Raw genomic sequence first — 113,262 nt, forward strand, 5'->3', positions numbered from 1 at the left:
CGTCGGCGGCGGGTCGCGATGGGGTGCAGGCGGGCGTGGGCGTGGTAGCGAAAGTGTCGAACGACGCCACGCTCTACGTGGATTACCAGTCCGACAACTGGAGCCATGCCACGTCGAACGCGTTCAAGGCCGGCGTGCGCATCGCGTTCTGATCGATGCCACGGGCTCCGGCAAGGCCGGAGCCCGTGGCGCCTTGCGGATGTCACCCAATAAAAAACCGGCCAGCAGGCCGGTTTTTTATGTCTTGGTGGGCGGTGCAGGGATCGAACCTGCGACACCTGCCGTGTGAAGGCAGTGCTCTACCGCTGAGCTAACCGCCCAATGTGAGCGCCGTATTCTAGGGGGGCTTTGCGCGTCGGTCAACGTTATTTGCGCAACCGGACCGCTGGCGCCGCGGCTGGATTGGTAGACTTGCCCACCTCTCCATTCCAAGCGCATCGCCATGGATTTTTTCAGTGCCCACTTCCCCTCGATCGTGCATGCGTTGCAGCACTTCCAGCTGACGCCGTGGAAGATCGTGGGTTACACCGGCACGTTGATGTTCACCAGCCGGTGGTTCGTGCAGCTCTATTACACGCGCAAGTACAAGCGCGTGGTGATGCCGCTGGCGTTCTGGTGGTTGTCGGTGATGGGCAGCGTGCTGCTGCTGGCGTATTTCATCGTGGGCAAGAACGATTCGGTGGGCATCCTCTCGAACTTCTTCCCGGTGTTCGTTTCCATCTACAACCTGTACGTGCACTTGCGCCACCGCAAAAACCCCGTCGCGGGTGATGCAGCGACGGGGTGAGCCGGTGGCTCATTCGGGCTCGTAGTCGAGGTTGGAGGCCAACCAGCGTTCGGCTTCGGCCACGGTCCAGCCCTTGCGGCGCGCGTAGTCTTCCACCTGGTCCTTGCCCAGGCGGCCGACCACGAAATACTGGCTGTCCGGATGCGAGTAGTACCAGCCGGAGACGGCGGCGGCGGGGTACATCGAGAAACCTTCGGTGAGTTCGATGCCGGCGTTTTTGGTCGCGTCCAGCAGCGCGAACAGCGTCTTTTTCTCGGTGTGGTCGGGACAGGCGGGGTAGCCCGGCGCCGGGCGGATGCCGCGGTATTTCTCCGCGATCAGCGCGTCGTTGTCGAGCGCCTCGTCCGGCACGAAACCCCAGAATTCCTTGCGCACGCGCTCGTGCATGTGCTCGGCGAAGGCCTCGGCCAAGCGGTCGGCCAGGGCCTTGAGGATGATCGAGGAGTAGTCGTCGTAGTCGGCCAGGAAGCGGTCGAGGTGCTCCTCGATGCCCAGACCGGCGGTGACGGCGAAGCCGCCGATCCAGTCGGGCTTGTTGAATTCCTTCGGGGCGATGTAGTCGGCCAGGCAGAGATCGGGACGCTCCGGCGGCTTGTCGGCCTGCTGGCGCAGGCTGTGCAGGGTGGCGAGCACCGTGGTGCGGCTGGTGTCGGTGTAGATCTCCACGTCATCAACGAGGTTGGCTGCCGGCCACAGACCGATCACCGCGCGGGCGGTGAGCCATTTCTCGGCGATGATCGTGTCCAGCATCTTCTGCGCGTCGCGGAACAGCTCGCTGGCCTGCTCGCCCACCACGTCGTCGGTGAGGATGGCGGGGTAGTGGCCGGCCAGTTCCCACGCCTGGAAGAACGGCGTCCAGTCGATGTACTGGCGGATGACCGACAGGTCATAGTCGTCGAAAACGGTGATGCCGGGTTTGGTCGGCTGGGGCGGTTCGTACGCGGCCCAGTCGCAGGTGAAGCGCTGCGCGCGCGCCTTTTCCAGCGACACCAGCTTCTTGCCCGGGCCGCGGTTGCGGTGGCGTTCGCGCACGTCGGCGTATTCCTCGCGCACCTTGGCCAGGAAATCGTCGACCAGGTCCTTGCTGACCAGCGATTGGGCCACGCCGACGGCGCGCGAGGCGTCCTTCACCCACACCGTGCCGGCCTTGTAGTGCGGCTCGATCTTCAGCGCGGTATGCGCGCGCGAGGTGGTGGCGCCGCCGATCAGCAGCGGCACGTGGAAGTTCTGCCGTTGCATCTCCTTGGCCACGTTGGCCATCTCTTCCAGCGACGGCGTGATCAGGCCGGACAGGCCGATCATGTCGGCTTTTTCGGCGATGGCGGTTTCCAGGATTTTCTGCGCGGGCACCATCACGCCCAGGTCGATCACCTCGAAGTTGTTGCAGCGGAGCACCACGGCCACGATGTTCTTGCCGATGTCGTGCACGTCGCCCTTGACCGTGGCCATCACGATCTTGCCGTTGTTCTTGCCGGTGTCGCCGGTGCGCAGTTTTTCCGCCTCGATGTACGGCAGCAGGTAGGCCACCGCCTTCTTCATCACGCGGGCGGACTTGACCACCTGCGGCAGGAACATCTTGCCCGCACCGAACAAGTCGCCGACCACGTTCATGCCATCCATCAGCGGGCCTTCGATCACGTCGAGCGGGCGCGTGGACATCTGCCGCGCTTCCTCGGTGTCCTCGGTGACGTACTGGTCGATGCCGTGCACCAGCGCGTGGCTGAGCCGCGAGCGCACGTCCCCGTCGCGCCAGGCCAGTGTCTCGACCTCGGCGGCACCGCGCTTGCCCTTGTAGTTGTCGGCGATCTCCAGCAATCGCTCGGTAGCGTCCTCGCGGCGGTTCAGCACCACGTCCTCGACGCGTTCGCGCAGCGGCGGGTCGATGTCGTCCATGATCGTCAGCGCGCCGGCATTGACGATGCCCATGTCCATGCCGGCGCGGATCGCGTGGTAAAGGAACACCGAGTGGATCGCCTCGCGCACGACGTTGTTGCCGCGGAACGAGAACGACACGTTGGAGACGCCGCCGGAGATGTGGCAGGCGGGGAAGCGCTTCTTCAGCTCGCGGGTGGCTTCGATGAAATCCACCGCGTAGTTGTTGTGCTCCTCGATGCCGGTGGCGATGGCGAAGATGTTGGGGTCGAAGATGATGTCTTCGGGCAGGAAGTCGAGCTCCTTCGTCAGCAGCTCGTAGGCGCGCGAACAGATGTCCACCTTGCGCGCGATGGTGTCGGCCTGGCCCTGTTCGTCGAACGCCATCACCACCGCGGCGGCGCCGTACTGCTGCACCTTGCGCGCCTGCTCGAGAAACGCGGCCTCGCCCTCCTTCATCGAGATGGAGTTGACGATGCCCTTGCCCTGCAGGCAGCGCAGGCCGGCCTCGATCACCGTCCACTTGGACGAGTCGATCATGAACGGCACGCGGGCGATGTCCGGCTCGGACGAGATCAGGTTGATGAAGCGGGTCATCGCCGCCTCGGAGTCGATCAGGCCCTCGTCCATGTTGATGTCGATCACCTGCGCGCCGTTGGCGACCTGCTGGCGCGCGACTTCGACGGCTTCGTCGTAGCGCTCTTCCTTGATCAGTTTCTTGAACTGCGCCGAGCCGGTGACGTTGGTGCGTTCGCCCACGTTGATGAACAGCAGGTCGGGCGTGATCACCAGCGGTTCGAGGCCGGAGAGGCGGGTGTGGCGTGTATTCATGAGCGGTGGCGCCTTGCTGTTGCTGTTGCTCTCTCCCCTGCAGGCAGGGGAGGGTTGGGGAGGGGTGCTCTTGATCTTCTTGAGATGCGAGGCCAGAGCGTTACCCCCTCCCAACCTCCCCCTGCGCGCAGGGGGAGGAGCAAAGCGGCGTTCATGCTGCCTCCGCGGCGCGCGAGGGAAGCGCGCGTGGCGCAACGCCGCGTACCGCTTCGGCAATCGCCTTGATGTGTGCCGGCGTGGTGCCGCAACAGCCGCCGACCAGATTCAGCAGTCCTTCGCGGGCGAAGCTGCCGATGATGCCGGCCATGTGCTCAGGCGTTTCGTCGTACTCGCCGAACGCGTTCGGCAGGCCGGCGTTGGGGTGCGTGCTGACATGGCTTTCGGCCACGCCCGCCAGGGTCTGGATGTGCGGGCGCAGATCCTCGGCGCCCAGCGCGCAGTTGAAGCCCACCGACAACGGCTTCGCGTGGCGCACCGAGTAATAGAAGGCTTCCGCCGTCTGGCCCGACAAGGTGCGGCCGGAGCGGTCGGTGATGGTGCCGGAGATCATCACCGGCATGCGCCCGCCGCGCAGGTGGAACAGCTCGCTCAGCGCGAACAGGGCGGCCTTGGCGTTCAGGGTGTCGAAGATGGTTTCGACCATCAGCACGTCGGCGCCGCCTTCGATCAGGCCGGTCGCCGATTCCGTGTAGTTCTCCACCAATTCCTGGAAGGTGACGTTGCGGAAGCCCGGATCGTTGACGTCCGGCGACAGCGACGCGGTGCGGCTGGTGGGGCCGAGCACGCCGATGACGAAGCGCGGCTTGTCCGGCGTCTTCGCGGTCATTGCGTCGCAGGCGGCGCGGGCGAGTTTCGCGCCCTCGCGGTTCAGCTCCTGCGCCAGATGCTGCAGCTTGTAGTCGGCCTGGCTGATGCGGGTGGAGTTGAAGGTGTTGGTTTCGATCAGGTCGGCGCCGGCTTCGAGATAGGCATCGTGCACGCCGCGGATGATCTCGGGCTTGGTCAGCGAGAGCAGGTCGTTGTTGCCCTTCAGGTCGCAACTTCCCGCATGCTCATGCGCGTGCCCGTCGTGGCCGTGGGCGAAGCGCTCGCCGCGGAAGCTGCCTTCGTCCAGTTCGTGCGCCTGCAGCATCGTGCCCATGCCCCCATCCAGGATCAGGATGCGCGTGGCCAGCGCCGCCTCCAGCAGGGCGACGCGTTCGGGATGGATCCAGGGGAGGGCGCTCATGGGGCAATGCTCTTTTGATCGGATGGAAGAAGGGATAGGTGCAGGCGGCGAACGCGCGTCATGGCTTGCGTGCCAGCAGGCTGATGACCTCGAAATGCGGGGCCTTGCGCTCGCGGCTCAGGCGGGAACAGTTCAATACGTCCAGCCCCGCGGCGCGGGCGAAGGCTTCCAGCTGGTCGCCGGTGAAGCCGAGGTTGCGATGGTCGAACGGTTCCACCGCGGCGCGATGGGCATGGCGGCCCAGGGTGGCGGCCAGCAGGCGGCCGCCGGGACGCAACATGCGGGCGCCCTCGGCGATGGCGCGGGCGGGGTCTTCGGCATAGGTCAGGGCATGCAGCATCAGCACCAGGTCGAAGCGCTGCTCGCCCAGCTCCAGCGCGTGCATGTCGCCCTGCAGCACGCGCACGTTGCCGAATGGCTTGAGCCGCTTGGCGGCCGCTTCGACCACCCGCTCGCTGGAGTCCACGCAGACGATGGAATGCGCATGCGGGGCCAGCAATTCGGCGGTCACGCCGTCGCCGGAGGCGATATCCAGCACGTCGCCGGTGTTCAACAGCTGCAGCAATGAACGGGCTACCGTTTCCCAGGTGCGGCCGGGCGAGTAGTGGCGCTCCATGTCGCCGGCCACGGTGTCGGCCCAGCCCTGTTCGCGGGCGCGTTGGGCCAGCACGCCGGGCAGGCGCGCGGCGTCTTCGCGCAGCAGCGCGTCGTCGATGCTTTCGCGCAGCGAGCGCAGCAGGCTGTGCTGGTGTTCGTCGCCCTCGTTGTTGGCGCGATAATAGGCGGACACGCCGGCGCGGCGGTCGCGCACCAGCTCGGCTTCCTTGAGCTTGGCCAGGTGGGTCGACACGCGCGGCTGCGCCAGATGCAGCACCGCGGCCAGCTCGGCCACGGTCAGCTCCTCGTTCTCGAGCAGGGCCAGCAGGCGCACCCGGGTGGGATCGGCAAGCAGCCGCAGCACGCCGGAGGCGGTAGCCAGATCCATCGTCATCCCTTTATCGCGATAGAAAGATGACAAGGCTAGGCCGGGTGGTGCGATGCGTCAAGCCGAGGGCGCGCCGCGACACGCTGCCGGGACATGTTGCGATCGCACAGAGGCTTTCACCCGCGACGTTCTAAAATGGTTGCTGACGTAACTTTTGGAGGCGCCCGTGGATTTCCGGTTTACCGAAGAGCAATTGTCGATCCAGTCGATCGCCCGCGATTTCGCGCAAAAGCGCATTGCGCCGGTGGCGGCCGAGTTCGACGCACGCGCCGAGTTTCCGCTGGAGAACATCCGCGAGATGGGCCAGCTCGGCCTGATGGGCGTGGAAGTGCCCGAAGCCTACGGCGGCGCCGGCATGGACCCGATCGCCTACGCGCTGGCGATGATCGAGATTGCCGCCGCCGACGCGGCCACATCCACCGTGATGAGCGTGAACAACTCGCTGTTCTGCCACGGCATCCTCAAGCACGGCAACGAGGAGCAGAAGCAGACCTACGTGCGCGCCATCGCCACCGGCGAGGCGATCGGCGCCTACGCACTGACCGAGCCGCAATCGGGCTCCGACGCCTCGGCCATGCACACCCGCGCCACGAAGAACGCGAACGGCGACTGGGTCATCAACGGCAAGAAGAGCTGGATCACCTCCGGCCCGGTGGCGCGCTACATCGTACTGTTCGCGATCACCACGCCGGGCATCGGCGCCAAGGGCGTGTCGGCCTTCATCGTCGATACGCAGCTGCCGGGCTTCCACGCCGGCAAGACCGAGCCCAAGCTGGGCATCCGCGCCTCGGCCACCTGCGAGATCGAGTTCACCGACTACGTGCTGCCGAAGGAGAACCTGCTGGGCGAGGAGGGCAAGGGCTTCTCGATCGCGATGGGCGTGCTGGACGCCGGGCGCATCGGCATCGCGTCGCAGGCCGTCGGCATCGCCCGCGCCGCCTACGAAGCCAGCCTGCAATGGTCGCGTGATCGCAAGGCGTTCGGCCAGCCGATCGGCAGCTTCCAGATGACCCAGTCCAAGATCGCCGACATGAAGTGCAAGCTCGACGCCGCCATGCTGCTGACCCTGCGCGCCGCGTGGGCCAAGGGCGAGGCGGAAAAAAATGGCGGGCGCTTCGGCACCGAGGCCGCCGTGGCCAAGCTCACCGCGTCCGAGGCAGCCATGTGGATCGCCCACCAGGCGGTGCAGATACACGGCGGCATGGGCTATTCGAAGGAGATGCCGCTGGAGCGCTACTTCCGCGACGCCAAGATCACCGAGATCTACGAGGGCACCAGCGAGATCCAGCGGATGGTGATTGCGCGGGCCGAAACCGGGCTGCGGTAAGAGCGGGAACGGGAACGGAGGAGAGCGCCACGACGGGGTGATCCTGCGATTTGCAGTTCCGCCTTCCGATAAAAAAAGCCCCGGCGGATGCCGGGGCTTTTTTCATGGGTTTGCGGAAGCGGGGATTTTCCCATTCCTCATTCCCCGCTCCTGTTCCTGCTTGTCCGTATCCTCAATGGCCGCGTCGCGGATCGGAGTCGAACGTGCTCGGCCCATCCAGCGCGGGTTTGGCCGGCGCATCGCCATCGAGCTTGTCGCCCAGCAGGCGGCGCACCACGATGTAGAAAACGGGGATCAGCAGGACGCCCAGGAAGGTGGCGAACAGCATGCCGCCGATCACGCCGGTGCCGATGGCGTGGCGGGCATTGGCGCCGGCGCCGCTGGAGATGAACAGCGGGAACACGCCCAGGATGAAGGCCAGCGAGGTCATCAGGATCGGGCGCAGGCGCAGCCGGGCCGCATCGACGGTGGCCTCGCGCAAGGTGCGTCCGGCCTTCTGCTCGGCCACCGCGAATTCCACGATCAGGATCGCGTTCTTCGCGGCCAGGCCGATCACCGTGATCATGCCGATCTTGAAGTAGATGTCGTCAGGCAGGCCGCGCAACAGGGTGAACACCACCGCGCCCAGAATGCCCAGCGGCACCACCAGCAGCACGGCCATCGGGATCGACCAGCTTTCGTACAGCGCCGCCAGCGCCAGGAAGACGATCACGATCGACAGCACCATCAGCAAGGTGGCGGCGTTGCCGGAGAGGATTTCCTGGTAGGACTGGCCGGTCCAGTCGTAGCCGAAGCCCTTGGGCAGGTCGTCGTTGACGATCTTCTGCATCTCGGCCATCGCCTCGCCCGAGGAATGCCCGGGCGTGGGCGAGCCCACGATTTCCACCGCGGAATAGCCGTTGTAGCGGGTCAGCGACGGCGACGACACGATCCAGTCGGTGTGCACCACGTTGGACAGCGGGATCATCGCCGGCGTGCCGTTGGCGGTGAGCTGCGTGCTGGGGGTGAAGAAATGCTCCAGCGCGTCCGGGCCCATGCGGTACGGCGCGTCGGCCTGCATGATCACGCGCTTGACGCGCCCGCCGTAGGAGAAGTCGTTGACGTAGACCGGCGCCAGCATCAGGCCGACCGCGTTGTAGATGTCGCCCACCGACAGGCCCATCGACTGCGCCTGGACGCGGTCGACGTCCATGTGCAATTGCGGCGCATCCTCCAGCGAGTTGGGACGCACGCCGGCCAGCAGCGGACTCTGGCTGGCCTTGCCCAGCAAGGTGTTGCGCGCCTGGGTCAGGGCGTCGCGGCCGGCGCCGCTGCGGTCCTGCAGGTACATGTCGAATCCGCCGAACTGGCCCAGGCCCTGCACCGTCGGCAGGTTGACCACGAACACCTGGGCATCGCGGATCTGCTGCAGGGCGCCGTTGGCGCGGCCGATGAACTCGGCGGCCGATGCGTCACGGTCGGCCCAGTCCTTCAGCTTGATGAAATTCATGCCGACGTTCTCGCCGGCGCCGATGAAACTGAAACCGGTGACCTGGAGCACGCCGGCGACCGCCTCGTCCTTGTCCAGGATGTCGCGCATCTGCTTCATTACCTTGGCGGTGCGCTGCAGCGTGGCGCCGGGCGGCAGCTGCACGATCGCCAGCGCGTAGCCCTGGTCCTCCTCGGGCAGGAAGCTGCCGGGCAGGCGCGTGTAGAGGAACCCACCGAGCACCGCCACCGCCACGAACACGATCATCCAGCGCGGTGCGTGACGCACGGCGCCGTCGATATGGCCGGTGTAGGTCTTCGTGGTCCAGGTGAACATGTCGTTGAACTTGCGGAACACCACGTTCTTCTTCTTGTGGTGCTCCGGCTGCAGGAAGCTGGCGCACAGCGCCGGCGTGAACGACAGCGCCAGGAACGCGGAGAAGCCCATCGACACCGCGATGGTCAGCGCGAACTGCTTGTAGATCACGCCGGTGGCGCCCGGCTGCAGCGCCGAGGGTACGAACACCGCCGCCAGCACCACGGTGATCGCCACCACGGCGCCGGTGATCTGGCCCATCGCCTTGACCGTGGCGTCCCGTGGCGAGAGGCCTTCCTCGGTCATGATGCGCTCGACGTTCTCGATCACCACGATCGCGTCGTCCACCACGATGCCGATCGCCAGCACCATGCCGAACAGGGTCAGCTGGTTGATGGTGAAACCCAGCACCAGCATGCCCAGGAACGTTCCGAGCAGGGCCACCGGGATCACCAGCGTGGGGATGATGGTGGCGCGGAAGTTCTGCAGGAACAGCAGCATCACCAGGAACACCAGGATGATCGCCTCGATCAGGGTGTGGATCACCTCGTTGATCGAGATCCGCACGAAGCTGGTGCTGTCGTACGGGCTGAACCAGGTCACGCCCTGCGGAAAGCTGGGCGCCAGCTCGTCCATCTTGGCGCGCACCGCGGTGGCCACGTCCAGGGCGTTGGCGCCGGGCAGCAGCTGGATCGCAAAGGCGCCGATCGGCTTGCCCTCGAAACTGGTGTCGAAACCGTAGCTGCCGGGACCGAAGTTGATCCGCGCGACGTCACCCAGCTTCACCGTGGTGCCGTCGCTGTTGGCGCGCAGCACGATGTCGGCAAATTGTTCGGCGGTGGTGAAACGGCCTTCGGTCGACACCGTGACGCTGAGGCCCTGGCCCTCGGGCGCGGGGTCCGAACCCAGCGAACCGGCGGCGAACTGCACGTTCTGCGCGCGGATCGCGGCGAGCACCTGGCTGGCCGACAGGTTGTAGCCGTGCAACTTGTCCGGGTTCAGCCAGATGCGCATGGCGTATTCGGAGCCGAACTGTTGCGTGCTGCCCACGCCGGGCACGCGCGCGATCTGGTCGAGCACGCTGGAGCCCACGATGTCGTTGAGGCGGTTGCGGTCGATGTCCGGGTTGTCCGAGGTCAGGGCCACCACCATCAGGAAGCCGGCGTTGGCCTTGGCCACCACCACGCCTTGCAGTGTCACTTCCGATGGCAGTCGCGGGGTGGCCAGCGCCACCTTGTTCTGCACCTGCACCTGGGCAATGTCCGGATCGGTGCCGCTTTCGAAGGTGAGCGTGATGTTGGCGCGGCCGCTGGCGCTGGACGAGGAGCTGAAATACAGCAGGTGGTCGATGCCGGTCAGCTGCTGCTCGATCACCTGGGTGACGGTTTTCTCGGTGGTGGCCGCGCTGGCGCCGGGGTAGGTGGCGCTGACGGTGACCGACGGCGGTGCGATCGTCGGGTACGACTCGACACCCATGTTGAGGATCGCCAGCACGCCGCCCAGCGAAATCAGGATCGCCACCACCCACGCGAAAATGGGGCGGTCAATGAAGAAACTCGGCATGATCGCGCTCCGTTACTTGCCGCTCGTGGCTTTGCCGGCCGGCTTGGCGCCGGCGGGCGCATCGGGTTGCCACGGCGTGGCCTTGGCCGGTGCGCCGGGCTTGACCTTCTGCAGGCCGGAAACCACCACCTGATCCCCCGCCGCCAGGCCGCCATTGACTACCCACTGGCCGTCGCGCATGTCGGTGGTGGTGATGTCCTTGCGTGCGACCTTGCCGTCGGCGCCCACGACCATCGCGTAGGCACCGGTCGTGTCACGCTGCACCGCTGCCTGCGGCAGCAGGAACACCTTGTGCTGCTGGCCGAGGTTGGCGGTCAGGGTGACGTACATGCCGGGCAGCAGCGTGCGTTGCGGGTTGGGGATCGTGGCGCGCAGGTCCACCGCGCCAGTCGCCGGGTTGACCGAGGTGTCGGAGAAATCCAGCACGCCGGGCTGCGCGTAGGTGCTGCCGTCGGGCAGGGTGACCTGCACGCTGGTCTTGTCGGCGCCGGCGAGGGTGACGTCGCCGCTGCGCTGCGCGCTGCGCATCTGCTCCAGCGCGGCCACGCTCATGGTGAAGTTCACGTACAGCGGATCGATCTGGTCCACCGTGGTCAGCAAGGTGGCTTCGCCGTTGCCCACCAGCGCGCCCTCGGTCACCTGCTGCTGGCCGGCGCGACCGTCGATGGGCGAGGTCACGTTGGCATAGCCCAGATTGATGCGGGCCGTCTCCACGTTGGCGCGCGCGGCCTGCACCGCGGCGTCGGAATTGCGTTCGGCGGCCAGCGCATTGTCGAGGTCGGCCTTGGACACATAGCCCTTGGGAGCCAGTTCGCGCACGCGCTTCGCGGTGACCTTGTTGTTGGTCGCCGTCGCCTGCGCCTGCGCCAGCGCCGCCTGGGCGGCGTTGAGCGATGCCTTCAACGGTGCCGGGTCGATCTGGAACAGCAGCTGGCCCTTCTTGACGTCGGTGCCTTCCTCGTAGGTGCGCTTCAGCAGCACGCCGGCCACGCGCGCGCGCACGTCGGCGCTGCGGTACGGCGACAGCCGCCCCACCAGGTCACGCGTCAGCGGCGCGTTCTGCGGCTGCACCTTGAGCACACCCACTTCCGGCGGGGGCATTTGCGGCGGACCTTGCTCCTTGCCTTTGCCGCTGCAGGCCGCCAGGGCGAGCAGGGCGAGGCACAACGGTGCGCGCAGTAGAGAGGACTTCATGGCTGCTCCAGAACGATGCTTGATCGAGGAAGAGGGAACCACCGACACGCGACTGCAGATCCTGGGGGCCAGATGCTGCGCCGTGCCTCGGCTGGGTGGGGACAACGGGGCGCTGCCGGCAGCGGTGCATCCGACGGAAATCTCCGCGAATCCTCGCGAAGCGCCGAGCCCCAACCGGCAAGACTATACCGGACAGTTTACATTTTAAGTCGCGCGTGAATCCACCCATTGACACGGGCTGTGGTGGTATGGACGAGCGTCCGCACGCATCCGGCGCCGCACGCGGTCACGCGCCACGTCAATGGATCACTGCCCGCGCGAAATATGCAAGTGGCAGAGGTCGGTGGTGGCGCTTCGCGACGCGGCAGTATTCTGGGGCGACGTTGCATGACGCCATTTTGTTTCACTACCCAGTAGAAGCCATGAATGCGATCCAAGCGACCACCGCCCATTCCCCCCGCCACGCCGTGCTGGATGTCCTGAAAGCCCAGGGCCTGGAACCGTCCCGGCTGGCGGAGGCGAACACTTTCACCGATGTGTTTTTTGCACGCATGGCGCCGGGCGACATGGACGCGCACACGCCGCAGCAATGGGCCGGGTTGATCGCGGGGCTGCTTGAATTCATGCAGCGGCGCCCGGCCGGGCAGGCGCTGGTACGCGTGCTGGGCACGGTGCCCGGGCATCCGGGTCGCAGCCTGTTGCAGGTGGTCACCGACGACATGCCGTTCCTGGTCGATACCGTCAGCATGATCGTGACGGAGGGCGGGCAGTCGATCCAGGCGGTGATCCATCCGGTATTGCATGCGGTGCGCGATGCAGGCGGGCAGCTGCAGCAATTGGGCGACGAGGCTGGCTTGCCCGAGTCGATCATGCATTTCGAGATCGACCGCATCGTCGACGAGGCGGTATGCGCACGCCTGCAAGCGCAGGTTGCCGATGCGCTGAACGACGTGCGCCAGGCCGTGGGCGACTGGTCGGCGATGCGCGACAAGGCCCTGGCGATCGCGGCCGACCTGCCGCAGCGCAAGCTGTCGCTGGATGCCGATGCCGTGCGCGAGGCGGCCGATTTCCTGCGCTGGATGGCCGACGACAATTTCACCTTCTTCGGTTACCGCCAGTACGAGGTGGTGGCCGCCGATGGCGAGCAGGTGCTGCGCGCGGTGGACGGCACCGGGCTGGGCATCCTGCGCCACAACGATCATTCGCTGGCGCCGCGCTCGGTGCGCACGCTGGCGGCCAACGACCTGCCGCACTCCGGCGCGGCCGACGCCATCATCCTCACCAAGACCAACGCCCGCTCGCGCGTGCATCGCAGCGGCTACATGGATTACGTGGGCGTGCTGAAGTTCGACGCCAACGGCAAGGCGGTGGCGGAGGAGCGCTTCATCGGCATGTTCTCCTCCAGCGCCTACATGACGCGGCCGCAGGACGTGCCGCTGGTGCGGCACAAGGTCGAGTCGGTGCTGGTGCGCTCGGGGCTGAAGCGCGATTCGCATTCGGGCAAATCGCTGCGGCACATCCTTGAGGTGCTGCCGCGCGACGAACTGTTCCAGAGCAACGAAGACGAGCTGTTCGCCACCGCCACCGGCATCCTGGAGCTGCGCCAGCGTGCGCGCACGCGGCTGTTCGTGCGCCGCGACCGCTACGATCGGTTTTTCGCCTGCCTGGTGTTCGTGCCGCGCGAACGCTTCAACACGTCGGTGCGCGAGCGCATCGAGGCGTTGCTGGGCGAGGCGCTGCATGCCGGGCAGGTGGATTCCTCCGTGCAGATGGGCGAGGCCGCCCTGACCCGGCTGCACGTGACGGTGCGACCGCGCATCGGCGATCACCCCGACGTCGACCTGGCGACGCTGGAGCACGGCGTCGAGGCGATCGTGCGCAACTGGCACGACGACGTGCGCGACGCGCTGGTGCGCTCTCACGGGGAGCACGAGGGCCTGCTGCTGGCCAACAGTTTCGCCAAGTCGATGCCGCCGGGCTATGTCGATGACGTGACGCCCGCCGTGGCCGCCGAGGACATCCGCACGCTGTCGCAGCTGTCGGGCGAGAACGCGCTGCGGATGTCGTTCTACCATCCGCTGAAGGCTCCGGCGACGCTGCGCTTCAAGATCTTCCGTAGCGGCGGCGACATCGCCCTGTCCGAGGTGTTGCCGCAGCTGGAGAATATGGGCCTGCGCGTGCTCACCGAACACGTCTACGAGATCCCGCGCGATGGCGCGACGTTGTCGATCCAGGATTTCGAGGTGCAACTGGCCGGCAAGCTCACTTTCAGCGTGGAGCAGGTGGGCACCCTGTTCGAGGAAGCGTTCGAGCAGATCTGGCGCGGCAACGCGGAAAACGACGGCTTCAACCGGCTGGTGCTGGGGGCCAAGCTCAGCTGGCGGCAGATCGCCATGCTGCGCGGCTACTGCAAGTACCTGCTGCAGACCGGCGTGGCGTTCTCGCAGGCGTACATGGAAGACACGCTCAACCGCTATCCGGCCATCGCCGGCCTGCTGGTGGAACTGTTCCTGGCGCGCTTCGACCCGCGGCGCGAGGACTTGTCCGCCGAGGCCCTGAAGGAGGCCGGCGCCACCCTGGCGGCCGAGATGGAGGCGCTGATCCCGGCCAACGTGCAGAGCGCGCAGCCTTCGCTGATCGCCGATCTCGGCGCCTCGCTGTCGCGTCCGCGCGAGGAGCAGGTGCGGGCCGTCGAAAGCGTCATCGGCGTATTGCTGGAAAACGTCGCCAGCCTGGACGAGGACCGCATCCTGCGCAGCTTCGTCAGCGTGATCGGCGCCACGCTGCGCACCAGCTTCTTCCAGCAGCACGACGGCGCGCCGCGCGACTACATCAGCTACAAGCTGGACCCGCACCAGGTGCCGGGATTGCCCAAGCCGATTCCCTACCGCGAGATCTGGGTCTGCGCACCGCGCGTCGAGGGCATCCACCTGCGCTTCGGTGCGGTGGCGCGCGGCGGCCTGCGCTGGTCGGACCGGCGCGAGGATTTCCGCACCGAGGTGCTCGGCCTGGTCAAGGCGCAGATGGTGAAGAACACCGTCATCGTGCCGGTCGGCTCCAAGGGCGGGTTCTTCGTCAAGCGGCCGCCGGTCATCGCCGGACAACCAGGCGATCGCGACGCGCAACTGGCCGAGGGCATCGCCTGCTACCGCATCTTCATCAACGGCCTGCTCGACATCACCGACAACCTGGTCGAGGGCGAGGTCGTGCATCCGCGCGACGTGGTGCGCCATGACGGCGACGATCCGTACCTGGTGGTGGCCGCCGACAAGGGCACGGCGTCGTTCTCCGACATCGCCAACGCCATCTCGATCGAGCACGACTACTGGCTGGGCGACGCGTTCGCCTCCGGCGGTTCGCACGGCTACGACCACAAGGGCATGGGCATCACCGCGCGCGGTGCGTGGGAATCGGTCAAGCGCCATTTCCGCTCGCTGGGCGTGGATACACAGTCGCAGGATTTCACCTGCGTGGGCATCGGCGACATGTCCGGCGACGTGTTCGGCAACGGCATGCTGCTGTCCGGGCACATCAGGCTGGTGGCGGCGTTCGATCATCGCCACGTCTTCCTCGACCCCACGCCCGATGCCGCGCGCTCCTTTGCCGAGCGCAAGCGCCTGTTCGAGAAGCCGCGTTCCAGCTGGGACGACTATGATCGCGCGCTGATTTCCCAGGGCGGCGGGGTATATCCGCGCAGCGCCAAGTCGATCCCGATCTCGGCCGAGGTGCGTGGCGCGCTGGGGCTGAAGGACGATGTCGAGCACCTGGCGCCGAACGAACTGCTCAGCGCGATCCTCAAGGCGCCGGTGGACCTGCTGTGGAACGGCGGCATCGGCACCTACGTCAAGGCCGCCAGCGAAAGCCATGCCGACGTGCGCGACCGCGCCAACAACGCGCTGCGCGTGGATGGCGGCGAGCTGCGCTGCAAGGTGGTGGGCGAGGGCGGCAACCTGGGCTTCACCCAGAAGGGCCGCATCGAGGCGGCGCAGAACGGCGTGCTGCTCAATACCGACTTCATCGACAACTCCGCCGGCGTGGATACCTCCGATCACGAGGTCAACATCAAGATCCTGCTGAACGATGCGGTCAAGCGCAACGAGCTCAGCGTCGATGCGCGCAACGAACAGCTGGCGGCGATGACGGAGGAGGTCGGCAAGCTGGTGCTGTGGGACAACTACCGGCAGAACCAGGCGATCACACTGATGGAGCACCAGTCGGTGCGACGGCTCGGCTCCATGGCGCATTTCATCCGCACGCTGGAGGCCGAAGGCATGCTCGATCGCCAGGTCGAGAACCTGCCGTCGGATGCCGAGCTGGCCGAACGCAAGAGCCGCGAGCAGGGGCTGAGCCGGCCGGAGCTGGCGGTGCTGCTGTCGTACGACAAGATGCGCCTGTTCCAGCAGTTGCTCGATTCGGACGTGCCGGAAGATCCCTACCTGTCGCGCGAGCTGGTGCGCTACTTCCCCGAGCCACTGCACGGGAAGTACGCCGAGCACATGCAGCGCCACCGCCTGAAGCGCGAGATCATCGCCACCGCGGTCACCAACTCCACCATCAACCGCATGGGCGCCACCTTCATGATGCGCATGCAGGAGGACACCGGAAAGGGGCCGGCGGCGATCGCCAAGGCGTATACCGCGGCGCGCGAAATCCTCGACGCCCGCGAGCTGTGGGCCGAGATCGAGGCCCTCGACAGCAAGGTCGCCGAAGGCACCCAGACCGACGCGATCCTGAAGATCTGGGCGCTGCTGCGGCACATGACGCGCTGGCTGCTGAACCGGCCCGGCGGCACGCTGGACATCGCCGCCAACGTCGAGCGCTACCAGGGCGTCGTGTCCGATCTGCGCAAGGCCTTGCCGCACGTGCTGGGCAAGGCCGGCCAGGGCGATTTCACCTGCGATCGCGAGAAATGGGAAGGTCTTGGGATGCCCTCGGCGCTGGCCCTGCGGCTGGCGCGCATGCCGGACCTGCGCGCCGCGCTGGACATGGCCGAGATCGCCCGCCAGAGCGACGAGCCGATCGAGAAGGTGGCCCGCATCTTCTACGAACTGGGCGAGGCGCTGGACCTGGGCTGGTTGCGCGACCAGATCGAGGCCTTGCCGGTGGAAGGCCACTGGCATGCCCAGGCGCGCGGCTCGCTGCTGGACGAATTGAACCAGCAGCATCGCGCGCTGGCGCAGCAGGTGCTGGGCATGGGCGTGGACGAAAACAGCGACGTTTCCGCGGTGCAGACGTGGCTGCAGCGCGACGATGCCACGCTGCAGCACACGCGCAGCATGCTGGCCGAGATCCTCACCCAGAACGCCGATTACCCGATCGCGTCGGTGGCGGTGCGGCGGCTGGCGCAGCTGGCGCAGTTGCCGGTTTGAGGTTGGAATTTCCCGCGGGTTGACCCCACCCCTTCCCTCCCCTGCGAGCAGGGGAGGGTATTACGGCAAGCTCGGACGTTTCGGCGGATTGCTCGGCTTCCGGCTCCTCCCCCTGCTGGCAGGGGGAGGTTGGGAGGGGGTTGGGCGTGCGGGAAAACCCGGGTTTTAGGCTGGGCCATTCCTCTGTCGTATCCTTCAGCCTTCTCGGCCAGCCAGGGTTACCGATGCGTTTTGCCTTTGTCGCCAGCAATACCCCCGTGGCCCAGCAGGCGCGCGATGCCTTGGTGCAACGGTACGGCGATGTGCCACCGGGCCAGGCCGAGCTGATCGTGGCGCTGGGCGGCGATGGCTTCATGCTGCGCACGCTGCACGCTTACCGCGACCTGGACGTGCCGGTATACGGCATGAAGCTGGGCCAGGTCGGCTTCCTGATGAACATGCATCGGCTGGATGGGCTGGCCGAGCGCGTCGAGCGGGCGCATGTGGCCTCGCTGTTTCCGCTCCAGATGCGGGTGACCGACGTGGCCGGCGGCACCCACGTGGCAATGGCGTTCAACGAGGTGTCGCTGCTGCGCCAGAGCAACCAGGCCGCCCATCTGGAAGTGCAGCTGAACGGCACGGTCAAGCTGCCGTCGCTGGTGTGCGACGGCATCATGGTCTCGACCCCGGCCGGCTCCACCGCCTACAACCTGTCCGCGCACGGGCCGATCCTGCCGCTGGATGCCAACGTGCTCGCGCTGACCCCGATCAGTCCGTTCCGCCCGCGCCGCTGGCGCGGCGCCATTCTTCCGCACCGCACGGAAGTGGCATTTCGCGTGATCGATCCGGGCAAGCGCCCGGTCAGCGCCACCGCCGATTTCCACGAGGTGCGCGACGTGCTGACGGTGACCATCCGCCAATCGGGCGATCAGGGCGTGCGGCTGCTGTTCGACCCCGAGCACAATCTTGAGCAGCGGATACTGGATGAGCAGTTCGCCGCAGAATAGAAGTGAGTGGAGAGGAGTGATGAGTGAGAGAGAGCCAAGGCCTGTGCTTTTGCCTTCTCTCACTCCTCACTCCTCTCCACTCACTTCTCGCTTCTCACTTCCCGCTACTGCAGCTAGATTGACGCCATGACGCTGCCCTCCGCCCACGATCCCGCCGCCGTCGACGACAACCGCCTCGTCGTGGCGATTTCCTCGCGCGCGCTGTTCGATCTCGGCGACAGTCACGCCTTGTTCGAACGCGAGGGGCTCGATGCCTACCGTTCGTTTCAGATCGATCACGAGGACGAGATCCTGCAGCCCGGCGTGGCGTTTCCGCTGGTGCAGAAGCTGCTCGGCCTGAACAGGCTGGCCGGTGACACGCCGCCGGTGGAAGTGATCCTGCTGTCGCGCAATTCCGGCGATACCGGCCTGCGCATTTTCAACGCGATCCAGCACTACAAGCTGGAGATCAGTCGCGCCGCCTTCACCAGCGGTGCGCCGACCTCCGACTACATCGCGCCGTTCAAGGCGGACCTGTTTCTTTCCGCCAATGCCGAGGACGTGGGCCGCGCGCTCGCCGCCGGTGTGGCGGCGGCCACCATCCTGCCCAGCACCGCGCCACCGCGCGCCAGCGAGCAGCTGCGCATCGCCTTCGACGGCGACGCCGTGCTGTTTGGCGACGAGGGCGAACGCGTGTCGCGCGAGGAAGGTCTGGAGGCGTTCCATCGCAGCGAGGCCGAGCACGCCGCCGAGCCGCTCTCGGTGGGCCCGTTCCGCGGTTTCCTCACCGCACTGCACCGGCTGCAGGCGGCGTTTCCCGCCGAGGATTCGCCCATCCGCACCGCCCTGGTCACCGCCCGCTCCGCGCCGGCGCACAAGCGCGTCATCCTCACCCTGCGTCGCTGGGGCGTGCGCATCGACGAGGCGCTGTTCCTGGGTGGCCGCGACAAGGGGCCGTTCCTGGACGCGTTCGGGGCGGACATCTTCTTCGACGACTCGCCCGCCAACGTGGAATCCGCGCGCAAGCACGTGGCCACCGGACACGTGCCGCATGGCGTCAGCAATCGTTAGCCGTCGTCACACCACCCGGGTGCGTTTCCACCAGCGCGTGACCTTGTCCTCGCGCACGAAGGTAAACAGGCCCGCGCCCAGGATGATCGCGATGCCCACCAGCATCGGCCAGTCCAGCTGATCGTCGAACAGCACGTAGCCCAGCAGCACGGCCCACAGCATCTGGCTGTACTGGGTCGGCGCCACCAGGTTGGCCGGTGCACGGCGCGTGGCCAGCATCAGCAGTACGGCACCGGCCGCGGCCAGCAGTCCATAGCCCAGCAACAGCAGCCATTGCTCCTGTCGCGGCCATTGGAAACGGGTCAGCATCAGCGCGCCGGTCAGCAGCATGGAGCCGATCACGCCGGCGCCGTAAAGCGTGATGCGTTTTTCGTGCGGGCCGGCCAGGCGCAGCGCGATCATCGAGACCGCGCCGGCGAGGCCGCAGACCACCGCGGCCAAATGACCGGCACCGAGCACGCGAAACCCCGGCCGCAATACCACCATCACGCCGATGAACCCGGCCACCACGGCCGACCATCGACGCCAGCCCACGTGCTCCTTCAGCACCAGCACGGACAGGATGGTCACGAAGATCGGCATCAGGAAAATCAGCGCGAAGGCCTCCGCCATCGGCAGCGCGGTAAAGGCCATCACCGCGGACGTGGTGCCGATGGCGCTGGCCACCGCGCGCACCACCCACAAGCCCTGGCGCTCCGCCACCCAGGTCTCCCGCCAGCGATCGCCATCACCCTTGATGAAGGGCAGGGCGGTCAACCCCAGCGCCGCGCCGAAAAACACCGACTCGTACGCAGGCAGTGATCCATGCAGCAGCTTCACGAACGCATCGCTCAGCGCGTAGGCGGCAAACGCCAGGAAACCGAGGAGTACACCTTTGAGCATGGATATCCGGAGAGGGGTGTTGGCGGTGACGGCGTCACTCGCGCGATGCGGCGATGCATGCGTCCGCTGCCGCAAATGCACGGTTGGAACGCAGGCCGCGATTGTCCCACGGCGGCGGCGTCCTGCCTATTCGCGATGCTGCAGGTCACCATGACCGGTCCCGATGGCAGAGCTAGAATCCCGGGCTTGTCACGACATCCGGACTTCATGCATGGCTACCCGCCTCGATCCGCTCGACCTCTACGATGTCCGCGCGCTGCTCAGCGACGAGGAGCGCATGGTGAAGGATTCCGTGGGCCGCTTCGTCGACGAGCGCGTGCTGCCGATCATCGGCGACTGCTTCGATCAGGCGCGCTTCCCGAAAGAGCTGATTCCGGAGATCGCCGGCCTCGGCCTGCTCGGTGCCACGATCCCCGAGCAGTACGGCGGCGGTGGCATGAACGGCGTCAGCTACGGCCTGATCTGCCAGGAGCTGGAGCGTGGCGATTCCGGCCTGCGCAGCTTCGCCTCGGTGCAGAGTTCGCTGTGCATGTACCCGATCTTCGCGTATGGCAGCGAGGAGCAGAAAAAGCACTACCTGCCACCGATGGCGGCGGGCGAGGTGATCGGTTGCTTCGGCCTGACCGAACCGCATGGCGGCTCCGATCCGGCCAACATGAAGACGCATGCGAAGAAGGATGGCGGCGACTGGGTCATCAACGGCGCCAAGATGTGGATCACCAACGGCAACCTGGCCCACATCGCGATCGTCTGGGCGCAGACCGACGACGGCATCCAGGGCTTCGTGGTGCCGACCGACACGGCCGGCTTCAAGGCCCAGGAAATCCACAAGAAGATGAGCCTGCGCGCCTCGGTCACCAGCGCGCTGTTCTTCGACAACGTGCGCGTACCCGACAGCGCGCGCCTGCCCAACGTGAAAGGCCTGAAGGGCCCGCTCGGCTGCCTGACCCAGGCGCGCTACGGCATCACCTGGGGCCCGATCGGCGCGGCGCAGGCCTGCCTGAAGGAAGTGCTCGGCTACACCGCCGAGCGCACGCTGTTCGGCAGGCCGCTGGCCTCCAACCAGGCGATCCAGCTGAAGCTGGCCGACATGGCAAGGCGCATCACCACCGCGCAGCTGCTCTCGCTGCAGCTCGGTCGCCTCAAGGACGCCGGCACCATGCAGCCGACCCAGGTCTCGCTGGCCAAGTGGAACAACTGCCGCATGGCGATTGACATCGCGCGCCAGTGCCGCGACATCCTCGGCGGCGCAGGCATCACCACCGAACACTCGGCCATCCGCCACGCGCTGAACCTGGAATCGGTGATCACCTACGAGGGCACCGAGACCGTGCACGAGCTGGTGGTGGGCCGCGAGCTGACCGGCATCAATGCGTTCTGAGGCGGAGCGTCACGCATGAGTCATCTGTCGCCCGCGCTTTACGCCACCCTGGCCGAGATCGTGCCGGACATGTACGTGCATTGCGCCGATCCGTGGTGCGTGATCGGGAGCACCGCGGCGCTGCTGGCGGGGGCACAGACGAGTGCGGCAGACGTGGATGTGCTCACGTCGCGCGCCGATGCTGCCGTCCTGACGACGCAATGGGCATCGCGCCATGAGCCCGCGTTCGCGCCGGGCGACAGCGACCGCTTCCGTTCGCACTTCGCGCGTTTCCGTTTTCCCGCCGCCGTGGAGATCATGGGCGCGCTCGAGTTTCGCGCCGGCGATCGTTGGCAGGCCGTATCGCCTGGGCGGCTGGTGCTCGTCGGCGTGAACGGGATGGCGGTGCCTGTCCCCTCCATCGACGACCAGGTCCGGCTTCTCCACAGCTTCGGGCGGGAAAAGGACCTGCAGCGGGCCGAGGCGCTGCGCGCGCTCGTTCCCGCCGCCTTCACCATGCCGGTCCTGGTTTCCCATTGACCGCGATTGCCCCGACGATTTCGACATGACTGCCATCCCCTTCGCGCTCGGCGCCCGCCACAAAGGCTTCAACCGCGCCGAAGTCGTCGACCAGAACTTCATCGAGTTCGTGCAGTTGTGGCAGGGCCACGTTCGCCACGCGCCGCGCGACGGTGAGGCGGTGCTGCCTGGCAGCGTGCTGGACGCACGCGGATTCCGCGAGCTGCTGGAATCGCAATTGATCTCGCGCCACCTCGACCTGATGGCGCGCGTGCTGCGCGTGCAGAACAAGGTGTTCTACACGATCGGCTCGTCCGGCCACGAGGGCAACGCGATGGTGGCGCGGTTGACCCGGCACACCGATCCGGCCTTCCTGCACTACCGCTCCGGCGCCTTCATGGCCGAGCGCTTCCGCAAGATCCCGGGCATGGATCCGGTGATGGACTCGGCGCTCAGCTTCGCCGCCAGCAAGGACGACCCGGCCTCCGGTGGCCGCCACAAGGTGTGGGGCAGCAAGCCGTTGTGGGTGCTGCCGCAGACCTCGACGATCGCCTCGCACCTGCCCAAGGCGCTGGGCACGGCCATCGCCATCGAGCAGGCGCAGCGCATCGGCCACACGCTGCCGATCCCCGATGACAGCATCACCATCTGCTCGTTCGGCGATGCCTCCAGCAACCACGCCACGGCGCAAACCGCGTTCAATGCCGCGGCGTGGACGGCGTACCAGAAGCTGCCGGCGCCGGTGCTGTTCGTGTGCGAGGACAACGGTATCGGCATCTCGGTGAAGACACCGAGCGGCTGGATCGCGAACAACTACCAGCATCGCGCCAACCTCGATTACTTCTTCGCCGACGGGCTGGACCTCGCCGACGGCTACGCCCAGGTGCAGCGCGCGGTGGAGCATTGCCGCGGCACGCGCCGGCCGACCTTCCTGCACCTGAAGACCACCCGCGTGATGGGCCATGCCGGCACCGACTTCGAGATCGAATGGCGCAGCATCGAGGAGCTGTTCGCGGTCGAGTGCTCCGATCCCCTGCTGCGCTCGGCGACCATCGCGCTGGCGTCAGGCCTGTACTCGAAGGACGAGCTGCTGAATCTGTACGAAGCCACCCGCAAGCGCTGCTTCGCCGCCGCCGAGGACGCCGATGCACGCCACCGGCTGACCTCGCTGGACGAGGTGATGGCCCCGCTGGCGCCGTACACGCCGGCCGCGGTGAAGGCCGAGGCCGAGCGCGCCGACTATGCCGAGAAGCGCCTGGCCGTGTTCGGTGGCGAAGCGAAACTGCCCGAGAACCTGCCGCCGCGGCACCTGGCCATCCAGATCGGCCAGGCCCTGCACGACCTGCTGGCGAAGTATCCGCAGGCCCTGCTGTTCGGCGAGGACGTGGCGCAGAAGGGCGGCGTGTACACGGTCACCAAGGGCCTCAACAAGACCTTCAAGGGCAGCCGCGTGTTCAACACGCTGCTCGATGAAACGATGATCCTGGGGCTGGCGCAGGGTTACGCGAACATGGGAATGCTGCCGCTGCCGGAGATCCAGTACCTGGCGTATTTCCACAACGCCTGCGACCAGATCCGCGGCGAGGCGGCCTCGCTGCAGTTCTTCTCCAACGGCCAGTACCGCAACCCGATGGTGATGCGCGTGGCCTCGCTGGGTTACCAGAAGGGCTTCGGCGGCCACTTCCACAACGACAACTCGGTCACCGCGCTGCGCGACATCCCGGGGCTCGTGGTCGGTTGCCCCAGCCGCGGCGATGACGCTGCGATGATGCTGCGCACGCTGATGGCGCTGGCCAAGGTCGATGGCCGCGTGTGCGCCTTCCTCGAACCGATCGCGCTGTACATGACCAAGGACCTGTACGAGCCCGGCGACGGCCAGTGGCAGTTCGACTATCCCGCGCCGGACCGCGGCATGACGCTGGGCGAGGGCCGCATCTACAACGAGACGGCCGACGACCTGGTGGTGTTCACCTTCGGCAACGGCGTGCCGATGGCGCTGCGCGCTGCGCGCGCGATCGAGGCGGAGTTGAAGTGGAAGGTGCGCGTGGTCGATCTGCGCTGGCTGGCGCCGCTCAACGACGCGTTCATCGCGGCACAGGCGAAGAGCGCCAAACGCATCCTGGTGCTGGACGAGGGCCGCAAGAGCGCCGGCGTGGGCGAGGGCGTGATCACCGCGATCGTCGAAGCCGGCTGCGGCGCCACGCCGCTGCGCCGGGTGGTTGGCGCCGACACGTTCACGCCCCTGGCCGGTGCCGCCCTGCTGGTGTTGCCGGGCGAGGCCGACGTGGTGGCGGCGGCGCGCGACTTGCGCTGATCACCGACCGATACGGGGCGGGCGGCGGCTAGGCGCTCTTGCCGTCGATGACGTGCAGCCGTGGCCGCGACGCGTGCGGCGTGGCGACCCGGTGCAGGAACGTGCGGTTGCGGCCGCCGAGCTTGGCTTTGTACATGGCCTGGTCGGCGCGGTCCACCAGCGAGGCGACGGTGTCGCCCTCGATGCGCATGGCGATGCCGATGCTGATCGTGAGCCGCTGCTCGCCGTCGTCCACCGGAATCTCCAGCCGATGCACGCGGCGGCACAGCCGGGTGGCCACCTGCATCGCCTGCGCCACCGTGGCGCCGGTCAGCAGCACCACGAACTCCTCGCCGCCGTAGCGGCCGAGCAGGTCGGTGGGGCGCAGCTCCGTCTCCAGCGCCGACGCCACCGCGGTCAGCGCGTGATCGCCCGCGCTGTGGCCGTGGTGGTCGTTGAGCTGCTTGAAATGGTCCAGGTCCATGAACAGAGCCGCCAGTGACAGCGCGGGATCGCCGGCCAGCGCCTTTTCCGCGCGTTCGATCCATGCGCGGCGATTGAAGGCATTGGTGAGCATGTCGCGTTCGGCCAGGACGCGCACGGTGTCGCGGTCGCGGCGCAGGACGAGTGCACGATCGGCCAGGCCCAGCGACAGCACGATCGCCTCGAACGCGCCGACGCCAAGCGCGGCCTGGTTGATCCAGCCAAGGCCGGGCAGGGCGCCGTTCATCTGCGCGCTGCTGATCGCGGTGAGCGCCAGCAACGGCACCCAGCCGACCAGGAAAAACCACGCATGCCGCGAACCCCGCGCGGCGGCGATGATCGCGGCGATGGACAGCAGCGTGGCGCCCAGCAGCAGCAGCGGATTGAGCAGCAGCCGCATCCCTTGCTGGAGCAGGCCGATGCGGCTGCCCTGCATGACGACCAGCGTCGCCATGCAGACGGCAAGCCCGCCGATGAGAACGCGCAGCAACGGCGCGTAGCGTTGCAATTCGCAAAACCGCACCATGAACAGCGAGGCGAAGGCCACCGAGGCGGCAGTGGCCATCGCCTCGAGGGCGGGCGTCACGTCACTGAGCCAGTGCCATTCCATCGGATGAAACAGGAAACCGCTCTGCGCGCCCTGTATCAGCGCATAGCAGAGGATGTAGCCGGCGTACCAGGCGTAGGTGACATCGCGCAGCATCAGCGAGAAACACAGCGCCATCAGCACCATGGCCAGCATCACCGCGAAACAGGCGCTGGCGAAAACGAGCCAGCCGGCATCCTGCTGCAGGTATTCGCCCCATGGCTGCAGGTCGAACCGCACCGGTGCGGCGACGGTGGTGGTGGGCTCGAACTTCAGCACGATGGGCGCGGAGGCCGACTGGTTCGTCGGCACATACCAGGCCAGCCGTCCGTTGCCATGGGTGGGCGCCGAAAAGTCCCGGCTCGACAAGGGCTCGCCGACGCCGGTGGCCGATGGGTAGACGGTGACGACGCCGGCTGGCGGCGGGTAGATCGCCAGCACCCTTTCCTCATCGATCCAGGGAGGCTGCGGCGCAAGTACCACCCAGCTGCCCAGGTTCTCCCGAGGAAACTGCTGCAGCATGGCCGGATCGAACCGGGCCAGCGTGCCGCTGCGAAAATCCTGCAACAGCTGCTGCGGCGTATCGCCCGGACGCGCGATGCGCCAGGCGCCTTCCAGCGGCGTGGCGGCACGCACGACACCCATCGACAGCAGGCTCAGCATCAGGCAGCCGAGCCACGGGATGCGGCGGAAAGCGCTGATTATGTTCGAGCATGCCATCGACCGTTCCTTGAACGTTGTCTTCCCCCTGACCGGACTATGCGTAATTCTTGTGGAAAGTCCGTCATGCCTTGGGCATGAGCTCTGGCGGCTTTTCCCATTGTGGCATGGGACGCACGGCAGGAAAACCTGATAAATCAGTGTCATCCATGCCTTTGGCAAAGCAATCGGCGTGCCATTCGGCCTGTTGTGGCTTGGGGCCAATGCCATCACGGCGCCTTCCATCGGCAGACCTATACTGGCCGTTACGCCAAACTGAGCGTCAACCTGCAGGAGCAAGGCCCATGGGTGAGATCAAGGTAGCGGTATTCGTCGGCAGCCTGCGCAAGGCATCGATCAATCGCCGATTGGCGCGTGCCGTGGAGCGGCTGGCGCCCGAAGGGGTCGCGTTCGAGCACGTCCGGATCGACAACCTGCCCCTCTACAACCAGGATTTCGATGGCGATTATCCGGCCGAGTGCCAGCGGCTGAAACGCCAGGTGGAGGCCGCCGACGCGCTGCTGTTCGTCACGCCCGAGTACAACCGCTCGATGCCCGGCGTGCTCAAGAATGCGCTGGACATCGGCTCCCGGCCCTGGGGCACCAATTCGTTCGCGCGCAAGCCCGGTGCAGTGATCGGTGCCTCGATCGGCGCCGTCGGCAGCGCCATGGCCCAGCAGCATTTGCGCAATACGCTGGCCTATCTGGACGTATCCACGCTGGCGCAGCCGGAAGTTTTCGTGCACTTCAAGGACGACACGCTGATCGACGAGGAGGGTCGTGTCAGCAACGAGGGTACCGAAAAATTCCTGCAGGACTTCGTGGACCGCTATCTGGCATGGGTGCGCCGGCACCTGGCTTGAAGGGGGACGTGATTGCGCCGCCTGGGCTTGCACCAGGCGGCGACATCCAACCCGGGCCAATCCTCTCTGTGCCGCGCCGCTGCCGCCCGCGGCCGTGGTGATGGGCGGAGTCGGGCACCGTTCGCCTCGGCAAAAGCTTTCGTATCGAGGTGGCGCAGGTTGCTGGCGCGGCGCTCGGAAATTCCCCGTCAGCAGGGGTTCGGCGGAAGGCGTCGATGCACGGCGCTGGCGGCCAGTGCGGCATGGCCCACGGCCACGCTGATCTGGTTGAGGCCGCTGACCACGTCGCCGATGGCGTACAGGCCGTCGACGCTGGTGTGCATCCGTTTGTCCACTTGCAGTTCGCCGCCGTCGTCGATGCTTGCGCCCAGTGCGCGGCCCAGGTCCGATTGCGCATCGGCGCCCAGCACGGGATAAAGCGTGTCCAGCTGCAACGGGTCGCCATCGGCGAAATCGACGCGACAGCCGTTGCCGGACAGCGACAGGCGCGCGGGCGCGGGATACACGGCAATGCCGGCGCGCTCGGCGCGCTCGCGCAATGCACGGTCCACGACGCCGGAGGCGTCCGTCACCAGCGCGGCGACCCGTCGCGAAAACGTGCGCAGGTACTCAGCGTGATCGAGTGCGTCGGCCGCCGGCGCAAGCACGCCGATGGCCTCGTCGCGTGCCTCGTAGCCATCGCAGACCGCACACAGGCGCACGACGCCATGGTGGATGGCGTCCTCGACGTTCGGCATGTCGGGCACCCGATCCACCACGCCGGTGGCGAGAATGGCGTGGCGGGCGCGCCATTCTCGCTCGCCATCGCTGGCGATGAAGGCACTGTCGCGCTTGGCCAGGGTTCTTATCGACGTCTGGATGATGGTGGCGCCGTATTGCTGCGCATGGGTGCGATAGCGCGCCAGCAAGGCATTGCCGGCGACGCCGAACGGAAAGCCGGGGCAGTTGTGGCTGGCCGGAATCCAGCGGGCCCGGCTGCGGCCAGCGTCCAGTACCACGATGCGGCGGCGAAATCGTGCCAGGTAGGTTGCCGCCGTCAATCCCGCCGGGCCGGCGCCGATGATCAGGCAATCGCAGGTGTTGTCGGCAGGAGGCATGCGCAACGTCCGCCATGGGATCGACAAGCTTGCACGCCGCGGCCGTGAACGCCGCGTGGGCACGCCAGGCGAACCAACGCCAACATCCGGCAAACGAGTCGGTCACGGCCCGTCGACCGGACGCCACGTAGAACTAAGCACGTCTGCATCCCGCAGGCTTTCCGGAGGTATGGCATGGATCACAATCGCGTCGAGGGCACGAAACACCAGGTCAAGGGCACCGTGAAGGAAGTCGCCGGCAAGGTGACCGGCGACAAGTGGCAGGAAGCGACCGGGGCCGTGGAAAAAAACGTGGGCAAGGTTCAGAGAAAGGTCGGCGAAGCCATGGATGACGCCGAAGACGAAGCCGATCGTCGCCACTGACGGCGCAAGGTGTTGATGGCCCGACCGGGAAGTTCGGGCCATCCGTCATGATTTCCCACGCGCACGCTTCCGCGCGGCTTTCTTCGGCGCGGAAGATTTTTGCGCCAGCGTGATCCACGCGGGTGCATGGTCACTGGGGTGGGGCAGGTCGCGCACCCAGCGGCCGACGTTGGCATCTTCCAGCCGCGGCGCCAGGTCGGCGCTGAGTAGCAGGTGGTCGATGCGAAGGCCGGCGTTGCGCGGCCAGTGCTGGCGGAAATAATCCCAGAAGGTGTAGATCCGCTCGTCCGGGTGGCGGTGGCGCAGGGCGTCGGTCCAGCCTTGCGCCAGCAGCCGCTGGTAGCAGGTGCGGCTTTCCGGTTGCAGCAGGGCGTCCTTGCGCCATGAGCGCGGGTTGTAGATGTCCTCGTCGGTGGGCACCACGTTGAAATCGCCGGCCAGCACCACCGGGTGCCCGCTCTCGTACAGCTTTGCGGCGTGCTTGATCAGCCGCTCGAACCACGCCAGCTTGTAGTCGAACTTCGGCCCCGGTTGCGGGTTGCCGTTGGGCAGGTAGAGACAGCCGACCATCACGCCGTGCGCTGCCGCTTCCAGGTAGCGGCTTTGCTTGTCGGCGGGGTCGCCGGGCAGGCCGCGCCGGCTTTCGACCGGGTCGCTGCCGCGGGCGAGAATGGCCACACCGTTCCACGAGGTTTGCCCCTGCCACAGTGCGCCGTAACCGGCGGCGCGGATCTCGGCGATGGGGAAGGCGTCGTCGCGGGCCTTCAGCTCCTGCAGGCAGACGATGTCGGGCGCTTCGCGCTCCAGCCATGACAGCAGGATCGGCAGCCGCGAACGGATGCCATTGATGTTGAACGTGGCGAGCTTGAGCGTGGACACGGGGCGTTTCCATGGCGGTGGAAAGCCGATGCTAGCGACGTCCACGGTGCACGCGCGGTGAGCGCGCCCTTCACTTTGCCGGTACCCGCGGTGTAGTTCGCTGGATACGCCACCTTCGGCGCGTCCGGAAACCATGTATGACCGAACCCTCGTCACCTGTTGTCGGCCACCCGCCTGACCCGGCACAAGCGCAGGACGAACAACTGCAACGTGCCCTGCGCCAGCGCTCGCGCGACTGCGGCCAAGAAAAGCCCCGGTCGGTACCGCGCCGGCACAAGCTCTGGCTGGGCATGTATGCGCTGGTGCTGTTTGCGCTGGCGGTGGTGTTCTACCTGATGCGCTTGCATCAGCTCGATTTCGCGGCATGCTACCTGCCGCTGCTCCGGCGCGGCATCGTGGGCGCGATGGCGATCGTGCTGATGCTGGCGGTGGCCAGGCTGGTGCGCGTGTACGCCATCGAACGGGCCGAGAACGCGGTCACGCGCTACAACCTGCGCCGCATCCTGCGGCTGGTGGTGTACGTGGTACTGGCCGCCATCGTGGTTTCGGTGCTGTTCGCCAACTGGTACGCGGCGGCCGCGTCGCTGGGGCTGATTTCGCTGGTGCTGGGTTTCGCCCTGCAGACGCCGATCACCAGCTTCATCGGCTGGGTGTACATCCTGGCGCGCGAACCTTACCGCGTGGGCGACCGCATCAGCATCGGCGAGGCCACTGGCGACGTCATCGAGGTGACCTACCTGGACACCACGCTGTGGGAGGTAGGCGGCCCCTACGTTTCCACCGACCATCCCAGCGGACGATTGGTGAAGTTTCCCAATGCGAACGTGCTGACCAGTGCCATCTACAATTATTCGTGGCCGGTTTTTCCGTACATCTGGAACGAGATTTCCTTCCAGGTCGGCTACGACAGCGATTTCGAGTTCGTGGGCCGGGTGATGCGCGAGGCCGCGGAGGCGGAGTTGGGCGAGGCGATGATCGAGCGCGTGCGGGTTTTTCGCGAGATCCTGGCCTCGACCCCGGTGGGCGAGGTGCAGGTGCATGAACGGCCGTCGGTATTGTTCCGCGTCAACGCCAACACCTGGATCGATGCGATCGTGCGCTACGTGGTGGACCCCAAGCAGGCCGGCAGCGTCAAGTCGCGCCTGATCGCCGTCATGCTGCAGCGGCTCAATGCCGAACCGGAGCGTGTGCGTTTTCCCAAGGGCGACAGCCGCTGACGCCGGGCCCTGCTCACTTCGGGCTGGCGCCGCGCACGCGGAAAGCCAGGCTGATGCGCGGCCCGACCGCTTCGCGCTGCTTCAGGATCGCATGGTCGTAATGAAGCTGGCTGTCCCAGCTCATCAGCAGCGCGCTGCCCGCTTCCAGATCGACCCGCAACACATGGCGTGGTGGCTGCTTGGCGCGGATCGTCATGGTGCGGGTGGCGCCCAGCGACAGCAGTACGATCGGCTGCCCCCGCACGATGTCGGCGAGCTTGTCGTTGTGCGGCGCCACGCTGTCGTGCCGATCGCGGTAGAGGTTGAGGCCGATGCTGTCGAACGGCGCGGCGAAGGTGGTGCGAACGAGATCCAGCGCCTGCCGCAGGGCCTGGGGCAGGTCGGGGTCATCGGCGCGGAAATGCGCCCGGAGCCGCGGCACGTCCACTTCCCGCTCGTACATCAGGCGCCGGCCGCTCTTCCACGCGATGCCGTCGTGCAACTGCTGGAACCACGCACGGGCCGTCGCTTCGTCGACGAGCCCGGGTGTCAGCACGATGCGGCCGCTGGCGTCGTCCAGCAGCGTCTGCGGACCACCGGCATCGAAAAGGCTGCGCTGCGTCATGGTCAGTCGAGCAGGGAGCGCTCGCGGCAGAAGGGGGCGGAAGGATCGGGCATGTGGTTGTGCGATGGCCAGAGGAACCATGGTGCCGGGGCAAACGGGCAGGCGAGGTGAAATCGCGGCGGGTGACGAGGGCGGCGAAGGCCGCCTGTGAACGAACCGTGCCCAAGTCAGTCGAACCCTTACGCATGGCAATGATGAGGCGCTGATGAAGAAGAGAACATCCATCGGAAGCTGGTTGCTGGGCCTGGTCGTGGTGCTGGCCGTGGCGGTACTGGCGTTGTATCTCAACCACAGGCTGCGACAGGGCGAAACCACGGCCGTGCCGTCCACCGCGGTCGTCCCGCCGGCCGCACCGAGCGCAGCGGCCACGTCGGCGCCACGCCATCCGATCGCGCAGGCGGCGGTGCCGGCCCCGGTATCCACCACGGCGTTGCCACCGCTGAGTGGCAGCGACGAGGACGTGGTCGACGCGTTGGCGGCGCTGGCAGGCAACAGCCCGCTGCGCGATCTGCTGGTATCGAAACAGATCGTGGCGCGCATCGTGGCCACCATCGACGCCTTGCCCAGGCGTGCGCTGGGCACCTTGATGTTGCCCGCCCGTCCGCCCGAAGGCGCCTTCGCCACGACCGAAGCCGATGGCCGCATCACCATGGCCGCGCAGAACAGCGAGCGCTACGCGCCCTACATCGCGGTGATGAAGAACGTCGATCCGGCGGCGTTGGTGGCCTGGTATGTCCAGGCGTATCCGCTGTTCCAGCAGGCCTACCAGGAGCTCGGCTACCCTCGCGGCTATTTCAACGATCGCCTGATCGTGGTGATCGACGATCTCCTGGCCGCGCCGGAACCGGCCGAACCGCCGTTGCTGCTGCGCGTGAAAAACCATTACGCCTTTGCCGATCCCTCGCTGGAATCGCTCTCCGCCGGCCAGCGGCTGCTGCTGCGCACCGGCCCGGCCAACGAGGCACTGATCAAGGCAAAACTGCGTGCCATCCGCGCCTTGCTGGTCGGCGCCCGTCTGCCCGCACCGGGCCCTTCGTAGCGTCCGTCGAAAGACCGGGCGATCCTGGCTAAAGCTTCCCCGTTGGCTGCCGATCAGGTATGTGCAGATGCACGATGTCGCGTGCGCTGTGTGCATGCCGCGAGCGGGGTGGATGACATGGGGTGACGCGCCGGGTAGGCATGGAGACCGCTCCGGCCGATCGGCATCGGGGGGGGCGGGGCGAACGTGCAAAAGCGTCTGATCGATCCATCGGATCTCAAGGTTGGCGAACCTTTGCCATGCGACGCCTATGACGCGAAGGGCAAGCTTCTGCTGCGCCGGGGCCAGGTGATCACCAGTGCCAGCCAGATCGAAAAACTGAAACGCCATGCGTTGTGGGCCGCCGCCACGCCCGCCCACGAACCGGCCGCGCCGGAACCGGAGCGCAAGTCATCGCCGCTGTCGCTCATTCTTGCGGCGCGACGCCAGCTGCACCTGCTGTCGGGCACCGCGGATCGCGAGGACATCTCCCGAGCGCTGATGCAGGTCGCCGCCACGGTGCAGCGTGCCTGCAAGGCCAACGCGGATGTCGCGCTGGCATCGATCCTGATGCACCGCGAAGGGCATTACGCCATCCGCCATTCGGTGAACGCGGCGATAGCGTGCCAGATTGCCGGCGCGGCCATGTCGTTTGCCGCGGCGGAGCTCTCGGTGGCCGTCGCAGCGGCCTTGACGATGAACTTCGGCATGCTGGATCTGCAGCAGCGGCTGCAGGAGGTGGGGGCGCTGAACGACGAGCAGCGCCGTGACGTGTCCGGCCATTGCGAACGCGGCGTAACCTGGCTGCGGCAGCACGGCGTGACCAACGAACGCTGGCTGGAGATCGTACGCGACCATCACGAGCGTCCGGACGGCAGCGGCTATCCCGCCCGCAAATCCGGCGACGCCATCCATCCGCTGACCCAGCTGGTATCGCTGGCCGACATCTACTGCGCGCGCGTTTCCAGCCGTGCCTGCCGCAGCGCGATGCTGCCCAACGTGGCCTTGCGCCGGCTCTTCCTCAACGAGGGCGCGGCAGTGGACGAGCACCACGCCGCGTCGTTCATCAAGACCCTGGGCATTTACCCGCCCGGCACCGGCGTGCGCCTGCACAACGGCAGCATCGCAGTCGTCACCCGCCGTGGCGCCACCGACCGCAACCCCCGGGTTTCCTCGATCACCACCCAGGACGGGTTGCGTATCGAGGTGCCGATTCGCCGCCACGGCGACCCCACGGCACACGCCGTGACCGAGGTGGTGGATCTGGACGAGCTGCAGATGAACGTGAGCATGGAAGCCCTGTGGGGTTCGGACGCCACGCTCTGACCTGCCCGGCAGCGCCTAGTACGGCGTGCCGTCCTTGTGCGTGTAGCCGGCATTGCCTGCGGACGCATGCAGGTCCACGTCGGGGTAGGTGCACGCGTCGTCCGGGTGGCGCGAGCCGATCTCCAGATACACCGCATTGACGTTGCCGCGATTGACCAGCTGATGGCCGTCGGCCACGTTCTTCGGGAACGCGGCGCAGTCGTGCGCGTGCAGGATTTCCTCGCCCGCGTCGGTAACCAGCACCACGTCGCCGGACAGCACGTAGACGAATTCGTCCTCGTGGCTGTGCCAGTGCCGCTGGCTGGACCAGGTACCCGGCGGCAGCGTGGTGAGGTTGACGCCGAAATCCTGCAATCGGCCGGCATCGCCCAGGGCCAGCTTGACCCGTTCTGCAGCCTGTTCGGCGAAGGGCGCGGGATAGCTCGAACCGGTACGTTCTGGGACACTGGCAATGGTTATCTTCGGCATCGCTTGGCTCCGGTGGTTTCGGATTGCCCGATCACTAACATGATCCGCGATACAGTGCCGTCATGGATGCAGGAGGTTCGTGATGACGCGTTGGCTGTTCCTGCTGGCGATCTTGCTTGCCCTCGCGGCCACGACCGCTGCCGCGCCGACGCCAGCGGCCCAGCCGACGCCGATGGTCGCCCGCATGACGCTCACCGGGCCGATCGGCCCTGCCGCCGCCGAATATTTCGATGATGCCTCCGAACGTGCCATCGCCGACGGCGCCGTGGCCATCGTGCTGCAGCTGGATACGCCGGGCGGCCTCGCCGAGGCCATGCGCCAGATCATCGCGCGCATGCTGGCCAGCAAGGTGCCCGTGCTGGCCTATGTGGCGCCGGGCGGGGCACGCGCCGCTTCGGCAGGGACGTACATCCTCTACGCGGCCCAGGTGGCGGCGATGGCGCCGGCCACCCATGTCGGTGCCGCCACGCCGGTGAGGCTGGGCGGCGGCTCGCCGATGCCGCTGCCGAAACCGGACGCCGGGCCGGCGGCCGCCTCCAGCGCGGGCACGGCAGCGGCATCCGATGATGCCGAGTCGAACAAGGTGCTCAACGATGCGATCGCCTATATCCGCTCGCTGGCCCAACTGCGCGGGCGCGACGTGGCCTGGGCCGAGCAGGCGGTGCGCGGCGCCGCCACGCTGACGGCCAGCGAGGCGGCGCGCAGGCACGTCATCGATTTCGTGGCGGACGACACCGCCGACCTGCTCGCCAAGGCCAGCGGACGCGCCGTGCAGGTGGATGGCCGAACCGTCACCCTGCAGCTGGCCGATGCCACCGTGCGTGATTACGCGCCCGGTCCACGCAGCCGCTTCCTGGGAATCATCACCAACCCCACCATCGCCTACCTGTTGCTGCTGGCCGGCATTTTCGGGCTGGGGCTGGAAGCCTTGCACCCTGGTGCCATGCTGCCGGGCATCGTGGGCGGCATTGCGCTGCTGGTGGGGTTGTACGCCTTGCAGCTGTTGCCGGTGAATTACGCCGGCCTGGCGCTGATGGCGCTGGGCATCGGATTGCTGGTGGCCGAGGTGGTGACGCCCACGCTCGGCGTGCTGGGCGTGGGTGGGCTGGTTTCCTTCGTGATGGGGTCGATCATGCTGATGAATACCGGCGTGCCGGGTTACGCGGTGAACCTGGGTGTCATCGGCGCCATCGCGGTAGGCGCCGCCGGCTTGCTGGTGCTGGTGGTGTGGATGGTGTTGCGCTCGCGTCGCTCACGCCAGGTGACTGGCGATGACGCCATGCGCGGCGATGTCGCCGAGCTGTTGGAACCGGTGGGGGAGAACAACGAGACCTGGGTCCTGGTGCGCGGCGAGCGCTGGCGCGCCCGCTGCGCAACCGCCTTGCCCGGCGGCGCGCGGGTGCGTGTCGTCGGGCGGGAGGGTTTGTTGTTGCAGGTCGAGCCCCTCTGAAGCGCTCGGAAAGCGGCGCCGCGGACCTCTCGCGGCGCCGTTCCAGAAACTGTCCATGGGAGAGAGTCATGTTCGGATTTGTCGGTGTCCTGGTCATCATCGTGATCTTGCTGCTGTTCTCCGCGGTGAAGATCCTGCCGGAATACCAGCGTGGCGTGGTCCTGACGCTGGGCCGCTATACCGGCACGCGTGGGCCGGGCCTGGTGCTGCTGCTGCCGGTGGTGCAACAGATGATCCGGGTGGATCTGCGCATCACCGTGATGGATGTGCCGCCGCAGGATGTGATTTCGCGCGACAACGTCTCGGTGCGCGTCAACGCGGTGGTGTATTTCCGCGTGGTCGAACCGGACAAGTCCGTGCTGCAGGTGGAGAACTACCTGCAGGCCACCAGCCAGCTGGCACAGACGCGGCTGCGCTCGGTGCTGGGCCAGCACGAGCTGGACGAGATCCTGTCGCAGCGCGATTCGATCAACCAGACCCTGCAGGCCATCCTCGACGAATCGACCGACCCGTGGGGCATCAAGGTGGCCAACGTCGAGATCAAGGATGTGGACCTCAACGAAACCATGGTGCGCGCCATCGCCCGCCAGGCCGAGGCGGAGCGCGAACGCCGCGCCAAGGTGATCCATGCCGAGGGCGAGATGCAGGCCGCCGAGAAGCTGCGCGATGCGGCGGCGATGCTGTCGCAGCAACCGCAGGCCCTGCAGCTGCGCTACCTGCAGACCATGGCCGACATGTCGCACACCGGCAAGTCGTCCACCATCGTGTTTCCGCTGCCGCTGGACCTGATCCGGCCGTTGACGGAGGCCTTCCAGTTCGCGCGCGTCAAGGATGACGACAAGCCGATCACCTGGTGAGGCCAGGGGAGGGCGCCGGCCTGGCTGGCGCCCTTCGCGGCTATCGATCCCGCGGCACGACAGGCGCACAATCGACGTCCCCCACTCGATGCAGGAGTACGTCATGCGCTTGACTGTTCTCGCGGCGTTGCTTGTTTTCGCCTTGCCCCCGGTGACCCTGGCCGAGACGTCGAAGGATACTGGCTCGGACGCCATAACCAGGGCCGTTGCCGATCCCGCGCGGCAGGCCGACCGGGCCGACGATGCCAGGCGCAAGGTGGCGCAGGTCATGGCATTCACCCAGGTGAAGCCGGGCCAGAAAGTGCTGGAGCTGATTCCCGGCAGCGGCTATTTCACCCGCGTGTTCAGCGCGGTCGTGGGCACGCAGGGCCACGTGTATGCGGTGGTGCCCGACGAATATGCCAAGGTCGATAGCGAAGGCGTCAGCACGATCAAGGCGCTGGCGGCAGACCCGCATTATGCGAACGTGAGCGTGCTGACCCAGCCGGCGGCGATGCTGCGCGCGCCGGAGTCCGTGGACCTGGTGTTCACCTCGCAGAACTACCACGACTATCCCGACCCGTTCATGGGCAAGGTCGATCCGGTGACGCTGGATCGGCAGGCGTTTGCGGCCTTGAAGCCCGGTGGCGTGTTCGTGGTGATCGATCACGTGGCGCCGGCAGGCTCGGGCATGCGCGATACCAACACGCTGCACCGCATCGATCCGGCCATCGTGAAATCGCAGGCGAAACTGGCCGGTTTCGTGTTCGACGGCCAGAGCGACGCGCTGCGCAATCCGGCCGATCCGCACGACATCAAGGTGTTCGACAAGTCGATACGCGGCCACACCGACCAGTTCATGTACCGGTTCCGCAAACCCGCCAAGTGACGGGCGGACGGTGCCGCGGCGGGCGTGACATGCCGCCGCGACACCGTCGGCGGCTCTTCAGCCGCCGATGACGCCGAGCTGGCGACCCACGCGGGTGAACGCGGCGATCGCCCGGTCCAGCTGCTCGCGCGTATGCGCCGCACTCATCTGCGTGCGGATGCGTGCCTGGCCCTTGGCCACCACGGGGTAGAAGAAGCCGGTGACGTAGATGCCTTCGTCCAGCAGCGCGCTGGCCATGGCCTGCGCCTTGGGCGCGTCGTAGACCATCACCGGCACGATCGGGTGCACGCCCGGCTTGATGTCGAAGCCCGCGGCGGTCATCCGTTCGCGGAAATGGCGGGTATTGGCCTGCAGCCGCGTGCGCAGTTCCGCGGCGCTGTCCAGCATGTCGAACACCTTGATCGCGGCGGCGACCACGTGTGGCGGCAGCGAGTTGGAGAAGAGATACGGCCGCGAGCGCTGGCGCAGCAGTTCGATGACTTCCCTGCGGCCGGTGGTGAAACCACCCACCGCGCCGCCCAGCGCCTTGCCCAGGGTGCCGGTGAAGATGTCGATCTTGTCCATCACCCCATGCACTTCGGCCGAGCCGCGGCCGGTGTCGCCGAGGAAGCCGGTGCAATGGCATTCGTCGATGTGCACCATGGCGTTGTACTTCGCGGCCAGTACGATGATCTCGTCCAGCGGTGCGATGACGCCATCCATCGAGAACGTGCCGTCGGTGGTGATCAGCTTGGTCCGCGCGCCGGCCGCATCGGCCGCCTGCAGCTGGGCTTCCAGGTCGGCCATGTCGGCATTGGCGTAGCGGTAGCGCTGCGCCTTGCACAGGCGGATGCCGTCGATGATCGAGGCGTGGTTCAAGGCATCGGAAATGACCGCGTCCTGCTCGCCGAGCAACGGCTCGAACAGGCCGCCGTTGGCGTCGAAGCAGGCGGCGTAGAGGATCGCGTCCTCGGTGCCGAAGAAGGCGGCTATCTTAGCCTCCAGCTGCTTGTGCAGATCCTGCGTGCCGCAGATGAAGCGCACGCTGGCCATGCCGAAACCGTGGGTGTCCAGCGCGTCCTTCGCGGCCTGGATCACCTCGGCGTTGTCGGCCAGGCCCAGGTAATTGTTGGCGCAGAAGTTCAGCACCTTGCGGCCGTCGTCCAGCGCGATCTCGGCCGATTGCGGCGAGGTGATGATGCGCTCGGCCTTGAACAGGCCCTGTTCGCGGATCGCGTCGAGTTCGGCGGCGTAGCGGTCTTGGGCGGCGTGGGTCATGGTTCTTCCGGTAGGGCGGTGGGATCGGGATGTGCGCGGTGGTGACCCATGCAGGCCGGGTCAATGCCAGGTGCAGACCACCTTGCCGCACTGGCCCGCGTCCATCAGGTCGAAGCCGCGCTGGAAATCGTCGATCGCGATCTGGTGAGTAAGCACCTTCTGCAGCGGAAAGCCGGTCAGCACCATCTGCGTCATCTTGTACCAGGTCTCGTACATCCGGCGGCCGTAGATGCCCTGCATGGTGAGACCCTTGAAGATCACCTTGTCCCAGTCGATGCCGGCGCCGCGCGGCATGATGCCGAGCATGGCGATCTTGCCGCCGTGGTACATGCAATCGAGCATGTCGTTGAACGCGCGCGGGTTGCCGCTCATCTCCAGGCCCACGTCGAAGCCTTCGATGTGCAGGTCCTTCGCCACGTCGCCGAGCGACTGCTTGGAAACGTTCACCACCCGCGTGGCGCCCATGTCGGCGGCAAGTTTCAGGCGGTAGTCGTTGACGTCGGTGACCACCACGTTGCGCGCGCCCACGTGCTTGCAGATGCCGGCAGCAATGATGCCGATGGGGCCGGCGCCGGTGATCAGCACGTCCTCGCCGATCAGGTCGAACTCCAGCGCACAGTGCGCGGCGTTGCCGTAGGGGTCGAAGAAGGCGGCCAGTTCGGACGGGATCTGGTCGGGAATCGGCCACAGGTTGGAGGCCGGCATGCTCATGTATTCGGCGAAGGCGCCGTTGCGGTTGACGCCGATGCCGGCGGTGTGGGGGCACAGGTGCTGGCGGCCGGCGCGGCAATTGCGGCAATGGCCGCAGACGATGTGTCCTTCGGCCGATACCCGGTCGCCGATCTTGTAGCCGGTGACGCCGGGGCCGATCTCCACGATGCGCCCCACGAATTCGTGGCCGATGGTCAGGCCGGGCCTGATCGTGCGCTGGCTCCACTCATCCCATTTGTAGATGTGCAGGTCGGTGCCGCAGATCGCGGTTTTCTCGATCTTGATTAGCACCTCGTTCGGGCCGATCTCCGGCACCGGGATCTCTTCCATCCAGATGCCCTGTTCGGGCTTGCGCTTGACCAGCGCCTTCATCGTCTTGCTCATCACGGTTCCATGATCGGCGCGCGCTTTCGCGCAAGCTTCGATTATAGAACCGGCCTGTCGGGGGCCGCCTGCCGAAAGTCACGCGCCGCGCGGCAATGCGTTCAGCCCTTGCCGTCGCGCCACAGCGCCTGCCAGCCAGTGTGTCCCAGCCGTTCCAGGGTGGCGATGTTGTTGCGGTAGATGGCATCGGTGTCGCTCATCGATGCCATCGCCCGCTCCACGCTCGCTTCACGCAGCAGATGCAGCGTGGGCCAGGGCGAGCGGTTGCTGAAATTGGCGATGTCGTCGGGGCTGGTGTCGGCGAACTGGTAGCGCGGATTGAAGGTGGCCACCTGCCAGATGCCTTCCAGCCCCAGCGTCTGCACCGCCGCATCGGCCACGTCGAGAAAGTCGTTGTAGTCGAGAAAGTCGTTGAGCACGAAGGGGTGGATCAGCAGCCCGGTTTCGCACTCGTCGGGGGCGAGCGCGTTCAGCGATTGCAGTTCGCCGCACAGATCGTCGAGCAGGGCGTCGGTGTCGCGCGCATGGCTGACGCGCAGGCGCAGCTTGCCCTGCACCAGGGGTGCGCGCGCGAACGGGCAGAGGTTCAAGCCGATCACGGCACGCTCGACCCAGCGCGTGGTGTCGGCGATATAGGGCGCGTCCTCCGGCAGGGCGTCGGCGTTGAGATCGGGCGTGTCGGGCATGGGCGTTTCCGCGAATGTCGGTGTGGCGGACTATAGCCGCTTGGAGGTCGCGGACCGTGAGGCGACATCGCGGTGCAGGTGCCTTGCAAGGCATCGTCGTCGACCGGATATACGATGGTGTCTCCTGCCGATCGAGCTTCGCATGCTCAAGCTGCGTTTCGACAATGCGTTTGTCCGTGAACTACCCGTCGACCCCGAGCGGGGTGCGCGCCTGCGCCAGGTGGATGGCGCGCTGTATTCGCTGGTCGAGCCCACGCCGGTGGCGGCGCCCCGGTTGCTGGCGTACTCGGCGGAAACCGCGTCACTGCTGGGTATCCGCCGGACCGACATCGCCACACTTGCCTTCGCCCGGGTATTCGGCGGCAACGCGCTGTTGCCGGGCATGCAGCCATTCGCGGCCAATTACGGCGGCCACCAGTTCGGCCACTGGGCCGGGCAACTGGGGGACGGGCGCGCGATCTCGCTGGGTGAGGTGATCAATGCAGCCGGCGAACGCTGGGAGCTGCAGCTGAAGGGCGCCGGCCCCACGCCGTACTCGCGCAGTGCCGACGGGCGTGCCGTGCTGCGCTCGTCGGTGCGCGAATTCCTGTGCAGCGAGGCGATGCATCACCTGGGCGTGCCCACCACGCGCGCGCTGAGCCTGATCGCCACCGGCGAGGAGGTGTGGCGCGACATGTTCTACGACGGTCACGCCGCGCCGGAGCCCGGTGCCATCGTATGCCGCGTGGCGCCCTCGTTCATCCGTTTCGGCAATTTCGAATTGCCTGCATCGCGTGGCGATACCGCGCTGCTGCGGCAGCTGGTCGATTTCACCATCCGCCGCGATTTCCCCGAGCTCGACGGGCAGGGCGAGGCGTTGTACGGCGAGTGGTTTGCGCAGGTGTGCGAGCGCACGGCGCGCATGGTGGCGCAGTGGATGCGGGTAGGTTTCGTGCACGGCGTGATGAACACCGACAACATGTCCATCCTCGGCCTCACGATCGATTACGGCCCCTACGGCTGGATCGACAATTTCGACCTGGACTGGACGCCCAACACCACCGACGCACAGCGCCGCCGTTACCGTTTCGGCCAGCAGCCGGATGTGGCGTGGTGGAACCTCAGCCGGCTGGCCGGTGCGCTGGCGCCGCTGTTCGACGGTGTCGATGCGTTGCAGGCGGGGCTGGATCGCTACGCGGCTGCGTACGCGGCCGCCGACCGCGCCAACATCGCGGCCAAGCTGGGCCTGGTCGAATGCCGCGATGACGACGCGGCGCTGATGCAGTCCCTGCACGCGCTGCTGACGCGGGCGGAAGTGGACATGACGCTGTGGTTTCGCGGCCTGGGCGACGTCGACCCGCAGGCACCGACGCTGGCGTCGCTGGAAGCGGCCTTCTACGACGACGCGAAGCGCCGCGAGGCGGAGCCGGATTTCAACGACTGGCTCGCTCGTTACGCCGCGCGCCTGGCGAGCGATCCGCAAACCGCCGCCCAACGCCGCCAGCGCATGCACGCGGCCAACCCGCGCTACGTGCTGCGCAACTACCTGGTGCAGAACGCGATTGACCGGGCCCAGGCCGGCGATGCCGGCGGTATCCATGAACTGCTCGAGGTGATGCGGCACCCGTATGACGAGCAACCTGGGCGCGAGGCGTTCGCGCAGAAGCGCCCTGACTGGGCGCGGCACAAGGCGGGGTGTTCGATGCTGTCCTGCAGTTCCTGAGGCGGCGGCGTACCGCCGCCCGCGGGTTCGCCCGGCTTATTCCACCGTCACCGACTTGGCCAGGTTGCGCGGCTGGTCCACGTCGGTGCCGCGCAGCACGGCCACGTGGTAGGCCAGCAACTGCAGCGGCACGGTGAACACGATCGGCGCGATGAAGTTGCCGCCGGACGCCACGCGCAAGGTGGTGCCGTGGTCGGTCATGTCGTCCATGCCGGCCGCACCGTCGGCAAACACGATCAGCCGGCCGCCGCGGGCGCGCACTTCCTGCAGGTTCGATTTCAGCTTGTCCAGCAGCGGGCCGTTTGGCGCCACCGCCACCACCGGCATCTTCTCGTCGACCAGTGCCAGCGGGCCGTGCTTGAGCTCGCCGGCCGGGTACGCCTCGGCGTGGATGTAGGAAATCTCCTTGAGCTTCAGCGAGCCTTCCAGCGCCACCGGATAATGCGCGCCGCGGCCCAGGAACAGGGCGTGCTGACGATGGATGAATTCGGCTGCCAACTCGACGATGGCCGGCTCCAGTTTCAGGGCGTCTTCAATGGCGCGCGGCAGGTGCTGCAGTTCGGCGCACAGCTCGGCATGGCGCGCCGGGTCCATGCCGTTGCGCTGCGCCAGCTCCAGCGCGAACAGCGCCAGTGCGGCGAGCTGGGTGGTGAAGGCCTTGGTCGAGGCCACGCCGATTTCCGGGCCGGCGCGGGTCATCAGTTTCAGATCCGCCTCGCGCACCAGTGACGACTCGGGCACGTTGCAGATCACCAGCGTGCCGAGATAGCCGCGGCGGGTCGATTCACGCAGCGCCGCCAGCGTGTCGGCGGTTTCGCCCGATTGCGAAATGGCGACCAGCAAGGTGTCCGGCGGCACCACCGCTTCGCGGTAGCGGTATTCGCTGGCCACTTCCACGCTCACCGGCAGGTGGGCGAATTCCTCGATCCAGTATTTGGCGACCAGGCCGGCGTGGTAGCTGGTGCCGCAGGCGATGATGTGCACGCCGCGCGTGCGGCGCAGCAGCTCGTCGCTCTCGATGCCGAAGATGTTGGGCAGCACGCCGTGCGGGCCCAGGCGCGCTTCCAGCGTGTCGGCCACGGCGCGCGGCTGCTCGAAGATTTCCTTCTGCATGTAGTGGCGGTATTCGCCGCGCTCGACCGCGTCGGCGGACAGCTCGCTCTCGTGCATGGCGCGTTCGGCGGGCGCGCCGTCGAGGCTGCAGATCTGCACGCTGTCGCGGGTGATCTCGACGACGTCGCCCTCGTCGAGATAGATGATCTTGTTGGTCACCTGGATCAAGGCCTGCGCATCGGAGCCCAGGAAGTTCTCGCCGATGCCCAGGCCCACCAGCAACGGTGCGCCGCGGCGCGCGCCGACCACGCGGTCGGGCTCCTCGCTGCTGATCACGGCGATGGCGTAGGCGCCTTCCAGTTCGCGCACGGTGGCCAGCACCGCCTCGCGCAGTTTCAGGCCGTTGTTCAACTGGCGGTCGATCAGCGCGGCCATCACCTCGGTGTCGGTTTCGGAGGTGAACACGTGCCCCGCCTGCTGCAGTTCGGCGCGCAGGCTGGCGTAGTTCTCGATGATGCCGTTGTGCACGATCGCTACCCGCCCGGCGACATGCGGGTGCGCGTTGGCCTGGCTGGGCACGCCGTGGGTGGCCCAGCGCGTGTGTGCGATGCCGGTGCCGCCGGGCAGGGGGTTGGCCAGGTACAGCGCTTCCATCTCGCGCACCTTGCCCTTGGCGCGCACGCGCTGGATGCCGCCGCCGCTCAGCACGGCCAGGCCGGACGAGTCATAGCCGCGATATTCCAGCGCCTTCAGGCCAACGATCAACAGCGGCGCCACATCGCGTTGGGCAACGGCAGCAACAATTCCGCACATCGGGGAAATCCTTTGGATGGGTAGGCGACGGATCGCGATGATCCATCGGGGAATGCTTCTCGGGCCTGCGCCTCAGTTGACCTTGCGGCGCAGGTAGTTCAGCAGGTCGATACGCGTGATCAGGCCGAGGAAATCGTCGCCGTCGACCACGATGGCCACGTGCCCGCGCTCGAACACCGGCAGCAAGGCCGTGATCGGTTCGCGCATGTCCAGCATCTGCAGGTCGCTGATCATCGCCACGGACACGGCATCGCGAAACCGCGCCTCGTCGGTGTGCACATGCATCAGCACGTCCGACTCGTCGACGATGCCGACGAGCTTGTCGCCATCCATCACCGGCAGTTGCGAGACATCGTAGAGTTTCATGCGGGTATAGGCGGTGACCAGCAGTTCGTTCGGGCCCACCACCACGGTGTCGCGCTCGGCGTACGGGCGCAGCAGCAGGTCGCGCAGGTCGCCGTGCTGCTCGCGCTCCAGGAAGCCGTTGTCGAGCATCCAGTAGTCGTTGTACATCTTGGACAGGTACTTGTTGCCGGTGTCGCAGACCAGGGTCACCACGCGCTTCGGTTCGGTCTGCTCGCGGCAGTACTTCAGCGCGGCGGCCACCAGGGTGCCGGTGGATGAGCCGCCCAGCACGCCTTCCTTCGCCAGCAGCTCGCGCGCGGTGAGGAAGCTGTCCCTGTCGGAAATTGCATAGGCCTTGCGCACGCGCGAGAAATCGCTGATCAGCGGCAGGAAATCCTCGCCGATGCCCTCGACCATCCAGCTGGCGGACTTGGTCGAGAGCGTGCCCTCGTTGATGTACTGGCAGAGGATCGAGCCGACCGGATCGGCCAGGATGATTTCGGTGGCCGGCGAGTGTTCGGCGAAATACTGCGACAGCCCGGTCAGCGTGCCGGAGGAGCCGCAGCCGACCACGATGGCGTCTACCTTGCCGTCCATCTGGGCGAGGATTTCCGGTCCGGTGGACTGGATGTGCGCGGCGGGATTGTCCGGGTTGCCGAACTGATTGATGAAGTACGCGCCGGGCGTTTCGCTGGCGATCCGCTCGGCCATGTCCTGGTAATACTCGGGATGGCCCTTGGCCACGTCCGAACGGGTCAGCACCACTTCGGCGCCCATCGCCTTGAGGTTGAAGATCTTCTCGCGGCTCATCTTGTCCGGCACCACCAGCACCAGCCGATAGCCTTTCTGTTGCGCTACCAGCGCGAGGCCGAGGCCGGTGTTGCCGGCGGTGCCTTCCACCAGCGTGTCGCCAGGCTTGATCCGGCCCGCGCGCTCCGCGCCCTCGATCATCGACATGCCGATGCGGTCCTTCACCGAGCCGCCGGGGTTCGCGTTCTCCAGCTTCAGGAACAGCTCGCAGACACCCGTATCGAGGTGCTGCGTGCGCACCATCGGGGTGTTTCCGATCAGTTCCAGGACGCTTTGGTGGATCGTCATGGTTGCTCCGTGGAAGGAAGGGCGGGCGCCATGCGCCGCGACAGACGTCAATGATAGCCGAGCGGGAGGGCGATTCCGGTGCGCGCGTGGCGCCAGAAAGGCGGCGGCCCCGGCGTCCGTCTTTCGAGGGAGGCCGGGGCCGCGTGTCATGTCAAACCGGGCAGATCAATGCGTCAGGGTCTTGCGACTTTCCCACATGCGTTCGAGCCGTGCCTTGGCCTGCAGCTTTTCCTTCTTCATGCTGCTCAGGGTGAGGTTATCGATGGGAAGTACGCCGATATCGGCATCGTGCACTTTGCTGTCGAGTTGCTTGTGGCGCTGGTAAAGCCGGCGGAATTCGGCATCCGCCTTCATCAATGCCTCGACATCGTCACGCTGCTGGTTTTCAAACATGATCCGACCTCCTCGCGAGTGGGTTGGCGGGCGCCCGGATGCGGTGGCCCGCCGACGTATGAATGCATGCGCGCACCAACGACCCGCGCCGGACGTCCGGAATCGCGGGTGGGGATGTGAACGCTGATGGGCATGAATTCAGGTCAGTGACCCATGGGTCTGGATGCCCATGGGACTTTGACCCTACACCGGCCCATGGGGGTTGGCAAGCAGCTTTACCGGCTTGTTTGAACACGGTCAAATTAATGGAAAAAACCTGTCGAAACAGGCTTTTGCGTTCAGGTTGAGGGCTGCAGTGGAAGGGTGGCGAGTTCGGACTGGCGGGCCGCCGGACGCTCGCATCTTTGGGCATTTCCGCAAGCACCGGCCCCTCTCCTGTGTCCTCTCCCCAAGGGGAGAGGAGGTCACGGTCGCTTCGGACTTTGGCGGCAGGCTGACACGAGGTCGAACCTTAGAGGAGCACCGGATAGCGCCCTCTCCCCGGCGGGGAGAGGGCTGGGGAGAGGGGGCGGGTGCTCGCAGGAAATTCGCCAACCGTGCCTATGGCTTCTTCGGCTTCGTGGCAGGCGCGGCCGGCTCGGCAGGCGCTTCCTCGCCTTGCATCTGCGAACGCATCGCCTTGGCCACCTTGGTCGCCAACTCGGCTTCGCGCCGGGCGGCGCGGGCGACCTTGCTCTGGGCGGCGGCGAGGCGCTTGGCTTTCTCGGCCTCGATGCGGGCCTGCTCGGCGGCTTGCGAATACGCCTGGCCCTGCTGCTGCAGGCGGGCCGCTTCTTCCTGCGCCATCTGGTACTGCATGCGCTGGCGCTCCAGCTCGCGGCGTGCGCGCTCGGCGTCACGGCGGCTGTTGTCCAGCAGGATCTGGTCGTGCTCGCGATCGAGCTGGGTCAGCTTGACCTGCGCGTCTTGCAGCTGCGCCGCAGCCTTGGCCAGGTCCACCCGGCGTTCGGCCAGGTACAGCTCGTGCGCGCGGTCGCGCGAACGCGCCTGCGCCAGACGATTGATCGCGTCGTGGGCGCGCGCCTGTTCGGCCTGGGCGTAGTTGCCCAGGGTGGGGTCGTTGGCCAGCTGGTCGAGGCTGCTGTTGAGGCGATTGACGTCGATATCGTCCTGCGCCGCATGCACGGCCTGCGCACCGGCCAGGGTCAGCAGCGCGGCTGCGAAAACAGTGGAGAAACGTTTCATGGCTGGCTCCCCTGATCGGAGGGGATGGGGTTCTGGCCTGGTTGGGCTGGCGTGCTGGGGACGGTCTGGAAACCTTCGCCCGACGGTGGCTCGGTGAGCGCCGAGGTCGGCGGTGCGGGCATGTCGTCGAGCGGTGGCGCGGAGTTGTCGGCGGGTGCGTAGTCGCTCGCAGCGGTCGCGGGTGACGAGGTGTCCTGTTCGCCCTGCTGGCGCAGTCGGGCGTTCTCCTGCACCTTGGCCTGGATCTGTGCGCGGGCGGCGGCCAGCCGCGCCTTGGCCCTGGCCAGCTCGGCATCGGCGCGCGATTCTTCGGCCAGGTTGGCGGCGTCGGCGTACTTGCGCTGCGCCATTGCGGTCTGTGCCTGCTGGAATTTGTCCTGTGCGAACCCCAAGTCGACCGGCGCGTAATCGGCCGCGTCGGCATCGCGTGCGGCCTGCAACTGGTTCTGCGCCAGGTTCATTGCATTGTCCGGTGGCGGCACGCTGGCGCAACCGCCGACAAGCAGCGCCACGCCCAGGGCGGTCGCCATCGCAAAAAGTCGGCGGGAGGCCCGCGCCGGCTGGAAAAAGATGTGCACCATCACATTCCTGATCAAGTATTGAAGCGTATTGTGTGCGGGCATAATCCTTCATTGCAACGCACACGGACAGGGGCCATACGTGGACATCGGTTACTTCCTGAAGCTCATGGTAGACAAGGGCGCGTCGGACATGTTCCTGTCGACCGGCGCTCCGGTGAACATCAAGGTGGAGGGCAGGCTTTACCCCCTGGGCAACACCGGCCTGCCCAACGGCATGGTCAAGAAGATCGCCTATTCGCTGATGGACGAAGGCCAGGTACCGCAGTTCGAGCGCGACCTGGAACTGAACATGGCGCTGGCGGTGAAGGACGCCGGCCGTTTCCGCATCAACGTGTTCAAGCAGCGCGGCGAAGTGGGCATGGTGATCCGCGCGATCAAGAGCGAGATCCCCAGCATCGACCAGTTGCAGCTGCCTTCGATTTTCCGTGACCTGATCATGGAGCCGCGTGGCCTGATCCTGGTGGTGGGCGCCACCGGCTCGGGCAAGTCGACCACGCTGGCGGCGATGCTGGACCATCGCAACACCCATTCGTCGGGCCACATCCTCACCATCGAGGACCCGATCGAATACCTGCACCGGCACAAGAAATCCATCGTCAACCAGCGCGAGGTGGGGCTGGACACCCACAGCTACCACGAGGCGCTGAAGAACGCGATGCGCGAGGCGCCGGACGTGATCATGATCGGCGAGATCCGCGACACCATCACCATGGAGGCGGCCATCGCGTTTTCCGAAACCGGTCACCTGTGCCTGGCCACGCTGCATTCCAACAACGCCGACCAGACGCTGGAGCGCATCCTCAACTTCTTCCCCGAGTCGGCGCACAAGAACGTGCTGATGAACCTGGCCCTGAACCTGCGCGCGGTGATCAGCCAGCGCCTGGTGATGGGCAAGGACGGCCGGCGCATTCCCGCCGCCGAAGTGCTGCTGAACACGCCGCTGATCCGCGACATGATCCGCCGCGGCCAGATCCACGAGGTGAAGGAGGCCATGGACCGCAGCCTGCAGGCGGGCATGCAGACCTTCGACCAGTCGCTCTACCGGCTGTACAAGGAAGGTCGCGTCGACCTGGACGAGGCCTTGGCCAAGGCCGATTCGCGCGATGGCCTGGCGCTGAAGATCCGCCTGGCCGAAGGCGGCAGCAACGAGGAGCTGGCCGGCAACGATCCGTACGGCATGGGCTTCTGAGGGCCAATCATTCGGACGGGGGCGGCGACTCCTGCCAATCTTCCACGCGGTCGCGGTACAAGGCCGCGCGCACCAGCAGCATCAGCGTGATCGGCGTGGTCAGGGTGAGGAACACGCCGATCAGCACCTCGTAGAAGATCGGCCGCCCGTGCACCAGCGAGAAGCAGGCGATCGACCCGGCCAGCATGAAGAAGGCGCCGAACGTGGTGCCCAGCGTGGGCGCATGCACGCGCTTGTAGAAATCCTTCAGGCGCAGCAGGCCCAGCGATCCGACGAAGGCAAAGCCCGCGCCCAGCAAGACCAGCACGCCCACCAGCATGGCGGTCCACGGCGGCAACGCATCGAGATGGTTCATTCGATCACCTCGCCACGCAGCAGGAACTTGGAGAAGGCCAGCGTGCCGGCAAAGCCCAGCAGGGCGATGATCAGGCCCGCCTCGACGTACAGTTCGCTGCCGGTGCGGATGCCGATGCTGAGCAGCAACAGCATGGCGTTCACGTACAACGCGTCCAGCGCCAGCACGCGGTCCTGCGCACGCGGTCCGCGCACCATGCGAATGATCGAAAAGGCCATCGCCAGCAGCAGCAGGTACTGCGCCGCCACGATGGCGAACGCGAGGAATCCATGGCTCATTGGAAGATCTCCAGCAGGGGGCGCTCGTAGCGCTGCTTGATCGTGTCGATCCAGCTCGCCTCGTCGACCAGGTCCAGTACGTGGATCAGCAGCACGTTGCGGGCCGAATCGTGGTCGACCCAGATCGTGCCCGGGGTCGAGGTGATGATGCACGCCAGCGCGGCCAGTCCGTAAGGATCGGTGAGCTGCAGCGGGATCGCCACGAATCCCGACGTGAACCTTCCGCGCCGGCGCAGGACGATCTGCGCCACCGCCAGGTTGGAGCGCACGATGTCGCGCACGACCCGCAGCAGCAGTTTGAGCAGCAGCGCGTAATGGTGCACCCGCGCCCGCGGCGGGCGCAGCTTGCCGAAGGCCCACGCCAACCCCAGCGCGATCACCACCCCACTGGCCACCGTGGCCGGCGCCAGGCTCTGCCGCAACACCAGCCAGGCCAGCAGCAGGAAACCGGCCATCAACGGATGCCGCAGCCAACGCCTCACGTGCCAGTGCCTCATGGAAACACCGCACGGATGTAATGGGCCGGCGCGTGCAACTGCTCGGCGGTGGCCGCCAGGTAGCGCAGCGGCGCATCGGCCCATACGCTCAAGGCCAGGCACGATCCAAGCAGGACCAGTACCGACACGGCCTCGCCCAGGCGGATGGCGGGAAACGCCCAGTCCTCATCGGCCCAGAAGATCTGGATGCCGGTGCGGCACATCGCGACCACGGTGCAGAAGCCCGCCACCACGACCAGGGTGAACAGCGCTGCCGCACCGCGGCCCGCGCCGGTTTCCAGCATGGGCGCCAGCAAGGCGAACTTGGCCAGGAAGCCGGACAGCGGCGGCAACCCCGCCAGCACCAGGGCGCAGACCAGGAAACACATCGCCAGCAGCGCCACCGGCGCCGGCAACGTGGGCCGGCTCTCGTCCTCGTCGGCGTACAACGCCTCGCCGGCCGGATCGTACGGCTCCAGCAGCGGGGTCGCCTCGGCCTCGTCGTCCGGCGCCAGCATGCCGGCCAGCAGGAAGAAGGCGGCGATCGCCAGGGTGGAAATCACCAGGTAGGCCAGCGCGCCCGCGGTGACCGCCGGATGCTGCAGGCCGATGGCACCGAGCAGGGTGCCCGAGGAGATGAGCACGTTGTAACCGGCCAGCCGACCCAGATCGCGCGCACCCAGCATGCCGACCACGCCGACCGCCACGGTCGCCATGCCGCCCCACAACAGCCAGCTGTCGCCGAAGCCGGCCGAGACCGGGCCGGCGCGGTCGCCAAACAGCAGCAGGCTCAGGCGCAGCAAGATGTACACGCCCACCTTGGTCATGATCGCGAACATCGCCGCCACCGGCGCGGTCGCCGCGGCATAGGTGCGCGGCAGCCAGAAGCCCAGCGGCCACATTGCCGCCTTCACCAGGAAGGCCACGCCCAGGATCGCGGCACCCGCATGCAGCAGGGCGCGCGTGTTGTCCGGCACCGTGGGGATCAGCCGCGCCAGCGCCGCCATGTTGAGCGTGCCGGTAACCCCGAAGATCAGGCTGACGCCGACCAGGAACAGCATCGAGGCCAGCAGGTTGACCGCGATGTAGTGCAAGCCGGCGCTGACCCGGCGCGCGCCTGGCCGATGCAGCGCCAGGCCATAGGTGGCCGCCAGCAGCACCTCGAAAAACACGAACAGGTTGAACAGGTCGCCGGTGAGGAAGGTGCCGTTCAAGCCCATCAGCAAAAACTGGAACATCGGCTGCACCGGGCCGCCCGGCTGCCGCCAGCGATCCAGCGCGCATGGCAGCAGGGCCAGCGCCAGCACCGCGGTAAGCAGCAGCATCAGCGCCGACAGCCGGTCGGCCACCAGCACGATGCCGAAGCGGGCCGGCCAGTCGCCGATGCGGTAGACCGCCGTCAGGCCATCGCCGGCCGAGGCACCGGCGACCGCAGTCAGCAACGCGGCGGCCAGCAACACCAGGGCCACGCAGGACGCCACGCTCAACCCGGCCACCAGCCGCCGTCGCCGTTCGCCCACGAGCAACTGCAGCGCCGCCACCAGCAGCGGCAGCACGATCGGCAGCACCAGCAGATGCGCGCTCATGGCGTGCCGTCCTTGCCGTCGACGTGGTCGTTGCCGGTGAGCCCGCGCGAAGCCAGCAGCACCACCAGGAACAAGGCGGTGGTGGCGAAGCTGATCACGATCGCGGTGAGCACCAGCGCCTGCGGCAGCGGGTCGGCGTAGTGCGCGATGTCCGTGCCCTCGCGCAGCACCGGGTCGGCGCCCGTGCGCAGGCCACCGATGCAGAAGATGAACAGGTTCACCGCATAGGAGATCAGGGTGAGGCCGATGATCACCTGGAACGTGCGCGGGCGCAGCAGCAGCCACACGCCCGAGGCCGCAAGCACGCCGATCGCCAGCGCCAGCACCGCCTCCATCAGCGATCTCCCCCGGCATCCGCCACCGGCTCGCCCATGACCCGCGGGCGGCGCAGCGACTGGTGCGCCAGCGCCACCAGCATCAGCGAGGTGGCGCCCACCACCACGCAGAACACGCCCAGGTCGAACAGCATCGCCGTGGCCAGCGGCAGCTCGCCCAGCAGCGGCAGCTCGGCATGGCGCGAATGCGAGGTGAGAAACGGGTAGCCGAACGCGATCGAGCCCAGTCCGGTGCTCACCGCCAGCAGCAGGCCCGCGCCGATCCAGCGCAGCGGCGCCACCCGCAACCGCACCTCCACCCAGCGAGCGCCGCGTGCCATGTAGAGAAGGATCAGCGCCACCGACACCGTGATGCCGGCGGCAAACCCGCCGCCGGGCAGGTCGTGCCCGCGCAGGAACAGGTGCAGGCCGAACAGCACGATCACCGGCGCCATCAGCTGCACGATCAGGCCGGGGATGCGCAGGTAATCGACCACCATCGAGGTGGTGGCGCCGTTGTCGGAGGCCTCGAAGGCCGCCTGCAAGCGTTGCTGTGCGGGCGCGTCCACGCTCTCGATCGCCGGCCGGAAGCGACGCAGCAGCGCGAACACCGTCAGCGCCACGATCGCCAGCACGCTGATTTCTCCCATGGTGTCGAAGCCGCGGAAATCGACCAGGATCACGTTGACCACGTTGTGCCCGCCGCCCTCGGTGTAGGCGCGCTCCAGGAAAAAGTGCGAGATCGAGTCGGCCACCGGATGCAGCATCGCCGCATAGGCCAGCGCCGCCAACCCCAGCCCCACGCCGGCGGCGATCACCATGTCGCGGTGGCGGCGCAGGCGGGCGCGGCGGGTGTCCGGCGCCAGGCCGCTGATGCGCTTGGGCAACCAGCGCAGGCCAAGCAGGATGACGATGGTGGTGACCACCTCGACCAGCAACTGGGTTGCCGCCAGGTCCGGCGCCGACAGCCACACGAAGCTGATGCACGACACCAGCCCGGCGCCGCCGGTGAGCAGCAATGCCGCTAGCCGGTGGAATTTCGCCTGCGTCGCGGCGCCCACCGCGCAGGCCCCGCCCAGCAGCCACAGCAGCGCGAACGCGGGATCGACACCGGAGCCGTGCAGCGCCAGCGGCAGCGGCGTCCCCCACATCGCCATGCCCGCTGCCAGCGACGCGGCCAGCACGATCAGCAGCAGTTGCGGTTGCAGCCGGCGGCTGGGAAACGCGCGCTCCAACGTGGCCGGCAAGGTGGCGGTGAGCAGCGTCAGCACCCACTCGAACATCCGCCGACCGCTGAACCGGCCGATCAGCGGCAGCGTTTCGCGCGCCGCGAACCGTGCGCGCAGCACGGCGTAGATCAGGCAACCGGCCACCAGCGCGATCGCGCTCATCAGCAGGGGCGGGGTCAGGCCGTGCCATACCGCCAGGCTGAACGCCGGCGTGTCGTGGCCCAGCACCGAGCGCGCCGCCGCCCGCAATGGCGGCCCGATCATCCGCGCCGGCAGCGTGCCCACCAGCACGCAGGCCAGCGCCAGCAAGCCGATGGGCAGGCGCATCCAGCGCGGCGGTTCGTGCGGTTGGTGCGGGTAGTCATCGCGCACCGGGCCGAAAAACACGCCCACCGCAAAGCGCAGCGAATAGACCACGCTGAAGGCGCTGGCCAGCACCGCGATGGCCGCGGCGACCATGTCCACCGCCGGCCCGCGGTGGGTGGTCAGCGCCACCGCAAAGAACATCTCCTTGGACAGGAAACCGTTGAGCAGCGGCACGCCGGCCATCGCGGCGCTGGCGATCACCGCCAGCGTGGCGGTGATCGGCATGAAATGGCGCAAGCCGCCCAGGCGCCGCAGGTCGCGCGTGCCGGTCTCGTGGTCCACCGCACCGGCGGCCATGAACAGCGACGCCTTGAACGTGGCGTGGTTGACGATGTGGAAGATCGCCGCCACCGCACCCAGCGTGCTGCCCAGGCCGATCAGCATGGTGATCAGCCCCAAGTGGCTGATGGTGGAATAGGCCAGCACCGCTTTCAGATCCTGCTGGAACACGGCCGCCGCCGCGCCCAGCAGCAGCGTCAGCAGGCCGGCGCCGCCCACCAGCCAGAACCAGGCGTCCGTGCCGGACATCACCGGCCAGAAGCGCAGCAGCAGGAACACGCCGGCCTTGACCATGGTCGCCGAATGCAGGAACGCCGACACCGGCGTCGGCGCCGACATCGCCTGCGGCAACCAGAAATGGAACGGGAACTGCGCGCTCTTGGTCAGCGCGCCCAGCAGCACCAGCACCAGCATCGGCGTGTACAAGGCGTCGGCACGCACGCGCTCGCCGGCGGCCAGGATCACGTCCAGGTCATAACTGCCGGCAATGTGCCCCAGCAGCAGCATGCCCGCGAACAGGCACAGCCCGCCGCCCGCGGTGACGATCAACGCCATGCGCGCGCCCTCGCGCGCCGAGGCGCCCTGGTTCCAGTAGCCGATCAGCAGGAACGAGAACAGGCTGGTCAGCTCCCAGAAAAACACCAGCTGGATCACGTTGCCGGACATCACGATGCCCAGCATCGATCCCATGAAGGCCAGGAGCAGCGCGCAGAACCGGTTCAGCGGATCGTCCGGCGGCATGTAGTAGCGGGCGTACACGCCCACCAGCAGGCCGATGCCGCAGATCAGCATCAGGAACAGCCAGCTGAAGCCGTCCACGCGCAGCACCAGGTCCAGCCCCAGCGACGGCACCCACGGGATGACGTGGCGCAGCGCGCGGGCGCCTTCCATCGCCGGATAGATGCCCACCGCCAGCAGCAGGCACGCCGCCGCGGCGGCGATCATCGACCACGTGGCCCACGACCGCCCGCGCACCATCAGCACAGCCACGCTGGCCAGGAAGGGCAGGCAGAGCATGGCGAGCGCAGCGGAGTCGTAGGGCATCGGGCCACCGTTGGGGGGAATACGCCGGCAGCACCGGTCGCGAAGCGCACGCACCGGCAGGCGCTTCCGTGGGCGGAAGGCGAGTCGCGGAAACGGACGCCGTTGCCCGAGTCTACAAGCCGCGTCGATCCACCCGCAAAGCTCTATAGTCGTATCGTGCCGCCGGCCTGCGAACCGCGCCGGCGCGCCATCATGCCAACCTGTCGGGACAAGGAGAGCGCGCATGAACGCGACCGCTTCAAGCCTCGCGCCACCACAAAAAATACTGCTGGCGACGGACCTTCGCAGCCACGGTGACCGCGCCCTGGATCGCGCCGCGCAACTGGCCTTGCAGTGGGGCGTGCCGCTGCACGTGGTGCACGTGCAGCCGTGCCCCGGCGAGGACGAGCTGGCGCCGCTCAACCAGCCGTCGTGGCGGCCCGGTCGCACCAGCCCGATCGTGGTGGAGCGGCAGATCCGTCGCGACCTGCGACAGGACGTCGCGGCGCTGGCCATCCATGTGGTCGATGGCGACCCCGCCGAGGCCATCCTCGACGTCGCCGCGCAGCAGGCCTGCAACCTGATCGTGCTGGGCGCATCCGAGCCGTCCTCGCCGAGTGCGCTGGGCCGCGTAACCGAGCAACTGCTGCGCAAGTCGCCCGTCTCCCTGCTGGTGGTCAAGAGCCGGCCGCACGGGGCCTACGCCAACGTGGTGGTCGGTACCGATTTCACCGACGAATCGCGCTGCGGCCTGACCACCGCCGCCAGTTGGCTTCCCGACGCCCGGCTGACCCTGATGCACGTGCTGGACATCCCGTACACCTCGCTGTGGCTGGACGCCGAGCACAGCACCGGTCTGGCCCGCATGGAAATGGCCACGATGCGATCCTTCCTCGACAGCACACCGCTTGCCGTTGAGGTGAGGGCGCGGGTATTGCCGCTGATCGAACACGGCCACCCGGAGATCGTGCTGCGCGACCATGTCGTGCAGGAGGAGTCGGACCTGGTGGTGATCAGCGCCTTCCGCCGCGGCCTGGCGTTTCACCTGCTGGTGGGCGGCACCTCGCGCCGCATCGTGCCGGCCGTGCCCAGCGACGTGCTGCTGGTGCGCGCGCAGCCATGATTTTCGCTCCCCCGAAGGGCTGAGGGGCTTCCACGACGCAGGGCAAAAGCGCCCTCATCCGCCTTCGGCACCTTCCCCCGCAAGCGGGGGAAGGAATCGTGTGCGTTCTAGACGGCGTCCGGCTGTTGTTCCGGCGCTGCGCGCTGGAACGCCTCCAGCTCGTTGCAGGCGGCGTGGATGCGTTGCAGTGTGGGGTAGTTCTGCAGCGGCAGCTTCCAGCGCAAGGCGTTGTAGAACTGCGGCACCAGGCAGGCGTCGGCCAGGCCCGGGTCGTCGCCGTGGCAGTAGCGGCCGGTAGCGGGGTTGTCGGCCAACATCGCTTCCAGCGCATCGAAGCCGGTGGCGATCCAGTGCCGCGACCATTCCGCGCGTTGCACGTCGTCGGCGCCGAACTGCGCCTCCAGGCGCTGCAGCACGCGCAGGTTGCCCAGCGGGTGGATGTCGCAGGCCACCGCCATCGCCAGTTCGCGCACGCGGGCGCGACCGCGGCTGTCGGCCGGCAGCAGGGCCGGTTCGGGAAAGGTCTCGTCCAGGTATTCCATGATCGCCAGCGACTGGGTGATCGCGCGGTCGCCGTCGAGCAGGCAGGGGATCAATTGCTGCGGGTTCAGGGCGCGGTAGTCGGCGCCGTGCTGCTCGCCGCCGTCGCGCAGCAGGTGCAGCGGTCGGTAGTGGTAATCCAGCCGCTTGAGGTTGAGCGCGATGCGTACGCGATAGACGGCGCTCGACCGCCAATAGCCGTACAGGGTCAGCGTGGGGGTCAAGGCTCGTCTCCTGCGGGTGATCGGGACCATGCCGCGGTTTGCTTCGACGCCGGTGGCGCCGGACAATAGGCGGTTCCCGCCGGGTCGCCTCTGGCCCGGCGGCCTTCCAAACATATCACTGGAGTCCTGCCGTGTCCGTCACCCGCATGAGCGATCTCGATCTGCGCGACAAGCGCGTGTTGATCCGCGAAGACCTGAACGTGCCGATCGACAACGGCCACATCACCTCCACCCAGCGCCTCGACGCCGCCCTGCCCACGATTCGCGCCGCCCGCGACGCCGGCGCCAGGGTGCTGGTGCTGTCGCACCTGGGGCGCCCGAAGGAAGGCCAGTTCGATGCCGAATCCTCGCTGGCGCCGGTGGCCACATGGCTGGGCGAGCAGCTCGGGTCGCCGGTGCGGCTGGTGACCGATTACCTCGACGGCGTCGAGGTGGCCAGCGGTGAGGTGGTGGTGCTGGAGAACTGCCGCATGAACGTGGGCGAGGGCAAGGACGACGACGCGCTGGCGAAGAAGTATGCGGCGCTGTGCGACATCTTCGTGATGGACGCGTTCGGCACCGCGCACCGCGCGCAAGCCTCCACCCATGGCGTGATCAAGTTCGCCCCCGTGGCGGCGGCCGGCCCGCTGTTGTCGGCCGAGCTCGACGCGCTGGGCAAGGCGCTGGAGAACCCGGCGCGCCCGCTGCTGGCGATCGTGGCCGGCTCCAAGGTATCGACCAAGCTGACCTTGCTGGAAAACCTCATCGGCAAGGTCGACCAGCTGATCGTTGGCGGCGGCATTGCCAACACTTTCATCGCGGCGATGGGCCTGCCGATCGGCAACTCGCTGGTGGAGCCCGACCTGATCGACGCTGCCAAGAAAGTGATGGCCGATGCCAAGGCCCGCGGCGCCGACGTGCCGGTGCCGGTGGACGTGGTGGTGGCGCCCACCTTCTCGGCGCAGGCGCCGGCCACGGTAAAGGCGGTGGATGAGGTGCACGAGGGCGAGATGATCCTGGACATCGGCCCGCGCACCGCGCAGATCTACGCCGACATGATCGCCAAGGCAGGCACGGTGGTGTGGAACGGCCCGGTGGGCGTGTTCGAGTTCGACGCGTTCGGCAAGGGTACCGAAACCCTGGCCCGCGCCATCGCCGCCTCGCCCGCGTTCTCGATCGCCGGCGGCGGCGACACGCTGGCCGCGGTGGACAAGTACGGCATCGCCGACGACGTCTCCTATATCTCCACCGGCGGCGGCGCGTTCCTTGAGTTCCTGGAGGGCAAGGAGCTGCCGGCGGTCACCGCCCTGAAGGCGCGGGCGTCGAAGTAATGCTTTGCCTGTTCGACCTCGACGGCACCCTGATCGATTCGGAGCTGGGCATCTTCAGCTGCATCCGCCATGCGCTGGTGCAGATGGATGTGCCGGCGCCAACGCCGGAGGTCTTGCGCGACTGGATCGGCCCGCCGCTGCACCAGGGCTTTGCCGCGTTGATGGACAACGATGCGGCGAAAGTCACCGCCGCCATCGGCCACTACCACGATCGCTTCAAGGCGATCGGCTGGCGCGAGCACACGGTGTATCCGGGCATGGCGCCGTTGATCGACGGCCTGCTGGCGGCCGGCCACCAGCTCGCCGTGGTCACCAGCAAGCCGCGGCTGCACGCGTTGCCGATCGTCGAGAACCTGCCGTTCGGCGCGGCGTTCCAGCATGTATACGGGCCCGAGCCTGGCAACCCGCATTGCGAGAAGGCGTCGATGATCGGCGCCGCGCTGGCCGATTTCCGCTGCGCTCCGGCGCATGCCGTGATGATCGGCGACCGGCGTTTCGACATGGAGGGCGCGGCGGCCAACGGGGTTCGCGGTCTCGGCGTGCTGTGGGGTTTCGGCGGGCGCGAGGAGTTGGCGCTGGCTGGGGCGACTGCCATTGCTAACGATCCGCAGGAACTGGCTGATCTCATTGCCGATGCCGGGGCGCCTCAGGCCATTGGCGCTTAGGGGTTTTTACCGTCATTCCAGCGTTCGCTGGGATGACGACCCATAGAACCGCGCTCAATCGGGCCGGCGCGCGCCCAACGTCACCAGCAATTCCTGCGCCGCGCGTACCCGTTCGGTAGCACCGGGCAGATCCATGACGACCTTCAGCTTGTCCTGCCCATCCAGCTTGTAGATGCGCGGTTGGCGCTGGATCAGGTTGATGATGGTCATCGGCTCGATCTCGGGTTTTTCGCGGAACACGATGCGTCCGCCGGCGGCGCCCAGATCCAGCTTGCGGATGCCCAGCGGGGTGGCCATCAGCTTCAGCGTGGCCACCGCGAACAGCTGCTTGGCACTATCCGGAAGTAGACCAAATCTATCGATCATCTCCACCTGCAGGTCGCGCAGGTCGCCGTGGTCGCGGGCGCTGGCGATGCGCTTGTACAGCGTCAGGCGGGTGTGCACGTCGGGCAGGTAGTCGTCGGGGATCAGCGCCGGCAGGTGCAGTTCCACCTCGGTCTCGTGTTCGCTGGTGAGGTCGAAGTCCGGCACCTTGCCCGATTTCAGTGCGCGCACGGCGCGGTCCAGCAGCTCGGTGTAGAGGCCGAAGCCCACCTCCTGGATCTGGCCCGATTGCTCCTCGCCCAGCAGCTCGCCGGCACCGCGGATTTCCAGGTCGTGCGTGGCCAGGGTGAAGCCGGCGCCCAGTTCTTCGAGCGAGGCCAGCGCTTCGAGCCGCTTCTGCGCATCGGCGGTGATCGAGCGGTGGTCGGGCACGATCAGGTACGCGTAGGCGCGGTGGTGCGAGCGGCCCACGCGCCCGCGCAACTGGTGCAGCTGCGCCAGGCCGAAACGGTCGGCGCGGTCGATGATGATGGTGTTGGCGGTGGGAATGTCGATGCCGGTTTCGATGATGGTGGTGCAGGCCAGCACGTTGAAGCGCTGGCGGTGGAAATCCGCCATCACGCTCTCCAGCTCGCGCTCGGGCATCTGGCCGTGGGCGATGCGGATGCGCGCCTCGGGCACCAGCTCCTCCAGCTCGCGCACGGTGCGTTCGATGCTCTGCACCTCGTTGTGCAGGAAATACACCTGGCCGCCGCGCGACAGCTCGCGCTGCAGCGCCTCGCGGATGGTGGCCGGGTCCCACGCGGCGATGAACGTGCGCACGGCGGTGCGGTGGGCGGGCGGGGTGGCGATCAGCGACAGGTCGCGCAGGCCGGCCATGGCCATGTTCAGCGTGCGCGGGATCGGCGTGGCGGTCATCGTCAGCAGGTCGACTTCGGCGCGCAGCTTTTTCAGCTGCTCCTTCTGTCGCACGCCGAAACGCTGCTCCTCGTCCACGATCACCAGGCCGAGGTTCTTGAACTTCACGTCGGGCATCAGCAGCTTGTGCGTGCCCACGATCACGTCGATCTGGCCATCGGCCAGGCGCTTCAGTGCCTCGTTCACCTCCTTGCCGGACTTGAAGCGCGACAGCACGTCCACGCGCACCGGCCAGTCGGCGAAGCGGTCGGCGAAATTGCGGTAATGCTGCTGCGCCAGCAGCGTGGTGGGCACCAGCACGGCGACTTGCCGGCCCGCGGTGGCGGCGGCGAACGCGGCGCGCAGCGCCACCTCGGTCTTGCCGAAACCCACGTCGCCGCAGATCACCCGGTCCATCGCGCGCGGCGCGGCCAGGTCGTTCAGCACGGCCTCGATCGCGCTTTCCTGGTCGGGCGTTTCCTCGAACGGGAACGCGCGACCAAATTCCTCGATCAATTGCCGGTCGATCGGCAGCGACTCGCCGCCGCGCGCCTCGCGCTGGGCGTAGATCGCCAGCAGCTCGGCGGCCACGTCGCGCACTTTTTCCGCGGCCTTCTTGCGCGCGCGCTCCCACGCGTCGCCACCCAGCGAATGCAGCGGTGCCAGCTCCGGCGCCGTACCGGAGTAACGGCTGACCAGGCCCAGCTGCGCCACCGGCACGTACAGCTTGTCGCCCTTGGCGTATTCGATGGTGAGGAACTCGCCATCCATGCCGCCCACGTCCATCGACAGCAGGCCCTGGTAGCGGCCCACGCCGTGGTCGACGTGCACGATCGGCGCACCGATGGTGAGCTCGGTGAGATCGCGGATGATGCTGTCGGGATCGCGCGCGGTGCCGCGGCGGCGCTTGCGGTCGCGCTCGCTGCGCACGCGCTCGCCGTAGAGCTCGCGCTCGGTGAGCACGGTGATCGGCGGTTTGGTGAGCGCGAAACCCTGCTCGAGCCCCGCGATGGTGATGGCGAACTTTGCTCCCTCCCCTGCTCGCAGGGGAGGGTTGGGGAGGGATGCTTTTGCTGTTGCTTCTTCGCCAGCCGGAGCGACCTCCTCCCGGCCTCCCCCTGCAGGCAGGGGGAGGAGAAAATCGGACCAGCTCTCCACGTTTTGCGGCTTCAACCCCGCCGCCGCCAGCGTCTCGATCAAGGCCTCGCGTCGGCCCGCCGAATCCGCCGCGATCAGCACACGGCCGGGATAGCTGGCCAGGAAATGCCGCAAGGAGGTGCCGGGCTCCTCGCCTTTTCGGTTGAGCGGCAGCTCGGGCGCGGGTTGCGTGCCCACGGACACGGCGTGCTCGTGGCCCGGTTCCACCACTTCCACCCGCAGCCGCTTGTTGAGCTGGGCGCGCCACTGTTCCGGCGGCAGGTACAGCTCGGCCGGCGGCAGCACCGGGCGTTCGATGTCATGGGCACGCTGGTCGTAGCGTTCGGCGGTCTGCGCCCAGAACTGCTCCGCGGCGGCGCCCACGCCTTCGCCCAGCACGAACAGCGCGTCATCGGCCAGGTAGTCGAACAGCGTGGCCGTACCTGTATGCGGGTCCGCCGCAACACCCCGCACATCCATGTGCGGACTCTTCACATCGAAGAACAGCGGCAGGTAGTACTCGATGCCGCCGGGCGTGACGCCTTCCTTGATGTCCTGGTACAGCGGGCAGCGGCGCACGTCGATGGGAAAGCGCTCGCGCAGGTTGCTGCGGAACGCCTTGGCCGATGCGTCGGTGAGCGGAAACTCGCGCGCGGGCAGCAGCTCGATCTTTTCCACCTGCTGCTGCGAGCGCTGGCTTTCCGGGTCGAAGCTGCGGATCGACTCCACCTCGTCGTCGAACAGCTCGATGCGGTAGGGCACATCGCTGCCCATCGGGTAGATGTCGATCAGCGCGCCGCGCACCGCGAAATCGCCGGGCTCGGCCACCTGCGGCACATGCCGGTAGCCGGACGCTTCCAGCCGCCGCTGTTCCTGCGCCAGGTCAAGCTTTTGCCCCTTGTCCAGCACCAGGCCGGCGCCGGTGATGTGGCTGCGCGGGGCGATGCGCTGCATCAGCGTGGCCACCGGCACCACCAGTACGCCGCGCTGGGTGGAGGGCAGCCGGTACAGCGTGGCGATGCGTTGCGACACGATCTCCGGATGCGGGCTGAACACGTCGTAGGGCAGGGTTTCCCAGTCCGGGAAATGCAGCACCGGCAGCGTGCCGCCGAACACGCGCAGCTCGTCCTCCAGCGCACGGGCGCGTTGGGTGTCGCGCGTCACCGCCACCACCAGGCCGGCATGCGAGCGCGCGGTTTCCGCGATCAGCAGCGCGCGCGAGGAGCCATCCGGCGGCGTCCAGTAGCGGCGCTGTTTTGGCGTGGTGGGCAGGGGAGGGTGCGGCAGGGCTTTCGACATAAGACCAATCTGGCCGCGGCGCGAACGTGCCCCGCGCGATGGCGTCGGTGGGCACGATCGCACGGCGGCGATGACGTGGAGACAAGCGGCCAAGTGTAGCGCGCGGAGGGTTTATCGACCGCCGCAGGATCGGTCGGCTTCAGCGTGACGCCGGGCGCAGCATGTCTTCCACGGCGGTGTAATCGCCGTCGTTCGGCAGCGCGGGAATGCCCAGCAGATGCGTCATCAACGGGTAGACATCGACATTCGCGAACGGCGGCACCGCAAGGCCCGCACGGAAATCCGGCCCATGCGCCACGAACAGCGCCTGCATCGCGGGCGCGGCATTGTCGTAGCCGTGCTCGCCCACGCTGACGTGGCCCTGGTGGCTGGCCAGGTACGCCGCGGTGGTAATGCGCCAGCCCACGTGCGCCGAACACAGCAGCTGCGGCACGCGGGCGTTGTGGCCGTAGGCGAAACGCGCCGGTACGCGGGTCTTGTCCCAGCAATCCATGTGCGGCTGCGGTTGCTCCAGCTTCTGCTCGATGCGGGCGAACGCGGCCTGCGCGGCGGGCGAATCGGACAGCGGGTTGAAGCCGGCCAGCACGCCCAGGCTCACCGTCTGCACCTGGTCCAGCGGAATCAGCTTGTCGATCGGCACGCTGTTGCCCAGCGGCACGCTGGCCATGCCATGGTCGGACAGCACGATCAGGTTGATCCGCTCGAACAGGCCGCGCTCGCGCAAGCCCGCCACCAGCCGCGCCAGCGCGGCATCGGTACGGCGCAGCGCGTCATCCACCTGCGGCGAATCCGGACCGTAATGATGGCCGGCGTGGTCGACGTCGTCGAAATAAAGGGTGAGAAAACGCGGCCGCCGGTTGGCGGGCAGGTCCAGCCAGGCCAGCACCTGATCCACACGCTGGTCGGGCGTGATGGCACCGTCGTATGGCTTCCAGTAATCCGGATGCCTGCCGTGGATGTCGGCCTCCGAGCCCGGCCAGAACATGGTGGCGGTGCGCAGGCCGTGGCGGTCGGCCGTCTCCCAGATCGGCGTGGCCTGATCCCACCAGCGACCGTCGCTCACCGCCTTGCGATTCTTAAGCGAGAACTTGCCCAGCTGCGGATCGAACATGGTGTTGTTGACCACGCCGTGATGGTCCGGGCGCAGGCCGGTGACCAGGGTGTAGTGGTTGGGAAACGTCAGCGACGGAAACGAGGGTTGCATCGACCGCGCCCGCACGCCATCGCGCGCCAGCATCGCCAACGTCGGGCTCAAGCCGCGCGCGAGGTAGTCGGGGCGGTAGCCGTCGATCGAGACCAGCAGCAGCGCAGGCGCGCTGTCGGGCTTGCCCGCCGTTGACGGCTGCGTGGCGCAGCCGGCGCCGAGCGCAAGCAGCAACGCGCCCAGCAGGCGCAACAGGATATTCATGTGCGATGCCTAGAATGGAACGGAACGATCGCCCATGATCGCGCAGATGCATGACCATGACATGGCTACGCTCCCGCTTTGACGCACGCATCGGCTGGCTGATCGGCCTCGGCCTGGCGTTGCCGCTGGGCGTCGCGCTGGCCGCGCCGCAACAGTCCGGCCAGCGCAAGCCGACCACGCCGCCGGTGCCGGCCACCGCGCCGCCGCTGCGGGTGGCGCCGATCCCGCCGCGACCGAATCTGCAATTCCAGCAACAGGTGCAGCAACAGCAACTGCGCAAGGAATTCCAGCAAAGCCAGATCCGCGGGCAACTGCAGCAGAGCGTGTCGGACGTGGCCAGGCAGCCGTATGCGAACAACCCGTACGCCGGTCAGCAGTTCGACCGCGCCGATGACGCGCGGCGCGATCGCGATCGTGCCCAGCAGCAAAGCCTGATCGATCGCTACTGGGGCTTGCCGTTGCCGCCGCCCCCGCCGCCACGCGGCAAGCCGACGCCGTCGCACGACAAGTGACGTCTCCCGCTTTGACGCGGCAGGCGGTGCGCCGGAGTCAGCGGCTGGCAGCGCCCTTCGCGAAAAGATCACCGCGGGCCGTCCGATCCTCCAGCGCCAGCAGGAACTGCTTGATCGGCAGCCCGCCGCTGAAGCCGGTGAGGCTGCCGTTGCCGCCGATCACGCGATGGCAGGGCACCACGATCGATAGCGGGTTGCGGCCGTTCGCGGCACCTACGGCGCGCGAGGCGGCGGGGTTGCCGACCCGGCGCGCCAGCTCGCCGTAGCTGATCGTGGTGCCGTAGGGGATGAGCCGCAGTTGCTGCCATACCGCCAACTGGAACGGTGTGCCAAGGGGGTGCAGGGGTAGCGAAAACTGCTGCCGCTCGCCGGCGAAGTATTCCTGCAGCTGCGTGCGTGCCGCCGCGATCGGCGCGGGCAGCCGCGCGGCATCGGCGAGTACCCAGTCCGGCTGTATCGGTTCCGGCCGGTTCTCGTGTTCGAACCAGATCTCGCGCAGACCGTCGCTGTCCGCAATCAGGCGCAGCGTGCCGACCGGGCTGGGCATGTAGAAATAGTGGATGGTGTCGGGGGGCTTGTTCATGGGCGGGTCTTTCGTGGTGTGGGTGACGTGCGCGGCGCGGGTAGCGCATCCGCGGTGCCGCGCCACAGGTGGATCACGGCGTATGCGCGCCAGGGTCGCCAGGCGTCGGCGCGTTGGCCGAGCGCTTTGGTGGTCAGCGGCGTCGAGTCGGTGGTGGCGGCGCGGCGCAGGATCAGGTCGGCGGCGGGGAACGCGTCCGGCTCGCTCAGCGCGCGCATCGCCATGTAGTGGGCGGTCCATTCGCCGATGCCGGGCAGGGCGACCCAGCGCGCCACGAAGTCATCCAGCGACTGATCCGCCCGGAAGTCCACGCGTCCGTCCAGCACGGCCTGCGCCATGCCGCGCACGGTCGCGGCGCGCGCGGTGGTGAGGCCGACCTCGCGCAGCTCGGCCTGCGCCAGCACGCCCGGTGTGGGAAACAGGCACTCCAGGCCCGGCATCGGCGCTTCCGCCAGGGGCTGGCCCCAGCGCTGCACGATGCGCGTGGCCAGCGTGCGCGCCGCCGCCACGCTGATCTGCTGGCCCAGGATCGCGCGCACCGCTATCTCGAAGCCGTCCCAGCCGCCGGGCAGGCGCAGGCCCGGTCGGCGCGCCAGCAGCGGGCCAAGGACGGCGTCACCGCGGAACGTGTCCGCGATGACCTGCGGGTTCGCGTCCAGGTCGAACATCCGCCGCAATGTCGTCACCACGCCGAGCAACCGGCTCGGTTGCGGGCAATGCAATTGCAGCCGCAGCGCGTGCTCGCCGGGCCACGCACTGAGCCGCAGCCAGCCCGGCGCATCGGCGGGACCGAACACGCGTGCGTAGCTGTCGTCATCCACGCGCTCCATCCCGGGCATGGCGCGCGTGCGCAGGAACGCCAGCAACTCATCGAACGCGTACGGCGGCCGGTAGCCCAGCCGCAGCACCAGCGCATCGCCAGCGGCCGCGCGCGGGTGGCGGCGAAGTTCGCGTGGTGCGATGCGGTTCGCCTGGGCGAACGCGGCGTTGAAACGGCGCAGGCTGCGGAATCCCGACGCCAGCGCCACCTCGGTCACCGGCAACGCGGTTTCCGTCAGCAATTGCTTGGCGAACAGCAATCGGCGCGTGGTGTGCACGCTGATCGGCGGCGCACCGACGCGCTCCACGAACAGCCGTCGCAACTGGCGCGCGCCGACGCCGACATGCGTGGCCAGTTGCGGCAGCGAGCTTTCCTCCAGCGCGCCGCTTTCGATCAGCTTCAGCGCGCGCGCCACCACGTGGTCGCCGCGCTGCCATTGGTCGTTGCCCGGTGACAGCTCCGGCCGGCAGCGCAGGCAGGGGCGGAACCCGGCCGCCTCGGCGGCGGCCGCGTTTGCGTAGTAGCGCACGTTCGCCCGCTTCGGCACGGGCGCGGGGCACACAGGCCGGCAATAGATGCCGGTGCTGCTGACGGCGGTGAAGAACAATCCGTCGAAACGCGCGTCGCGGCTGAGCCGCGCCTGTTCGCAGATGTGCGGGTCGGGCAGGGGTGTGGTGTCCATGCGCGCAGGCTAGCACCGCGCCGTGGCGCAAACTCGCCGTTTTCGGACATCAATGGATGGCGTCTTGCCGGCCCGTCGCCGCGTGCGGGTCAGCGCCCGGCGTGCGCGCTGCGGCCGCAGGCGGTGTCGATCGCGCGGCGCAGTTCGCTGGCGGTGTACGGCTTGGAGATCGTCGGCACCGACAGGTAGCGTGGCGGGATCTCCCCCGGCGACCGGCAACTGGCGATGATGCACGGGATGCCGCGCTCGGCCAGCCGGTCCAGCAACGGATAGGCCGTGATGCCTTGCAGTTGCAGGTCGACCACGGCGATATCGAAGTCTTCCGTCGCCACCGCTTCCATGGCGTGGTCGAACACGGCGATGCAGCGGACCACCGTGCAGCCAAGCCGGCCGAGTACGTCCGCAAGCGTGCCGGCGAGGAGAAAATCATCCTCGAACACCATCACTCGCAACCCTGCGATATCCATCAGTGCGCCCTGCCGTGCCGGTTTCGTCGGGGTCCCCAGATGCCCAGCATACGCAGCGCGAGGGCGCTATGCCACCGTTGTCATTCGACGGCGTGCGGACTGTTGGTGGAGGCGATCCGGTTAAGGGTCGCCATCAGCGTGCGGGTGCGGACCGGCTTCTCCAGCACCGTCAATCCGGTGTACGCGGGCGGTAGCTGGCTGGCGCCGCAGCCGGTCAATACGCATACCGGAATGTGTCGCGATTTCAGCGAGGCCAGCAAGGTTTCGGTGGTGGTGGCGGCCAGGCGGTAATCGATCAGCGCCATGTCCGGCGGCGATGTCCGCAGCAGGCCGATGGCCGCCGGCACGGTCGCGACCGGTCCCAATACGCGATAGCCGCCGTCTTCCAGCGCGGCTTCGAGCGTGGTGGCGACCAGCAGCTCATCCTCCACCACCATGACGACCTGGCCGTCGGGATGTACCGCGTTCATGCCCGTGCTCCTCGGGCACCTGCAGCAAGGGCAGGTGCAGCGTGGCCAGCAATCCTCCACGGGCATAGGTGAGCGTGCTGTGACCCTGCAGCTCGTACGCCAGCTGGCGCTCCACCATCAGCGTGCCGAAGCCCCGGTGCGACGGTTCGGCCACCGGCGGTCCGCCCGATTCGGTCCAGCGGATGGCGACGGCGTCGGCTCGGCCGCCAGCGTTTTCCCAGCGCACGTCCACGCGTCCTTCCATGTTGGACAGGGCGCCATGGTTCAGCGCGTTGGCAGTCAGTTCGTGAAGGACCATGCCCAGCGCCAGGGCCTCGCGAGGAGCGAGCGCCAACGGTGGTCCGTCCAGCGAGAATCGCCGCGGATCGGCAACCGCGGCCAGCGTTTCGTGCACCAGTTCGTGGAAAGACAGCGCCGACCAGCCCGCTTCCGTCAACATTTTGTAAGTGCGCGCCATGGCGTGCAGGCGCTCCTGGAACATGTCCAGCGTGTCATCGTCGACGTGCCTGGCCAGCGTCTGGCTCGCCATCGCGCTGACGGCCGCCAGCATGTTGCGCACGCGATGGTTGAGTTCGCCGATCATCGCCTTGTGGCGCACGTCGGCCTCGGCCAGTGCCTTGGTCGACACCGCCAACGCCTCGTTCGCGGCGCGCAGTTCATCCATCAATTGCGCCACGTTGGGCAAATCCTGTTTCTCCAGCGAGGCCATGGCCTGGTTCCGGTGGGACGCCTGTTGGCGCAAGGGCTGCACGACGGTGGCCGAGTGTACACAGCGCGAGGTGATCGCCGATTCACGCCAGCACACCCGTGGCTGAGGTGGGTCGTGTCGCCGGGACCGGCCCGCATGCAAGCCTGGGTCAGCGCCTATACTCGATCGTCTTCGTACGGAGGCCATCGATGAACGCACCCACCCGCATCGACACCACCCGCACCATCCGCGCCCCGCGCGGCAGCACGCTCACCTGCAAGAGCTGGCTCACCGAGGCGCCGTTCCGCATGATCCAGAACAACCTCGACCCGGACGTGGCGGAGAACCCGGCCGAGCTGGTGGTGTACGGCGGCATCGGCCGCGCCGCGCGCAACTGGGAATGCTTCGACGCGATCCTGCGCAGTTTGCGCGATCTGGAGGACGACGAAACCCTGCTGGTGCAGTCCGGCAAGCCGGTCGGCGTGTTCCGCACGCACGCCGACGCGCCGCGCGTGCTGATCGCCAATTCCAACCTGGTGCCGCACTGGGCCACCTGGGAACACTTCAACGAGCTCGATAAAAAGGGCCTGATGATGTACGGCCAGATGACCGCCGGCTCGTGGATCTACATCGGCTCGCAGGGCATCATCCAGGGCACCTACGAAACCTTCGTCGAGATGGGCCGCCAGCACTACGGCAGCAACCCCGGATCAGGTCCGGGGCAGGCTCTGAAAGGCAAGTGGCTGCTCACCGCCGGCCTCGGCGGCATGGGCGCGGCGCAGCCGCTGGCCGCCTCGCTCGCCGGCATGTGCAGCCTCACCGTCGAATGCCAGCAGAGCCGCATCGACTTCCGGCTGAAGACCCGCTACGTCGACGAGCAGGCCACGGATCTGGACGACGCGCTGGCGCGCATCGCGAAATACACCAAGGCCGGTGAAGCAAAATCCGTCGCGCTGCTCGGCAACGCCGCCGACGTGCTGCCCGAACTCGTGCGCCGCGGCGTGAAGCCCGACGCCGTCACCGACCAGACCAGCGCGCACGACCCGGTCAACGGCTACCTGCCACAGGGCTGGACGGTGGAGCAGTGGTTCGAGCGCCGCCAGGCCGACCCCGTCGGTACGGCGCGCGCCGCCAAGCTGTCGATGAAAACCCACGTCGACGCGATGCTCGCCTTCCACGCACAAGGCATCCCCACCTTCGACTACGGCAACAACATCCGCCAGATGGCCAAGGACGTCGGCTGCGACAACGCGTTCGCCTTCCCCGGCTTCGTGCCCGCCTACGTGCGCCCGCTGTTCTGCCGCGGCGTCGGCCCGTTCCGCTGGGTTGCGCTGTCCGGCGATCCGGAAGACATCTACAAGACCGACGCCAAGGTCAAGGAACTCATCCCCGACGACAAGCACCTGCACAACTGGCTCGACATGGCCAGGGAGCGCATCAGCTTCCAGGGCCTGCCGGCGCGCATTTGCTGGGTGGGACTGGGCCTGCGCGACAAGCTGGGACTGGCGTTCAACGAGATGGTGCGCAACGGCGAGCTGAAGGCGCCGGTGGTCATTGGGCGCGACCATCTCGACTCCGGCTCCGTCGCCTCACCCAACCGCGAAACCGAATCCATGCAGGACGGCAGCGATGCCGTCAGCGACTGGCCGCTGCTCAATGCCATGCTCAACGTGGCCAGCGGCGCCACTTGGGTGTCGCTGCATCACGGCGGCGGGGTAGGGATGGGTTACTCGCAGCATGCCGGACTGGTGATCGTGTGCGATGGCACGAAGGAAGCGGACGAGCGGATCGCGCGGGTGCTGTGGAATGACCCGGGCACCGGCGTGATGCGACATGCGGATGCGGGGTATGAGATTGCGGTGGAGTGTGCGAAGGAGCAGGGGTTGAGGTTGCCGATGGTGTAACTGTCACGGATCTGTTTGCGGGCCATACGGCATCGCCGTATAGCTCTCATCGTGTGGATAAGGAGTCTGCCAGGTACGAATTCATCGAGTCGTCGGTGTTCGCACGGTACGTGGGCGACTACCTGCCCCCGTTCTTGCCGCCAGCTACATCGCGGCTGCACACAGGCGCCAGAGTACCGATTCCATGGCCATGGAATCAGCCCGCGTTGCGGTGAATTACCTTGCTCAAGCTCGCTCCCGCGCTGCCGCTACACAAGTGTGGTGCCAATGTCCCCGCCAGGAGACATCTGGACGGCACGGGGGCCAGTTGTGGATTGGCCGGGCGGCAACATACGCAAGGACAAAGGACGCAGTTGCACACGGATACCGCCACCTCGGACGCATTGCGCGAACGCCATCGCGCCATCCGCGAAACACAGAGCCAGGCACTGGCTACGCGCCTGCACCGGTCGCTGAGCTGGCTGCAGCGCGCCGAGCAGGACACGGGCGACGACGACGCCCGTTTCATTCACCTGTGGATCGCGCTCAACGCCGCCTACGCCAGCGAGTTCAGTGACGAGCGCGAACACGCGCGCATGGGCGCCTTCCTTGAGCGCATCGTGGCCGCCGATCACGGGCAACGCCTGCACGCCCTGTTGTTTCGCCAGTTCAGCGGCCCGATTCGTCTGCTGATCGACAATCGCTACGTGTTCGCGCCGTTCTGGCAGGCGCTGCGCGAGCACGACGCCAGCGACCGCTGGAAGCGTGCCTTCGAGCGCAGCCGCAAGGACGCCATGGACGCGCTGCTGGCGCATCGCACCGCCGAACTGCTCGGCATCGTGCTGCGTCGCCTGTACGTGTTGCGCAACCAGTTGGTGCACGGCGGCGCCACCTGGAACAGCTCGGTCAACCGCGCCCAGTTGCGCGACGGCTGCGCCATCCTCGGTGCGCTGCTGCCGCTGTGCATCGAGCTGATGATGGCCACGGACGCCTTCGACGACGACCCCGTGGCCTACCCGGTGATAACGGAGCTGACCCGTGGAGCCGGCCGATGAACCGGCCCAGTACGCTGCAGGCGACGCCATTTGTCGCACCTCGGCGGCAGCCTGTGCGGGTGTTCCACGCCAAACCGCTCGCCACCGCATGCACACCACGGCTCCGTCCGTTCATGGTGCGGCCATGAGCCGCCACGAGCCCAAGGATCCGCTGATCCGCAACCTTGTGCTGCTGGGGCTGATCCCGCGCCACCCGCGCAGCATCTCCACCGTGGCGCTGCGCGACGCGCTCGCCACCCAGGGCTTCGACATCAACCTGCGTTCGCTGCAGCGCGACCTGGTGGACAAGCTCAGCGGCCGGTTCCAACTGCTGTGCAGCGTCGACGACCCGGACCCGGCTATTGCCCGCCAACGTCCCTACCGCTGGTCGTTCGCTCCTACCGCCCAGCTCAGCCTGCCCGGCCTCACACCCGCCGCCGCATTGGCCATGCACCTGGCCGAAGGCCACCTGCGCCACCTGCTGCCGCCCGGCGTGCTGGCCCAGCTCGCGCCGCAGTTCGAGGAAGCCCGCCGGCAACTGCAGGGCATGCAGCACAATCAGCTGTCACGCTGGGCGCAGCGCGTGCGCGCCCTGCCCAACGGCAAGGCCCTGCTGCCCGCCAGCGTCGACCCGCAGGTATGGGAGCAGGTGGCCACCGCGTTGCTGGACGGCCGCCAGCTACAGGTGGACTACCTCAGCCGCGCCAAGGGCGAGATCAAGCCCATGACCCTGCATCCCAGGGCGCTGGTGTCGCGTGGCCCGGTCAGCTACCTCATCGCCACCGTCGGCGACTACAGCGACGTGCGCCACTTCGCCCTGCACCGCATCCAGCGTGCCGAGCCGCTGCCCGACGCCGCCCGGGACGACGGCTTCGACCTCGACGCCTACCTCCCCACCGCCGCCTTCACCCCGCGGCAAGGCACCGGCACCGTGCAACTGGTCGCCGACATCGACCCCGACCTCGCCTGGACGCTGCGCGAAACGCCGCTGAGCGAGGATCAGGTGCTGGAGGCGTTGCAGGGGTCGGATTGGGTGCGGCTCAAGGCGAGTGTGGCGGATGACCAGGAGACGTTGGGATGGATGTGGGGATGTGGGGAGAAAGTGCGAGTCCACGAGCCTAGAAACTGGGAGAGTGAAATAATATGTAGAGTTGAAAATATTCTCGACATTTACAGCAAGAAAATTTCTGATCAACATGGGGCCGAAAGTGAACGGCACGAAAAATGATGAAAAGCAGCAAGTTGATGTTGCTAAAGACAGTATGGCACATTGGAAACATCGCCAGAGATACGTTCGTCTCAAAGGAAAGTTTCGTCTGACAAGCCTTTTGTCGTCAGGCAGTCATTTCAATTAAGGGGATTGCCATGGATACCAAAAAAGTCACAGGTGTTGCAGGCGCTGCTGCTGCGGCAAGTGCAGCCGCAATGTTCATCCCTGGCGGATTTATTGTAGGCCCCGTAGTGGCAGCTATAACTTCGGCCCTGGCAGCATCGCAAAGGGAACTCGAAGATGCTGAAGGGAAGCCCATCGAATCATTGAGGGAAACCGCTGCAAGGCAGCAGATAGTCATGGATCTCCAAGCCCATCACGCTCGCGTGGCACAGGAAATGTCAATAGCACAACGAATTTCCTCATCCAGGGAGGTTGAAATCGAGGAGTATTATGACTTCTCCGGTAAAGGATCTGCCGGCGTAAAGACACAGGAGAAAGATATTGCGCTTGGATTGTCCGGCGAAGGTAGGAAAGTCACTAAACGAGTAATTAAGTTCAAGGGTTGGGAAAGTGATAAGGAAGTCGATGTGAGTGAGCTTGGGTAGCTATTTGCACAAGTAACGACACCAACTGTCGCCCACTCCCTTCACCATCTCCCTCACACCCACCAAGGAGACCGAGATGCTGAAGAACCTTTTCGCCCTGATCGGCGTGGCCGTGGCCATCAAGAAGGTTGGTGACTGGTACATGGACTACCAGGCGCTGCAGGAGGAGAACCGTGAGTTGAAGGCGGAGTGCAGGGGGCGGCAGGAGGCCGCTTCCTGAGGGGGCGCGAGTGGGGTTGAGGTGAGTCGTGCCCTCTCCCCCGGCCCCTCTCCCGCAAGCGGGAGAGGGGAGCAAAGCCGGGGAGCTGCAGGCCATTCTGCCGCAGGAGTAAAGTGAACTGCCCCGGGTTCAGTGGAGGCTCCAACTCTCGGAGAGTGGGGTCCTGAGCAAGTCCACGAAGTTTCCCCCTGGGGTTCGTGAACGTGCCATGTGCATGGTGCATGCTGCCGTCGTCGCCACGAGTTCAAACCGAGGAACCGCACCATGACCGACGTTCACATCACCCGGAAAGAACACGGCCGGCATGGCCGCTATGTCGCCACGGTGGCCGGTATCGAGGCCGAAGCGAAGCTGGTTTTCACGCATCGCGGGCCGGGGCTGATCAGCGCGGACCACACATTGTCGCCGGAGAGCCTGAAGGGCACCGGCGCGGCGTCGGCCCTGGTCGATCGGCTGGTCAGCGACGCGCGCGGGCAGGGGTTCCGGATCATTCCGTTCTGTCCCTATGTCCGTGCGCGCTACCTGAAGAACCCGGCCTGGCAGGACGTGATGACGGTGGTGCACGGCGTAGTGCCGGAGCCTTGCGCCGACTAGCGTGGCCCAAACCGGCCGGAGGACCATGGCCGTTTGCCTGACGGCCCAAGACGGCTGCCACGCGCAGGGAAATCCATGGCGCATCGAGCCGCGGTGTGTGGATAGCCTTGCATCGGCAGGTGATAGAGTGGCCCGATACGGCCTCACGTCGCTACCGCGGTGAACCCCGATCCCCTCGTGGCCCCCAGCGACAGCACGTCCGTAGCGGCTGCTACAATGCCCGACGGCCGGAGTCCTTCCGCCCGATTGATAGGGCGGGGCGATGGTCGATTTTCAGCAAGTGTTCGAACATGCACCGGTGCCATTGATGGTGCTTGATCGTCAACTGCGTTACGTAGCCGCCAACCGTGCCTATCTGGAAGTTACCGCCAGCACGCTGGAAGCCCTGATGGGGCGTTGTCTCTTCGACGTGTTTCCGGACGAACCAGGCGATTCAAACCGGCACAGCGCCGAGATGTTGCGGAGCTCGCTGGAATGCGTATTGGCCACCGGGCGCGCGGACACGTTGGCGCTCATTCCATACAAGGTGCCGCAACGCTTCGAGCACGGTACGCAACTGGTAGACCGCTACTGGAGCGCAACCCATACCCCGTTGCTCGACGAGCGCGGCGAAGTGGCCTGGGTGTTGCAACATACCGAAGACGTCACCGAGCTGCATACCCTGCGCCGTGCAGCGGCCGTGGCGCAGATGAGCGATGAGCGCCTCGTCGGCGACGAACACGTGGGTACGCGCGTGCTGGCGCGGGCGCGCCGCGTGCAGCAGGAGAACGTGCTGTTGCTGCGTGAGCGCGAACGCCTGCAGTCGCTGTTCGAGCAGGCGCCGGGGTTCGTCTGCATCCTGCGCGGGCCGGATCATGTGTTCGACATCGCCAATGCTGCTTACCGCACCATGGTTGGTCGCCAGGATGTGATCGGCAAACCGTTGGCGCACGTGCTGCCGGAGGTGGTAGAGCAGGGGTTCACGGCGCTGCTCGACAGCGTTTCGACTTCCGGCCATGCCTATGTGGGACAGGCATTCCGCGTGATGCTCGAGCGTGACGGTGTAATGAGGGAATTCTTCCTCGATTTCATCTACCAGCCTATCCATGAGGCCGACGGCAGCGTTTCCGGCGTGTTCGTGCAGGGCAACGACGTGACCGACCGCGTATTGGCACACAAGCAGTTGCTGCAGCAGCAGGAGCACCTGGAAGAACTGGTGCAGCAACGCACCCGCGAACTGGCCGACGCCGAGGCGGCACTGCGCCAGGCGCAGAAGCTGGAGGCGGTCGGGCGCCTCACCGGCGGCATCGCGCACGACTTCAACAACCTCCTGCAGGTGGTCAGCGGCAACCTGCAACTTCTCGAGGACAACGTGCAGGACAACCCCGCGGCACGGCGTCGACTCGCTAACGCAAGCATGGCCGTTGACCGCGGTGCGCGACTGGCCTCGCAACTGCTGTCGTTCGGCCGGCGTCAGCCGCTGCAACCCCAGGCCGTGGATGTGGCCGAACTGGTAGGGGGCATGGGCGACATGCTGCAGCGCGTACTCGGCGGTGCGATCGAATTGACCGTCCGTACGGGAGAGCATTTGTCGCGCGCATGGGCGGATCCGGCGCAGATGGAAAATGCGCTGCTCAATTTGGCCATCAATGCCCGCGACGCCATGCAGGGCGAGGGACGGATCCTCATCGAAGCCGACAACGCGGCCATTCGCGCCGAGGCCGCAGCGGGCGAGTTGCCGGTCGGCGATTACCTGCGGCTGTCGCTCAGCGACGACGGCTGCGGCATGTCATCCGAAACCCTCGCCCAGGCATTCGAGCCCTTCTTTACCACCAAGGCCGAAGGTCAGGGCAGCGGTTTGGGCCTGAGCATGGTCTACGGTTTCGCCAAGCAGAGCGGGGGCCACGTGGCCATTGCCAGCGCGCCCGGCAAAGGAACCACCGTAACGCTTTACCTGCCCCGTGCGAAAGCGTCGGCCGACGTGGTGCCCCCGGCACCGGTGGTGCCCGGCGCAGGGGGCAGCGAAACCATCCTGGTGGTCGAGGACGACTCGCAGGTGCTAACGACCGTGGTGGAGCTTCTGGGTGAGCTTGGCTACACCGTGCTGACGGCAGGCAATGGCGAGGAGGCGCTGGCGGTGCTGGCTTCGGTCCCATCGATCGATTTGCTGTTTACCGATGTCATGATGCCCGGACCCGTCAAGGGCATGATGGTCGTCGATGAGGCACGCAAACGTCATCCGCGCATCGCGGTGCTGCACACCTCCGGTTATCCGCGCGAAGGCATCATCAAGGACGGCTTCCTCAACCAGGGGGTACACCTGCTGGGGAAACCCTACACCCGCGAGGCGCTGGCGAGCGCCTTGCGCCAGTTGCTCGACTGACCGGGCACTGGCTGCTCGGCTGTATCACCGCGGTGCAAGCCGATACAAGCCGCCGGGTTTGGCATCCTCCACCATCCACAGCGAGCCGTCCGGCGCTTCCTCGATATCGCGCACGCGTTTGCCCACGGCCCAGCGATCGACGGCAGTGGCGCCGCCCTTGCCATCGAACGTGACGCGGATGATGGCTTCGCTGGCCATGCCGCTGATCAGCGCACTGCCGTTCCATTGCGGGAACATGCTGCCCTTGTAGAACATGATGTTGCCCGGCGCGATGATCGGCACCCAGTAGATCACCGGCTTGACGAGGTCGGGACGGGTGTCGGGGCTGGGGATGGGCACGCCGTCGTAGTTGACGCCGTAGGAGACCAGTGGCCAGCCGTAGTTCTTGCCGCGCTTGACCAGGTTCAGCTCGTCGCCGCCGCGCGGGCCGTGCTCGAGTTCCCACAGCCGGCCATCGGGACCGAAGGCGAGGCCGTAGGGCGTGCGAAAACCGGTGGCCCAGGTTTCGGCGGGCGTGAGGTTGGGGCCGGTGAAGGTATAGGTGCTGACGACCGGCGCTTTTTTGGCCGCCTCGGTATCGGCGGGCGGATCGATCAGCGGAATGGTGCGGGCAGCGACCTTGCCGGCCCACGGGTTGCCTGGCGCGGGTTTGCCATCCAGCGTGAGCCGCAGGATCTTGCCGACCGGCTGGTCGGGGTCTTGCGCGGGGGTGAAGCGCTGGCGGTCGCCCACGGTCAGGAAGAGGTATTTGCCGTCCGGTGAGAACGCCACCGCGGCGCCGGCCTGGCCACCCTTGCCGGAGGGCACTTGGCGCCACAGCACCTGGAAGTTGTCCAGCCGCGGTTGCTTGCCATCCAGCACCAGTTGGCCGCGCCCCAGCGCCAGGCCGCCGCCGTATTCGCCCGGTGCCACATAGGTGAGATAGACGTTGTGGTCCTTGGCGTAATGGGGCGAAAGGTAGACGCCAAGCATGCCGTTCTGGCCCTGGAACCAGCTGGCCGGCACGCCCTCGAGTCGGGTTTTGACGCCTTGCGGCGTTACCAGCTGGACGCGGCCGACTTTCTCGGTCACCAGCATGCGGCCGTCGGGCAGGAAGGCGATGCGCCAGGGCAGGTCGAGGCTCGCCACCCTGGTGATGGTGAAGGGAAGGTTGGGATCGGCGGGCTGATCGCCTGCATTGGTCTGTGCATGAGCGGTCGCTGTCAGCAGGGCTGCCAGGAGAACCGCGTTTGCCAGCTTCATCATGTGCCTGTTTCCTTGCGTCCGAATGATCGAACATCTTAATGCGCGGCAGCGGCATGGTGCGATGCCTTGCCCTCGCGTTCACCACGGCGGATTTCCCCGGGGAGCTGCCGTGAGCCAGTACGCGACAACGAAACGGGCGCCGTTGCCGGCGCCCGTCTTGTCGTGTGAGGACCCGCCGCTATCGCAGGCGGTCACAATGCGGCCTGGCGTGATCGACTCAGGGGAGCGGGACTCAGCATTTGTCCGCCCGGCCGGTCACGTAACGCAATCCGCGCAACAGATGCGCGCGGAATACGGGGTCGGCGTACTGCGCGTCGGTGTGCCCGAGGCCGGTGTACCAGGCGCGTCCGCCCAGGCGATTGGAGCACCAGGCGATCGGGTGGTCGGCACCCATCGTGCCGCCCTGGTAGCGGCTTTCGTCCACGATGGCGATCACGTTGACGTTGGCGCGCGGGTTGCTCCGGTAGTTGTACAGCTCGTCGGTGGTTTGCCACTCGCGTGGCAGCGGCGTGGCGTCGCCCTCGAACCGCACCAGGGTGGTTTGCAATCCCTTGGGATGGCTACGGAACCAGGCGCCGACGAGGCGGCCATACCAGGGCCAGTCGTACTCCGTATCGGCCGCGGCGTGGACGCCCATGTAACCGCCACCCTTGGCAACGTAGCGTTCGAACGCCGCCTGCTGGGTGTCGTCCAGCACGTCGCCAGTGGTGCTGAGAAAGACCACGGCGTCGAAACGGCTGAGGTTGGCATCGTCGAACAGCGCGGGATCGTCGCTGTCGGTTACCGCGACGCCTTCGGCCTGCGCCAGTTTGCGCAACGCCTGCACGCCGGTGGGGATGGATTCGTGGCGGTAACCCGCGGTGCGTGTGAACACCAGGATGCGCGAGGTTTTCGTGGGCGTTGCAGCGGTATCGGCCTTGCTGGCCTTGGTGGCGACAGGGGCTGTGCAGCCCGGCAACAGCACCGTGGCCCACGCCAGGCTTGCGATAAGGATCAGTGTCTTGTGCATCTGCCAAGTCTGCCCTGCTTTGGCCCCGGATGCACTCCAGCGACCCCCAGGGGGGATTGCTCATTACCGCGGCGCCAACGAGGTCGACTGTCGCGGCATGCTCGGAGCAGGGAGTTCGCCCGCTTCGAGCTGAACGTGGGCCGATTTCCGCGGCAGCCTTGAAAAAACAACCCCGTTCCCGGGGTTGTTTTCCTTCAGCCAGCCAAGTGGTGAGTCAGGCCACGCGCCGGCGCAGTCCTGCAAGGGCGCCGATCAACAGCAGGCCCAACCCGAACATGCCCAGTTCAGCCGGTTCGGGCACATCGGTGATAGGTGTCCCGTCCACGGTCACGCCGGACATGGCAAGGCCGGTGTCCCAGCCATGGTCCTGCCAGTTGGTAACGCCGATCTGCAGGTAGTAGTTGCCCGCCGTGGCGATCGTGTAGTTCGCGTTGACCCAACCGGTGTAACCGCAACCCGCGGCGTAACACGAGCCGGAGCTCCCTCCCAGCGCAGACCAGATGGGTGCGCCTCCGGTGATGGTGACGGAGGCTGGCGTCAGCACCGCGTTCACTGGCGGCATGCCAACTCCAGGCACGATATTGCCGCTGCCCTGCGTTCGCGCCGTGAACAGCAGGCTTTCCAGGGTGCCAGATGAATTGAACAACGCTGCCCAGGCGTAGTCGGCCCAGGTATTGCTGCCGTCCGCGGTCACGAAATTGAAAAAGAAATCCAGGTTGGTACCTGCATTGGCCGCGAAAATCGAGGTGGCCAAGGTAGACCCGTTTGTCTCGCTCCCGAGCAGGCCGGTGGGTAATCCGCCTACGCCATCTTGTCCTCCTGACGTCGATATCCACTGGTACGACGCGTTGCCATTGGGTGGCAACGTCACCACGCCATCGGCGCCCGCTGTGCCGCACGAGCCAGCGCAGGTCCAACCGGCCGGGACGGGTGCGGCACTTGCGATGCCGGAAAGCAGCAGCCCGGCGAGCAACGCCGCGCTGACGCCAATTGCCTTTCTCAACATGTTCATGTCGATCGATCCATTTTTGCGTTCTCCCCCTGCGGTCGGGCCGAAAGCAATTACCATGCCACGGATCATTTTGTTTTCCAATCAATGACATGCATTAGCCGCTGCGCATGCTTCCGCCCCGAAAATGTAAGGTTTTGGGGACGGCCATCCAGCCTATGCCGGTCGGCCAGCGGCGCATGTATACGCACCCGGGCCAGCGGTTCCCGGGATGGCTTTCGACGTCGCCGATGCACCCCTTGCTGGCATGCTGCGGGCTTTCCCGCGACGCGCGACTTCATCATCACGAGCGACGCCATGACAGAAAACAAAAGAGCAGCGGAAGCACCTGCGATGCTCGCCAGAAGCGCGAGCAAGCTGGAACAAAGCGCAAGGCGGCGTACCGACAGGGCGGACCGTCGCACCGAACTGGCAGCGGACCGCACGATATTTGCTGCCGAACGGACGTACGCGGCATGGGTCCCGACCGGACTGGCCGCATTGGCCTCGGGCGTCGGTGCCAAGGCCTTGCTGGAAGACGTGGTGGAGCCCTGGCTGGCCAGCGCCACGGCGTCGATGCTGACGCTTTTCAGCGCGCTGTGTTTTATCGCGGCAGTGTGGCGCGAGCTCGATCCCGGCGCGCCACCGCCGCATCCCGATATCCGGCGATTGCCGCCCTGGTTGCTGATCAGCGTCAACGGATTTCTGGTACTGGTGTCGCTGGCCGCGCTGGTTGGCATCTGGGTGGTGCGCGCCTGATGCACTGGCCCGACCGGGTGGCCATACACTGGCAATGTTCCCGCGCGGCGGCCAGTGGGCCCGACAGCCGGTTGAATGCCGCACTTCGATCCAGACGGCACCGTCGTTCCCCAGTGACGGGCGATGGCGATGCCGGGCAGAAACAGCAGAGAGACCATGACTTCGCAAAAAACGGAAAGCCGGCCATCCTCCGACGCCATGGCCCTGGCCGAGGAACTGCGCCGGTCCATCGGCACGTTCGTGCGTGCGATCCGCCAGAAAACGGCGACCGGGAGGTCGGCGCCGTCGGAAACGCTCGGCCTGCTCGAACGCGAGGGTGCGATGAGCGTGGCGGCCCTGGCGCAGCGGCGCAGCGTGACGCATCAGTCGATGCGCGTCGTGGTGGCGCAATTGATGGCGACCGGCCTGGTCGATCGGAACCCCGACCCCGGCGATGGTCGCAGCTGGCTGGTGTCGTTGTCCGACGCCGGCCGTGCGCAGCTCCTGCGCGATCGTGACGTTCGCGCGGCGCGGATCGGCCAACTGCTTGATGCCACGCTCACGGCGGCGGAACAGAAACGGCTTCGTGCGTCGGTCGACTTGCTCGACCGCATCAGTGCCGCGGCAGGCGACTGACGGTCAGCCTTTCAGTTGCGCAAGCGCGGCCGCCAGCGTGTTCATCCCCCAATGCTCCACGTAGCGGCCATCGGCGAGGCGCACGATGTCGATCACGTCGATGGCGATCGTCCGTCCCGTCGCTTCGACACCCATCAGCGCGCCAACGTGGATGCCGGTCACCGTCTTGCGTGTGGTGACCTTGTCGTCCTCGGCCATCTGATCGTGGATGGTCACCTGCAGATCGCCCAGCGCCGGGCGCAGCACGTTCGCAAACGTATGCCACAGGCTCTCCGGGCCGTTCGACGCGCCCGGCGGCGCTGAACGATTGACGAAGTCCGGGCTGACCAACGCGTCGAACGACGCGCGGTTTCCGTTGGCAATCACCTCTTCGTTGAACCGCCGCACCACGGCTTTGTTATCGTCCGACGACATGACTCGCTCCGGTTTGTCTGCCAGGAAATTATACAGTTTACCTGTACAACTATTTCTGGTGAACACCATCACGCCGGAGCGCTCGCGTCACTGTCGGGCCCGAAAACAGACAACCCCCGTTGCCGGGGGTTGTCGGGGGGCAGCTCGAGTGGCGGTCAGCGTCAGTTGTAGCGCCGACGCAGGCCCACGAACGCACCCATCATCAGCAAGCCCAAACCGAACACGCCGATGGCGGCGGGTTCCGGAACGGGGGTTGGCGCGTTCAGGCCGAGGGTCACGTTGTCGAAGCCGAACACGAAGCCCTTCGTCCCTCCGAAGACCACCGATTTGGCGAGGCCGTTGAAGGTAAGGTCGAGGAAATCCCAAGGCAGAGCCGGATTCAGATCAGCCTGGGCCAGCTTGTTGCCTTGGCCGTTTTCACCGCTGAAAACAGTGACGCTGGCATTGTGGAGCAAATTCAGATTGTAAAAGTTGAATGACAGTCCGCCGGTGAAACCGTCCGCAATAGTCATCGTAGCCTTGTTTTTCACCAACAGTCCCGCAAAGTCATCTCCCACGGTCGCGTTGTCCCACATCACGCCGTAATCCGGACCGCCACATTTCCGGAACAGGATGCCGCCGCTCGTGCAGCCACCGTCGTAGTAGCTGTTCACCTTCGTCAGGGCAGTGAGTCCTTCGAAGTCCATGGTGATGGGCGCGGCGGTGACGCTGCCGCCGGCCAGCAGGCCGGCCAGCAACACGAGAGCGGTCCCGGCTTTTTTCTTGAAGAAGTTCATGTTGGTCTCGGCATGTTGGTCTGCCCCTCCGGTTGCTCCGGCGAGGTCTGCCTGAAGCAAGCAAAGGTCGTGCCTACCTTCAGGGCGTATATGTTTCAATGACTTGCCTAAAAATGGTGGGACACCAGCGAAAGGGTCTGTAAACCATTTCGACACTGCCGACGGCCGGGCGTCAGGGCCACGGCGTCGATGGCCACGCCACGGGATTTTTGACGCCCGGACGGGGTCAGCCGCCGGTGTCGCGCCGTCGCAGCGTGTCGCGAATGCAGGCCTCCGCCGCATCACGGATAGCGGGCCGGTTGCGCGAGCCGTTCGGACGGACGATCCGCTGCGGATCGATGTGGGCCAGCAGGAGTTCGGCGTCGCCCGGCGCGCGCGCATCCAGCGGCAGGAAGAGGGCGGCGATGTCGCCGCTGTAGGGTGTCGTCCGGTCCACGCGCCCATCGGGCGCAAGGCCCGAATGCAAGGCCTTGGAGGCGTAGTGCCCACGCGGTTGGTCGTCCAACCGCAGCACATGGAAGTCGTGGGCGGTCAGCGGATAGCGGAAGTAGTACGCGATGTTCCGCTGCCGTCTCAAGGCATCCAGATCGATATCGTCCCAGGCCATGCGGCGATTGTGCACGCCACGCGCGAACGCGGTGTCACGGCCGCTTTGTCGCCGCCTTCATCGCCGCTCGGCGAAGCTGCGCTCTCCCATTTTTCGAGGCCAATGCATGGACCGCCCGCCACCGCCCACCGTCTCATCGCTGGATCTGGATCGCTACCTCGGCACCTGGTACGAGATCGCGCGATTGCCGATGCGCCACGAGCCACCCGACTACACCGACATCAGCGCCAGCTACAGCCGCCAGCCCGACGGCACGATCCGCGTGGACAACCGTGCCTTCAACGGTGAAGGCGAGCTGGAGGAATCGACGGGTGTGGCGACGTTTGCCGATGCGGCCGAACCGGGGCGCCTCGAGGTGACCTTCCTGCCGGAGGGACTGCGCTGGATTCCGTTCACCAAGGGCGATTACTGGATATTGCGCGTGGACGATGGCTATCGCACCGCGCTGGTCGGCTCGCCGGACTATGCGTACCTGTGGCTGCTGCACCGGGAGCCGGAACTGGACGCGGCCACGCGCGACACTTTCCTGGCCTACGCGCGCTCGCTCGGCTACTCGCTGGAGAAGCTGGTGCATACACCCCACACGGGTCGGCGCACGGCCTGAGGCGCGCTCTCCGTGAATCAGGGCAACGCTCAACCGCGTGGCTTGCGTCTCGCGCGCTTCTTTCGGGCGGCTGCCGATCCGGCATCGGCGCCTTGACGATCCAGCTGCTCCAGCCACGCAAGGTCATCGACGTAGGCCAGGAAGGCGCGCAGGTAACCCGGCGAAAGTTCGCGCATCAACGCGATGGCGCGGCTGGCCAGCGCGGTGGAATTGAGCGGCCCGGCGTCGGTGGGGATATCGGCGACGGATCGGGACAACTGGCTGTCGGCGCGAAGCGTGGACCAGAGTTGGCGGAAGTCGGCCAGCGCGGGGATATCCGGATACGCCGTGCCGTGCGGTGAGGATTCGCGGTCGAGCCGCGCGACGAGGTCGCGCAAACCCGGCTGCAACGCGGCGCGCGGCGTCTGCCCGGGCGCGGGCGTGTCGCACGCGCGCCATTCGGCCAGCCGCGACGCCACCGCGCGCCGCGCTTCGCCTTCGAGGCCGATGGCGCGCCGTTCCATCGCCGCGATCAGGTGGGCGCGGATGGCCGCGGCGGTATCAGGATGCATGGTCTGGCGGGCTGTTCTGCGCCGCGGCGTTGGCCGCCGACGAGCGCGGGATCGGGGCGATTTCCACCCGGCGGTTCTTCGCTCGACCGGCCTCGTCGGTATTGGCGCTGACCGGTTGCTGCGCGCCGAAGGCGGCGGCGAACACGGCATTGGCGGGCACGCCGGCGGCGATCAGCGCGCGGGTGACCGTGAGCGCGCGCTGTGCCGAGAGCTCCCAGTTGTCGGCGAACGCGCGGTTGTTGCCGTGCACGGGCTGGTCGTCGGTGAAGCCGCTGACCATCAGCAGTTCATCGCGCGATCGCAGGTACTGCGCCAGCGGCGCGGCCAGGCTCTGGACGAGCTGGCGGCCTTCGGGCTGCAACTGGTCGGAGTTGAGCGCGAACAGCAGGTTGCCGCGGATGCCGATGCGGCCGTTTACCAGGGTCACGCGGCCTTGCGCCAGCGGCGTGGCCAGCGCCTGTTCCAGCGTGGTGCGGCGTTGCTGTTCGGCCAGGCGCTGCCGCTCGGCCACTTCAAGCTTGTGCGAAAGCTGCAGTTGCACGCCGATCACGCCAACCAGGATCAGCACGAACACGCCCAGCAGCACCGACATCAGGTCGCCGAAGGCCCAGATCGGCGCGGTGGATTCGGCGTCGGCTTCGATGTCGTGGCTCATGGCGCGCAGAACCGGTGCAGGAGCGCAGCCTGTGCGCGATCGGGCGGGCAGGACGGTCGCGCACAGGGTGCGCTCCTGCAGGCGAGGTGGCGTGCTGTCATGCCTTGGTCGCCTTGCCGCGACCGGCAAGCTGCTGCATGTCGGCGATGATCTGCTGTTGCGAGAGCACGCTGAGTTCGACCACTTCCTTCGCCTGCGCCACGTAGTAGGCGAGCTGTTCGTCGCTGCGCGCGAGCGAGCTGTCCAGCGCGGCGGCGATCTGCTGCAGGCGTTCCATCAGCGCGTCATTGGCCTGGCCAAACTGTGTCACGCCGGCGCCGAAGGCTTCGCCCAAGCTGGCCACTTCGACGGCGCTGGCGGTGACCTGGGCGGCGGCGGTGTCGAGCTTGCCGGTTTCGGTTTCGATCTGCGCGGCGAAGCGGGTGCCGACGCGGTCGAGCAGGTCGGCCGAGGTGCTGACCAGGGCGTCGACGGCGCTGCGCTGTTCGGTGGAGGCGTGGTTTACGGCGTCGAGCAGGGTTTCCAGCGTGGCCAGCAGGCGGCCGCGCTCCTCCAGCATGGCGGTGTCGCGCACCATGCTATCGGACAGTTTCTGGCGCAGCTCGCCGACGACTTCGGCGGCCGCGCGTGGCGCCTCGGCGGCGGCGTCGACCAGCCGGGCGATCTCGGCGAGAGTGCGGTTGGCGGCGGCTTCGGTTTGCGTGGCGATGGTGCCGGCGGTCTGTTCCAGCGCGTCGCAGATGGCGTGTTGGCGGGCGGCGTTGGCGTCAGCAGCGGCCTTCCACTGCGTACCCAGTTCGGCGCTGATGGCATCGAGCTTCTGAGCCCACGCGGACAGGCGTTCCTCATCGCTGCTCTGCAATGCTGATTGCAATTCATCATGCGAACGGTCGACTGCCTGCACCAGTGCGGCCGCGTGCGACGCGAAGGTTTCGCTGGCGGCGGTCAGCGCCTGGCGGTTGCGTTCGGCCAGTTCGGCGTGGACCGCGTCCTGTTTCGACAGGGCGCTTTGCCAGGCGTCGCCGGCGCGATCGGCGCTGGCATCCAGGCGGGCGGCTACGCCATCGAGCAAGGCGGACGAGCGCTGCTCGAAGGTGTCGGCGAAGCGGGCGAGGGCGTCGCCGAGATCCCTGGCGTGGGCCTCGCTGGTCTGACGGTGCTGGGCCAGCGCGTCGTTCCAGATGCCGGTGACGGTGCGCGCGCTGGTGTCGAAACCGGCGGCGAGGCCATCGAGCTGGCGTTGCACGGCATCGCCCACGCTGGCCTGGAGGGCGGCACTCTCGCGGGCCAGGCTGGCGAGCGTGGATTCGACCACTGGTTGCAGCACGCTGGCAGCGGCGCGCGCGCAGTCGGTGACGCTGGCCTGCAGCGACTGCTCGACCGAGCGCGCCAGTTGCGTGTACACCTGTTCGGTGTGGCGGTGGAACGCTTCGCGATCGGCGTGCTGGCGCTCGTGGGCGGCGGCGCTCTGCTGCTCCAGCGTCGCGGCCATCGCCTGCAGGCGCTCGACCAGGGCGGGCATCGCCGCGGCCTGCTGCTGCAGCAGGCGGAAGGCCTCCTCGCGCTGGTGCGCCTGCGAGTGGATGCGCAAGGTGGTGGCGATACTGGCATCCAGCATCTGCACGGTTTCCAGCCGTTCGCGGCGGACCAGCGCCGAGAGCAGGCCGAGCATGGCCGAACTGGCGACGCCGGCGATGGAGGTGCCGAAGGCGAAGGCCAGGCCGTTGACCGGCGCGGCCAGCGAGCCGCGGATGGCCTGCAGGTCGCTGGCGCTGCCCAGCGCCGTGCCGGTGCCGCGCAACGTGGCCATCATGCCCAGCAGGGTGCCGAGCATGCCCAGCAGCACCAGCAGGCCGACCAGGTACGGCGTCATCGCCGCCGCCGGCAGCGCGGTGCGCTCGCCTTCGACGCGCAGGCGCACGGCGTGGCGCAGACCCGGATGCAGGCGCTGCAACCAGCGGCCGAGTTCGGCCGGTGGCGCGGTCAGTTCGTCCACGGCCTGGCGCAACGTGGCCGTCGCCTGGCGGTAGCGGAACAGCTCGTAGGCGCCGGCGAGATAGCAGGCGCCGATCAGCAGCGCGATGGCCGTGCCCAGCAGGTTGTTGCCGATGTAGCCGGCCACGATCCAGCCGATCGCGGCGAGGCCCAGGGCAAATACGGAAAGAAGCAAGGGACGTTTGAACATGGTGTACCGGGTCAGGAGGTGCGCAGCGCTGCGAGCAGCGCGTCCACCGGTTGGAAACGAAGATCCAGCTCGGCCAGCAACACGCTGCGCATGTCGCGGCGGAAGTTGTCGAGCCAGGTGGTTGAGGCGTCCCCGGCGGCACGCAGGCGTTCGAAGCGCTGGCCCAGCAGCTCAGGCACCCTGGCCAGCAAGACGTGCTCGCGCGGGGTGAGCACCGCCTCCATCGCGGCGTCCACCTCGGCCAGCGGAGCCATGCCGGGCCATGTCGCCAGGGCGTCGCGCAACTTGCCGCGCAGGCGGCCCACCGTGGCCTGCGTGGCGCGCTGGCGGCCGAGGCAGAGCTGGCGGAACGCGGTGTAGTCGGGTTCGGCGGGGGCTGGCGTCGTACCTGCCAGCAGCGGGTCGCCTTTGATCGCCGCCGTCAACGTCTGGCGAGCCTGCGCGCACTCGGCGTGCAGATCGTCCGGCGCCGTGGCGGTGGCGCCAGGTTCGGTTGGCCGGACGTCGAGGGCGGCGGCCAGGGCCAGTGCGTGTTTCCAGTCCAGCCATCGGCCCAGCCGGTCAGGCAGCGACGGGCCGGGGGGCGCCAGGTCGGTCGCGGTGAGGCGTGCCAGCAGGCGGATGAAGGTGGGCCCGCGAACCGGCGGGCGAAGGACGGCTTGGGCCATGCGCTCGGGAGCAAATCGAGCAGTTTAACCCGGCCGGGGCCGCGCCGTGTCAGCGCAGGTCGACGTCGCCCACCTTGTCCTTGTAGTCGTCCCTGGGGTCGGTCCCGAACAGCATCTTCATCCCGGCCAGCATGTTGGATTCGTTGAGCCAGACCTCGGCGTGCTCCGGATCGAAGCGCAGCAGCACCAGCTTGGGATCGTCCTTGCCGTCGAACCAGGCGGCGATGAACGGGTTCCACAGGCGGTCGATGACGTCGCGATCCTGGTCCACCGACAGGTTGCCGTGGATGCTGGCGAACAGCTCGTGGCCCTTGGCGCTGAAGGCGGCGATCGCGCGGCGGCTGCTGGACAGGTTGTCGACTACGGCGTTGGGTTTGCCGACGAAGAACCAGATCGGCCCGTGCTGGCCCTCGACCATCGCCGTCATCGGGCGCGAGTGGCCATCCTCCACGCCGTCCAGGCCCAGCATAACGGTGCGGTCGGAGGCGAGGGCGTTCCAGAGTTTCTCTTCGAGGGTCTGCTCGGTGCTCATGTGACGCTCCTGCGCGATGGCCGTGGCGGCGGAAGGAACGTTCTAGGTGATGGCCCGTGAAATCCGCGAAACCGCCAGCGCAGCGCCGGCCGGCCATCGCCATCCCGATCGATCCCGCGCGCTGGGTACAATCGATCGCCAACCTCCGCCGCGCATCCAACAGGGAAACAGACGCCCCATGCTCAAGGCTCCGCTGCTCGCCTTCACTTTTCTTGCCGCCACCATGTTGATTGCAACGACAGCCGCCCAGCCGGTCGACCCGCTTGCACCGGCGGGACATTGGACCGGCGCCACGGCGGGACGCGCCGCCACGCCGCCGATGGGCTGGAATTCGTGGAACGCGTTCCGCACCGACGTCGACGAGGCCAAGGTGATGGGCACGGCGAAAGTGCTGGTGGACAGCGGCCTGCGCGACCTGGGCTACCGCTACGTGAACATCGACGACGGCTGGTGGTTGAAACGGCGCAGCAGGGACGGGCGCATGCAGGTGCGCACCTCGATCTTCCCGTCGGCGAAGGTGGGTGGCAGCGAGGGCTCCAGCTTCCGTCCGTTCACCGACAAGCTGCACAGCATGGGCCTGAAGGCCGGCATCTATACCGACATCGGCGGCAATGCCTGCTCGCAGGCGTATGACCTGCATTCGCCGAACCTGCCCGAGGGCACCACCGCCGAACGGCAGATCGGCCTGCGCGACCACGTGCAGCAGGACATCAAGCTGTATTTCGCCGATTGGGGCTTCGACTACATCAAGGTCGATGCCTGCGGCATCAACGTGTACGGCGCGGACAGCCCCGTCGTGAAGCAGTACAAGTACAACGTCTATCCGCCGCTGATCGACCAGGCCAGCATCAACCGCACGAACATCCCGGCCGTGCGCGCGCTGTACCAGCAGGTGGCCGATGCGCTGGCCGCCAGCAATCCCGATGGCGATTACGTCTATTCCATCTGTGCCTGGGGTGCGGCCGACGTGCGTTCGTGGGGCAAGGACGTGGGCAATCTGTGGCGTACCAGCGGCGACATCACGCCGCAGTGGTCGCGCATGCTGCATACCTTCGACAGCGCCTCCACGCGCGCGTTGTACGCTGGGCCAGGCCACTGGAACGACCCGGACATGCTGTTCGTCGGCCACGGCGATTTCGACGTGCACCATCTCACCGAGGCGCGCACGCATTTCTCGCTGTGGGCGATGATCAACGCCCCGCTGATCATCGGCTACGACCTGCGCCATGCGCCGCCGGCGCTGATGGACATCTGGTCGAACAAGGACATCGTGCGGCTCAACCAGGACAGCGGCGGCCACCAGGCGGTGCTGGCCTACGATTCGGACGACGTGCAGATCTTCGTCAAGACGCTGAGCGATTCCGGCACCAAGGGCGTGTTGCTGTTCAACCGCGGGCTAGTGCCGGCCAGGATCACGGTGACGCCGGCGCAGCTGAAGATGGTGGGCGACGTGGCGCTCACCGATCTGTGGTCGAAGAAGACCATGATGCTTGCCGGCGACGCATTGACGCTCACGCTGCAGCCGCGCGAATCGCGCGTGTTCGAGGCCCGCGGCAAGCGGCAGCTTGCCGATGGCATGTATCTGTCGGAAATACCCGGCGCCATCAACATCGCCCGCGATGGCGTGACGGTGTCCGTGCCCGATCCGGTGATCCACCGCATGGCCAATCCGTGGGGCACCACGACCAACGGCGGCGAGCGCCCGACCTATGCCGGCTGGGGCGGCGCCCGCGCCGATGCCACGCCTTACGACCAGGCATTGACCGTGGACGGACACGTCTTCACCAGCGGCATCGGCATCCTGGCCAATTCGCGCATGGAAGTGAAAGCCGATGGCTTCAAACGCTTCCAGGCAAAGGTGGGCGTGGACGATTCCACCCGCAACCTGAAAGACCAGGTGGTGTTCCAGGTGTTCGGCGATGGCCACCTGTTGGCGCAGGCCACGGCGGCCTACGGGCAGCCGGCGCAAGCGCTGGCGGCCGACCTTGCCGATGTGAAAATCGTCGAGCTTGTGGCGCGCAACGCCGCTCAGACCAGCGACCTTCCACTCGTTGTCAGCTGGGGCGATGCGGCGCTGGTGAAATGACGCGGCGAACGCGCGCCAAGGTCGCCGCGGGTTCCATTGGCGCTGGCATCACGAACCGTCGCGCGGCACGATCGAGATCGTGCCGTCGTTCTCGACCGCGGCATGCTTGACCTGGTCGAGACGTTCCAGCCCGTGCGAGGTGCGCGCGGCGGTCATCACCTCCGCTTCGTCCACGCGCATCTTGTCGGCGGTGCGCTTGTCCCAGCGGCCGTCGCGCACCACCAGAACCGGCAGGCCTTCCAGCCAGCGGCTGGCGGTGGACGAGTAGTGTTTCAGCACCGACAACGCGATGCTCAGCCCGACCAGGGTCATGATCAGCAGGAAGGCGTTGGTGACCGAATGATCGCTGTCCACCATGGCCTGCTGCGTGGTTTCGGAAATGATCAGCAGCAGCACCAATTCGAACGGCGAAGTCTGCGCGAGCGTGCGCTTGCCCGCGATGCGAAAGATCAGGAACAAAAACGCATAGACGACGACACCGCGCAGGATCGATTCCATGGCTGTCCTCAGGGCAAGATGATCTGGTCGATGACCAGGGGTTCGGCGCCTTGGGTGCGGACGCGCCCGCGAACGTGGCCGAAGGTGGCTGGCTTGAACTGGAACTGCAATCGCGCGGGCGGGCCTTCCGCGCCGTCCATGGCGAAGACGAACTCGGTATAGCCCGGTCCGGCGCGCGTCTGCACGGGTTCGGGCAGGATCGATTCCATCTCCACCTCGTCCAGCAGCGCATCGTCGAAGCGCAGTCGCAGTTCGCCGTTGCGTGCCAGCGATGCGTCGGCCTGGAAGTGGTACTCGGTCGGTGCGCTTGCGCGCTGCAGGCGGTCGTATCTCACCATCAACGCGCCCTGCGTCCCCACCTGCGTCCGGCTCAGCGGGCCGTAGCCGAGCAAACCCAGCAGCCCGGCCAGCAGCAGCATCGCCATCACCGCCCAGCCCGCACGCTCGAATCGCCATTCACGCCGCTGGTAGGTCAAATCCTCTTCGATCGGGATGCTTCGATTTGTGGTTGGCACCGCGCGATCACCTGTCGACCAAGCCTTTTGATACGACCGTCGGCGCCTGCGTTGCGTGAAAGCGGCGGCGTTTGCGCCGAGAAAGGCCCGGCATCGAGCGCACGTTATGGCTGGAAGCGCTCGCCCTGTGCGGATCATGCGCCGCGTTGTATGGTTTGGCTTTGTGTCAGCGCGCTGCGATCCGCCGTGGATCAGGTGGCCAAGACCCGGCTTGACGTGTGATCGCTTGAGGAAAATCTAGTGGATATGGGTGATCACCATCGTCTTCTCGTGGAATCGATCGACGACGTCGCCGTTTACATGGTCGGGCGCGACGGGCGCATCGAAACGTGGAATCGCGGTGCCGAATGCCTGATCGGCTACGCCTCGGACGAGGCGATCGGCATGCCGGTGGCCAGGCTCTATCCGCACGCGGAAGTGACCGGCGCGCTGTCTGACGCCCGGGACGCCTGCCAGGACGGCGGAAGCATGCGGAAGATCGAGGGTGCGCTGCGGCGCAAGGACGGCTCGCAGTTCGTGGCATCCATCACCGTGAAGCCGGTTTGCGACGACGCCGGATCGCTGCTTGGCTGGTGGGAGGTCGCGCGCGATCTTTCCCAGCAGAAGGCCGAAGCCAACGCACACGAATTCACCGAGGAGCAGTTCCGTCGGCTGGTGCACAGCGTCATCGACTACGCCATCTACATGCTCGATCCGGATGGCTACGTGCAATCGTGGAATGCGGGTGCGGAACGGATCAAGGGCTACAGCGAGAAGGAAATCCTGGGACGGCACTTCTCGACCTTCTACACCGAGTCCGACCGGGCCGCCGGCGAACCGCAGCGTGGCCTGGCGCACGCGCTGGAGCACGGGCGTTTCGAGAACAAGGCCTGGCGCATGCGCAAGGATGGCTCGCTGTTCTGGGCGCACGTGGTGATCGATCGGGTCGACGACAACGAGGGCAACCCGATCGGCTTTGCGAAAATCACCCGCGACGCGACGGAAAGCCTGCGCGCGGAGGAGGCGCTGGAAGAAATGCGGCGGGCCTTCCACCAGGCGCAGAAGATGGAGGCCATCGGCCAGCTCACCGGCGGCGTGGCGCACGATTTCAACAACCTGCTGCAGGTCATCAGCGGCAACCTGCAGCTGCTGAACGATGACGTCGCCGGCAACGATCGCGCCAGGCGGCGGCTGGCCAACGCGATGGCCAGCGTGGCGCGCGGCTCCAAGTTGTCCTCGCAGCTGCTCGCGTTCGGTCGCCGCCAGCCGCTGGCGCCCAAGGTCGTCAACCCGGGCAAGCTGATCCGCGACATGGACGACCTGTTGCGGCGCACGCTGGGCGAAGGCATCGAGGTCGAGACCGTCGTCAGCGGAGGGCTCTGGAACACCTCGGTCGACCGCACCAACCTGGAGAACGCCATCCTCAACCTGTCGATCAACGCACGCGATGCGATGGAAGGCCAGGGGCGGTTGACGATCGAAGTGGGCAATGCCTATCTGGACGACGAATACGCCCGCCGCCAGCACGAGGTGAAGGCCGGCCAGTACGTGCTCATTGCGGTAACCGATACCGGCTGCGGCGTGGCCCCGGAGTTGGTTGAAAAGGTTTTCGAGCCGTTCTTTTCCACCAAGCCGGAAGGGAGCGGAACAGGACTCGGGCTGTCCATGGTCTACGGCTTCGTCAAGCAGTCGGGTGGGCACGTCAAGATCTACAGCGAAGTCGGCTACGGCACCACGGTGAAGATCTACCTGCCGCGCTGCACGCAGGGTGAGGAACAACAACCGGTCGATACCTCGACCGAAGTGCGCCGAGGCACGGAAACGATCCTGGTGGTCGAGGACGACGAAGCGGTGCGGGAGACGGCCGTCTCGCTTTTGCGCAACCTGGGTTATCGCGTCCTGCAGGCGCCGGACGCGCGCAGCGCGCTGTCGGTCATCGAGAGCGGCGTGGCGCTGGATCTGCTGTTCACCGACGTGGTGATGCCCGGAACGATGCGCAGTCCCGAACTCGCCGCGAAGGCGCGCCAGCGCATGCCAGACATCGCGGTGCTGTTCACCTCGGGCTACACCGAAAACAGCATTGTCCACGCCGGTCGGCTCGATGAAGGCGTGGAATTGCTGAGCAAGCCCTACACGCAGGAAGCGCTGGCCCTCAAGGTGCGTCAGGTACTTTCGGCGCGGGCGCGGACCGCGCCCGCCACCGATGGGCGGCATGCGAACGCGCAGTCGTCGAGGATACTGTTGTGCGAGGACGACGCGTCCATCCGCCTGACGGTCAAGGACATGCTGGAGTCGCGGGGCTATGTCGTGGTGGACGTGGGGTCGGCGGAAACTGCCATCGAGGCGTACCGGCGGGAAAGCATCGGCCTGCTGGTCACGGATCTGACCCTGCCCGGGACGTCCGGCATCGACCTCACGCAGAAGCTGCGGCAAATCGATCCCACACTGCCCGTGGTGTTCACCACCGGCCGTTTCGACAAGGACGCCGGGCTGCTCGATGCACGGACCAAGGTGCTGCTCAAACCCTACAGCGGCGATGCGCTGGTGCAGACGATCTCCCAGCTGCTGGGCCCCGGCGCGCCTTGACCAGGCGAATGCCCGATCGGCGCCAGCCTTGCGCAGCTAGCCGGGCAGGCTGACCACGGGGCTGAAGCTCCCGAAGATCATGCGCTTTCCGTCAAACGGCATGTCGCCGGCGCCGTCCACGCGCGGGTCCTTCATGAAGCTCGCCATGCCGGCGTCGCGGGTGGCCTTGTCGGGCCATTCGATCCATGCGAACACCACCGTTTCATCCGCGGTGGCCTGCACGGCGCGCCTAAAGTCGGTGAGCTTGCCCTCGGGCACGTCGTCACCCCAGCACTCCATGACCCGGGTGGCGCCGAATTCCAGCAGGATGGTGTCGAAGGTGGTGGCGTGCGCGATGAACGCCTCGCGTTTGGCGTTGGGAACCGCGAGAACGAAGCCGTCGATGTAGGGCATGGTTGTCTCTTGGACGGGGCGGACGACAAGTCCGCGTTCGGGTAGTGGCAGGCCGGACAGACAGTCAGCCGGCCGGCGCTTGCAGTGGCGGCTGTGGATCAGGTGTCGAGAGCCCGCGCCGCCGGCCGGGCCGATCCAGCCAGGCCGCGTTGCGGTAGCCCTCGGCCGCCGCCCAGGCACCGATGGCGATGGCCGAGGACATCAGGAACGGTGTCCAGGTTTCGTTGCCCGGCGCGGCGATCAGCCCCGGCAGCCAGATGACGAGGGTGATCACGCTCAGCATGCCGGCCTCCAGCACCACGGCCAGACGTGGCCAGACGCCGAGCAGCAAGGCCGCCGCGGCGAACAGGCTGGCGGCGCCGGTGAGATACGCCCAGCCGAGGTGCCACGGCAGCCAGCCCGGCATCAGGGCGACCGTTTGCGGGGCGTAGAAAAAATGCGCCAGGCCGATCGGCACCAGCGACAGCGCGAGCAGCCATTGCGCCGGGCGCGTGCCCCGACGAGTGCGCAAGGCCAGCAGCGTCCACGCACCGGCGAGGATCAAGGTGATTTCCGCCAGCCCCAGCCAGGTAGCCTCCATGCGCGGCACCGTCAGCACGGCGGGCAACTTCAGCAGCACCACCCACAGCAGCAGAAGCGCCACCAGCACGATCGATGCCGCCGTTGCCGTTCGACGTATCAGCAGCCCGAGGCCGGCGATCAGTTCCACCACGGCAACGGCAATCGCAAGGCCGCCCGCGGCGGGCAGGTCGATCGGGAGGTGTTGCCAGACGCCGGCAAGGTCACCGTAAACCAGCCCCCGGATACCAAGCCCGATCATGACGAGTGCGAGCAGGGCCTCGCCCAGGTCGGGGTATGGCGACGTCGGGGAGCGGAGATGGTCGCCCGGACGGGCGGGACGCGCACTGGCGGGCATGGAACCCCCTTCTGGATTGGCGTTCGGACTATCTCGCTGGAATCGACTTGCTGTCGCGCTTGCCCGTGGTGGACGTCGCGAGCATAACGCTCCTGCGCGGCGGATGGGCGGCCAAACGGACCGGTTGCCGGCAGCAAAGCCGGTGGCCGGTCAGCCGCGTCGTGCGGCCTCGATCGCGGCGATGTCGATCTTGGTCATCGTCATCATGGCGTCGAATGCGCGCCTGGCGGCGGCGGGGTCGGCGTCGGTGATCGCGGCCGTCAGGGCGCGCGGGGTGATCTGCCACGACAGGCCCCACTTGTCCTTGCACCAGCCGCACTCGCTGGCCTGGCCTCCGTTGTCGATGATGGCGTTCCACAGGCGGTCGGTTTCGGCCTGGTCGTCCGTGGCCACCTGGAATGAAAACGCCTCGTTGTGCCGGAATGCCGGGCCACCGTTCAAGCCCAGGCAGGGGATGCCCATGACCGTGAACTCGACCGTCAGGACATTGCCCTGCTTGCCGGCCGGATAGTCGCCGGGCGCGTGATGCACGGCGCCCACGGTGCTGTCGGGGAACGTTCTGGCGTAGAAGTTGGCGGCATCCAGGGCGTTGTCGTCATACCAGAGGCAGATCGTGTTCTTGCTGGGCATGCGGTTTCTCCCGGCGGCGGATGGTGGCGAAAGACACCGTCTTACCAGAATTGCGCGTATCGCGTGCTGAGCCTTTCCTTTTCTTCACTCCAGCGCGCGCTATGCTGGGCCGGCCAGCCCGGGCGGCGCATCACGGGTCGGCATTCCCGACTCGTCGCAAGAGTCGCTTATCAGGAGACGATCCATGGAAAGAAACGGAATGGCGTGGCTCTGTGTCGCTGCGGCGATGGCGGTTTCCACGATGACGGGCGCCTGGGCACAAACGACGCAGGCAAAGAGTCCGGGCGACGCGTTACCCGACTTCAGCCAGCTCGACAGGAACGGGGATGGCGAGGTCAGCCGCTCGGAGGTGCCCGAGCATCTGCGCGATCTGCGTGCGTACTTTGCCCAATACGGGGGCGGTAACGACCATCGCCTGTCGCGAGCGGAATATGAAAACTACGTGGCGCGCGTCAGCAACGCGGCTTGTGAAAGCGGTCAGTTCATCAGATCCGCGTCTTGCCCGGCCAGAGGCCCCGCTTCGAGTGGCTTCAAGAATGTGCCGGCGCCCCAGCACGCCAGGACGCTTCCCTCCGGCAACGCCAGATAACACCGCCCAAAAGGCGGTGCATTGCGTCGTGCACCGCCTGCTTCCAATGCCGCATCAGGTACGTGAAACTCGGCGGTTGCGCACCGCGATCCGGCGAGGAGTCCGATGAATCTGGCACGACAGGGAGTCAGCTTTTTGCTCGTCGGACTGGGCCTGGTAACCGCCGACTGGGCCGTGTTCGTGGTGCTGACGGCAATCGGCACGCCGGCCGCGATGGCCAATGTCCTGGGGCGCGTGACCGGCGCGCTGTTGGGGTTCTGGGCCAATGGACGCTACACGTTTGGCGCGCCCGGCGCCGCGAGGCTTGGACCCCACCGGTTCCTGCGCTTCCTGGTGGTGTGGCTGCCATTGACCCTGCTCAGCACGGTGCTGGTGACGGTGGTGGCGGCCCGACTCGGCATGCAGATGGCGTGGCTGGCAAAACCGCTTGTCGAAGCAGGCCTTGCGGTGGTCAGCTTCCTGGTTTCACGCCATTGGGTGTATCGGTAACGCGCGCGTGCCTGTCCGATGGGCCCACCATCGCGCGTCGACACCATCATCGCCAGGCGGCGGGCAAGCTGGGGGCCATCAAAGCCACGGAACACGTGCCAATGACAGAAAAACGCGATCCGAACGACCTGGACTATCTCACCTGGGTGGCCGAGGGCAGGGCGGCGATGGTGCCGGCCGACGTCAGCGCCCGATTGCTGGCGGCCGGTCTTCTCGTGCAGACCGGTCGCGATGCGGTCGATCGCCAACGGTTCGAACTGAGCCCGGCCGGCCTGGGCCATATCCGCTCGAGCGACCAGTAGCCAGTCCGCCCCTGCCGGTTCGTGATCGTTGACGGCAATCCGATCCGCCGCCATTCACGCGGAACGCACGGGTCAACGCGACATGCCGCCTGACCTCATGGACCACGGGACCGCCGCTGCGCCGCCCCGGCAATGCCATGCTTTGCGCCGCGAATCGGCGGGCGCTTCAACCACCATGGGCACCTTCGTCACTGCGCTGAAAAGGCCATCCCATGCATCGTCGCGATCTACTGAAGGGCGCCCTGGCGGGCGCGTTTGCACTGTCTCTCCGCCCTGGCCTTGCGTGGACGGCGTCCGTCGACCGGGCTGCCGCGCGCTTCGTTGCGCTCGAACGCAAGCATGGCGGCCGGCTGGGTGTTTCCATCCTCGACACGCAGACCGGCGGCCGTATCCAGCATCGTGCCGACGAGCGCTTCCTGCTGTGCAGCACCTTCAAGTGGCTCGCCGCCGCGGCCGTCCTGGCGCGCGTCGATCGCGGCACCGAACGGCTGGATCGCCGCGTGGTTTTCGGCAAGGACGTGCTGCTGGATTACGCGCCGGTCACCAGCAGGCACGTGGGCGAGCCGGGCATGCGCGTGGCCGAACTTTGCGTTGCGGCGGTGACCTTGAGCGACAACACCGCCGCCAATCTCCTGCTTGCCAGCTTGGGCGGGCCAACCGCGATCACCGCGTTCGCGAAGAGCCTCGGCGATGAAACCACCCGGCTCGACCGCATGGAGCCCGAGCTCAACCTGGGCAGCCCGGGCGACACCCGCGACACCACCACGCCGGACGCGATGCTGGCGGACCTGCATCGCGTTCTGCTGGGCGACACGCTGACCACCTCATCCCGCAACCTGCTGCTCCAGTGGCTGCGCGGGTGCACCACCGGCCTCGACGCGATCCGCGCCGGCCTGCCCGCGGGCTGGGCCGCCGGCGACAAGACCGGCAGCGGCAGCCAGGGCGAGACCAACGACGTGGCCATCCTCTGGCCACCCCGACGCAAGCCGTTGCTGGTCACCGCGTACTACGCCGGCTCCCACGCCGAGCCGGCCGAGCGCAAGGCGGTGCTGGCGGCGGTGGGACGCATCGCGGCCTCGATGTAGCCTTCAACCTTTTCCGCGGGCATGGGGCGATCACGGCTCCGCTCGGCGGGCACTTCGTCCCTGGCCGGATATGTCCGTTCTCGGTCCGGCACGGTGCTCGTTGACTATCGTCCCGCTGCCTAGAGTAACGGCTCCCTCAACGATGGAGCCGTCCCATGTCCGATATCCCCGCCTTGCTGGTCATCGATGTGCAGCAGTCCTTCCTGCAGGCGCCGTACTGGCGTGAGGACGATGTGCCGGTGTTCCGCGAGAACCTGTTGAAGTTGATCGATGCGGCGGTCGCGCGCGGCTGGCCGGTGGTGCGCATCCTGCACCAGGATGGCGATGCGCATTTTTCCGAGGCATCGGGTCTGGTCACGCCCATGGCCTGGGTGCCGGAGACGCACGACGTCGCGTTCCGCAAGCAGGTACACAACGCGTTCACCGGGACGCAGCTGGAAGCCTGGCTGCGTGAGCGTGGCATTGGGCGGCTGATCGTCAGCGGCATCCGCACCGAACAGTGTTGTGAAACCACCGCGCGGGTGGCTTCCGATCTCGGCTTCGCCGTCGATTACGTCACCGAGGCCACGCTGACCTTTCCGATGGTCCACGCCGGCAGCGGCACTCGCTACGATGCGCGGGATATCAAGCAGCGCACGGAACTGGTTCTGGATGGACGCTTTGCCCGCATCCGCACCGTCGATGACGTCCTCGCCGATCACTGAGGTGTGCTTCGTGCTGCCTCCGGAGCTGATCCTGCTGGATCTGGCCGGCGCCGCCGACGCGTTTCGCATTGCCGCGTCCATGGGCCTGCCGGTGCGCCTGCGGCTGGTGGCGCCGGTGGTGGCGGGCGAGGCCGCACCCACGGCGCTGGGCGTGGGCCTGGCTGGCGTCGAGCCGCTGCCGAAGGAGCTGGGCGAGCACGTGCTGATCGTGGTCTGCGGCGCCACCGGCAGTGCGGCGCGGATGTTGTCATCGGCGGCCGGCAAGATGCTGATGGCCTGGTTGCGGCGCCATGTCGGCGGACGGCCGCTGGCCTGCGTCTGTTCCGGCGCGCTGCTGGCCGGCGCCGCCGGCCTGCTCGACGGTCGGCGTTGCACCACACACCACAGCCTGCTCGACGAGCTACGCCGACTGGCACCGGCGGCCGAGGTGCTGGACAGCCGCGTATTCGTGGAAGACGGCAACGTCTGCACCAGCGCCGGCATCACCGCCGGCATCGATCTCGCATTGCATCTGATCGCCAGACTCGGCTCGCCGCGGCTGGCCGTCGCCGTGGCGCGGGAAATGGCCGTCTACATGCGCCGCGCCGCCGGCGAGCCGGCGCTGTCGCCGTGGCTGGAAGGGCGCAACCACATGGACATGGCCATCCATCGCGTGCAGGACGCGCTGCTCAACGCGCCCGCTCAGGACTGGCCGCTGCAGCGCCTGGCCGACATCGGCCACCTCAGCGTGCGCAGCCTCACGCGCCACTTCCGCGAGGCCAGCGGCATGTCGGTCAATCGCTATCACGCACGCCTGCGGGTAGCCCTGGCACGCCAGGCGCTGGCCAATGGCGACAATGTTGAACGCGCGGCGGAACGCGCCGGCCTGGGTTCGGCGCGGCAGCTGCGCCGGTTGTGGGCGGCGCATGCCGACGAATTTCCATCGTCAGTACGCAAGCGCGGTTGATTCTTGGGCAAAAATACCCGAGGCGGAGCGACGCGACGAGCCGGGCTCGTCGGGCCGCGTTTCACCACTCCAGCACGATCTTTCCAATGTGCCCGCTGCTTTCCATCAAGGCATGGGCCTTTGCCGCCTCGTGCGCGGGGAACACCTGGTGGATCACCGGCCGGACCTTTCCCGATTCCAGCAAGGGCCAAACATGCTGGTGCAGTTGCCTGGCCACTGCCGCCTTGAAGGCGATCGGGCGGGCGCGCAGTGTGGAACCGGTAAGGTTGAGGCGCCGTCGCATGATCAGCGAGGCGTCGATGTCGGCACGCTTGCCGCCCAGGGTGGCGATGAACACCAGCCGGCCGTCTTCGGCCAGCAGTTCGAGTTCGCCTGGCACGTAGTCACCGGCGACCATGTCGAGGATCACGTCGACACCGCGGCCGTTGGTATGCCTGTGGATTTCCTCGACGAAGTCCTGCTCGCGATAGTTGATGGCGTGGGCACCAAGCTTTTCGCAGGCGGCACATTTCTCGGCGTTTCCGGCCGTGGCGAATACGGGATGGCCAAGTGCATGGGCCAACTGGATGGCGGTGACGCCTATGCCGCTGGAGCCGCCTTGCACCAGCAGGGATTCCGGCTTGCCATCGGCCCCTGTGCCGAGGCGGCCGCGATCGAACACGTTGCTCCACACGGTGAAGTAATTTTCCGGCAACGCTACTGCTTCCAGCGGGGTGAAGCCGCTGGGCACCGGCAGGCATTGCTGCAGTGGCGCCACGGCGTACTCGGCGTAGCCGCCACCGGTCAGCAGGGCGCAGACCATAGCGCCATGCCCGAGGCTGAACGGGTTCTCGCCGTCGACGTCGCCCTCGACCAACGCTCCGGCGACTTCCAGCCCGGGAAGCTCAGAGGCTCCGGGCGGTGGCGCGTAATTTCCCTGGCGCTGGAATACGTCGGGCCGATTGACGCCGGACGCCGCCACCTTGATAAGCACTTCCCCCGGCCCTGGCCGAGGGATGGGGCGCTCGGTCAGTTGCAGTACCTCGGCGGGGCCTGGTCGGGTGATCTCGATGGCTCGCATCGTGGCCATGGTGACTCCTTCAGGATGGGACTGGATCGGCTTCGTCAGCGCCACATGAAGCACGGGGACAGGGAAGCGTGAAGCCGGGCGGAGATGCCTTGGGGAAGCCGAAACGGGCGGGTCAGACACCGGCCGAGGCCACACGCAGCGGGCCGGCCAGGAGTGGTGACAAGAACGGCGCCGTAGCGCAACGGCGCCGGATGCCTGTGGGACCCGAGCCTGCTCAGAGCGCCTCGAAAATCCCCGCCGCGCCCATGCCGGTGCCGATGCACATGGTCACCATGCCGTACTTCTGCTTCCTGCGGCGCATGCCGTGCACCAGCGTGGCGATACGAACCGCGCCGGTGGCACCGAGCGGATGGCCCAGCGCGATGGCGCCGCCGAGCGGGTTGACCTTGGCGGGGTCGAGCTTGAGATCGCCCATCACGGCCAGCGCCTGGGCGGCGAAGGCTTCGTTGAGCTCGATCCAGTCGAGCTGGTCCTGGGTGATGCCGGTTTGCGCGAGGGCCTTGGGGATCGCTTCCTTCGGGCCGATGCCCATGACCTCGGGCGGCACGCCAGCGACGGAGAAACCGACGAAGCGCGCGAGCGGTTGCAGGTTGTATTGCTTGATGGCCTTTTCGCTGGCGAGCATCACCGCGCCGGCACCGTCGGACATCTGGCTGGAGTTGCCGGCGGTGACGGTGCCGCCGAACTGGCCGTTGCGGAACACGGTGCGCAGTTTGGCCAGCACTTCGGGCGTGGTGCCGGCGCGAGGGCCTTCGTCCTGGTCGATGATGCGGTTGTCCGTCTTGATGTCGCGGCTGGCCAGGTCCGGGTAGTGGTCGTCGAGCTGGAACGGGGTGATCTCGTCCTTGAACTCGCCGGCGGCCTGGGCGGCGAGGGCGCGGCGGTGGCTTTCGACGGAGAACGCGTCCTGCTGCTCGCGGCTGACTTTCCACTGCTTGGCCACGTTCTCGGCGGTGATGCCCATGCCGTAGGCGATGCCGATGTTCTCGTCCTGGAAGATCGCCGGGTTCATGGCGATCTTGTGGCCCATCATCGGCACCATGCTCATGCTCTCGGTGCCGCCGGCGAGCATCAGGTCGTCCAGGCCCAGGCGGATGCGGTCGGCGGCCATTGCCACCGACTGCAGGCCGGAGGAGCAGAAACGATTGACGGTGACGCCGGGCACGGTGTGCGGCAGGCCGGCCAGCAACAGGCCGATGCGCGCCACGTTCATGCCTTGCTCGGCCTCGGGCATGGCGCAGCCGATGATGACGTCACCGATCTGGTGCGGGTCGATGCCGGGGGCCTGCGCCATCACGGCGCGGATCACGTGGGCGAGCATGTCGTCGGGGCGGGTGTTCTTGAACACGCCGCGCGGCGCCTTGCCGACCGGGGTGCGGGTGGCGGCGACGATGTAGGCGTCTTGCACTTGTTTGGTCATGGTTCTTGCTCCGTGGCGTCGCGCATGCAGCAGCGACGGCTTTGGTTTTTGATCGTCATGCCAGCGAAAGCTGGCATCCAGTGTCTTGACGTCGTGTCTCGAGGCGCTGGATCCCAGCTTTTGCTGGGATGACGGCGTGGAGGGGTCTGGTCAATTCCTGAGCGGCTTGCCGGTGGTCATCGTGTGCGCAATACGGGCTTGGGTCTTTTCGGTTTTCGCCAGCTCCACGAAGTGCTTGCGCTCCAGTGCCAGCAGCCATTCCTCGTCCACCGTCGAGCCGCGTTCGATCACGCCGCCGCACAAGGTGTCGGCGATGCGCGAGGCGATGTCGACGTCGTGCTCGGAGGCGAAATAGCCGGCCTGCAGGTTGGCCAGTTGCGCCTTGAAGGTGGCGGTGCCGACGTCGCCGGCCACGGTGACATGGGCGGGCAGCGGCGGGCGGTAGCCGGCCTCGGCCAGCGACAGCGCGACCTTCTTGGCGACGTACAGCAGTTCGTAGGCGTTGAACACGACCACGTCGCTGTCGCGCAGCAGGCCCATGTTCTTCGCCTCGATGGCGCTGGGCGAAACCTTGGCCATCGCCACGGTCTCGAACACCTTCTTCAGTTCCTCGAACGGGTCGGCCGGGTTGGCCCTGGACGCGCGCACGGCCAGTTCATGCAGGCCACCACCGGCGGGCAGCAGGCCGACGCCGGCCTCGACCAGGCCGATGTAGCTTTCCAGTGCGGCGACGGTGCGCGCCGAATGCATCTGGAACTCGCAGCCGCCGCCGAAGGCCATGCCGCGCACGGCGGAAACCACCGGCACCAGCGCGTGCTTGATTGCCATGCTCGTGCGCTGGAAGTTGGCCACCATGTGCTCGAAGGCGTCGAACTTGCCGTCCTTCAGCAGGCCCAGCGCGCCCTTCAGGTCCGCGCCGGCGGAGAACGGTTCGCCGGTCTGCCAGATCACCACGGCCTTGAGCTTTTCCTCGGCCAATTTGATCGCGTGCTGGATGCCGTCGAGCACGTGGTCGTTGACCGTGTTCATCTTGGTCTTGAACGAGATGATGCCGACGCCATCGTCGCCCAGCGTCCACAGGCGGATGCCGTCGTTCTCCCACACGGTGCGGCCGGTGTCGAACTTCTCGCCCAGGATCGGGTCGGGGAACAGCTGGCGCTGGTACACCGGGTGCCGCGAACGCGGCTTGTCGACGTTGGCGCTGGCTGAGTACGAACCGCCCTTGCCGTGCACGCCCTTGCGCCCGTCGGTGACCCAGGCGGGCAGGGGCGCCTCGCTCATCGCCTTGCCTGCCTTGATGTCCTCGTTGATCCACTCGGCCACCTGCTGCCAGCCGGCGGCCTGCCAGGTCTCGAACGGACCGAGCTTCCAGCCGTAGCCCCAGCGGATCGCGAAATCCACGTCGCGCGCGGTGTCGGCGATGTCGGCCAGGTGGTAGGCGCTGTAGTGGAACAGGTCGCGGAAGGTGGCCCACAGGAACTGCGCCTGCGGGTCGCTGGAAGCGCGCAGCTTGCCGAACTTCTCGGCCGGGTCCTTGATGGCGAGGATTGCGGCGACTTCGTCAGACGGCTTCTGCTCGGAGGGGCGGAAGTCCTGCTTGGCCACGTCGAGAACCTGGATCTCCTTGCCGACCTTCTTGTAGAAGCCGCCGCCGGTCTTCTGGCCCAGCGCGCCTTTCTCGATCAGCCCGGTCAGCCACACCGGCGCCTTGAAATAGCGGTGCCAGGGATCGTCGGGCAGGGTGTCGGCCATGGTCTTGATGACGTGGGCCATGGTGTCCAGGCCGACCACGTCGGCGGTGCGGTAGGTGGCGCTCTTGGGACGGCCCACGGCCGGGCCGGTCAGCGCGTCGACGGTGTCGAAGCCGAGCTTGAACTGCTCGGTGTGGTGCATGGTGGCCAGCATCGAGAACACGCCGATGCGGTTGCCGATGAAGTTGGGGGTGTCCTTGGCGATCACCACGCCCTTGCCGACGGTGGTGACCAGGAAGGCTTCGAGTCCGTCCAGCACGTTCCGGTCGGTGAGCCGGGTCGGGATCAGCTCAACCAGGTGCATGTAGCGCGGCGGGTTAAAGAAGTGCACGCCGCAGAAGCGGTGGCGCATTTCCTCCGGCAGTGCCTCGGCCAGGGTGTTGATCGACAGGCCGGAGGTGTTGGAGGCGATGATCGCGGTCTTCGACAGGTGCCCGGCGATCTTCTTGTACAGGTCGAGCTTCCAGTCCATCCGCTCGGCGATGGCCTCGATCACCAGATCGACGTCTTTCAGGTGGTTGAGGTCGTCGTCGTAGTTGGCCGGGATGATCGAGGCGGCCAGCGCCTTGTCGGCCAGCGGGGCGGGCGAGAGCTTGGCCAGGTTGGCGATCGCCTTCTGCGCGATGCCGCTCTTGGGGCCTTCTTTCGCCGGCAGGTCGAACAGCACGGTTTCGACGCCGGCGTTGGTCAGGTGCGCGGCGATCTGCGCGCCCATGACACCGGCGCCCAGCACGGCAGCCTTGCGGATGCGCAGCGTGGAAGACGCCGCGGGGGATTGGCGGGGGGATGTGGTCATTGGCTTCTCCGAAAGTACCGACATGAAATGCCGAGCAGGGTCCTGGCCGACGTACCCCGATCTAGGGATGCGTGAGCCCGGCGACGGCGAAACGAATAAGGTGCTGGATGGTCTGTTCGCGATGCGCGCCTTCGCTGACATCCTGCTTGCGCTGGATCATGCCGAAGCCGGACATGGCGTGGGTCAGCGCGCCGGTAACGAGGTCGATGCGCCAGTACAGCTCCTCCTTGGTCAGATGCGGCAGCAGGCGGGCGAATTCGGCGGTGAACTGGCGCATCACGTGCCCGTAGTTTTCGGACAGGAACTGGCGCAGCGAATCGTCGTGCTCGGCAAACGCGCGCGCCAGCACGCGCATGAACAGCGAGCCGCTGTCCTCGTGGGACAGCTCGAGCGCGGGGCGGATGAATGCGTCCAACGCATCTTCCAGACGGCCGTTGCCGGCTTCCCTGACCTTCGCCAGGGCGGCCAGACGCTGGGCATTGAGCGCGTCCAGGCGGCGCCGGAACACCTGCTCGACGAGCTTTTCCTTCGAGCCGAAGTGGTAATTTACGGCGGCCAGGTTGACGCCAGCGGCCGTCGTCAGCTGACGCAGCGACGCGCCGTCGAAACCGCGCTGGGCAAACAGGACTTCGGCGGCGCCGAGTATGCGTTCCTTGGTCGAGCTTGAGCGATTCACGGGGCTTCCATCCGTCGGTGATGATCAGGCGTTCAAACGATCGTTTGAGCATACGCGGCCCGCTTCACGAACGTCAAACCGAGCAGTCACTTGCAAGCCGCACATGACTTGCGTATGAGCTAGAATCTGTCAGACTTTCCGGGGCTAAACCCACAATCCTTGTCGGGTTTACGTCACCGTCGGCCGTTCCGGCCGACCCTCTTTATCGTTTTTTTATCCGTTACCGGAGCAGACTCGTATGGCGCTGGAGCGCACCCTTTCCATCATCAAACCCGACGCCGTCGCCAAGAACGTCATCGGCCAGATCTACGCCCGTTTCGAAAAGGCCGGCCTCAAGATCGTCGCTGCCAAGATGAAGCAGCTGTCGCGCCAGGAAGCCGAGGGCTTCTACGCCGTCCATCGCGAGCGCCCGTTCTTCAAGGCCCTGGTCGACTTCATGATTTCCGGCCCGGTGGTGATTACCGTGCTGGAAGGCGAGAACGCCGTGCTGGCCCATCGCGACCTGATGGGTGCCACCAACCCGAAGGAAGCGGCGCCGGGCACGATCCGCGCGGATTTCGCCGATTCCATCGACGCCAATGCGGTGCACGGCTCCGATGCGGTGGAAACCGCCAAGGTGGAGGTTGCGTACTTCTTCGCCGCGACGGAAGTCCTGTCCCGGTAACCGGCGCGTTCGCCCGGCGGTACGAAGAAGAGCGGTCATCCGTGGCCGCGCCGTAAAGACAAGTGCGTTCATTCCCGAACGCGAAGAACCCGAAAGCGGCCATCCGTCCGCCCTCGTCACAAGAGTTTTCCTTGGACCAAGTTGCTGCCAGCTCGAAGAAGGTCAATCTGCTCGACTTCGATCGTCGGGGGCTGCGTGATTTCTTCACGCAGATCGGCGAGAAGCCGTACCGCGCCGAGCAGGTGATGAAATGGATCTACCACGACCTGGAAGACAACTTCGAGAACATGACCGACGTGGGCAAGGCGCTGCGCGCCAAGCTCACCGAGGTCTGCACCATCGGCGCGCCGAAGACGCTGTTGAACAAGGTGGCCACCGACGGCACGCACAAGTGGCTGCTGGGCATGGACACCGGCAACGCGATCGAGACGGTCTACATCCCCGAGCCGACGCGGGGCACGTTGTGCGTGTCCTCGCAGATCGGTTGCGCGCTCAATTGCGGTTTCTGCTCCACCGGCGCGCAGGGCTTCAACCGCAACCTCTCCACCGCCGAGATCATCGGCCAGGTCTGGGTGGCGGCGAAACAGCTGGGCAATGTCACCCACCAGAACCGTCGCATCACCAACGTGGTGATGATGGGCATGGGCGAACCGCTGGCCAATTTCGACAACGTGGTCAGGGCGATGCACCTGATGCGCGACGACCTGGGCTTCGGCCTGGCATCCAAGCGCGTGACGCTTTCGACGGCGGGCATGGTGCCGCTGATCGACCAGTTGTCCGATGCCATCGACGTGTCGCTGGCCGTTTCGCTGCATGCGGCCAATGATGACCTGCGCACCGAGCTCATGCCGATCAACAAGCGCTACCCGATCGCCGACCTGCTGGCGGCGTGCCAGCGCTGGATCGCGCGCAAGCCGCGCACTTCGATCACGTTCGAATACACCTTGATGAAGGGCATCAACGACCAGCCCGAGCACGCCCGCCAGTTGATCAAGCTGATGCGCAAGCTGCCCACGTGCAAGGTCAATCTCATCCCCTTCAACCCGTTCCCGGGCACCCAGTACCAGCGCTCGGATGCCAGCGACATCCACGATTTCCAGACGCGGCTGCTCAACGCCGGCGTACTTACCATGCTGCGCCGCACCCGCGGCGACGATATCGACGCTGCGTGCGGCCAGCTGGCGGGGCAGGTGACCGACCGTACCCGGCGCAGCGCCGACATTCGCAAGCGCCAGGATGAGGGGGCATTGCATGCGAGCTGAGCGGATTCTTGCAGCCGGGTTGCTGCTGGCCTTGTCCGGATGCGTCACCACGCATACCGACAGCAGCGCGCTGGGCGCGCACATGCCCAAGACCTCCAAGGCCCAGCAGGCCATCGACGCGGCTCGGGTGCATACCGAACTGGGCCAGCGCTACATGGCCAACGGCGACCTGCAGGAGGCACTCGGCAAACTGACCAAGGCCTTGCAGTTCGACCCCAACTACGCGCCGGCGCATACCGTCATCGCGGTGCTGTACGAGCGCATCAACAAGCTCCCCGAGGCCGAGCAGCACTACCGCAAGGCGGTGGCGCTGGACCCGGCCAAGGGCGCGCCCAACAACAACCTCGGGGCATTCCTCTGCCATACCGGGAGGGGCAGCGAGGCCATCGCATACTTCCACAAGGCGGTGGAGGATCCCTTCTACCAGACCCCCGACGTGGCGCTGACCAATGCCGGGGTGTGCCAGATGCAGATGAGCGATTCGAAGGGCGCGGAACAGAGCTTTCGTGACGCACTCGTGCGCAATCCCAGGAACGCCGAAGCACTATACCAACTGGCAAACTTGCTTTTTTTGCGCAATGATGCCTTTCACGCCCGCGCGTTTCTGCAACGCCGGGAGGGGCTGGGCGCGGTTGACGCCGCGACCTTGAAACTCGGTCACGATATCGAATCTCGTCTGGGCGACCTGGAAGGCGCTCGCACTTACAATCAGCGCCTGCAAAGCCGTTTCCCGGACTCGGAACAGGCGCGTGCTCTGGACAACAACGTCAGCCAATGACCATGCAATCCCATTTCCCTGGCCGGGACGCCAGTGAGTCGATCGTATTTGATGCTCCCCGAGACGCGGAGCCGGCATTTCCAGCACACACCCCGGACGCCAGTTTCGGCACGCTGCTGTGTGCGGCGCGTGAAGCACGCGGGCTCGAAATCGAAGCCTGCGCGCACGCGCTCAAATTGCCGGTGCGGATGCTGCGGCGGCTGGAGTGCGACGATTACCAGGACATCGACTCCAAGGTCTATCTGGCCAGCTACATCGGCAAATACGGCCATCATCTTGGTGTGGACCCGGCACGAATCCAGGCCGAGCTCGATCGCATCAAGCAGACCGAGCCCACCCTGGTCGCCACCGGCGGCATTTCGCATTCGCGCTTCCTGCTGGATCGCTACGCTACCGCCGCCACCTACGTGGTGCTGACCGCCGTCATCGTGGTGCCGATGGTCTGGATGGGCGTGCGCGGCACGCTCAATCGCGATCTCAGCCATCTTGCTCCACTGGATGCGACCCCGGTCGCGCAGGTCGATGCCCCCGATTCCACCGTGAACGACACTGCCCGCGTGCCAAGCCATGTGGCATTGCCGCCCCCGGTGCAGGAGCAACCCCTGCTTGCGTCGATGGCTGCGTTCCCCAACCTCGACAGCAGCGCCGCGTCGAGGGGGCCGTCCGCCGTCAGCGCGCCCGCGGCGATGGAGACGGGCACGGGCGGCCACCGCCTTGTGCTCGACCTCACCGCCGCCAGCTGGGTCGAAGTCACCGACACGGCAGGCGTGCGGCTGGAATACGGCTTGCTGCCTGCAGGCAGCCACAAGGTCTATCAGAGCGACAAGCCGCTCGACGTGCGCATCGGGAACGTTTCCGGCGCCAGCGCCACCATCGACGGACACCCGGTTGGCCTCGATGATTTCCGGCATGCCAATGTCGCGCACTTCAACGTTGAAATCCGCGACGGCAAGGCCACTCCGACCGCCCTGTGATCCACGCGCCCGGCTCCGTCCGGGTGCCACATTTCGGTTATGCTTGCCCATTGCCCGCCTGGTACCGAGCGGTATCGGTGGGCTTTTTGCTTTTATGCCCCGCGCCGGCGTCCGAATGCGCCGGCGGGGCGCGGACTTCCGAAGGATTCTTGCATGGCATTTGACGCATACGACGACTACGAGCAGAGCGAGCTGGTACAGAAGTGGCTGCGTGACAACGGCCTGTCCATCGTCGTGGGTATCGTGATCGGACTGGTCGGTATCTTCGGCTGGCAGCAGTGGCGCAGCCATCAGGCGCGCAACCAGGGCGAAGCGGCGGAAATCTACCAGCAGCTGCAGACCGCGCTGGCTTCCGGCAAGACCGGCGCCGCGGACCAGCTGGTCGACAAGATGATGAAGGATTTCGAGAAATCCTCGTTCACCGTGTTCGCGGTGAGCGATCGCGCGCGGCAGCAGATGGAGGCCAATCAGCTGGACAAGGCCGAAGCCTCGCTGCAATGGGCTGCCAGCCATGCGAGCGACGAGGCGCTCAAGTCGCTGACCGAGCTGCGGATCGCCCGGGTCGAGCTGGCACGCGGCAATGGTGCGGCCACGCTGGCCACGCTCGATCGCATTCCCGCCGGAAGCTACCAGGGCCTGAGCCAGGAACTCCGCGGCGACGCACTGGTCAAGCTTGGGCGTACCGACGAGGCGCGAAAGGCGTATCAAGCCGCGCTGTCGGTGTTGAGCGAGGGGGCCCCGCAGCGCGCCGCCTTACAGATGAAACTCGATGACCTGGCCGCGGCCGGAAAGCAGGGCGCATGAAATCCGGATCCATGAAACGAAAATCGCTGGGCCTGTTCGCCATCGCGGCTGCGTTTGCCATCGCCGGTTGCCATTCCTTCAAGAAGGAAAACATCCAGCCGCCGACGCCGCTGCCCGATGATTTCAAGCCAACGGTGCAGGTGGAAAAGCTGTGGAGCAACAGCGTCGGCGAAGGTGCCGGCGACAGCGGCGTGCGGCTGCGCCCCACCGTGGTCGATGGCGTGCTCTACGCCGACAGCACCGACGGCAAGCTGGTGGCGATGGATGCCGCCAGCGGCAAGAAGATCTGGTCGAAAAGTTCGAAGACCCATGGCTGGTTCGGTTGGGGCGACAAGAAGCGTCCGGACGCGTTTTATGCGGGCGGTCCGGCGGTCAGCGGCGATCTGCTCGCCGTCGGCACGCTGGACGGCCACGTCTATGGCATCAATGCCAAGGACGGCAGCCCGCGCTGGGAGGCGACGCTCAACTCCGAAGTGCTGGCCTCGCCGTTGATCAACGGCGGGCTGGTGCTGGTGCGCACCCAGGATGGCCGTGTCTATGGCCTGGATGCCGGCACCGGCGAACGTCGCTGGGTGTACGACCAGGGCAGCGTGCCGCTGCTCAGCCTGCGTGGCAACGGTGCCTTGCTGGCCGCCAACGGCGTGGTGTTTTTCGGCAGCGACGACGGCAAGCTGGTGGCACTGCGCCAGGACAACGGCGAAAAGCTGTGGGAGCAGAAGCTCTCCACCGGCGAGGGTCGCACCGACATCGAGCGCCTCAACGATGCCGACAATGCCATCCTGCTGGACGGCACCACGCTGTATGGCGGCGCCTACCACGGCAACCTGGTGGCCATCGACGGCCCCAGCGGCCGGCCGTTGTGGGCCCATCAGTTCTCCACGATGGATGGGCTTGCGGTCAATGGCAATGCCATTTTCGCCGTGAACGACGAATCGCAGGTGTGGGCGTTCGACAAGAACGGCGGCTCCGACCTCTGGAAGAACGACGCGCTGAAGTACCGCTGGCTCACCGGGCCGGCGGTGCAGGGCAATTACGTGGTGGTGGGTGACCTGGACGGCTACGTGCATTGGCTGCAAACCGGTGACGGTGCGCTCGCGGCCACCAAGCGGCTCTCCAAGAAAGCCATCCGCGCCCAGCCGTTGGTGGTAGGGGACGTCGTGTATGTGGAAGACGTGGAGGGCCGCATCGGCGCCTACCGTCTGTCCACCCGTTGATCGCGGGAACCCGCTGCCCATCATGCTGCCCGTCGTCGCGCTAGTTGGTCGTCCCAATGTCGGTAAATCGACCCTTTTCAACGTACTGACGCGCAGCCGCGACGCGCTGGTGGCGGACATGCCGGGCGTTACCCGGGATCGCCATTACGGCATTTGCCGCAGTGGCGCGCGCCCCTTCGTGGTGGTCGATACCGGCGGCTTGTCCGGCATCGACGAAGCCATGGACGTGCTTACCGCCAAGCAGGTGCGCCTGGCGATCCAGGAAGCCGACGTACTGGTGTTCGTGGTCGATGCCCGCGACGGCCTGCTGCCGCAGGACTACACCATCCTCAACGAGCTGCGCCGCAGCGGCAAGCCGATCGTGGCTGCGGTCAACAAGACCGACGGGCTCGATGACCAGGCCGTGCTGGCGGAGTTCTCGGCATTCGGCCTTGGCGCCATCCTGCCGTTGTCCGCCGCGCACAGCCGTGGCACGGGCGAACTGATCAGTGCGCTGTTACCGCTGCTTCCCGCCGACAGCGAAGGCTCCGCCGAGGAGAGCGAGGAGGATGGCAGCATCCGGGTGGCGGTCGTCGGCCGCCCGAACGCGGGCAAATCCACCCTGATCAACCGTCTCTTGGGCGAAGACCGGCTGATCGTCTCCGACGTGGCCGGCACCACCCGCGACCCCATCCGCGTGCCGCTAGAGCGCGACGGCAAGCGCTACACACTGATCGATACCGCCGGCGTCCGGCGCAAGGCGCGGGTCGAGGAAGCGGTGGAGAAATTCAGCGTCATCAAGACACTGCAGTCGATCGCCGCCGCCCAGGTCGTGGTGGTGATGATCGATGCCCGCGAGAACCTCGCCGACCAGGATCTCACGCTGATCGGCCACGCGGTGGACGAGGGCAGGGCGCTGGTGATCGCGATCAACAAGTGGGACGACATGGACCCGTACCAGCGCGACGAATGCCGCCGCGCGCTGGATCGCCGGCTGGTCTTCGTCGACTGGGCCAAGCAGGTGCAGATTTCCGCGCTGCATGGTTCGGGCCTGCGCGAATTGATGCGCGCCGTGGTGCGGGCCCACGCCTCGGCGACCAAGGTGCTGGTGTCGTCCGACCTCACCAAGACCCTCGAAAAGGCGTACGAGAGCTATCAGCCGCCGCTGGTGCACGGGCATTCGCCCAAGCTGCGCTTCGCCCACCCGGGCGGGAGCAATCCACCCACCATCGTCATCCACGGTACGCGCACCAAGCACATCGCACCGGCCTATCAGCGCTACCTGGAAAACTTCTTCCGCAAACGCTACAAGCTGGAAGGCACGCCGATTCGCATTGCCTTCCGCGAAAGCGAGAACCCGTATGCCGGCCGCAAGAAAGTGCTGACCCGGGAACAGGAAAAGAAGGCAAGGCGCCGGGTCAGCGAGCTGATCAAGCGCACGCGCTGAGCTTGCGCAAACTCCGTCGCAGCCGCGGCGTCGCTCGCGAAGGCGCAAACCCTGCCGCAAGGTCCGATGGGCGGCACGGCTTGTTCGGCGGATTTCCCTGAGCCTTTTGTTTGTGTGCGTCCCGGCTAGCGTCGATAATGCATGCCTTTGCATACGGGCAGGATCATGAGCGCACGCATTCTCGACGGCAAACGCATTGCGCAGGAATTGCTGGGGCGCATCGGCCGACGCGTGGCGGCACGCAAGGCGCTGGGCTTGCCGCCGCCCGGCCTGGCGGTGATCCTGGTGGGTACGGATGCGGGTTCCATGGTCTACGTGCGCAAGAAGCGCGAAGCCTGCGAGCAAGCCGGGTTTCGCTCGTTCGCGCACGACTTGCCCGCCGAGACCTCGCAGGAGGCGTTGTTTGCGCTGATCGACCAGCTCAATGCCGATCCGGAAGTGCACGGCATCCTGGTGCAGTCGCCGTTGCCGCCGCACATCGACGAAGACGCGATGGTCGACCGGATCGATCCGGCCAAGGACGTCGATGGCTTCCAGGCCATCAACGTGGGGCGACTGGCATTGCGGCGTTTCGGCTTGCGCCCGTGCACACCCAAGGGCGTGATGACCTTGCTGGGACACACCGATCGTCCGGTGCGCGGCCAGCACGCGGTGGTGGTCGGCGTGTCCAACCACGTGGGGCGTCCGTTGGTGCTGGAGTTGATGATCGCCGGCTGCACCACGACCTGTTGCCATCGTTTCACGCGTGACCTGGAGAGCTTCGTGCGCCAGGCCGACATCCTGGTGGTAGCGGTGGGCAAGCCGGGCCTGGTGAAGGGCGACTGGATCAAGCCCGGCGCGGTGGTGATCGACGTGGGCATCAATCGGCTCGACGACGGCCGACTGGTGGGCGATGTGGATTTCAAGGCGGCTGCGCAGCGTGCCAGCTGGATCACGCCGGTGCCCGGCGGCGTGGGCCCGATGACGGTGGCCACGCTGCTGGAAAACACGCTGGAAGCGGCGGAAGCGAACGCGATTTCCACCCGATCTGCCTGAAAAAAGCGCGATGGCCAGCGAGCCATCTGGCGAGCAACACGGTACGCCGCGTATAATTCCCTCTTTGCAGCGGGACTTTTCGCATGCGCATCCTCGCCGAGGCCCTGACCTACGACGACGTTTTTCTGGTTCCCGGCCACTCCATCGTGTTGCCGCGCGACGTCGACACCTCCACCCGGTTTACCCGCAACCTGCGTCTGAACATCCCCATCGTGTCCGCCGCGATGGATACGGTGACCGAAGCGCGCCTGGCCATCACCATGGCGCAGAACGGCGGCATCGGCATCATCCACAAGAACATGACGGCCGAGCAGCAGGCGGCCGAAGTGCGATTGGTGAAGAAGTTCGAGGCTGGCGTGATCCGCAGCCCGATCACCGTGGGCCCTGAAACCTCGATCCGCGAAGTGCTGCGCCTCACCCATGCGCACAACATCTCCGGCGTGCCGGTGGTCGAGGGCAGCAAGCTGGTGGGCATCGTCACCAGCCGCGACCTGCGCTTCGAGCGCAAGCACGATGACCCGGTGCGCAACATCATGACCCGCGAGGACAAACTGGTGACCGTGCGCGAAGGCGCCAGCCAGGATGAAGTGCTGTTGCTGCTGCACAAGCACCGCATCGAGAAGGTGCTGGTGGTGAACGACGCGTTCCAGTTGCGCGGCTTGATCACGGTGAAGGATATCCAGAAGGCGCGCGACAACCCCAATGCGGCGAAGGATCACCACGAGGCCTTGCTGGTCGGCGCTGCGGTGGGCGTCTCTGGCGATACCGAGCAGCGCGTGGCCGCGCTGGTGGATGCCGGTGTGGACGTGCTGGTGGTGGATACCGCGCATGGCCATTCGCAGGGCGTGATCGACCGCGTGGGCTGGGTAAAGAAACACTATCCGCAGGTGCAGGTGA

Annotated in this window: 103 protein-coding genes and 1 tRNA gene (2 of these 104 cut by a window edge); 50 read left to right on the forward strand and 54 right to left on the reverse strand. The window is 66.8% G+C overall.

The window, feature by feature from the left end:
- A protein-coding gene (locus tag ABD017_RS03660) for an autotransporter-associated beta strand repeat-containing protein (RefSeq protein WP_343880233.1) crosses the window boundary here: on the forward strand, positions 1–152 show its end. It extends 5,572 nt beyond the left edge of the window; only the last 152 of its 5,724 coding nucleotides appear in the window; its start codon lies beyond the left edge, outside the window; the stop codon is at positions 150–152.
- Positions 153–245: 93 nt separating this feature from the next.
- On the opposite strand, the gene ABD017_RS03665 is transcribed toward ABD017_RS03660, so the two are convergent.
- Positions 246–320, reverse strand: a tRNA-Val gene (locus ABD017_RS03665).
- Between the two features lie 122 nt (positions 321–442).
- Between ABD017_RS03665 and ABD017_RS03670 the strand changes: the two genes are divergently transcribed.
- Positions 443–787 (forward strand): lipid-A-disaccharide synthase N-terminal domain-containing protein, encoded by a 345-nt coding sequence (locus tag ABD017_RS03670; RefSeq protein WP_343880235.1) that lies wholly within the window; start codon positions 443–445, stop codon positions 785–787.
- Between the two features lie 9 nt (positions 788–796).
- Here the strand turns inward: ABD017_RS03670 and metH are convergent, their stop codons facing one another.
- The 3 genes from metH to ABD017_RS03685 form a co-directional block, all read right to left on the reverse strand.
- Positions 797–3,490 carry a methionine synthase gene (gene metH / locus ABD017_RS03675; protein WP_343880237.1) on the reverse strand — a complete coding sequence of 898 codons (2,694 nt, stop codon included), beginning with the start codon at positions 3,488–3,490 and terminating at the stop codon, positions 797–799.
- A 151-nt stretch (positions 3,491–3,641) separates the two neighbouring features.
- Positions 3,642–4,718 carry a homocysteine S-methyltransferase family protein gene (locus ABD017_RS03680; protein WP_343880239.1) on the reverse strand — a complete coding sequence of 359 codons (1,077 nt, stop codon included), beginning with the start codon at positions 4,716–4,718 and terminating at the stop codon, positions 3,642–3,644.
- Positions 4,719–4,776: 58 nt separating this feature from the next.
- Positions 4,777–5,703, reverse strand: coding sequence for an ArsR/SmtB family transcription factor (locus ABD017_RS03685; protein ID WP_343880241.1), 927 nt, complete (start codon positions 5,701–5,703; stop codon positions 4,777–4,779).
- A 166-nt stretch (positions 5,704–5,869) separates the two neighbouring features.
- Between ABD017_RS03685 and ABD017_RS03690 the strand changes: the two genes are divergently transcribed.
- The gene (locus ABD017_RS03690) at positions 5,870–7,030 is read left to right on the forward strand and encodes an acyl-CoA dehydrogenase family protein (protein ID WP_343880243.1); all 1,161 of its coding nucleotides are present in this window, start codon (positions 5,870–5,872) and stop codon (positions 7,028–7,030) included.
- Positions 7,031–7,202: 172 nt separating this feature from the next.
- Here the strand turns inward: ABD017_RS03690 and ABD017_RS03695 are convergent, their stop codons facing one another.
- Positions 7,203–10,376: a multidrug efflux RND transporter permease subunit gene (locus tag ABD017_RS03695; protein WP_343880245.1), complete on the reverse strand. Its 3,174-nt coding sequence runs from the start codon at positions 10,374–10,376 to the stop codon at positions 7,203–7,205.
- Between the two features lie 12 nt (positions 10,377–10,388).
- The gene (locus ABD017_RS03700; RefSeq protein WP_343880248.1) at positions 10,389–11,570 is read right to left on the reverse strand and encodes an efflux RND transporter periplasmic adaptor subunit; all 1,182 of its coding nucleotides are present in this window, start codon (positions 11,568–11,570) and stop codon (positions 10,389–10,391) included.
- Positions 11,571–11,992: 422 nt separating this feature from the next.
- Between ABD017_RS03700 and ABD017_RS03705 the strand changes: the two genes are divergently transcribed.
- The 3 genes from ABD017_RS03705 to ABD017_RS03715 all read left to right on the forward strand — a co-directional run bounded on the left by ABD017_RS03705 (position 11,993) and on the right by ABD017_RS03715 (position 18,975).
- The gene (locus ABD017_RS03705) at positions 11,993–16,939 is read left to right on the forward strand and encodes an NAD-glutamate dehydrogenase (RefSeq protein WP_343880250.1); all 4,947 of its coding nucleotides are present in this window, start codon (positions 11,993–11,995) and stop codon (positions 16,937–16,939) included.
- Between the two features lie 224 nt (positions 16,940–17,163).
- Positions 17,164–17,925 (forward strand): NAD kinase, encoded by a 762-nt coding sequence (locus ABD017_RS03710; protein ID WP_343880252.1) that lies wholly within the window; start codon positions 17,164–17,166, stop codon positions 17,923–17,925.
- A gap of 126 nt (positions 17,926–18,051) precedes the next feature.
- Positions 18,052–18,975 (forward strand): 5'-nucleotidase, encoded by a 924-nt coding sequence (locus tag ABD017_RS03715; RefSeq protein WP_343880255.1) that lies wholly within the window; start codon positions 18,052–18,054, stop codon positions 18,973–18,975.
- A 6-nt stretch (positions 18,976–18,981) separates the two neighbouring features.
- Here ABD017_RS03715 and ABD017_RS03720 read toward each other — a convergent pair whose 3' ends face one another.
- A complete protein-coding gene (locus tag ABD017_RS03720) occupies positions 18,982–19,857 on the reverse strand; it encodes a DMT family transporter (RefSeq protein WP_343880258.1) in 876 nt (291 codons plus the stop codon).
- A gap of 211 nt (positions 19,858–20,068) precedes the next feature.
- On the opposite strand from ABD017_RS03720, the gene ABD017_RS03725 reads away from it, so the two are divergent.
- Genes ABD017_RS03725 through ABD017_RS03735 form a run of 3 tightly spaced genes read left to right on the forward strand, consistent with a single transcriptional unit; the run spans position 20,069 to position 24,050 of the window.
- Positions 20,069–21,238 (forward strand): acyl-CoA dehydrogenase family protein, encoded by a 1,170-nt coding sequence (locus ABD017_RS03725; protein WP_343880260.1) that lies wholly within the window; start codon positions 20,069–20,071, stop codon positions 21,236–21,238.
- 15 nt (positions 21,239–21,253) lie between these two features.
- Positions 21,254–21,757 (forward strand): nucleotidyltransferase family protein, encoded by a 504-nt coding sequence (locus ABD017_RS03730; protein WP_343880262.1) that lies wholly within the window; start codon positions 21,254–21,256, stop codon positions 21,755–21,757.
- A 25-nt stretch (positions 21,758–21,782) separates the two neighbouring features.
- The gene (locus tag ABD017_RS03735; RefSeq protein ID WP_343880263.1) at positions 21,783–24,050 is read left to right on the forward strand and encodes a thiamine pyrophosphate-dependent enzyme; all 2,268 of its coding nucleotides are present in this window, start codon (positions 21,783–21,785) and stop codon (positions 24,048–24,050) included.
- 28 nt (positions 24,051–24,078) lie between these two features.
- Here ABD017_RS03735 and ABD017_RS03740 read toward each other — a convergent pair whose 3' ends face one another.
- Complete coding sequence (locus ABD017_RS03740) at positions 24,079–25,818, reverse strand: sensor domain-containing diguanylate cyclase (RefSeq protein WP_343880265.1); 1,740 nt, start codon at positions 25,816–25,818, stop codon at positions 24,079–24,081.
- A 284-nt stretch (positions 25,819–26,102) separates the two neighbouring features.
- Between ABD017_RS03740 and ABD017_RS03745 the strand changes: the two genes are divergently transcribed.
- Complete coding sequence (locus ABD017_RS03745; RefSeq protein WP_343880266.1) at positions 26,103–26,660, forward strand: NADPH-dependent FMN reductase; 558 nt, start codon at positions 26,103–26,105, stop codon at positions 26,658–26,660.
- Positions 26,661–26,848: 188 nt separating this feature from the next.
- Here the strand turns inward: ABD017_RS03745 and ABD017_RS03750 are convergent, their stop codons facing one another.
- Positions 26,849–27,757: an NAD(P)/FAD-dependent oxidoreductase gene (locus ABD017_RS03750; RefSeq protein WP_343880267.1), complete on the reverse strand. Its 909-nt coding sequence runs from the start codon at positions 27,755–27,757 to the stop codon at positions 26,849–26,851.
- A gap of 174 nt (positions 27,758–27,931) precedes the next feature.
- Here ABD017_RS03750 and ABD017_RS03755 point away from each other — a divergent pair, with 174 nt between their 5' ends.
- Positions 27,932–28,120, forward strand: coding sequence for a CsbD family protein (locus ABD017_RS03755; RefSeq protein ID WP_343880269.1), 189 nt, complete (start codon positions 27,932–27,934; stop codon positions 28,118–28,120).
- A 45-nt stretch (positions 28,121–28,165) separates the two neighbouring features.
- Here ABD017_RS03755 and xth read toward each other — a convergent pair whose 3' ends face one another.
- The gene (gene xth, locus ABD017_RS03760) at positions 28,166–28,999 is read right to left on the reverse strand and encodes an exodeoxyribonuclease III (RefSeq protein ID WP_343880271.1); all 834 of its coding nucleotides are present in this window, start codon (positions 28,997–28,999) and stop codon (positions 28,166–28,168) included.
- A gap of 137 nt (positions 29,000–29,136) precedes the next feature.
- Between xth and ABD017_RS03765 the strand changes: the two genes are divergently transcribed.
- Positions 29,137–30,216: a mechanosensitive ion channel family protein gene (locus ABD017_RS03765; protein ID WP_343880273.1), complete on the forward strand. Its 1,080-nt coding sequence runs from the start codon at positions 29,137–29,139 to the stop codon at positions 30,214–30,216.
- Between the two features lie 13 nt (positions 30,217–30,229).
- Here the strand turns inward: ABD017_RS03765 and ABD017_RS03770 are convergent, their stop codons facing one another.
- Complete coding sequence (locus tag ABD017_RS03770; protein WP_343880275.1) at positions 30,230–30,820, reverse strand: alpha-ketoglutarate-dependent dioxygenase AlkB; 591 nt, start codon at positions 30,818–30,820, stop codon at positions 30,230–30,232.
- 205 nt (positions 30,821–31,025) lie between these two features.
- Here ABD017_RS03770 and ABD017_RS03775 point away from each other — a divergent pair, with 205 nt between their 5' ends.
- Positions 31,026–31,859: a DUF3014 domain-containing protein gene (locus ABD017_RS03775; protein WP_343880277.1), complete on the forward strand. Its 834-nt coding sequence runs from the start codon at positions 31,026–31,028 to the stop codon at positions 31,857–31,859.
- Positions 31,860–32,045: 186 nt separating this feature from the next.
- Complete coding sequence (locus ABD017_RS03780) at positions 32,046–33,164, forward strand: HD-GYP domain-containing protein (RefSeq protein ID WP_343880279.1); 1,119 nt, start codon at positions 32,046–32,048, stop codon at positions 33,162–33,164.
- 15 nt (positions 33,165–33,179) lie between these two features.
- On the opposite strand, the gene ABD017_RS03785 is transcribed toward ABD017_RS03780, so the two are convergent.
- Entirely contained in the window at positions 33,180–33,632 is a 453-nt protein-coding gene (locus tag ABD017_RS03785; protein ID WP_343880281.1) for a cupin domain-containing protein, read from the reverse strand.
- 82 nt (positions 33,633–33,714) lie between these two features.
- Here ABD017_RS03785 and ABD017_RS03790 point away from each other — a divergent pair, with 82 nt between their 5' ends.
- From ABD017_RS03790 to ABD017_RS03800, 3 genes are all read left to right on the forward strand, one after another.
- Positions 33,715–35,082 carry an NfeD family protein gene (locus tag ABD017_RS03790; protein ID WP_343880283.1) on the forward strand — a complete coding sequence of 456 codons (1,368 nt, stop codon included), beginning with the start codon at positions 33,715–33,717 and terminating at the stop codon, positions 35,080–35,082.
- Between the two features lie 68 nt (positions 35,083–35,150).
- Positions 35,151–35,939: a slipin family protein gene (locus ABD017_RS03795; protein ID WP_343880285.1), complete on the forward strand. Its 789-nt coding sequence runs from the start codon at positions 35,151–35,153 to the stop codon at positions 35,937–35,939.
- Between the two features lie 103 nt (positions 35,940–36,042).
- Positions 36,043–36,807 carry a class I SAM-dependent methyltransferase gene (locus ABD017_RS03800; protein WP_343880287.1) on the forward strand — a complete coding sequence of 255 codons (765 nt, stop codon included), beginning with the start codon at positions 36,043–36,045 and terminating at the stop codon, positions 36,805–36,807.
- A 57-nt stretch (positions 36,808–36,864) separates the two neighbouring features.
- On the opposite strand, the gene kbl is transcribed toward ABD017_RS03800, so the two are convergent.
- The 3 genes from kbl to ABD017_RS03815 all read right to left on the reverse strand — a co-directional run bounded on the left by kbl (position 36,865) and on the right by ABD017_RS03815 (position 39,845).
- The gene (gene kbl / locus ABD017_RS03805; RefSeq protein WP_343880289.1) at positions 36,865–38,064 is read right to left on the reverse strand and encodes a glycine C-acetyltransferase; all 1,200 of its coding nucleotides are present in this window, start codon (positions 38,062–38,064) and stop codon (positions 36,865–36,867) included.
- Positions 38,065–38,124: 60 nt separating this feature from the next.
- Positions 38,125–39,147 carry an L-threonine 3-dehydrogenase gene (gene tdh / locus ABD017_RS03810; protein WP_343880654.1) on the reverse strand — a complete coding sequence of 341 codons (1,023 nt, stop codon included), beginning with the start codon at positions 39,145–39,147 and terminating at the stop codon, positions 38,125–38,127.
- 113 nt (positions 39,148–39,260) lie between these two features.
- Complete coding sequence (locus ABD017_RS03815; RefSeq protein WP_343880291.1) at positions 39,261–39,845, reverse strand: DUF1415 domain-containing protein; 585 nt, start codon at positions 39,843–39,845, stop codon at positions 39,261–39,263.
- A 142-nt stretch (positions 39,846–39,987) separates the two neighbouring features.
- Here ABD017_RS03815 and ABD017_RS03820 point away from each other — a divergent pair, with 142 nt between their 5' ends.
- The gene (locus tag ABD017_RS03820) at positions 39,988–41,547 is read left to right on the forward strand and encodes a protein adenylyltransferase SelO (protein ID WP_343880293.1); all 1,560 of its coding nucleotides are present in this window, start codon (positions 39,988–39,990) and stop codon (positions 41,545–41,547) included.
- 36 nt (positions 41,548–41,583) lie between these two features.
- Here ABD017_RS03820 and glmS read toward each other — a convergent pair whose 3' ends face one another.
- From glmS to ABD017_RS03845, 5 genes are all read right to left on the reverse strand, one after another.
- Complete coding sequence (gene glmS, locus ABD017_RS03825; RefSeq protein ID WP_343880295.1) at positions 41,584–43,413, reverse strand: glutamine--fructose-6-phosphate transaminase (isomerizing); 1,830 nt, start codon at positions 43,411–43,413, stop codon at positions 41,584–41,586.
- A gap of 72 nt (positions 43,414–43,485) precedes the next feature.
- Entirely contained in the window at positions 43,486–44,856 is a 1,371-nt protein-coding gene (locus ABD017_RS03830) for a pyridoxal-phosphate dependent enzyme (protein WP_343880297.1), read from the reverse strand.
- A gap of 165 nt (positions 44,857–45,021) precedes the next feature.
- Positions 45,022–45,249: an HP1242/YdcH family protein gene (locus ABD017_RS03835; protein WP_343880299.1), complete on the reverse strand. Its 228-nt coding sequence runs from the start codon at positions 45,247–45,249 to the stop codon at positions 45,022–45,024.
- Positions 45,250–45,789: 540 nt separating this feature from the next.
- Positions 45,790–46,434 (reverse strand): hypothetical protein, encoded by a 645-nt coding sequence (locus tag ABD017_RS03840; protein WP_343880301.1) that lies wholly within the window; start codon positions 46,432–46,434, stop codon positions 45,790–45,792.
- Positions 46,431–46,964: a DUF4398 domain-containing protein gene (locus tag ABD017_RS03845; protein ID WP_343880303.1), complete on the reverse strand. Its 534-nt coding sequence runs from the start codon at positions 46,962–46,964 to the stop codon at positions 46,431–46,433. The genes ABD017_RS03840 and ABD017_RS03845 overlap by 4 nt, the downstream gene beginning before the upstream one ends.
- A 130-nt stretch (positions 46,965–47,094) precedes the next feature.
- Between ABD017_RS03845 and ABD017_RS03850 the strand changes: the two genes are divergently transcribed.
- Positions 47,095–48,204, forward strand: a complete 1,110-nt coding sequence (locus ABD017_RS03850) for a PilT/PilU family type 4a pilus ATPase (protein ID WP_343880305.1) — start codon at positions 47,095–47,097, stop codon at positions 48,202–48,204.
- 7 nt (positions 48,205–48,211) lie between these two features.
- Here the strand turns inward: ABD017_RS03850 and mnhG are convergent, their stop codons facing one another.
- The 6 genes from mnhG to ABD017_RS03880 are packed head-to-tail and all read right to left on the reverse strand — an operon-like array spanning position 48,212 to position 54,131.
- Entirely contained in the window at positions 48,212–48,559 is a 348-nt protein-coding gene (mnhG, locus tag ABD017_RS03855) for a monovalent cation/H(+) antiporter subunit G (RefSeq protein ID WP_343880307.1), read from the reverse strand.
- Positions 48,556–48,837, reverse strand: coding sequence for a K+/H+ antiporter subunit F (locus ABD017_RS03860; RefSeq protein WP_056079290.1), 282 nt, complete (start codon positions 48,835–48,837; stop codon positions 48,556–48,558). The genes mnhG and ABD017_RS03860 overlap by 4 nt, the downstream gene beginning before the upstream one ends.
- A complete protein-coding gene (locus ABD017_RS03865) occupies positions 48,834–49,319 on the reverse strand; it encodes a Na+/H+ antiporter subunit E (RefSeq protein ID WP_343880311.1) in 486 nt (161 codons plus the stop codon). Before ABD017_RS03865 ends, ABD017_RS03860 begins: the two co-directional genes overlap by 4 nt.
- 11 nt (positions 49,320–49,330) lie before the next feature.
- A complete protein-coding gene (locus ABD017_RS03870; protein ID WP_343880313.1) occupies positions 49,331–50,899 on the reverse strand; it encodes a monovalent cation/H+ antiporter subunit D in 1,569 nt (522 codons plus the stop codon).
- Entirely contained in the window at positions 50,896–51,234 is a 339-nt protein-coding gene (locus tag ABD017_RS03875) for a Na+/H+ antiporter subunit C (RefSeq protein WP_343880315.1), read from the reverse strand. Before ABD017_RS03875 ends, ABD017_RS03870 begins: the two co-directional genes overlap by 4 nt.
- Complete coding sequence (locus ABD017_RS03880; protein WP_343880317.1) at positions 51,234–54,131, reverse strand: monovalent cation/H+ antiporter subunit A; 2,898 nt, start codon at positions 54,129–54,131, stop codon at positions 51,234–51,236. The genes ABD017_RS03875 and ABD017_RS03880 overlap by 1 nt, the downstream gene beginning before the upstream one ends.
- A 223-nt stretch (positions 54,132–54,354) precedes the next feature.
- On the opposite strand from ABD017_RS03880, the gene ABD017_RS03885 reads away from it, so the two are divergent.
- On the forward strand, positions 54,355–55,233 hold the full coding sequence (locus ABD017_RS03885; protein WP_343880319.1) for a universal stress protein: 879 nt from the start codon (positions 54,355–54,357) through the stop codon (positions 55,231–55,233).
- Positions 55,234–55,340: 107 nt separating this feature from the next.
- Here the strand turns inward: ABD017_RS03885 and maiA are convergent, their stop codons facing one another.
- Positions 55,341–56,027, reverse strand: coding sequence for a maleylacetoacetate isomerase (maiA, locus tag ABD017_RS03890; RefSeq protein WP_425543652.1), 687 nt, complete (start codon positions 56,025–56,027; stop codon positions 55,341–55,343).
- A gap of 101 nt (positions 56,028–56,128) precedes the next feature.
- Between maiA and ABD017_RS03895 the strand changes: the two genes are divergently transcribed.
- Both ABD017_RS03895 and ABD017_RS03900 read left to right on the forward strand, forming a co-directional pair.
- Entirely contained in the window at positions 56,129–57,307 is a 1,179-nt protein-coding gene (locus tag ABD017_RS03895; protein WP_343880323.1) for a phosphoglycerate kinase, read from the forward strand.
- Complete coding sequence (locus ABD017_RS03900; RefSeq protein ID WP_343880325.1) at positions 57,307–57,972, forward strand: HAD hydrolase-like protein; 666 nt, start codon at positions 57,307–57,309, stop codon at positions 57,970–57,972. Before ABD017_RS03895 ends, ABD017_RS03900 begins: the two co-directional genes overlap by 1 nt.
- A 54-nt stretch (positions 57,973–58,026) precedes the next feature.
- On the opposite strand, the gene mfd is transcribed toward ABD017_RS03900, so the two are convergent.
- Positions 58,027–61,629 (reverse strand): transcription-repair coupling factor, encoded by a 3,603-nt coding sequence (mfd, locus tag ABD017_RS03905; protein WP_343880327.1) that lies wholly within the window; start codon positions 61,627–61,629, stop codon positions 58,027–58,029.
- A gap of 139 nt (positions 61,630–61,768) precedes the next feature.
- Entirely contained in the window at positions 61,769–63,037 is a 1,269-nt protein-coding gene (locus ABD017_RS03910) for an alkaline phosphatase family protein (RefSeq protein WP_343880329.1), read from the reverse strand.
- A gap of 56 nt (positions 63,038–63,093) precedes the next feature.
- On the opposite strand from ABD017_RS03910, the gene ABD017_RS03915 reads away from it, so the two are divergent.
- Positions 63,094–63,549 (forward strand): hypothetical protein, encoded by a 456-nt coding sequence (locus ABD017_RS03915; protein WP_343880331.1) that lies wholly within the window; start codon positions 63,094–63,096, stop codon positions 63,547–63,549.
- A gap of 37 nt (positions 63,550–63,586) precedes the next feature.
- On the opposite strand, the gene ABD017_RS03920 is transcribed toward ABD017_RS03915, so the two are convergent.
- The 5 genes from ABD017_RS03920 to ABD017_RS03940 all read right to left on the reverse strand — a co-directional run bounded on the left by ABD017_RS03920 (position 63,587) and on the right by ABD017_RS03940 (position 67,280).
- Positions 63,587–64,132 carry a methylated-DNA--[protein]-cysteine S-methyltransferase gene (locus tag ABD017_RS03920; RefSeq protein WP_343880333.1) on the reverse strand — a complete coding sequence of 182 codons (546 nt, stop codon included), beginning with the start codon at positions 64,130–64,132 and terminating at the stop codon, positions 63,587–63,589.
- Positions 64,129–65,634, reverse strand: a complete 1,506-nt coding sequence (locus ABD017_RS03925; RefSeq protein WP_343880335.1) for an AlkA N-terminal domain-containing protein — start codon at positions 65,632–65,634, stop codon at positions 64,129–64,131. Before ABD017_RS03925 ends, ABD017_RS03920 begins: the two co-directional genes overlap by 4 nt.
- An 89-nt stretch (positions 65,635–65,723) precedes the next feature.
- On the reverse strand, positions 65,724–66,101 hold the full coding sequence (locus ABD017_RS03930) for a response regulator (RefSeq protein ID WP_343880337.1): 378 nt from the start codon (positions 66,099–66,101) through the stop codon (positions 65,724–65,726).
- 80 nt (positions 66,102–66,181) lie between these two features.
- The gene (locus ABD017_RS03935; RefSeq protein WP_343880339.1) at positions 66,182–66,571 is read right to left on the reverse strand and encodes a response regulator; all 390 of its coding nucleotides are present in this window, start codon (positions 66,569–66,571) and stop codon (positions 66,182–66,184) included.
- The gene (locus ABD017_RS03940) at positions 66,522–67,280 is read right to left on the reverse strand and encodes a sensor histidine kinase (RefSeq protein ID WP_343880341.1); all 759 of its coding nucleotides are present in this window, start codon (positions 67,278–67,280) and stop codon (positions 66,522–66,524) included. Before ABD017_RS03940 ends, ABD017_RS03935 begins: the two co-directional genes overlap by 50 nt.
- A gap of 188 nt (positions 67,281–67,468) precedes the next feature.
- Here ABD017_RS03940 and hutU point away from each other — a divergent pair, with 188 nt between their 5' ends.
- The 7 genes from hutU to ABD017_RS03975 all read left to right on the forward strand — a co-directional run bounded on the left by hutU (position 67,469) and on the right by ABD017_RS03975 (position 75,170).
- Positions 67,469–69,163, forward strand: a complete 1,695-nt coding sequence (gene hutU, locus ABD017_RS03945; RefSeq protein ID WP_343880343.1) for a urocanate hydratase — start codon at positions 67,469–67,471, stop codon at positions 69,161–69,163.
- Between the two features lie 353 nt (positions 69,164–69,516).
- Positions 69,517–70,197: a hypothetical protein gene (locus ABD017_RS03950; RefSeq protein ID WP_343880345.1), complete on the forward strand. Its 681-nt coding sequence runs from the start codon at positions 69,517–69,519 to the stop codon at positions 70,195–70,197.
- A 124-nt stretch (positions 70,198–70,321) separates the two neighbouring features.
- A complete protein-coding gene (locus ABD017_RS03955) occupies positions 70,322–71,404 on the forward strand; it encodes a helix-turn-helix transcriptional regulator (protein WP_343880347.1) in 1,083 nt (360 codons plus the stop codon).
- Positions 71,405–71,541: 137 nt separating this feature from the next.
- On the forward strand, positions 71,542–71,994 hold the full coding sequence (locus ABD017_RS03960; protein ID WP_343880349.1) for a hypothetical protein: 453 nt from the start codon (positions 71,542–71,544) through the stop codon (positions 71,992–71,994).
- A 76-nt stretch (positions 71,995–72,070) separates the two neighbouring features.
- On the forward strand, positions 72,071–72,214 hold the full coding sequence (locus ABD017_RS03965) for a hypothetical protein (RefSeq protein WP_343880351.1): 144 nt from the start codon (positions 72,071–72,073) through the stop codon (positions 72,212–72,214).
- A 264-nt stretch (positions 72,215–72,478) separates the two neighbouring features.
- Positions 72,479–72,808, forward strand: a complete 330-nt coding sequence (locus tag ABD017_RS03970; RefSeq protein ID WP_343880353.1) for a GNAT family N-acetyltransferase — start codon at positions 72,479–72,481, stop codon at positions 72,806–72,808.
- A 262-nt stretch (positions 72,809–73,070) separates the two neighbouring features.
- Positions 73,071–75,170 (forward strand): PAS domain-containing protein, encoded by a 2,100-nt coding sequence (locus ABD017_RS03975; RefSeq protein ID WP_343880356.1) that lies wholly within the window; start codon positions 73,071–73,073, stop codon positions 75,168–75,170.
- A 24-nt stretch (positions 75,171–75,194) separates the two neighbouring features.
- Here ABD017_RS03975 and ABD017_RS03980 read toward each other — a convergent pair whose 3' ends face one another.
- From ABD017_RS03980 to ABD017_RS03990, 3 genes are all read right to left on the reverse strand, one after another.
- A complete protein-coding gene (locus ABD017_RS03980; RefSeq protein WP_343880358.1) occupies positions 75,195–76,415 on the reverse strand; it encodes a PQQ-dependent sugar dehydrogenase in 1,221 nt (406 codons plus the stop codon).
- Positions 76,416–76,647: 232 nt separating this feature from the next.
- Positions 76,648–77,424, reverse strand: coding sequence for a ThuA domain-containing protein (locus ABD017_RS03985; RefSeq protein ID WP_343880360.1), 777 nt, complete (start codon positions 77,422–77,424; stop codon positions 76,648–76,650).
- A gap of 214 nt (positions 77,425–77,638) precedes the next feature.
- Positions 77,639–78,505, reverse strand: a complete 867-nt coding sequence (locus tag ABD017_RS03990; protein ID WP_343880362.1) for an NF038132 family protein — start codon at positions 78,503–78,505, stop codon at positions 77,639–77,641.
- 261 nt (positions 78,506–78,766) lie between these two features.
- Between ABD017_RS03990 and ABD017_RS03995 the strand changes: the two genes are divergently transcribed.
- Both ABD017_RS03995 and ABD017_RS04000 read left to right on the forward strand, forming a co-directional pair.
- On the forward strand, positions 78,767–79,171 hold the full coding sequence (locus ABD017_RS03995) for a YidH family protein (protein WP_343880364.1): 405 nt from the start codon (positions 78,767–78,769) through the stop codon (positions 79,169–79,171).
- A 156-nt stretch (positions 79,172–79,327) separates the two neighbouring features.
- Positions 79,328–79,786 (forward strand): MarR family winged helix-turn-helix transcriptional regulator, encoded by a 459-nt coding sequence (locus ABD017_RS04000; protein WP_343880366.1) that lies wholly within the window; start codon positions 79,328–79,330, stop codon positions 79,784–79,786.
- Between the two features lie 3 nt (positions 79,787–79,789).
- Here ABD017_RS04000 and ABD017_RS04005 read toward each other — a convergent pair whose 3' ends face one another.
- From ABD017_RS04005 to ABD017_RS04015, 3 genes are all read right to left on the reverse strand, one after another.
- Entirely contained in the window at positions 79,790–80,200 is a 411-nt protein-coding gene (locus tag ABD017_RS04005) for an ester cyclase (protein WP_343880368.1), read from the reverse strand.
- Positions 80,201–80,361: 161 nt separating this feature from the next.
- On the reverse strand, positions 80,362–80,976 hold the full coding sequence (locus tag ABD017_RS04010; RefSeq protein ID WP_343880370.1) for a PEP-CTERM sorting domain-containing protein: 615 nt from the start codon (positions 80,974–80,976) through the stop codon (positions 80,362–80,364).
- 226 nt (positions 80,977–81,202) lie between these two features.
- Positions 81,203–81,583, reverse strand: coding sequence for a hypothetical protein (locus ABD017_RS04015; protein WP_343880372.1), 381 nt, complete (start codon positions 81,581–81,583; stop codon positions 81,203–81,205).
- Positions 81,584–81,689: 106 nt separating this feature from the next.
- Here ABD017_RS04015 and ABD017_RS04020 point away from each other — a divergent pair, with 106 nt between their 5' ends.
- On the forward strand, positions 81,690–82,187 hold the full coding sequence (locus tag ABD017_RS04020) for a lipocalin family protein (protein WP_343880374.1): 498 nt from the start codon (positions 81,690–81,692) through the stop codon (positions 82,185–82,187).
- Positions 82,188–82,216: 29 nt separating this feature from the next.
- Here ABD017_RS04020 and ABD017_RS04025 read toward each other — a convergent pair whose 3' ends face one another.
- The 5 genes from ABD017_RS04025 to ABD017_RS04045 form a co-directional block, all read right to left on the reverse strand.
- On the reverse strand, positions 82,217–82,738 hold the full coding sequence (locus ABD017_RS04025; protein WP_343880376.1) for a DUF2894 domain-containing protein: 522 nt from the start codon (positions 82,736–82,738) through the stop codon (positions 82,217–82,219).
- A complete protein-coding gene (locus tag ABD017_RS04030) occupies positions 82,728–83,393 on the reverse strand; it encodes an OmpA family protein (protein WP_343880378.1) in 666 nt (221 codons plus the stop codon). The genes ABD017_RS04025 and ABD017_RS04030 overlap by 11 nt, the downstream gene beginning before the upstream one ends.
- Before the next feature lie 97 nt (positions 83,394–83,490).
- A complete protein-coding gene (locus ABD017_RS04035; protein WP_343880379.1) occupies positions 83,491–85,578 on the reverse strand; it encodes a DUF802 domain-containing protein in 2,088 nt (695 codons plus the stop codon).
- A gap of 11 nt (positions 85,579–85,589) precedes the next feature.
- Entirely contained in the window at positions 85,590–86,246 is a 657-nt protein-coding gene (locus ABD017_RS04040) for a DUF3348 family protein (RefSeq protein ID WP_343880381.1), read from the reverse strand.
- Positions 86,247–86,295: 49 nt separating this feature from the next.
- Positions 86,296–86,778, reverse strand: a complete 483-nt coding sequence (locus tag ABD017_RS04045; protein WP_343880383.1) for a pyridoxamine 5'-phosphate oxidase family protein — start codon at positions 86,776–86,778, stop codon at positions 86,296–86,298.
- 178 nt (positions 86,779–86,956) lie between these two features.
- Between ABD017_RS04045 and ABD017_RS04050 the strand changes: the two genes are divergently transcribed.
- A complete protein-coding gene (locus tag ABD017_RS04050; protein ID WP_343880385.1) occupies positions 86,957–88,864 on the forward strand; it encodes an NPCBM/NEW2 domain-containing protein in 1,908 nt (635 codons plus the stop codon).
- Between the two features lie 48 nt (positions 88,865–88,912).
- Here the strand turns inward: ABD017_RS04050 and ABD017_RS04055 are convergent, their stop codons facing one another.
- Both ABD017_RS04055 and ABD017_RS04060 read right to left on the reverse strand, forming a co-directional pair.
- Positions 88,913–89,362 carry a DUF421 domain-containing protein gene (locus ABD017_RS04055; protein ID WP_343880387.1) on the reverse strand — a complete coding sequence of 150 codons (450 nt, stop codon included), beginning with the start codon at positions 89,360–89,362 and terminating at the stop codon, positions 88,913–88,915.
- An 8-nt stretch (positions 89,363–89,370) separates the two neighbouring features.
- Positions 89,371–89,877 carry a hypothetical protein gene (locus ABD017_RS04060; RefSeq protein WP_343880389.1) on the reverse strand — a complete coding sequence of 169 codons (507 nt, stop codon included), beginning with the start codon at positions 89,875–89,877 and terminating at the stop codon, positions 89,371–89,373.
- Between the two features lie 246 nt (positions 89,878–90,123).
- Between ABD017_RS04060 and ABD017_RS04065 the strand changes: the two genes are divergently transcribed.
- Complete coding sequence (locus tag ABD017_RS04065) at positions 90,124–92,442, forward strand: hybrid sensor histidine kinase/response regulator (protein WP_343880656.1); 2,319 nt, start codon at positions 90,124–90,126, stop codon at positions 92,440–92,442.
- 36 nt (positions 92,443–92,478) lie between these two features.
- Here the strand turns inward: ABD017_RS04065 and ABD017_RS04070 are convergent, their stop codons facing one another.
- The 3 genes from ABD017_RS04070 to ABD017_RS04080 all read right to left on the reverse strand — a co-directional run bounded on the left by ABD017_RS04070 (position 92,479) and on the right by ABD017_RS04080 (position 94,381).
- Positions 92,479–92,835: a DUF1428 domain-containing protein gene (locus tag ABD017_RS04070; RefSeq protein WP_343880391.1), complete on the reverse strand. Its 357-nt coding sequence runs from the start codon at positions 92,833–92,835 to the stop codon at positions 92,479–92,481.
- 64 nt (positions 92,836–92,899) lie between these two features.
- Positions 92,900–93,751 carry a DoxX family protein gene (locus ABD017_RS04075; RefSeq protein WP_343880393.1) on the reverse strand — a complete coding sequence of 284 codons (852 nt, stop codon included), beginning with the start codon at positions 93,749–93,751 and terminating at the stop codon, positions 92,900–92,902.
- Positions 93,752–93,901: 150 nt separating this feature from the next.
- Positions 93,902–94,381 (reverse strand): VOC family protein, encoded by a 480-nt coding sequence (locus ABD017_RS04080; protein ID WP_343880395.1) that lies wholly within the window; start codon positions 94,379–94,381, stop codon positions 93,902–93,904.
- Between the two features lie 184 nt (positions 94,382–94,565).
- Between ABD017_RS04080 and ABD017_RS04085 the strand changes: the two genes are divergently transcribed.
- From ABD017_RS04085 to ABD017_RS04110, 6 genes are all read left to right on the forward strand, one after another.
- On the forward strand, positions 94,566–94,970 hold the full coding sequence (locus ABD017_RS04085) for an EF-hand domain-containing protein (protein WP_343880397.1): 405 nt from the start codon (positions 94,566–94,568) through the stop codon (positions 94,968–94,970).
- A gap of 105 nt (positions 94,971–95,075) precedes the next feature.
- Positions 95,076–95,459 (forward strand): GtrA family protein, encoded by a 384-nt coding sequence (locus ABD017_RS04090; protein ID WP_343880399.1) that lies wholly within the window; start codon positions 95,076–95,078, stop codon positions 95,457–95,459.
- A gap of 101 nt (positions 95,460–95,560) precedes the next feature.
- The gene (locus ABD017_RS04095) at positions 95,561–95,761 is read left to right on the forward strand and encodes a hypothetical protein (RefSeq protein WP_343880401.1); all 201 of its coding nucleotides are present in this window, start codon (positions 95,561–95,563) and stop codon (positions 95,759–95,761) included.
- A 212-nt stretch (positions 95,762–95,973) separates the two neighbouring features.
- Positions 95,974–96,846 carry a class A beta-lactamase gene (bla, locus tag ABD017_RS04100; RefSeq protein WP_343880403.1) on the forward strand — a complete coding sequence of 291 codons (873 nt, stop codon included), beginning with the start codon at positions 95,974–95,976 and terminating at the stop codon, positions 96,844–96,846.
- Positions 96,847–97,019: 173 nt separating this feature from the next.
- On the forward strand, positions 97,020–97,550 hold the full coding sequence (locus tag ABD017_RS04105; protein WP_343880405.1) for a cysteine hydrolase family protein: 531 nt from the start codon (positions 97,020–97,022) through the stop codon (positions 97,548–97,550).
- Positions 97,498–98,496, forward strand: a complete 999-nt coding sequence (locus tag ABD017_RS04110; protein WP_343880407.1) for a GlxA family transcriptional regulator — start codon at positions 97,498–97,500, stop codon at positions 98,494–98,496. The genes ABD017_RS04105 and ABD017_RS04110 overlap by 53 nt, the downstream gene beginning before the upstream one ends.
- Positions 98,497–98,557: 61 nt before the next feature.
- Here the strand turns inward: ABD017_RS04110 and ABD017_RS04115 are convergent, their stop codons facing one another.
- The 4 genes from ABD017_RS04115 to ABD017_RS04130 form a co-directional block, all read right to left on the reverse strand.
- Positions 98,558–99,556 carry an NAD(P)H-quinone oxidoreductase gene (locus tag ABD017_RS04115; protein WP_343880658.1) on the reverse strand — a complete coding sequence of 333 codons (999 nt, stop codon included), beginning with the start codon at positions 99,554–99,556 and terminating at the stop codon, positions 98,558–98,560.
- A gap of 223 nt (positions 99,557–99,779) precedes the next feature.
- Positions 99,780–100,985 carry an acetyl-CoA C-acyltransferase gene (locus ABD017_RS04120; protein ID WP_343880409.1) on the reverse strand — a complete coding sequence of 402 codons (1,206 nt, stop codon included), beginning with the start codon at positions 100,983–100,985 and terminating at the stop codon, positions 99,780–99,782.
- A gap of 150 nt (positions 100,986–101,135) precedes the next feature.
- On the reverse strand, positions 101,136–103,532 hold the full coding sequence (locus ABD017_RS04125) for a 3-hydroxyacyl-CoA dehydrogenase/enoyl-CoA hydratase family protein (RefSeq protein WP_343880411.1): 2,397 nt from the start codon (positions 103,530–103,532) through the stop codon (positions 101,136–101,138).
- A 61-nt stretch (positions 103,533–103,593) separates the two neighbouring features.
- Positions 103,594–104,208, reverse strand: coding sequence for a TetR/AcrR family transcriptional regulator (locus ABD017_RS04130; protein WP_343880413.1), 615 nt, complete (start codon positions 104,206–104,208; stop codon positions 103,594–103,596).
- Positions 104,209–104,446: 238 nt separating this feature from the next.
- Between ABD017_RS04130 and ndk the strand changes: the two genes are divergently transcribed.
- From ndk to guaB, 9 genes are all read left to right on the forward strand, one after another.
- Positions 104,447–104,872 (forward strand): nucleoside-diphosphate kinase, encoded by a 426-nt coding sequence (ndk, locus tag ABD017_RS04135; protein WP_343880415.1) that lies wholly within the window; start codon positions 104,447–104,449, stop codon positions 104,870–104,872.
- 131 nt (positions 104,873–105,003) lie between these two features.
- Positions 105,004–106,134 carry a dual-specificity RNA methyltransferase RlmN gene (rlmN, locus tag ABD017_RS04140; RefSeq protein WP_343880417.1) on the forward strand — a complete coding sequence of 377 codons (1,131 nt, stop codon included), beginning with the start codon at positions 105,004–105,006 and terminating at the stop codon, positions 106,132–106,134.
- On the forward strand, positions 106,124–106,912 hold the full coding sequence (pilW, locus tag ABD017_RS04145; protein ID WP_343880419.1) for a type IV pilus biogenesis/stability protein PilW: 789 nt from the start codon (positions 106,124–106,126) through the stop codon (positions 106,910–106,912). Before rlmN ends, pilW begins: the two co-directional genes overlap by 11 nt.
- Positions 106,913–106,914: 2 nt before the next feature.
- Positions 106,915–107,886, forward strand: a complete 972-nt coding sequence (locus tag ABD017_RS04150; RefSeq protein ID WP_425543653.1) for a helix-turn-helix domain-containing protein — start codon at positions 106,915–106,917, stop codon at positions 107,884–107,886.
- A gap of 153 nt (positions 107,887–108,039) precedes the next feature.
- Positions 108,040–108,690, forward strand: coding sequence for a YfgM family protein (locus tag ABD017_RS04155; RefSeq protein WP_343880421.1), 651 nt, complete (start codon positions 108,040–108,042; stop codon positions 108,688–108,690).
- An 11-nt stretch (positions 108,691–108,701) separates the two neighbouring features.
- Positions 108,702–109,904: an outer membrane protein assembly factor BamB gene (gene bamB / locus ABD017_RS04160; protein WP_343880423.1), complete on the forward strand. Its 1,203-nt coding sequence runs from the start codon at positions 108,702–108,704 to the stop codon at positions 109,902–109,904.
- 22 nt (positions 109,905–109,926) lie between these two features.
- The gene (gene der / locus ABD017_RS04165) at positions 109,927–111,330 is read left to right on the forward strand and encodes a ribosome biogenesis GTPase Der (RefSeq protein WP_343880425.1); all 1,404 of its coding nucleotides are present in this window, start codon (positions 109,927–109,929) and stop codon (positions 111,328–111,330) included.
- Positions 111,331–111,495: 165 nt separating this feature from the next.
- Positions 111,496–112,365, forward strand: a complete 870-nt coding sequence (folD, locus tag ABD017_RS04170; RefSeq protein WP_343880427.1) for a bifunctional methylenetetrahydrofolate dehydrogenase/methenyltetrahydrofolate cyclohydrolase FolD — start codon at positions 111,496–111,498, stop codon at positions 112,363–112,365.
- Between the two features lie 83 nt (positions 112,366–112,448).
- Positions 112,449–113,262, forward strand: the 5' portion of a protein-coding gene (gene guaB / locus ABD017_RS04175) for an IMP dehydrogenase (protein ID WP_343880429.1). It continues 644 nt past the right edge of the window; the window shows 814 of its 1,458 coding nt (coding positions 1–814); the start codon lies at positions 112,449–112,451; its stop codon lies off the right edge, out of view.

The organism is Rhodanobacter caeni (genome assembly GCF_039523575.1).
GTDB classification, from domain to species: Bacteria; Pseudomonadota; Gammaproteobacteria; order Xanthomonadales; family Rhodanobacteraceae; genus Rhodanobacter; species Rhodanobacter caeni.

Bases quoted from the DNA above. Each gene is read 5' to 3' on its own strand.
- ABD017_RS03985 (WP_343880360.1), bottom strand. From the start codon at position 77,424: ATGCACAAGACACTGATCCTTATCGCAAGCCTGGCGTGGGCCACGGTG.
- ABD017_RS03790 (WP_343880283.1), top strand. From the start codon at position 33,715: ATGACGCGTTGGCTGTTCCTGCTGGCGATCTTGCTTGCCCTCGCGGCC.
- ABD017_RS03685 (WP_343880241.1), bottom strand. From the start codon at position 5,703: ATGGATCTGGCTACCGCCTCCGGCGTGCTGCGGCTGCTTGCCGATCCC.
- ABD017_RS03815 (WP_343880291.1), bottom strand. From the start codon at position 39,845: ATGCCCGACACGCCCGATCTCAACGCCGACGCCCTGCCGGAGGACGCG.
- ABD017_RS03910 (WP_343880329.1), bottom strand. From the start codon at position 63,037: ATGAATATCCTGTTGCGCCTGCTGGGCGCGTTGCTGCTTGCGCTCGGC.
- ABD017_RS04125 (WP_343880411.1), bottom strand. From the start codon at position 103,532: ATGACCACATCCCCCCGCCAATCCCCCGCGGCGTCTTCCACGCTGCGC.
- ABD017_RS03900 (WP_343880325.1), top strand. From the start codon at position 57,307: ATGCTTTGCCTGTTCGACCTCGACGGCACCCTGATCGATTCGGAGCTG.
- ABD017_RS04050 (WP_343880385.1), top strand. From the start codon at position 86,957: ATGCTCAAGGCTCCGCTGCTCGCCTTCACTTTTCTTGCCGCCACCATG.
- maiA (WP_425543652.1), bottom strand. From the start codon at position 56,027: ATGGTCCCGATCACCCGCAGGAGACGAGCCTTGACCCCCACGCTGACC.
- ABD017_RS03975 (WP_343880356.1), top strand. From the start codon at position 73,071: ATGGTCGATTTTCAGCAAGTGTTCGAACATGCACCGGTGCCATTGATG.
- ABD017_RS03970 (WP_343880353.1), top strand. From the start codon at position 72,479: ATGACCGACGTTCACATCACCCGGAAAGAACACGGCCGGCATGGCCGC.
- ABD017_RS04020 (WP_343880374.1), top strand. From the start codon at position 81,690: ATGGACCGCCCGCCACCGCCCACCGTCTCATCGCTGGATCTGGATCGC.
- ABD017_RS03965 (WP_343880351.1), top strand. From the start codon at position 72,071: ATGCTGAAGAACCTTTTCGCCCTGATCGGCGTGGCCGTGGCCATCAAG.
- ABD017_RS04005 (WP_343880368.1), bottom strand. From the start codon at position 80,200: ATGTCGTCGGACGATAACAAAGCCGTGGTGCGGCGGTTCAACGAAGAG.
- tdh (WP_343880654.1), bottom strand. From the start codon at position 39,147: ATGAAGGCGCTGGTCAAGCGCAAGCCCGAACAGGGCATCTGGATGGAA.
- ABD017_RS03800 (WP_343880287.1), top strand. From the start codon at position 36,043: ATGCGCTTGACTGTTCTCGCGGCGTTGCTTGTTTTCGCCTTGCCCCCG.
- ABD017_RS03755 (WP_343880269.1), top strand. From the start codon at position 27,932: ATGGATCACAATCGCGTCGAGGGCACGAAACACCAGGTCAAGGGCACC.
- ABD017_RS03830 (WP_343880297.1), bottom strand. From the start codon at position 44,856: ATGACGATCCACCAAAGCGTCCTGGAACTGATCGGAAACACCCCGATG.
- ABD017_RS04065 (WP_343880656.1), top strand. From the start codon at position 90,124: ATGGGTGATCACCATCGTCTTCTCGTGGAATCGATCGACGACGTCGCC.
- ABD017_RS03785 (WP_343880281.1), bottom strand. From the start codon at position 33,632: ATGCCGAAGATAACCATTGCCAGTGTCCCAGAACGTACCGGTTCGAGC.
- ndk (WP_343880415.1), top strand. From the start codon at position 104,447: ATGGCGCTGGAGCGCACCCTTTCCATCATCAAACCCGACGCCGTCGCC.
- ABD017_RS03720 (WP_343880258.1), bottom strand. From the start codon at position 19,857: ATGCTCAAAGGTGTACTCCTCGGTTTCCTGGCGTTTGCCGCCTACGCG.
- ABD017_RS03885 (WP_343880319.1), top strand. From the start codon at position 54,355: ATGAACGCGACCGCTTCAAGCCTCGCGCCACCACAAAAAATACTGCTG.
- ABD017_RS04040 (WP_343880381.1), bottom strand. From the start codon at position 86,246: ATGGCCCAAGCCGTCCTTCGCCCGCCGGTTCGCGGGCCCACCTTCATC.
- ABD017_RS04015 (WP_343880372.1), bottom strand. From the start codon at position 81,583: ATGGCCTGGGACGATATCGATCTGGATGCCTTGAGACGGCAGCGGAAC.
- ABD017_RS03730 (WP_343880262.1), top strand. From the start codon at position 21,254: ATGAGTCATCTGTCGCCCGCGCTTTACGCCACCCTGGCCGAGATCGTG.
- ABD017_RS03775 (WP_343880277.1), top strand. From the start codon at position 31,026: ATGAAGAAGAGAACATCCATCGGAAGCTGGTTGCTGGGCCTGGTCGTG.
- ABD017_RS03860 (WP_056079290.1), bottom strand. From the start codon at position 48,837: ATGAGCCATGGATTCCTCGCGTTCGCCATCGTGGCGGCGCAGTACCTG.
- folD (WP_343880427.1), top strand. From the start codon at position 111,496: ATGAGCGCACGCATTCTCGACGGCAAACGCATTGCGCAGGAATTGCTG.
- ABD017_RS03840 (WP_343880301.1), bottom strand. From the start codon at position 46,434: ATGAAACGTTTCTCCACTGTTTTCGCAGCCGCGCTGCTGACCCTGGCC.
- bamB (WP_343880423.1), top strand. From the start codon at position 108,702: ATGAAACGAAAATCGCTGGGCCTGTTCGCCATCGCGGCTGCGTTTGCC.
- ABD017_RS03960 (WP_343880349.1), top strand. From the start codon at position 71,542: ATGGATACCAAAAAAGTCACAGGTGTTGCAGGCGCTGCTGCTGCGGCA.
- ABD017_RS03915 (WP_343880331.1), top strand. From the start codon at position 63,094: ATGACATGGCTACGCTCCCGCTTTGACGCACGCATCGGCTGGCTGATC.
- ABD017_RS03940 (WP_343880341.1), bottom strand. From the start codon at position 67,280: ATGGCCTCGCTGGAGAAACAGGATTTGCCCAACGTGGCGCAATTGATG.
- ABD017_RS04070 (WP_343880391.1), bottom strand. From the start codon at position 92,835: ATGCCCTACATCGACGGCTTCGTTCTCGCGGTTCCCAACGCCAAACGC.
- ABD017_RS03765 (WP_343880273.1), top strand. From the start codon at position 29,137: ATGACCGAACCCTCGTCACCTGTTGTCGGCCACCCGCCTGACCCGGCA.
- ABD017_RS03715 (WP_343880255.1), top strand. From the start codon at position 18,052: ATGACGCTGCCCTCCGCCCACGATCCCGCCGCCGTCGACGACAACCGC.
- mnhG (WP_343880307.1), bottom strand. From the start codon at position 48,559: ATGAACCATCTCGATGCGTTGCCGCCGTGGACCGCCATGCTGGTGGGC.
- ABD017_RS04035 (WP_343880379.1), bottom strand. From the start codon at position 85,578: ATGTTCAAACGTCCCTTGCTTCTTTCCGTATTTGCCCTGGGCCTCGCC.
- ABD017_RS03980 (WP_343880358.1), bottom strand. From the start codon at position 76,415: ATGATGAAGCTGGCAAACGCGGTTCTCCTGGCAGCCCTGCTGACAGCG.
- ABD017_RS03740 (WP_343880265.1), bottom strand. From the start codon at position 25,818: ATGGCATGCTCGAACATAATCAGCGCTTTCCGCCGCATCCCGTGGCTC.
- ABD017_RS03920 (WP_343880333.1), bottom strand. From the start codon at position 64,132: ATGAACAAGCCCCCCGACACCATCCACTATTTCTACATGCCCAGCCCG.
- ABD017_RS03880 (WP_343880317.1), bottom strand. From the start codon at position 54,131: ATGCCCTACGACTCCGCTGCGCTCGCCATGCTCTGCCTGCCCTTCCTG.
- ABD017_RS03670 (WP_343880235.1), top strand. From the start codon at position 443: ATGGATTTTTTCAGTGCCCACTTCCCCTCGATCGTGCATGCGTTGCAG.
- ABD017_RS03870 (WP_343880313.1), bottom strand. From the start codon at position 50,899: ATGAGCGCGCATCTGCTGGTGCTGCCGATCGTGCTGCCGCTGCTGGTG.
- pilW (WP_343880419.1), top strand. From the start codon at position 106,124: ATGCGAGCTGAGCGGATTCTTGCAGCCGGGTTGCTGCTGGCCTTGTCC.
- ABD017_RS03705 (WP_343880250.1), top strand. From the start codon at position 11,993: ATGAATGCGATCCAAGCGACCACCGCCCATTCCCCCCGCCACGCCGTG.
- der (WP_343880425.1), top strand. From the start codon at position 109,927: ATGCTGCCCGTCGTCGCGCTAGTTGGTCGTCCCAATGTCGGTAAATCG.
- ABD017_RS04095 (WP_343880401.1), top strand. From the start codon at position 95,561: ATGACAGAAAAACGCGATCCGAACGACCTGGACTATCTCACCTGGGTG.
- ABD017_RS03745 (WP_343880266.1), top strand. From the start codon at position 26,103: ATGGGTGAGATCAAGGTAGCGGTATTCGTCGGCAGCCTGCGCAAGGCA.
- ABD017_RS03750 (WP_343880267.1), bottom strand. From the start codon at position 27,757: ATGCCTCCTGCCGACAACACCTGCGATTGCCTGATCATCGGCGCCGGC.
- ABD017_RS04025 (WP_343880376.1), bottom strand. From the start codon at position 82,738: ATGCATCCTGATACCGCCGCGGCCATCCGCGCCCACCTGATCGCGGCG.
- ABD017_RS03930 (WP_343880337.1), bottom strand. From the start codon at position 66,101: ATGGATATCGCAGGGTTGCGAGTGATGGTGTTCGAGGATGATTTTCTC.
- ABD017_RS03710 (WP_343880252.1), top strand. From the start codon at position 17,164: ATGCGTTTTGCCTTTGTCGCCAGCAATACCCCCGTGGCCCAGCAGGCG.
- kbl (WP_343880289.1), bottom strand. From the start codon at position 38,064: ATGACCCACGCCGCCCAAGACCGCTACGCCGCCGAACTCGACGCGATC.
- ABD017_RS03770 (WP_343880275.1), bottom strand. From the start codon at position 30,820: ATGACGCAGCGCAGCCTTTTCGATGCCGGTGGTCCGCAGACGCTGCTG.
- ABD017_RS03875 (WP_343880315.1), bottom strand. From the start codon at position 51,234: ATGGAGGCGGTGCTGGCGCTGGCGATCGGCGTGCTTGCGGCCTCGGGC.
- mfd (WP_343880327.1), bottom strand. From the start codon at position 61,629: ATGTCGAAAGCCCTGCCGCACCCTCCCCTGCCCACCACGCCAAAACAG.
- ABD017_RS04110 (WP_343880407.1), top strand. From the start codon at position 97,498: ATGGACGCTTTGCCCGCATCCGCACCGTCGATGACGTCCTCGCCGATC.
- ABD017_RS03835 (WP_343880299.1), bottom strand. From the start codon at position 45,249: ATGTTTGAAAACCAGCAGCGTGACGATGTCGAGGCATTGATGAAGGCG.
- ABD017_RS03995 (WP_343880364.1), top strand. From the start codon at position 78,767: ATGCTCGCCAGAAGCGCGAGCAAGCTGGAACAAAGCGCAAGGCGGCGT.
- ABD017_RS03795 (WP_343880285.1), top strand. From the start codon at position 35,151: ATGTTCGGATTTGTCGGTGTCCTGGTCATCATCGTGATCTTGCTGCTG.
- ABD017_RS03700 (WP_343880248.1), bottom strand. From the start codon at position 11,570: ATGAAGTCCTCTCTACTGCGCGCACCGTTGTGCCTCGCCCTGCTCGCC.
- ABD017_RS04120 (WP_343880409.1), bottom strand. From the start codon at position 100,985: ATGACCAAACAAGTGCAAGACGCCTACATCGTCGCCGCCACCCGCACC.
- ABD017_RS03735 (WP_343880263.1), top strand. From the start codon at position 21,783: ATGACTGCCATCCCCTTCGCGCTCGGCGCCCGCCACAAAGGCTTCAAC.
- ABD017_RS04030 (WP_343880378.1), bottom strand. From the start codon at position 83,393: ATGAGCCACGACATCGAAGCCGACGCCGAATCCACCGCGCCGATCTGG.
- ABD017_RS04085 (WP_343880397.1), top strand. From the start codon at position 94,566: ATGGAAAGAAACGGAATGGCGTGGCTCTGTGTCGCTGCGGCGATGGCG.
- ABD017_RS04055 (WP_343880387.1), bottom strand. From the start codon at position 89,362: ATGGAATCGATCCTGCGCGGTGTCGTCGTCTATGCGTTTTTGTTCCTG.
- ABD017_RS03725 (WP_343880260.1), top strand. From the start codon at position 20,069: ATGGCTACCCGCCTCGATCCGCTCGACCTCTACGATGTCCGCGCGCTG.
- ABD017_RS04150 (WP_425543653.1), top strand. From the start codon at position 106,915: ATGCAATCCCATTTCCCTGGCCGGGACGCCAGTGAGTCGATCGTATTT.
- ABD017_RS04155 (WP_343880421.1), top strand. From the start codon at position 108,040: ATGGCATTTGACGCATACGACGACTACGAGCAGAGCGAGCTGGTACAG.
- ABD017_RS04010 (WP_343880370.1), bottom strand. From the start codon at position 80,976: ATGAACTTCTTCAAGAAAAAAGCCGGGACCGCTCTCGTGTTGCTGGCC.
- ABD017_RS04090 (WP_343880399.1), top strand. From the start codon at position 95,076: ATGAATCTGGCACGACAGGGAGTCAGCTTTTTGCTCGTCGGACTGGGC.
- ABD017_RS04080 (WP_343880395.1), bottom strand. From the start codon at position 94,381: ATGCCCAGCAAGAACACGATCTGCCTCTGGTATGACGACAACGCCCTG.
- metH (WP_343880237.1), bottom strand. From the start codon at position 3,490: ATGAATACACGCCACACCCGCCTCTCCGGCCTCGAACCGCTGGTGATC.
- ABD017_RS04045 (WP_343880383.1), bottom strand. From the start codon at position 86,778: ATGAGCACCGAGCAGACCCTCGAAGAGAAACTCTGGAACGCCCTCGCC.
- ABD017_RS03820 (WP_343880293.1), top strand. From the start codon at position 39,988: ATGCTCAAGCTGCGTTTCGACAATGCGTTTGTCCGTGAACTACCCGTC.
- ABD017_RS03990 (WP_343880362.1), bottom strand. From the start codon at position 78,505: ATGATCCGTGGCATGGTAATTGCTTTCGGCCCGACCGCAGGGGGAGAA.
- glmS (WP_343880295.1), bottom strand. From the start codon at position 43,413: ATGTGCGGAATTGTTGCTGCCGTTGCCCAACGCGATGTGGCGCCGCTG.
- ABD017_RS03925 (WP_343880335.1), bottom strand. From the start codon at position 65,634: ATGGACACCACACCCCTGCCCGACCCGCACATCTGCGAACAGGCGCGG.
- ABD017_RS03845 (WP_343880303.1), bottom strand. From the start codon at position 46,964: ATGGCGACCGCCCTGGGCGTGGCGCTGCTTGTCGGCGGTTGCGCCAGC.
- ABD017_RS03680 (WP_343880239.1), bottom strand. From the start codon at position 4,718: ATGAGCGCCCTCCCCTGGATCCATCCCGAACGCGTCGCCCTGCTGGAG.
- ABD017_RS03695 (WP_343880245.1), bottom strand. From the start codon at position 10,376: ATGCCGAGTTTCTTCATTGACCGCCCCATTTTCGCGTGGGTGGTGGCG.
- bla (WP_343880403.1), top strand. From the start codon at position 95,974: ATGCATCGTCGCGATCTACTGAAGGGCGCCCTGGCGGGCGCGTTTGCA.
- hutU (WP_343880343.1), top strand. From the start codon at position 67,469: ATGAACGCACCCACCCGCATCGACACCACCCGCACCATCCGCGCCCCG.
- ABD017_RS03935 (WP_343880339.1), bottom strand. From the start codon at position 66,571: ATGAACGCGGTACATCCCGACGGCCAGGTCGTCATGGTGGTGGAGGAT.
- ABD017_RS04000 (WP_343880366.1), top strand. From the start codon at position 79,328: ATGACTTCGCAAAAAACGGAAAGCCGGCCATCCTCCGACGCCATGGCC.
- ABD017_RS03955 (WP_343880347.1), top strand. From the start codon at position 70,322: ATGAGCCGCCACGAGCCCAAGGATCCGCTGATCCGCAACCTTGTGCTG.
- ABD017_RS04075 (WP_343880393.1), bottom strand. From the start codon at position 93,751: ATGCCCGCCAGTGCGCGTCCCGCCCGTCCGGGCGACCATCTCCGCTCC.
- ABD017_RS04115 (WP_343880658.1), bottom strand. From the start codon at position 99,556: ATGCGAGCCATCGAGATCACCCGACCAGGCCCCGCCGAGGTACTGCAA.